Origin of the sequence: Micromonospora sp. WMMD737 (assembly GCF_049179055.1) — a bacterium.
GTDB classification, from domain to species: Bacteria; Actinomycetota; Actinomycetes; order Mycobacteriales; family Micromonosporaceae; genus Micromonospora; species Micromonospora reichwaldensis.
In genome coordinates this window covers 4,281,804-4,392,624 of sequence record NZ_JBMHMH010000001.1, presented here as the reverse complement: position 1 = coordinate 4,392,624, position 110,821 = coordinate 4,281,804, and the positions used below count along the sequence as shown (strand labels likewise).

The window sequence follows — 110,821 nt, the reverse complement described above, 5'->3', positions numbered from 1 at the left end:
AGCGGGCCGATGGTCAGATAGCTCAGGGCGAAGGCGAGCACGGGCGGCAGCACCGGGCGGACCGACCTCAGCCGCACCGCGAGCAGCACCCCGAGCCCCAGGGCGATCAACGTCAGCGGGGTGCCCTGGCCGAGATAGTTGAGCACCACCGCCGTCCAGTGCGCGGCCGTCGGCCGGTGCGCCTGCGACCAGTCGGCGATCGCGCGGTCGATCCCGAAGAGCCGCTCGCCGGCGAGGGCCACGGTCAACCCGACGAGGGCCGTCAGCAGCAGCGCGTCGAACCACCAGCCGGCCGGCCGGACCGGCCGGAGCTGCACCTTCGCCCGTACCGTGGTGGTCTCCCGCACCCCGACCACGCTACCGGCCCCGCTCGGCGCCGGACGGGGCCGGGCCGGGGCCGCCTGTGTGCCGAGCCACGAAGGGAGGCGCTCGGCGGGGGATACCCGTCAGACTTGTCCCGTGCGGATCACCTCGGCCCTCGTGGACCCGGCGCTGCTCGACCTCCCCTGGTCGACCCCGCTGGAGGAGTGGCCTGCGCAGCACCTGGTGGCGCTGCCGCAGGGCATCTCCCGGCACATCGTCCGTTTCGTCCGGCTGGGTGAGTACGTCTACGCGTTCAAGGAGACCCGCGAGCGGATCGCCGAGCGGGAGTACGACCTGCTGCGCGCCCTGGAGCGGATCGACTTCCCGTCGGTCGAGGCGGTGGCGATCGTCGCCGACCGGCAGACCGACGACGGGGAACCCCTCGAGTCGGTGCTGATCACCCGGCACCTGCAGTTCTCGCTGCCCTACCGGGCGCTCTTCTCGCACACCCTGCGCCCGGAGACGATGGGCCGGCTGCTCGACGCGCTCGCCGCCCTGATCGTCCGGATGCACCTGACCGGCTTCTTCTGGGGCGACTGCTCGCTGTCGAACACGCTGTTCCGGCGGGACGCGGGGGCGTTCGCCGCGTATCTGGTGGACGCCGAGACCGGGGCGCTGCACCACTCCCTCTCCAACGGCCAGCGCGGCGAGGACCTGGAGATCGCCCGGGTCAACATCTTCGGCGAGGCGCTCGACCTCCAGGCCGCCGGGCTGCTGCACGAGTCGATCGACCCGGAGGTGGTCTGCGAGGAGGTCGTGCAGCGCTACGAGCGGCTGTGGCACGAGATCACCTACGAACAGCAGGTCGAGCGGGAGGCCCGGCACGACATCGAGGGGCGGATCCGCCGCCTCAACGAGCTGGGCTTCGACGTCGCCGAGGTGGCCATGTCCACGATCGACAACGGGCGCTACCTGGTCCGGCCGAAGGTGGTCGATGCCGGGTACCACACCCGGCGACTGCTCCGCCTGACCGGCCTCGACGCCGAGGAGAACCAGGCCCGCCGGCTGCTCAACGACCTGGACGCCTACCGGGCGGAGAGCTACCTGATGGACGAGCAGCAGGCCGCGCACCGCTGGCTGACCGAGGTCTTCGAGCCGGTGGTCCGGGCCGTGCCCGCGCACCTGCGCCGCAAGCTGGAGCCGCAGGAGCTCTTCGCGCAGATCATCGAGCACAAGTGGCTGCTCTCCGAGCGGGCCGGCCGGGACGTCGGGATGGCCCCGGCCGTGCAGTCGTTCCTCTCCGACGTGCTGGTGCACCGCCCCGACGAGCAGGCGGTGCTCGGCGTCGAGGTCCCCACCGCCGGCTGACGGCCTCCTGTCGCCCGCCTGCTGCCTGCCGCCGTTCGTGTTCGGTCGGTGTGCCTCGGTTGGCGACCGCCGTTCGTGTCTGCCCGGAAGTGGTGCTCGCGGCGACGGGGCACGTGTGGGTGGTTGCTGGGGACCGTCTCGGCCGGCGCTGTCGAGCTGCCCCTACAGATGGGGCGGCCCGGCGGATGCGTGCCACCGACCCGCCACGCAGGGATTTCGGCGCGCGACAGCCGCCAACCTGGTGGAGTGGTCTCACAGATGGGGCAGCTCGACAGCGCTTGCGGTAGGCGGCATGGCGGAGCCGGCGATCATCGCGACGAACTCGCCGTCCCGACGGCGCGTCCGGTCACTCCAGCCAGGAGCCGCCGCGCATCACCCGGACCACGTTGAGGTCGTCGTCGAGCACCACCAGGTCGGCCCGGAGTCCGACCTGGAGCGCGCCCAGCTGGTCGCCGAGGCCGATGGCGCGGGCCGGGGTGGTGGCCGCCATCCGTACGGCGTCCGCGATCGGGATGCCGGCGCCCACCGCGTGCCGCAGCGCGGCGTCCATGGTCAGGGTGCTGCCCGCGATCGCGCCGTCGCGGGCCAACCGGGCCACGCCGTCCGCCACCGTGACCGTCTGGCCGCCCAGGTCGTACTCGCCGTCGGCCATGCCGGCGGCAGCCATCGCGTCGGTGATCAGGGCGGACCGCTCGGGGCCCGCCGTCGACGTGGCGAAGGCCAGCATCCCGTCGTGCAGGTGCACGCCGTCGGCGACCAGTTCGCAGACCACGTTCGGGGCGTCGAGCAGGGCCACCACCGGGCCGGGCTCGCGGTGGTGCACCGGCCGCATCCCGTTGAACAGGTGGGTGCCGACGCTCGCGCCCGCCGCGACGGCGGCGCGGGTCTCGTCGTACGTGGCGTCGGTGTGGCCGACCGCGGCGACCACCCGGTGCGCGGTGAGCAGCTTGATCGCCTCCAGTGCGCCGTCCCGCTCGGGGGCGAGGGTGACCATCCGGACCGCCCCGTCGCCCAGCTCGATCAGCTCGGCCAGCTCGTCCGTGGACGGGTCGCGCAGGTACTCGGGGTTCTGCGCGCCGCAGCGGGCGGAGGATAGGTACGGCCCCTCGAAGTGGATGCCGGCCAGCACTCCCTCGGCGACCAGCGGGGCGAACGCCTCGGTGGCCGAGCGCATGAGCACGAAGGGCGAGCTGACGAGACTGGCCAGCAGGGTGGTGGTGCCGTGCCGCAGGTGGAAGTCGGCGGCCTGTCGGGCCTGCTCGGCGTCGCCGGTGGTGAAGGTGTGCCCGCCGCCGCCGTGCGTGTGCATGTCGACGAAGCCCGGCACGATCCAGTGCCCGTCGCGGACCGACGGGTACTCGGCCACCGCCCGGATCCGGCCCTCGTGCACCTCCACGCAGCCCTGCCGGATCACGCCGGTCGGGGTCACCACCTTGCCGTTCACCCGAAGAGCCATCACTTCTCCAGACTGTCGAGGGCGAGCAGTGCGGCGCCGAGGCAGCCGGCCTCGTCGCCGAGGGCCGCCGCGACCAGGCGCGGCTCCCGGTGGAACGTCATCCGCTCGTGCAGCGCGGCCCGCAGCGGGTCGAACAGCAGCGCGCCGGCCCGTGCCAGCCCGCCGCCGATCACGACGGTCTCCACGTCGAAGAGGGCCTGGCCGGTGGCGAGGCCGTCGGCGAGCGCCTCCACGGCCTCCCGCCAGACGTCCGCCGCCAGCGGCTCGCCGGCCGCCGCCCGGTCGGCCACCTCGGCGGCGGTCGCCGGGGCGCCGGCCCGCGCCGAGTAGAGCCGGCCGATCGCGGAGGCGGAGGAGACCGCCTCCAGGCACCCGGGACGGCCGCAGCCGCAGCGCGGCCCGCCGGGGCGTACCAGAATGTGGCCGATCTCGCCGGCGGCGCCGTGCGCGCCGGTGGCCGCCGCACCACCGACCAGGTGCGCGGCGGCGATGCCGGTGCCGATCGCGACGAAGAGGACGTGCGCGGCGTCGCTGCCCGCGCCGAGCCGGGCCTCGGCCAGGCCGCCGGCGCGCACGTCGTGGCCGACCGCCGTCGGCAGTCCGAGCCGCGCCTGCGCCAGGTCCCGCAGCGGTACGTCCCGGAAGCCGACGTTCGCCGACCAGACGGCGACCCCGCGCGCCTCGTCGATCACCCCGGGTACGGCGATGCCGATCGCGACCGGGTCGAGCCCGTCGGCGCGGGCCTTGCCGGCGAGCCCTTCGGCGACCCCCAGGACCGTGTCGACGACGGCGTCCGGGCCGCGCTCCGCGTCGGTGGGGTGCCGCTCGGTGTGCAGCACGGCACCGTCGGCCCGGACCAGGGCGCACTTCATCCCGGTGCCGCCGACGTCCAGCGCGACGACGACGTCGGCTGGCCTCACGCGAGGACCACGGAACGGGTCAGGTGCCGGGGCGCGTCCGGGTCGAGGCCCCGGCTGGTGGCGAGCGCGACCGCGAAGCGCTGCGCCAGGATCAGGTCGGCCATCGGGTCGACGGGCGTACGGCCGGCCGCCCAACTGCCGAGCACCGTGCGGCAGCCGTGGGTGCGGCTGTGCACGAACGCCGCTCCCGTCGCCGCCACGTCCTCCGGCAGCCCGTCGGGCAGCTCGCCGAACGCCCAGACCAGCCGGCCCGGCGCGGCGATCGAGATCGGCCCGTGCCGGTAGTCCATCGCCGGGTACGCCTCGGCCCAGAAGGTGGCCGCCTCGCGGCACTTCAGCGCGGCCTCCTGGGCGAGCCCGACCGTCCAGCCCCGGCCGAGGAAGGTGGCCTGCTCGATGCGGGTCGGGTCGATCGGCAGCGGGGCGCGTACGGCCACCTCCGCGTCGGCGGCGAGCGCGTCGATGTTGTCGCCGAGGTGGGCGCGGAGCAGGGCCAGCGCGGTGGTCGCGAAGCGGGTCTGCACCACCGAGCGCTCGTCGGCGAAGGGCATGGTCACCGCCGCGTCGGCCAGCGCGACGGCGGGGGAGTCGGGGTCGCCGACCAGGACGGTGCTCGGCACCCGCCCGCGCAGGGCGGCGATCAGCTCGGTGACCTCGGTGGTGGTGCCGGAGCGGGTGATCGCGACGAGCCGGTCGTAGCGCCGGCCGGCGGGGAACTCGGAGGCCTGGAAGGCGTCGGTCTCGCCCTGGCCGAGGTGCTCGCGGCGGGCCGCGTACGCCATCGCCATGAACCACGACGTGCCGCAACCCACGACGGCGACCCGCTCCCCGGGGCGGGGGAGGTGGTCCGTCGCGGTGGCGGCGAGTCGCGCCGCCTCCCGCCAGCAGTCGGGCTGGCTCGCGATCTCGGCGTCGACGTACGACATGAGAACTCCTACGCAGGGGAGCGGTGCGCAATACGGCTCGTTAGAGCCGCCTTTCGCGCGTTATTCTGCGCGAAAGCGGCTGGCTGTGGCAACCAGCCCCGGCATCGCGCAAGACAGGGTTTTGCGCCCTCGTAGTTTCGCGCACTACTGTGCACGCAATCAATCACCGACCGCGCAGTAACTGGAGGGCACGGGGTGGACCGCTACGCCAGATGGAACGCCCTGCTCGAGATGCTCACCGACAACGGGCGGGTCAGCGTCGAGGAGGCGGCCGAGCGGCTGGACGTCTCGCAGGCCACCATCCGGCGCGACTTCGACCAGCTCGCCCAGCAGCAGATGATCACCCGGACCCGGGGTGGCGCGGTCGCCAACGGCGTCTCGTACGACCTGCCGCTGCGCTACAAGACGGCCAAGCACTCGGCGGAGAAGCAGCGCATCGGCGCCGCCGCCGCGGCGCTCGTCTCGCCGGGCACCGTGGTGGGCCTCAACGGCGGCACCACCAGCACGGAGGTGGCCCGGGCCCTCGCCGTCCGGCCCGACCTGAACACCAGCGCCGAGGGCGCCCAGCTCACCGTGGTCACCAACGCGCTGAACATCGCCAACGAGCTGCTGGTCCGCTCCCGGATGAAGGTCGTGGTGGCCGGCGGCGTGGTCCGCCCGAAGTCGTTCGAGCTGGTCGGCCCGCTGGGCGGGGCGCTGCTGCGCGAGGTCACCCTGGACGTGGCCCTGCTCGGCGTGGACGCGATCGACCCGCAGCTCGGTGCCGCCGCCCACCACGAGGGCGAGGCGGCGATGAACAACCTGATGGTGGCCCGGGCCAAGCGCGTCGTCATCATCGCCGACTCGTCCAAGCTGGGCGGTCACGCGTTCGCCCGGATCTGCCCGGTGGACCGGGTGGAGACGCTGGTCACCGACTCCGGAGCCAACCCCGAGGTGGTGGAGGCGTTCCGCGCCGCCGGCGTCACGGTCATCTGCGCCTGAGGGCGGCGCCTTCTCCGATCCGCTCACGCGGCGTCACCTTCTGCATCCGTCGGCGCGTCGGATGCATACCGGGTATTGCGGGGGTCTGCATACCGCGTATGGTGTCGCGTGTCATACACCCATCGGGGGAGGTGCAGCTTGCCAGCTGTCCTGGAGATCGAAGGTCTCCGCAAGACGTACAAGAGCCGTCGGCGCGGCACCCGCAACGCGCTCGACGGTTTCGACATGCGGGTCGAACAGGGGCAGGTGCACGGCTTCCTCGGCCCCAACGGGTCGGGCAAGACCACCACGCTGCGTACGCTGCTCGGCCTGATCCGGCCCAACGGCGGCCGGATGACGATCCTCGGCCACGAGGTGCCGGCGGCGCTGCCCGCCGTCGCCGGTCAGGTCGGCGCGATCGTGGAGAGCCCGCAGTTCTTTCCGCACTTCACCGCGCGGGACACCCTGTCCCTGCTGGCCGGCGCGGGCGACGTGCCGCAGCACCGGGTCGACGAGGTGCTGGAGCTGGTCGGGCTGCGTGACCGTGCCGGTGAGCGGGTCAAGACCTACTCGCTCGGCATGAAGCAGCGGCTCGCCGTCGCCTCGGCCCTGCTGAAGAACCCGAAGCTGCTGATCCTCGACGAGCCGGCCAACGGCCTCGACCCGGGCGGCATCCGGGAGATGCGCACCCTGACGCGCAACCTCGCCGAGTCGGGGATGACAGTGGTGCTCTCCAGTCACATCCTCGGCGAGATCCAGCTGATCTGCGACTCGGTCACCATCATCTCGCTGGGCCGGCGGGTGGCCTTCGGCCCGGTCGAGCAGGTGCTCGCCCAGCACTCCTCGGGCGCGGTCCGGGTGCGGCTGGAGGCGGTCACCGACCTGCCGGCCGCCGCCGACGCGCTGACCCGGGCCGGCATCCGGGTGGCGGGCCAGGCCGACCACCTGATGCTCGCCGGGGTCGACAAGCCGGCCACGGTGACCCGGCTCCTCGCCGAACAGGGCCTCTACGTCAGCGAGCTCGCCCCGGTCGCCGTCGACCTGGAGAGCGTCTTCCTCGAACTGACCGCCACCGCGCCGGTACCCGGCCAGCACCGGCAGGTCGACCAGTCCACGAAGGTCGGTGGCGCGGGGCAGCCCGGTCCCACCGGGGGAGGGTGGGGCGCGTGAGCCTCTACCGTACGGAGTTGCGCCGGCTCGCCAAGCGGCGCTTCACCCGCTGGATGGGCCTGCTGGGCCTGCTGGTGCTCGCGGCCGTGGTGGTCGGGGTCTTCTTCACCAACGAGAAGATCGACGCCAGCGCGCTGGCGAAGGCCGAGCGCGCCGCCGACCAGCAGTGGCAGCGGGACGTCCGCCACAACACGGAGTACCGCGCGGAGTGCGAGAAGGCGAAGGCGGCCGGCACGGGCCAGCCCGAGGGGTTCCCCGACGACTGCGCGATGATCCAGCCCCCGCCCCGGGACGCGATCCAGGCGGACTGGTTCCTGCCCTCCACGTTCGACTTCCGGGAGAACTTCGGCGACACGCTGCTGCCGCTCGCGGCGATCCTGGCGCTGGTCGGGTTCGTCGTGGGGGCCTCGTTCGTCGGGGCGGAGTGGAACACCGGCGGCATGATGAACCTGCTGCTGTGGCGGCCGAAGCGGCTGACCGTACTGCTGACGAAGCTGGCGGCGCTGCTCACCGGCCTGGTGGCCCTGGCCGTGCCCACGACGGCGCTCTGGTTCGGCAGCTTCTGGCTGGTCGCCACGTTCCGTGGCAGCACGGCGGAGATGACCTCCGGTGCGTGGCAGTCCTTCGCCCTGACCGGGCTGCGCGGGCTGGTGCTCGCACTGGTCACCGCGACCATCGGCTTCGCGCTCGCCTCGCTGGGGCGGCACACCGCGATGGCCCTGGGCGGGGTGATCGCCCTGATGGTCGTCGGCCAGTTCGGCCTCGGCATCCTGCTGGCGATGGCCGGCGTGCGCTTCGCCGAGGCGTGGCTGCTGCCGACCTACGCCGTGGCGTGGATGCAGAAGAAGGTGACCCTGGAGGACTGGAACACCTGCCAGGCGACCTACTTCGGCGAGTGCAAACCGGACACGATGGACATCACCTGGCAGCAGTCCTCGGTGATGATGGCGGTCGGGTTCGTGGTGATCCTCGGCGCGGCCCTCTGGGCGATGCGCCGGCGCGACATCTCCTGACCGTCGGCGGTGCGACCGGCGGCTCTCCCCGGCCCCGGTCGCACCGCCCATGCCTGCCGAGGACGACGAACCGGCGCAATCCGGGCGGGAGCGCCTTGGGTTCGCGGGACGGACACGACGTGAACCGGAGCGGTCACGTTCCGGCACTGTCGTCCGATGCGAACCGGGTCTGCCCTGGTTAGGCTGGGAGTCCCCCCGGTCGGCGTCGTGCTGTGCCGCCCGCCAGCCCCACGAGGAGCGCCATGCAGCCCGCCGACGCCGCCCCGGCCGCCACCGAGCCGCCCGTGCCGGCCCGGCCCGGCCCGGCCGCCGCGACCGTCGGGGTGGACCCCACCGGCGAGGCGCGGGACACCGCCAGCGTCGTTCCCCAGCCGCGTACCGGTCCGGGCGCCGGGACGCCGACGGTCCCGCAGCCCCGCTCGGCGCCGGAGCCGGACGTCGCCGGGGCCCCGGCGAGCGGGGCCGGCACGGACGCCGACGCCCCGGCGGACGCCGGGCCGGGGAGTGGCCTCACCGAGCGTGAGCGCGGCATCCTCGCCTTCGAACAGCAGTGGTGGCGGCACGCCGGCGCCAAGGAACAGGCGATCCGGGACACCTTCGGCCTCTCGGCCACCCGCTACTACCAGTTGCTCAACGGGCTGCTCGACAACCCGGCCGCCCTCGCCGCCGAGCCGGTGCTGGTCGGGCGGCTGCGCCGGCTGCGGTCCTCCCGGGCCCGCAACCGCCGCCGCTGACCGCTGTCGTACCCGGCGACCGGTCCCGGCCCCGCCGATCCCGTTCCGGCCGGCCGGTCCGGTGCCGCCCGCGTGGCGGCGCACGCGGGCGGGCCGCCGCTCCTACCCCCGACACCCGTGCGGAATGTCGGCGATCCGCGCGGGTACGCGGGTGTCGTTCCGGGCCGCATCTCGCGGCCGGTTCACGTTCCGGGCCGTGACCTGCGGCCCGGGGCCGACGGAGGGAGCGGGCGATGACGCAGATCAACCCGAGCCGGCCACCGGACGGTGCGACCGGCACCGCACAGCAGACCCGGCAGGAGGCGTCCCGGGCCGGGCACCAGGCGACCCAGGCCGGCGGACACCTCGCGCACACCGCCGCCGAGAAGGGCGCACACGCTGCGCACGCCGCCGCAGAGAAGGGCGGACACGTCGCGCACGCCGCCGCCGAACAGGGCGGACACGTGGCGTCGGAGGCCCGGCGGCAGGCGCGCAACCTGACCGGCGAGGCCGGCACGCAGTTGCGCGACCAGGCCCGGGCGCAGCAGCACCGGGCCGCCGACGGGCTGCGCGGCATCGGGCGCGAACTCAGCTCGATGGCAGAGCGGAGCGAGGACTCCGGGATGGCCGCCCAGGCGGTCCGCCGGGCCGCCGACGCCGCCCAGCAGGCGGCCGGCTGGCTCGACGAGCGTGAACCCGGGGAGATGCTCCACGACGTGCGGTCGTACGCTCGCCGGCACCCGGGCACCTTCCTGGCCGGTGCGGCCCTGGCCGGCATGCTGGTCGGGCGGCTCACCCGCAACCTGACCGCGTCGGGCGACGGGGCGCGGGCCGAGGGTCAGCCGTCGATGCCGCCGACCGGGCCGGGTACCGCGCCCACCGCGGCCGGGCCGCAGCCGTACGAGCGGACGGCCGAGGCGCCGTACATGCCCGAGGGGGCGTACACCGGGACGGCCCGGGTGCGCAACGCCTCGCCGTCGGGCCGGCAGGGGCCGGACATCCCGGGCGGGGTGGCGCCGTGAGCGCCCCCGAGAAGGAGCGGACGCAGTCGGTCGGCGACCTGCTGGGCGACGTGACCCGGGACTTCTCCGTGCTGGTCCGCAAGGAGGTCGAACTGGCCAAGGCGGAGGTGCGCGAGGAGGCGGGCCAGGCCGGCAGGGTCGCCGGCATGTTCGGCGGGGCCTCGCTGGCCGGTTTCCTGACGGTGCTGTTCGTGTCGTACGCGCTGTGGTGGGGGCTGTCCAACGTGATGGACCAGGGTTGGGCGGCGCTGATCGTGGCCGTCATCTGGGGCGTCGTCACGGGTGTCCTGCTCTCCAGGGCGCGCAAGGAGAAGGAGCAGCTCCGCTCGGTGCTGCCCCGGACGAGGCAGACCGCACAGGAGATTCCGGACGCGGTGCGCGGCCGGTGAACCAGCCGGGAGGGAGCAGATCATGTCCAACGATCCGGACCGGATCCGGTGGGAGATCGAGAACACCCGGAACGAACTGAGCAGCGACGTCGACGCGCTGGCCGACAAGGTCAACCCGCGGCGGATCGCCGGTGAGCGCGTCGGGCAGGCCCGCGGCGCGTTCACCCGGGTCAGGGAGAAGGTGATGGGCGTGCAGTCTGACGGGCACGGCGCCGCACAGCGGATGTCGCAGGCGACAGGTCAGCGGATGTCGCACGCGGCCGATTCGGCGCGGGAGTTCGGCGGGCAGTCCCGGGAACGGATGTCGCACGCGGCCGACTCGGCGCGGGCGTTCGGGGAGCAGTCCCGGGAGCAGGTGTCGCACATGGCCGGGTCGGCCCGCTCGCTCGGGCAGCAGTCCCGCCAGCAGGCGCAGGGCAACCCCCTGGCGGCCGGCCTGATCGCCTTCGGCGCCGGGCTGCTGGTTTCGTCGCTCATCCCGCCCAGCCGCCCCGAACGGCAGTGGGCCGGCCAGGCCAGGGACATGGTCGGCGAGCATTCCGACCAGCTCCGGGCGCAGGCCAGACACCTGCGGGAGCAGGCCGGCGAGGTGGGCCGCGAGATGGGCTACGAGGTCAGCCACAACATGCGCGGACCGGCGCGGGATGCGGCCCGGGCGGTCGGTTCGACGGCCGCCAGTGGCGCGTCCGCCGTCCGCGACCAGGGCCGGTCGGCCGCCCACCAGATGCAGGGGCAGGCGCATGAGACCGCCGACGACCTCCGTCGCCGCTGAGGCGACCCGGGTGGTCGGGGCGGCGCGGACGATGCGGGTACGCTCCGCGTCCGCGCCGCCCCCCGGCCGGGCGGTCAACGAGGACCTGGTCTTCCGGTTCGGGCCGCTGGTCGGCGTGCTGGACGGCGCCAGCGTGCCGGAGGGCTTCGACACGGGCTGCGCGCACGGCACCGCCTGGTACGTCCGGCACCTCGCGGCCCGGCTCGGGCTCGCGGAGGCGGTCCGCCCGACGGCGACCCTGATGAGCAACCTGGCGGCGGCGATCCTCGCGGTCCGGGCCGACCACGGCGACGGGTGCGACCTGGACCATCCGGGCACCCCGTCGAGCACGGTCTGCCTGCTGCGCGACGGGGGCGACCACCTCGACTACCTGGTGCTCTGCGACAGCCCGCTGGTGCTCGACGCCGGCGGTCGGGTCGGCGTGGTCACCGACGACCGACTGGACGCCGCCACGGCGAAGCTGCGGGGCATGGTCGCGGCCCTGCCGGCCGGCGGGGCCGACCGGGTCACCCGGATGCGGCAGGCGGTCGACATGCAGCGGGCGCGGATGAACCGCACCCACGGTTACTGGGTGGCGGCCGCCGACCCGGACGCGGCGTTCCACGCGGTGACCGGGACCCTGCCGCTGGAGGGGCCGGGCGCGGTACGCCGGGCGGCGCTGCTCAGCGACGGCGCGTCGGCCCTGGTGGAGCAGTTCGGCGTCCTCGACTGGGCGGGGCTGCTGGACGTGGCGACCGCCGAGGGCCCCGGCGCGCTGATCGACCGGGTACGCGTCGCCGAGCGCGACCATCCGGACCGGTTGCGCCGGCACAAGCCCGCCGACGACGCCTCCGTGGTGCTCTGCGAGTTCGACACCGGGGCACCCTGACCGGTCCGCGGGTGGGCGGGCCCGCCGCCCGCCACCCGGGCCGGACGGGCGGTCGACAGCGGAGCGTGAGGCGGAACACGATGCGGTCCGACCGGCCGGTACCTTCCGCCGGACCGCCAGTCGGGGCCCGATGGGGTGGACTTGGGCCGGTGGGGCCGGCAGACTGCGGCACGTGGCGGGAACGGTGCGGCTGGAGCCGGTGGACGAGCAGAACCTGGAACCATTGCTCTCCGTAGCGGCTGCGGAAGCGGAGCCCGGCGACGTGATGCCGCCGGTGGAGGCCCCCGCGGGTTGGTCGTGCGCCCGGCGGGAGGCGTTCCGGGAGTTCCACCGGGCGAGCTTCGGGGGTTTGGACGGCCCGACCGGCACCTGCATGTACGCGATCCTGGCCGGCGGCGAGGTGGTCGGCATGATCCGGATGACCCGCCGCGCCGAGCCGGGCACGGTCGAGACCGGGATGTGGCTGGGCCGCTCCGCCCGGGGCCAGGGAATCGGCGCGGCCGCCCTGCGCGAACTGTTGAACGAGGCGGCGGCGGCCGGAATGCGACTGGTGGTCGCGGAGACCACCGCCGACAACCACGGTGCCGTTTCCGTGCTGCAGAAGTGTGGCGCCAAATTGCGCGAAAGTGGCGGTGCGGTGCACGCCGAGATATGCCTCGATTCGACGCTGCCGGCCATGTGACGGCCGTTCCGCAATTATTTCCTTGCTGACGTTCTTCCTGCTCGGCGCTGCCTTGCTGTCGGCTTTGCGCGGTTTGTGAAGCGCGCGCTCCAGTCCGGGTGAATGGTGTCGAAAAAAGCGCGCGAGTGTTTCGCCGATAGGCCAACGGGTACTGCCCGTCGGGTCCGATTACACGGGACACCTGATGTGCGGTCCGGCGCGTGCTGATCCCCGGCGGCCATTCTTTCGACCATTGCCGTCAGGTGTCCGGCGCTCCGGGGAGCGAAGGAGAACTGATGAAGAGCGGAGCACGAATCGGGCTCGCGGTCGGCTTCGGCTACCTGCTGGGCCGCCGGCGCAAGCTGCGTACCGCCCTCACCCTGGCCGCCGCTGTCGCGGCCGGCCGGGCCAGTCGGGAGCCCGGTGGACTGCTGAAGGCGGGCGGCAACCTGCTTCAGTCGTCTCCCCACCTGAGCAACCTCGGCCGCCTGGGCGGCCCGCTCGCCGCAGCCTCCAAGGCGGCAGCAACCGCCGCCGCGGGCAGCGGCATCGATGCCATCAGCGGCAAGCTGCGCGGCTCGGCCGACGCGCTGCGCCGCAAGGGCGGGGCCGGCTCCGGCGGTGACGGCGACCGGCCGGACCGGGACACCGACGCCGGGCAGCAGGGGGGCGAGGACGACGCCGAGCACCAGGGGCGCGACGACGGCGGCGAGGCGCAGGAGCGGGACGCCGGCGGCGGGCAGGACCGCGACGACGACGGCGGGCAGCGGAACCGCGACACCGGCGACCAGCGGCGGGGGCGGTGACCATGCCGGACACGAAGAACCCCGGGGGACTCGGGGACAAGGTCCGGGGCCAGCTCGCCGGCGAGGCGCGCAACCTGGCCAGCGCCATCGGCGAACGCGCGATGCGGGTGGTGACCGAGCGGATCACGGGCGCCACCGGCCGGCTCAGCGACTACGCGAAGCAGGGCGGCGGCCCCGGCCTGATCTCCGCCGCCACGGGCGCGCAGAAGCTCGCCGAGGGCGGCTCACCGGTGAAGGCGATGTTCCATGCCGGACTGGCCGGCGGTAAGGAGAAGGTCATGTCGGCGCTCGGCAAGGGCGGCAAGGGCGGCAAGGGTGGCAAGGGCGGCGGCAAGAAGGTCAAGGTCACCAACATCGTCGAGGCGATCGAGGTCGGCGTGCCGGTCCGGGTCGCGTACGACCAGTGGACCCAGTTCGGCGACTTCCCGAGCTTCATGAAGAAGGTCGAGAACGTCGACACCGAGGCGGACGAGAAGCTGACCTGGAAGGCGCAGGTCTTCTGGTCGCACCGCACCTGGGAGTCCACCATCGTCCGGCAGATCCCGGACAAGCTGATCCACTGGCGCTCGAAGGGCGAGAAGGGCTCCGTCGACGGCACCGTCAGCTTCCACGAGCTGTCGCCCGACCTGACCCGGATCCTGGTGGTGCTGGAGTACCACCCGCAGGGCCTCTTCGAGCACACCGGCAACCTGTGGCGGGCCCAGGGCCGCCGCGTCCGGCTGGAGCTGAAGCACTTCGTCCGGCACGTGATGACCCACACGGTCCTCGACCCGGATTCGGTGCAGGGCTGGCGCGGCGAGATCGAGGACTCGCAGGTGGTCCGCGACCACGAGACCGCGCTGCGCGAGGAGCAGGAGCGCGAGGGGCAGGAGCGCGAGGAGCGGGAGGAGGGCGAGGAGCGCGAGCAGCGCGGCCGGCGCGAGCCCGAGGAGTACGAGGACGAGTACGACGAGGGCGACTACGACGAGTACGAGGAGGAGCCGGAGGATGAGCAGCCTCCGCCGCGCCGCCGTGTCCCGGAACGGGCCCGCCGCCCGCAGCCCCGTGAGGAGCCCCGTTCTCGTGAGGAGCCCCGCGCCCGCCGTTCCCCGGAAGCGCCACGGCGCCCCGTGGTCCGACGTCGACGGGAGGAGCGGGAGTGACGCTCGCGACGAGTACTTCGGCCTCACGCCCGAGGACCTCAATCTCGACCTCGGGCCCCTCGGCCCCCTCCTGCCCACCGACTGACGAGTCGTCCCCGCCATCGGGCCGCCAGCGCCCGTCACCCCCGGCCGGTCAGCCGGCCCGCTTCTCGGCGTACGCGGCGAGCCAGGCGACCTGGGTCGGGTCCAGGGACGGGCGGACCCGGGCGCGGGCCGCCGCCACGTGCGCGGCCGTGACCGTGGACGCCGTCAGCGACTCCCGCATGGCGGCCAGGGCCGCCTCGCGCACCAGCGCGGCACAGTCCGCCGCCGAGAAGCCGTCCAGCTCCCCGCCCAGCTCCACGAGGTCCACCTCGGGTGCCAGCGGCACGTTCCGCGCCGAGGCGCGCAGGATCTCGGCCCGCGCCGGCCCGTCCGGCGGCGGCACGTAGACCAGCCGTTCCAGCCGTCCCGGGCGCAGCAGCGCCGGGTCCACCAGGTCGGGGCGGTTCGTCGCGCCGACCACCACCACGTTGCGCAGCGTCTCCACGCCGTCCAGCTCGGTCAGCAGCGCGGCCACCACCCGGTCGGTGGTGCCGCCGTCGCTGGCCTGGCCGCGTACCGGGGCCAGCGCGTCCACCTCGTCCAGGAAGATCAGGGTGGGCGCGGCCTCCCGGGCCCGGCGGAACAGCTCGCGGACCGCGCGCTCGCTCTCACCGACCCACTTCGACAGCAGCTCCGCGCCCTTCACCGAGAGCACGTTCGCCCGCCCGGAGCCGGCCAGTGCCGTGACCAGGTAGGTCTTGCCGCAGCCCGGTGGGCCGTAGAGGAGCACCCCGCGCGGCGGCTGCACACCGAGTCGGGCGAAGGTGTCCGGGTAGGTCAGCGGCCAGAGCACCGACTCGGTCAGCGTCTCCTTGACCTCCGTCAGGTCGCCCACGTCGTCCAGCGTCACCGAGGCCAGCTCCAGGGTGGAGGCGGCCATGGTGGTGGGGCGGACCACCTCCAGTGCGGCGGTGAAGTCGGCCATCGCCACCGTCGGCGTCTCGGCCGACTTCTGGCGCAGCGCCGCGCGCACCCCGGCCTCGCGCAGCAGCGCGGCCAGGTCGGCGGCGACGAAGCCGGGGGTACGCCCGGCGACCTCGTCGAGCCGTACGTCGTCGGCGAGCGGGACCTGCCGGGTCAGCACCGTCAACTGCTCCCGGCGCAGGGCCGCGTCCGGCAGCGGCACGCTGATCCGCAGCGAGAGCAGGTCCGGGGCGCGCAGCGCGGGGTCGACGGCCTCGGGCCGGCCGGTGGTGCAGACGACCGCCGCCCCCGCCCGTACGGTCTCGGCGACCACCTGCCGGAACACGGTCGCCACCGGCCCCGGCCCGTCCGCCGGGGCGAGCGCCTCCACGTCGGTGACCAGCAGCAACCCGGGGCCGTCCGCGCGCGCCTCGGCGGCGGCGGCGCGCAGCCGGTCGGCGGCGGCCTGGTTGGTCAGCGCGGCCACCTCGGGAGCCCAGAGCGGGCTGACCCGGGCCCCGACCCGGGCGGCCACGGCCCGCACGAGCGCCGCCTTGCCGGAGCCGGCCGGCCCGGCGATCAGCACGCCCAGCGAGACGGTCGTGCCCAGCCGGCCGAGCACCTCCCGGTGGTGGAAGCCGAGGTCGAGCAGCTCGGTCAGCTCCTCGGCCTGCGACCGCAGCCCGGGCAGCTCGTCCACCGCGGGCGGCGCCTCGTCGACGCTCCCGGCGGTGCGTCCCGTGGCGTCCACGGCGCCCGGGAGGCGTACGCCCCCCGTGGCAGCCGCCCGGCCCGGGGCGGTCCCGTTCGCCGTCGGGCCCGCGTCGAGGCGGCGCCCCTGCGGAGCGGGGCCGGTGCCGGCGGAGCCGTGGGTCGCCTGGCCGTGCTCCCAGCCGACGACGGTGTCCATGGTGACCAGCGAGCCGGTGTCGGGCTCGGCGGCGGCCACGGCGAGCAGGGTGCTGGTCCAGGCGTACCCGACGCTGTTGGAGAGGCTGCGCCGGGCGGCCTCCACGAGGCTGCGCACCGAGGCGTCGGGCAGCACGTCCTGCGGCAGCAGCGACACGTCGTCCCCGGTCGTCACCACCTTGCCGAGCAGGGCCAGCCGGAGCATCTCGGGCGAGACCACGGCGGCGATCTGCGCCGGACCGGCGAGAAGCACCCGACGGGCCGGCGTGACCGGCAGGCGGCTCACCGTCACCTGCGCGCCGTCGCGGATGCCGAGGTTGCCCAGCATGAGGTCGTCGGCGTAGAGCAGCGCGGTGCTGGCGGTGGGCTCGGCCGGCGCGACGATGCCGGCGGTCACCCGCCGGCCCGCCAGCCGCACCGGGTCGCCGGGGCGCAGCGCCAGCGCGGTGAGCACCTCCGGGTGCAGCCGGACGACGCCCCGCCGGGCGTCGAGGGCTGCCGGCCGCAGGCTCGCGGTCAGGGTCAGGTCGGGTTCCGCCACCGCCCGACCCTAGCCGCCGTGGTCACGCCCTGCCCGCTCCCGGGGCGTTCCGTGCTCCGCGAGGAGCGTCACCGTCCCCGAGCAGGGAGGGGTCGCGGCGGATCAGCTCGGCCAGCCGCGCCGCCGGGTCGGGGGTCAGCCCCTCCTGGGCCGGCGTCCAGGCCGGCACCGTCTTGACCGACATCGGCCACGCCGGCGGCGGGGCGGGGGCCTCCACGTCGACCGTCACGCCCGCGTCGGTCCAGGCGACCCGCAGCGGGTACGCCTGCCCGTCGTGCTCGACCCGGATGCTGACCGCCGTGCCGGGGTGGCCGGCCACCACGCGACGGACCGCCTCGGCGACCTCCACCACGGGGTCGCGGTGCTCCGCGCCCCGCCGCGCGTCGGCCCAGCCGGGCCCGGCGTTGCGCCCCTCGCCGCGGACGTCGGCGCGCCCCGGCTCGGATCCGCCCCGCGCCTCCGGCGCCCCGGCGGCCTCCCCGCCCGCCGGTTCCGTCTCGGCGGCCCGCCGCCGCAACGCCTCCTCGCGGCGCGCCATCCGGGCCAGTGTCTCGTCCAGTCCACCTCTCATCACGAACCACCCCTTCTCGTGAAACGGGTCGAACCGCCGCAGCGGCTCAGGACCTTCCCTCCCGGGTGGCCCGCTCCAGTGCGCGGTCGAGGACGACCAGCAGGGCGTCCCGCACCGAGAGCCGGTCCCGGGCGTCGAACTGCACCAGGGGCACGTGGTCGCCGACGGCCAGCGCCCACCGGATCGCGTCAAGGTCGTGCGCCAGCCGCCCGTCGAAGGCGTTCACGCCGACCACGAAGGGCAGGCCTGCCCGCTCGAAGAAGTCGATCGCCGGGTAGCAGTCGTCGAGCCGGGCGCTGTCCACCACGACGAGCGCGCCGAGCGCCCCCCGGGCCAGGTCGTCCCACATGAAACCGAACCGGGCCTGCCCCGGCGTGCCGAACAGGTACAGCTTCAGGCTGCGGTCGATGGTGACGCAGCCGAAGTCCATCGCCACCGTGGTGGTGGTCTTCGCGGAGCGTACGCCGGGGTCGTCGACGCCGATCCCGGCGGTGGTCATCTCCGCCTCGGTGGTCAGCGGGGCGATCTCGGAGATCGCGCCGACCGTGGTGGTCTTGCCGACCCCGAAGCCGCCGGCGATGAGGATCTTGACCGGGATCGGCGGTGCGGCGGCCGGCGTGGGCCGGGGCACCGCGGCGATCCCGGTGGCCGGGGTCCGGTGCGGCGGCGGAGCGGACGCGGCGGGTTGCGGCCCCGTCGGGGAGCCGTACCGGGCGGCGGCGCTGTTGGCGGCGATCCCGCCCAGCGGGGCGACCGGCCATTCAGGAGATCGCACGGAGTCCATCAATCACTCGCAGGATGATGTCGGGGTCGAGGGCGTCGGCGCCGTCGTGCACGTCGAGGTGGCCCGCGGCGCGGAGGTCGCCGACCAGCACCCGGGTCACGCCGAAGTGCAACCGGGTACGGGCGGAGATCTCGGCGACCGAGATCGGCTCGTCGCAGAGCGAGACGATTGCCTGCAACTCGGGTGCCAGCCAGGTCAGCGACGCCGGCCGGTCGGTCGCCGGCCGGGCGGTCACCTGCGTCTCCAGCCCGATCGCCGGGTCGGCGCCGGCCACCCGCCCGGCGGTGAGCACGAACGGGCGCGGGCCGGCGGGCCCGTCCTCGGTCGCCGGCGCGGCCGTGGTCGCCGGCAGGCCGGGCCGGGCGTCGTGCGGGGACGACGCGCGCAGGTAGGGCCGGATCCGGACCGTGGGTTCCGGGTCCGGCCCCTCGCCGGCGACCTCGGGGGTCATTGCTGGGCGGCGTTCTTCAGTTCGGCGATCAGTCTCGGGGTGAGGGCGCCACCGGCCCGCCCGGCGAAGAGCGTCATCTCGTAGGCGACGGTGCCGAGGTTCGCCGAGCGGTCGGCGACCACCCCGAGCACGGAGCCGCTGCTGATCGCGCTGATCAGCAGGTAGCCCTCGGCCATGTCGACGACCACCCGGTTCAGCCCGCCGAGGGCGTACCAGCTCGCGGCGCCGCCGGCGAGGCTCGTCATGCCGGAGACCACCGCGGCGAGCCGTTCCGCGTTGGAGCGGTCCTTGATCGCCGACATGGCCATCAGCAGCCCGTCCGACGAGACGGCGATCGCCTCCAGCACGCCGGCCGTACTGGAGGTGAAGGAGTCCAGCAGCCAGTTGAAGGTGCGCGCCTCCGGGCTCAGGTCACCGGCGCCCGGGCTCTGGTGGTCGACGTTGTCGTGCGGGAAGGTGCTGGTCACCGTGATGTTCCCTCTTCGTAGCGGTGGTCTTGGCTGACTTCGCGCAGGGCGCGGGCGACGCCCGCCTCGAACTCGGTGAGGAGCTCGCGGACCTCGTCCGGGTTCTCCGGCGGGCTGTCGGGCTGACGGGCCGGGGTGGCGGTCAGGTTCGCCCCGGGCACCCGCCGGGTCAGCCCGGCCGGAGCGGTGTCGTCCGGGGTGCCCCGGCCCAGTTCGGCCCGGCGTACGCCCGACTCGACGGCCTCGACGAGGGCGCGGGCGGCGGCCGGGTCCGCGTCGGTGACCGGCACCGGCCCGCTCACCGGCGGGGCGGCCGACGGGGCCGGCGGCCCGGCCGGGCGCAGGGTGGCGCCGGGCACCCGCTGCCGGATGCCCGGCGGGGCGGCGGCGACCGGGGCCCGTGGCCCGGCGCCGGCCGGTGCCCGCAGTTCGACGCCGGCCGGCTCACCACTGGAGCTGAACGCGTCCCAGGAGGCGCCGGACTCCAAGCTGCGGGTGGCGCGACTCAGCAGCGCCGCGTCGAAGCCCGACGGCACCGCCTCCGCCGCCGCACCGACCGCCGACGGTGCCGTGCCGACCGCCGCGCGAGGTTGGGACGGTGCCGCGCCGGCCGTCGCGCGGGGTCGGGCGGCCTCCGGCTCGTCGGGCGGGCGCCGGTCACGGGTGGGTACGGCGGCCCGGGCCACGGTCACGCCGGCCCGCTCGGCGCGGTGGACGACCAGCGACGTCTCAGGGACGTCCAGGTGCGCGGTCACCCCGCCACCGGCGGTCGGCGTCAGCCGCACCTGCCAGCCGTGCCGGCGGGCCAGGCGACCCACCACGAAGAGCCCCAGCACCTCGGTCGGCGCGAGGTCGAGCCGCTCCCGCCGGGTGAGCCGGGCGTTCTCCTCCGCCAGCCGCTCCGGGGCCATGCCGATGCCCCGGTCCACCACGGTCAGCCGGGCGCCGGAGCCGGTCGGCTCGCCGCCCACGGTGACCCGGGTGTGCGGCGGGGAGAAGACCGTCGCGTTCTCCATCAGCTCGGCCAGCGCCAGGACGAGGTCGCCGACGGTGCCGGGCGCCACCGACACGCCGGGCGGGACCTGCACGTCGACCCGGGTGTAGTCCTCGATCTCGCCGAGCGCCAGCCGGACCACGTCCGCGAGCGGCACCGGCGCCACGTGGGGGTCGGCGCCGGCCGAGCCGGAGAGCACCACCAGGCTGCCGGCGTTGCGCCGCAGCCGGCTGGAGATGTGGTCGAGCCGGTACAGGTGCTCCAGCCGGCCGGGGTCGGTCTCCTGCCGCTCCAGCCGGTCGATCAGCGCGATCTGCCGGCCCACGAGGTTCTGCGTACGGCGGCCGACGTGGCCGAACATCTGGGCCACGTTGCGTCGGCCGGCGACCTGCCGTTCCACGAGCCGGGCGGCGGTGCTCTGCACCCGGTCGAACGCGCGGGCCAGGTCGCCGATCTCGTCGCGGGCCCGTACGTCGACCGGGTCGAGGCGTACCGGCGCGGCGCCCTCGGTCTCGTCGTCGGCGACCCGGGTCAGCTCCGCCTCGGCGACCCGGGCCACCCGGTCGGCGGAGCGGGTGAGCCGGGTCAGTGGCCGGGCCACCGTCCGGGCGACGGCCGCGCTGAGCAGCACCACCACGGCGAGGATCAGGGTGACGATCCCCGCCACCAGGTACGCCTCGGTCAGCGCCCGGCGTTGCTGCCCGCTCACCTCGGCGATGACGTCGGCGACGAGCTTCTTCTCGATGAACTGCCCGAAGGTGATCATCGAGCGGACCGACGGGAAGAGCGCGTCCAGCGGGATGTCCCTGGTCGCGCCGGCCGGGTCCAGCGCGCTCCTGCTGAGGAAGTCCGCGCTGGTCCGGGCGGCCACGGCCGCGTCGTTCAGGGTCACCAGCTTCAACTGCTCCGGCGTGATCAGGCTGCGGAACCCCTGGTTGTCCGCCCGCAGCCCCGCCATGCAGGCGACGTACGAGGCGCTGACCCGGGGCGAGCCGGTGGCCTTGACGAGCACGATGAGGGTGGCGCAGGCGCCCATCGCCTCGTCGACGCGGAGCAACCCGTCCAGGGCCAGCACCTGCCGCCCGGCGGCCGTCTCGGTGTCCACCCCGAACGGCAGCCGCAGCGCGTCGATCAGTCCCGTGCTGACCGGCCCGTACGCGGCCATGATCTGGTCCGGGGTGGCGGTGCCGGCGAGCACCGCGGCACGCACGTCGGTCAGCCCGCGTACGCCGTGCAGGGCCTCGGTCACCTCCGGCGGCAGCATGCCTGCCGGGGTGGCCCGCAGATCGGCGACCCGGTCGTCCACGCCGGCGGTCCGCTGCATCAGCTCGCTCCGGGTGACCCGGCCGAGCAGCAGCCCGACCGAGAGGACGCGCTCCTGTTGCAGGTCCTGCACGAGGCTGCCGATCCGGCTGGCGACGCGGACCCGGTCGGCGATGTCGCCGGCCCGTTGCGCGGCGGCCACGCGGTCGAGCACCGCCGGCACGGCGAGCGCCACCATGCTGAGCAGCGGGATGACCACGAGCAGCGCGAGCTTGCCCCGGATGCGGAGCCTAGCGAGCAGCATCGGAGGGCCCCCACTGCGCGCCGCCGCGTTCGCGGGCCGACCCCGCCGGTTGGAGCTGACGCGGTTCGGCACCCCGGCCGGCGGCCGGCTGCCACGGCGTGTCCTCCGGCGGGGCGTCGGCGCCGTACCGCTCGCGTCGGGCCTGTGCCGCGCGTCCCGGGGCCCGCCGGGCGGCGGTGAGCCACACCGCGCCCAGTGCCGCCCACAGCAGGACGGCCAGCGCCCCGGCCGCCCCGGTCAGCCAGCGGTCCCGGTCCAGGTCGCGGGAGCGTCCGGCGAGGAGCGCGTCGAGTTCGTCCAGGATGACGGGCTGGAGCTGCTCGGCGGCGGCCTGCGCGTTCTGCCGGGCGCCGCCGATCCGCGCCTGGTCGGTCTCCGCGTCGCGACCGGCCGGCGCGGAGTGGGCCGCCAACGTCTCGACGGCCCGCTGGTAGGTGTCGAGCGGGTTCAGCACGCTCGGGCCGAGGTCGGCGCTCTCCGAGCTGTCCACGGCGGCCCGGAGGTCGGCGACCAGGTCACCGGCCGGGGTGAGGACGCCCACCCGGAGGGCGGCGATCTCGACGGCGGTGCGGTTGCGCTCGGCGGCGGGCCGGCGGTCGGCGAGTACGGCCAGGTCGGCCAGCCGGCCGGCCGCCACGACCGCCTCGGGCAGGTCCCGGCTCGCGTGCTGGAGGAAGAAGGAGTCGGGCCGGGGGTCGCGGACGAGCCCGGACGTCTCCCGCACCTTGCCGTGCAGCGCCAGCAGCAGGTCGGTGGCCTCGCCGTACGCGGTGAAGGCCGCCTCCGGGTCGGCGGGGCCGCGGGCGCCCAGCGCCTCGATCCTGGCCCGCAGGCCCGCCCAGCGTTCCTTGGTGCGCAACTCGTCGCCGATCCGCGCGTCCACGGAGGCGGCGGCCTCGACCGCGCGGGTCAGCGCCTCGCTGGTGACGGGCCGGGCGGCGACGGCGGCGGACTGGGCCTCGACCAGGGCGTGGGTGACCGGGGCGAGGGCGCGCAGGTACTCCACGCCCAGCCGTTCCCGGCCGGCCAGGTCCCGGTCGTCGGCCGTGAGCCGCCAGGTCTGGACGAACAGCAGGGTCATCGGCGCGAGCAGGGCGACGAGGAGCAGCAGCGGCAGTACGCGGCCCACCGCGGTGGGCCGCCGGCGGGCCGGCGGTGCGGGGACGGTCATGTCTGTCTCCTCCGGCGGGAGCACGGGATCGGTGGGGGGTGTCGGGGGTCGGCGGCGAAGTCCCGTGCACCGGACCGGAAAACTAACCGACCAGCGGGGGCCGTTCCGGCCGCCGGACGGTCAGCTTTGCGTCACGAAGCCCGAAGTAACCGCAGGGTCACTCGCCAGGCACCGTCCGTGTCCGGCCAGAGAGTGACAAGGATGGATCGGAGTGGATTTCCGACGAACATCGGAATTCACATGATCCGAATTCATCTCCGTGAGACGGTCTGGACCGCGCCGGTGCGACGCCGATCGGATCGACCGGACGGACGTACGGAGGATCTCAGCCAACGCTCAGGATCCGGGCCGTACCGTGTGCCCAATGAGATCGCCGTTGTCGGCCGCGTGGATCCGGCGTGACCTGCCCACCCGCCGGCGCGCCGTCGCCGCGACGGTGGTCGTCGTGCTGCTCGCCGCCGCCGTGACCTGGGCCGTCCTGCCGCAGGGGCCGGCCGTCCGCACCGAGGCGGCGTTCGTGAACGTCCGCTCCGGGCCGGGCGGGGACGAGCCCGTCGACCTGGACACCACCTTCTACCTGCCCGAGGACGCGTCGGCGGCGGACAAGGTGCCGGCGGTGCTGTTGGCGCACGGCTTCGGTGGCACCAAGGAGTCCGTCCGCGCCGACGCCGAGGAGTTCGCCGGGCGCGGCTACGCGGTGCTCACCTGGACCGCGCGGGGCTTCGGCCGCAGCGGCGGGCAGATCCACCTGGACCACCCGGACTACGAGGTCCGGGACGCCGAACGGCTGCTGGACTGGCTCGCCGCCCGTCCCGAGATCCGCACCGACGCCGCCGGGGACCCGAAGGTCGGCGTCGTCGGCGGCTCGTACGGCGGCGCCCTGGCGCTCCTGCTCGCCGCGCAGGACCAACGCGTCGACGCGATCGTGCCGATGATCACCTGGAACGACCTGTCCCGCTCCTTCCTGCCGGAGAGCAGCGGCAAGGAGCCCACCGAGGGCGTGTTCAAGTCCGGCTGGGCCGGGCTGTTCTTCGGCGGCGGCGGCAACGTCGGCTCCGGGCCGGCCGGGCTCTCCGGGAACAGCGCCGCGCAGCCCGAGGGGGCGCCCGCCTCCGCCGGCCCGCCCAGCCCGGGGCCGGGCGCCGGCCCGGGGACGGGTCCCGGGCGCGCCCCCGCCGGGGCCGGTGACCCGGCCTGCGGCCGGTTCGCCGCCGACATCTGCGCCGCGTACCTGCGCATCGCCACCACGGGTCGGGCCGACCAGGCCGCCGTGGACCTGCTGCGCCGCTCCAGCCCGGCCGGGGTGCTCGACCGGATCAAGGCGCCGACCCTGCTGGTGCAGGGCGAGGCCGACACCCTCTTCCCGCTCGGCGAGGCGAACGCGAACGCGAACGGCATCGCCGCCGCCGGCACGCCTGTGCGGGTGGCCTGGTTCACCGGCGGTCACGACGGCGGCGAGGGCCCGAAGACCGACTCGGACCGGGTGAAGTTCCTGACCGTGCAGTGGCTCGACCACTACGTCAAGGGCGAGGGCGAGGCCCCGGGCGACGACTTCACCTGGTCGCGGATCGCCGGCTTCGACGCCCTCGACCGGGGGCTGGTGGCGACCGGCTACCGCTACGCCGACTACCCCGGCGTCGCCGGCACGGCCCGCCGGGACGTACCGGTGGCCGGCCCCGCCCAGCCCGTCGCCAACCCGCCGTCACGCAACCCGGCCGCCATCTCCTCGGTGCCCTTCGCCGGTGAGCTGTCGTCGCTGCTCGGCGGCGTGGCCGGCGACATTCCCGGCCAGCACGCCCGCTTCGAGTCGGAGCCGCTGGCCGAGGCGGTGGACGTCGTCGGCGCCCCGACGGTCGACGTGCGGGCGGCGTCGCCGACGGGGGAGGCCGTGCTCTTCGTCAAGCTCTACGACGTCGACCCCAACGGCGCGGCCACCCTGCCCAACGGCCTGGTCGCCCCGGTCCGGCTGACCGGCCTGCCGCCGACGATCGACGCGGCACGCCCGGTCACCGTCACCCTGCCGGCGATCGTGCGCCGGATCGAGGCCGGGCACCGGCTGCGCGTGGTGGTGGCGACCTCCGACCAGGCGTACGCCACCCCGGTCGAGCCGGCCGTGCACACCGTCGCGGCCACCGGCGCGGTCAGCCTGCCGACCGTCGCCGGCGACCCGATCCCCACCTCCGCCACCGTGTGGCGCTGGGTGCTGGCCGGCCTGGTCGCCGCGATCGTCGTCGGGCTCGTCGTGGTCGTCGCCGTGGTCCGCCGCCGGCACCGCCGCCAGGACAGCTCCATCCACCCGGCGTACGCGGGCGTCCCGCTGGCCGTGCGGCAGCTCCGCAAGGAGTACGCGGACGGCTTCGTCGCGGTCTCCAACGTGGACTTCGAGGTGCACCCCGGTCAGGTCGTCGGCCTGCTCGGCCCGAACGGCGCGGGCAAGACCACCACGCTGCGGGTGCTGATGGGGCTGACCCAGCCCACGGCCGGCGAGATCTACGTCTTCGGGCACCGGCTGGTGCCCGGGTCGCCGGTGCTGTCCCGGATCGGCGCGCTCGTCGAGGGGCCGGGCTTCCTGCCGCACCTGTCGGGGCTGGACAACCTGAAGGCGTACTGGCGGGCCACCGGCCGGCCCGCCGAGGACGCGCACTTCGAGGAGGCCCTGGAGATCGCCGGCCTGGGCGACTCCGTGCACCGCAGGACCAACAACTACAGCCACGGCATGCGGCAGCGCCTCGCCATCGCGCAGGCGATGCTGGGCCTGCCCGAGCTGCTGGTGCTCGACGAACCGACCGACGGGCTCGACCCGCCGCAGATCGCGGAGATGCGCCGGGTGCTCCAGCGCTACGCCACCGACGGCCGGGCGGTGCTGGTCTCCAGCCACCTGCTCGCCGAGGTGGAGCAGACCTGCACCCACGCGGTGGTGGTGAACAAGGGGCGCATCGTCGCCTCGGGCCCGGTCGAGGAGATCGTCGGCGAGTCGCCCAGCGTGCTCTTCGACGTGACCGACCCGGAGGCCGCCCGGGCGGTGCTGGACGGCCTGGAGGGGGTGCGGGTGCTTCCCGACGGGGAGGGTCAGCTCGTGGTGGACACCAACGGCACCGCCCGCAGCGAGGTGGTCGCCGAGCTGGTCCGGGCCGGCATCGGGGTGGACCGGGTGGTGCCGCGGCGCCGCCTGGAGGACGCGTTCCTCGCCCTGGTGGGCGAGAACTCTCGGGGAAGCGGGGACCGATGATGGCGGGCACGTCACCCACGGCGGGAGCGGCGGCCGGCTACCGGCCGTCGGCGACCCTGCCGTTCGGCGCCGAGTTCCGGCGGCAGGCCTCCCGGCGGCGTACGCAGCTCGCGCTCGGGTTCATGGTGCTGCTGCCGTTGATCATCCTGATCGCGTTCCAGTTCGACACGGGCGGCGACGACGACAACGGGCGCGGGGAGTTCGGCAGCCTGGTCGAGTTCGCCACGTCGGGCGGGCTCAACTTCACGCTCTTCACCATCTTCGTCTCGGCGTCGTTCCTGATGGTCGTGGTGGTGGCGCTGTTCTGCGGGGACACGGTGGCCAGCGAGGCGAGCTGGGGCAGCCTGCGCTACCTGCTGGCGGTGCCGGTGCCCCGGGCCCGCCTGCTGACGGTGAAGCTGCTCGTCGCGCTCGTCTACTCGGCGCTGGCACTGCTGCTGCTCGCCGGCACCGCACTGCTGATCGGCACCCTCCGCTACGGCTGGGAGCCGTTGCGCAGCACGGTGGCGGCCCAGCTCGAGCCGGGCGAGGGGCTGCTGCGGCTGCTGGGCGTGCTCGGCTACCTCGCGGTCGTACTGCTGGTGGTGGCCGGCCTGGCGTTCCTGCTGTCCGTGGTGACGGACGCCGCGCTGGGCGCGGTCGGCGGCGCGGTGCTGCTCTGGATCCTCTCCAGCATCCTCGACCAGATCACCGCCCTGGGCGCGCTGCGCGCGTTCCTGCCGACGCACTACAGCACCGCCTGGCTGGGGCTGCTGTCGACGCCGGTGCAGACCGACGACGTGGTACGCGGGGCGATCTCGGCGATCAGCTACGCGACGCTGTTCTGGGGCCTGGCGTTCTGGCGCTTCACCCGCAAGGACGTCACCAGCTAGGGCGCCGGGTCGGTCTTCTTCTTCCAGGCGCTGACCCCGATCCGGCCCGTGTTCCCGAGGTCGATCGGTCCGTCCAGGCCCACCATCTGCGCGGGCCGGCCCCCGGCGGGCGCGATCTCCAGGCGCTCGCCGTTGGTGGCGACAACCGTCGAGTCGGTCACCAGGTTGCGCCAGAGCACGGTGGCCGAGGCCCGTTCGCCGTGCCGCAGGGTCAGCGGCCGGGGCGGGGCGTCGAAGCCCGACGTGATCTCCTTCGCCCCGTCGACGACCCGGACGGATATCCGATCGCCGTCGCCGTCGTAGAGGCGCGGCACCGGGTGACCGTTCAGCCGATAGGGCTTCGTGCCGCAGTTGACCAGTAGCAGACCGAGCGCCCGCAGTCCCATCGCGGCGCTGGTGCCCGGTGACGTGATCCGTACGCCGGACTTCGGGCATTCGCCCGCGAGGTCGGACGCCGTGTCGCGCGGCGTCGGTCCGCCCGGCCTCGGGACGAGCTGCGGGGGTTCCATCGGCATCGTATCGATCGGCAGGGGCTTGGCCGGCTGTGGGCTGGCCGGCTGTGGGTCTGCCGGCACCGGGCCGGGCCCCGGCGCGCAGGCGCCGAGTAGGACGAGGCCGGCGATCGCGACCCCGACCGTCCGCACCGGACCGGGGACTGCGCGGCGCGAGCGCGGTGTGGGCCGGTGCGCGGGGCTCGTTGCTGATGCCGATGCCGATGCCGATGCCGATGCCGATGCCGATGCCGATGCCGATGCCGATGCCGATGACATCTCCCGATCATCGCACCGGACGGGCCCCGCACCCCTGCGTCGGCCCCGGCCATCTGGCGCGGCGGGGCTCCGGACGGGTGGCCGCCGGGATTCCGGTGCGGCGCTGTCGAGCTGCCCCATCTGTGGGACCGGGCCGGAGCGGTCCCTGGCAGTTTCCCGCCGACCACAGACGTGGCCCCGTGCGGCAGTGTCACCATCAGGGCCGCGTTCGGCAGGGGCGGCGGCACGGCGCGCTGCGTGTCGAGCTGAATCGTCTACGACATCAGCCGTCCCGCTTCCACATGACCCGGGGTCGGGCACTTCCTCGGCCCCGGACCGACCGCAGGGCAGGGGGACCGGTCCGACCACAGGGCAGGGGACCGGTCCGACGGCAGGACAAGGGAATCGCCGGTCGGGCCGCGAAGCCCCGGGGGTGCGGCGACGGCGGTCGGCCACCCCGGCACGGTGCAAGTGTTCCAGTGATGGCGTGGTGCCGGTGAGTGAGAATCGGATATGGCCAATCCGCCCCCTGAGTCGCCGCCCGAGCCGCAGTCCGAGTCGCCCACCTCGCCGCCCGCGCCGTCGTCCGAGCGGTCCGCCCCGTCTACGCCCGTGCCGCCGTCCGCGTCTACGCCCGTGCCGCCGTCCGCGTCTACGCCCGTGCCGCCGTCCGCGTCTACGCCCGTGCCGCCGTCCGAGCGTTCTCCTGCGTCGGCGCCCGCGCCGTCATCCGCCTCTGCGCCTACGCCTGCGCCGTCGTCCGCCGCTGTGCCTGTGCCGCCGTCTGCGCCCGCGCGGCCGTCTGCGCCCGCGCGGTCGTCCGCGTCGGCGGCCGAGCCGAAGGCCTGGGCCGTACTGGCGGATCAGCGCCTGCCCGGGATTCGCGGGCTCCCGCCGAGGCAGCGTGCGGTGTACGCGACCGCCGCCGCCGTCATCCTCTTGGTCGGCGCGCTGTTCGCCTACCAGGCCAACTTCCTCCTGGACCGGTCGACGGCCACCGATCGGGCCCGCTCGGACAGGCAGGCCGCGAAGGCGGTCGACCGTGAGCAGCCCGCGTTCGTGTCCACCGTCACGCCCCTGGACTACGACCGGGACCTGCCCGAGGCCTTCACCGTCCTGCTCGACCGGCCGCTGACCGAGGACGAGCAGGTCGCCCTCACCGCACTGACCGGCCCGAGGTCGGAGGTGTGGGAGTTCCTGAAGCCGCTCGGCGGCCGGGTGGTCGAGCACGCGTCCTACGTGGCCCCGTTCGAGGACGGCAACGAGAACCGCGGCCGTGCCCAGACGTTCGACCTGAACCTGAACAGCGACCGCGCCGCCGGGCTCACGATCAACGACATGACCGCCGTGAAGGACTCGTGCCGCGCACCCACGGCGCAGACCGTCGTCACCCTTCCAGGGGCGGGTGCGGAGTCCCGGCAGGGGCTGCTGTGGGACCTGACCGGTGGGCCGACGGACGAGCCGCACGGCCCGTACGCCCTGGCCGACGGTGAGGCGGAGGAGGGGCAGTTGTACTTCCGCCGCAACGTCGTCGAGCTGGGCAACGGCCAGTCCAACATGGCCTTCCGCGTCCAGCCGGAGGTGTCCTCCCACACGTGCGAGTGGCACATCGTCGCGTCCTACACCGACACGACCGGTGCCCACGAGCAACGCATCCCGAGCGGCACCGGCACGTTCACCACCGAGGCTGTCCCGTCGCAGCCCGTCCAGTACTTCGAACGCCCCCCCGGGCACGGAGTGGGGCTGCCTCGGTGAGGTGCGTCAGCAGGACTGCCCGGCCACCGGATCCGTACGGCTGCCGAGGCCGCCGGTCCACCGGCCGGTCCCGGGCTGAGCCGCGCGTGCCCGGCACGACCGGAGCCGGCAACCGCCGACGGGTCCCGGCCGAGGCGGCCCGGTCGCGAGGACGTCAGCGGGAACGGGGCCTGCGCTTACGGGTGGGGGAGTCGGGGGAGTCCGGCGCGGTGCCCGAGTCGGCGGTGTCCCCGTCGTCGGACGCGTCGGTCACCCGGGCGTCGGTGTGGCTCAGCTCGGCCAGCGTCGCGCCCCTGAGCTGGTAGACGGCGGTGCGCCGGATGCTCAGCTCCGCCATCGGGCCGCCCGCCGGCCGGGTCAGGTAGACCACCGTCGCCCTGCCGTCGCGCACGCTGACGCTCTCCACCGGCGTACGGTCGCCGAGGTCGACCTGGGCCTGGTAGTCCGGCTCGCCCCTGACGTTGCGCCAGGCAGCGAGGGTGAAGAAGCGGCCGGTGCCGCCGCCGTCGAGCGCGACCACGCCGATCGCGTCGCCCGCGCCGTCGCCGTCGAGGTCGCCGACGGCGCATGGCCGCTGCAACTGCACCGTCGTGCCGTCCCGGTCGGCCCACCGGCCGCCGGAGAGGCGGAGCGGGGTGGCGTACCCGCGGTAGCGGACCCTCCGGCTGCCGACCCGGGTGTCGCGCAGTTCCAGGCAGGTGAGCTGGTCGCCGGTGCGGCGCGGGGTGGGGGTCGCCCGGGTGGTCGCCGGGGTGGCGTCGACGTCGTCCCGCTTCGCGGCGGTGCCGGCGGTCCGGTCGGCGGACCGGTTCCGCTTCTTGCGGTTGCCGGTGGAGCAGGCGGTGGTGAACGCCAGCAGGCAGGCCATGGAGAGGGCCACCACCGGGACGAGCTTGCGACGCATCGCGCGTTCCTTTCCGTCGATCTGCCCGCACCGTAACGGGCCCGCGCCAACGCCCTCGTAACCGCCTGCCGCCGCCGATGGGAGCGTTCCCACAGGAGGGGATTCAATCGACACTGCCAAATGCCCGGCGGCATTCTGGTGTCGTCCCCTCTTCCTGACCGGAGGTGCCCTGATGCTCGCTGACCGGATCGGCGGCCCGGCCCTGTCCCTGTTCCGTGCCGTCGTCGGCCTGCTCTTCCTCTGCCACGGCCTGGCCTCGCTGCTCGGGATCCTCGGCGGCAGCCGGGGCACCGGCGAGGCGGTCCCGCTCGGCGAGTGGCCGGGGTGGTGGGCCGCGCTGATCCAGGCGGTCTGCGGCGGCCTGGTGCTCGTCGGGCTGTTGACCCGGGTGGCGGCCCTGCTGGCGTCCGGCTCGATGGCCTACGCGTACTTCGTGGTGCACCAGCCCGACGCGCTGCTCCCGCTGCGCAACGGCGGTGAGCTGGCGGTCCTGTTCTGCTGGTCGTTCCTGCTGATCGCCGTGTTCGGCCCCGGCGCGTGGGCTGTCGACACCGCGCTGCGGGCCCGACGTCCCGCCGACTCCCGTTCGGTGACCGCCTGAATCCGTAGCGTCGAGGAAGGTCCGACGGCGGCTGCGGGATCGCTCACAGCGTGGGATCTCGCGTCGATCCCGGCGGCGTCGGTGCTTAGACTCGACGGCACAACTACATACCTCATCCAGAGGGGCTGAGGGATACGGCCCGACGACGCCCCGGCAACCACCCCGCGCGCTCATCGCAGAGCGACCGGCGGGGCAGGTGCCAATTCCGTCCCCGCCGCAGGGTGCGATGCGGGGAAAGATGAGAGGACCCGCGACATGACGTCGACGTTCGCCCCCTCCGGCATCGACACCACCGCCAGCCCCGCCCGCGCCCTGGTCTGCCGCGCCTGTTCGGCGCGCTACCCGCTCGCCGCCCAGCACGCCTGCTACGAGTGTTTCGGCCCGCTGGAGGTCGACTACGACGCCGCCGCGCTCGCGACGGTCACCCGGGAGCAGATCGAGGCGGGCCCGCAGAACATCTGGCGGTACGCGGCACTGCTGCCCGCCGGCCAGGACCCGGCCACCCGGGTCACCCTCGACCCCGGCTTCACCCCGCTGGTGGCGGCCCCGCACCTCGCCGCCGAGTTGGGCATCACCGCCCCGCTCTGGGTCAAGGACGACAGCGCCAACCCGACCCACTCGTTCAAGGACCGGGTCGTCTCGGTGGCGTTGACCGCCGCCCGCGCGCTCGGCTTCAGCCGCTACGCCTGCGCCTCCACCGGAAACCTGGCCAACTCCGTCGCCGCGCACGCGGCCCGGGCCGGCGCGCCGTCAGTGGTCTTCATCCCCGGCGACCTGGAGCAGGGCAAGGTCATCACCACCGCCGTCTACGGCGGCGAGCTGGTCGCCATCGACGGCTCGTACGACGACGTGAACCGGCTCTGCGGCGAGTTGGTGGAGACGGACGAGTTCGAGGACACCGCGTTCGTCAACGTCAACGTGCGCCCCTACTACGCCGAGGGCTCGAAGACGCTCGGCTACGAGGTCGCCGAGCAGCTCGGCTGGCGGATCCCCGCGCAGGTGGTGATCCCGATGGCCTCCGGCGAGCTGCTCACCAAGATCGACAAGGCGTTCGCCGAGCTGGTCGAGATCGGCCTGGTCGAGGCGCCGGCCGGTGGCTGGAAGGTGTTCGGCGCGCAGTCGGCCGGCTGCAACCCCATCGCCACGGCCCTGCACGCCGACACCGACACCATCACGCCCGTCAAGCCGACCGGCATCGCCAAGTCCCTCAACATCGGCGACCCGGCCGCCGGCATCTACGCGCTGGAGGCGGTGCGCCGCACCGGGGGCTGGATGGAGTACGTCGACGACGACGAGATCCGCGCCGGCATCCGGCTGCTGGCCCGGACCACCGGCGTCTTCGCCGAGACGGCCGGCGGGGTGACCGTGGCCGTGCTGCGCAAGCTGGTCGAGTCCGGTCGCCTCGACCCGACCGCCGAGACCGTCGTCTTCAACACCGGCGAGGGCCTCAAGACCCTCGACGCGGTGGCCGGCGAGGTCGGCCCTACCCACCGCATCAAGCCCTCGCTCCGCGCCGCCCGCGACGCCGGCCTCCTCGGCTGACCCGCGCCCCCCTCCCCCCCTGCTCCGCGTCGATCATGAGATTGGCGGCGAAGTTGATCGCGAACAGTGCCGCCAACCTCATGATCGACGCTCGGGAACCCCGGGGGCCGGGGGTTGGGGGGTTGGAGGGCGGGGGATTCGCGGCGTAACTGGGATTTCGCTGTGAGTGCGGAAAACGCGCCGACAAGGACTTGACGGCAGGAACCGGACGGCGCAAGATGCTCCGTGCGGGAGGGCGTTTCGCCGGAGACTTTCAGTTCTTGCGACCCAACGCCGGAGGCGTTGTGCGAGCGTCCCTCCCGACCAACTTCCGATCGGGCCAGCGTTAATTCGCTGGCCCGATCGTCGTCAGGTGGCGCACCCTCAGCCGATGAGCATCGCGATCGCGCCGCTCGACGCCGCCGACCAGGCCGCCGTCGACGAGGCTTACCGGATCGGCGCGGCGGCCAACGCTGTCGACCTGCCGGACTTCCCGCCCTTCTACCGGCGGCGCTTCGAGGCGGCGATCCGGCACCCGATGCCGGGCAACGAGCCGCTCTGGGCGCTGGCCCGGCTCGACGGCGTGCCCGCCGGCTACCTCGCGTTGGACCTGCCGCAGCTCGACAACACCGAGAACGCCGAGGTTGACCTGATCGTGCACCCGGAGCACCGGCGCCGCGGCGTCGGGCGCGCGCTGCACGAGCACGGCGTACGCCTGCTGCGGGAGCGGGGCCGCAAGCGGGTGCTGGCGATGGCGGTCTCCGCGCTTCCCGGCGGCCCGGCCCGCTCCGGGGCCGCCGCCGCCTTCGCCGCGTCGACCGGCGCCCGGCCGGCGCTGGCCGAGGTCCGCCGCCGGCTCGACACCACCCGGCTCGACCACGACGGCCTGGCCGCCGCGCTGGCCGACGCCCGGAGCCGGGCCGCCGGCTACGACGTCGTGCGCTGGCAGGGAGACACCCCGCAGGAGTACGTCGCCGACATCGCCTACCTCGACGGCCGGCTGATGGCCGACGCGCCCCTGGGCGACGTGGAGTGGGAGCCGGAGCGGATCGACGTCGAACGCGTCCGCGGCATCGAGCGGGCGCTGCGGGCGCGGGGGCGGCGGCGCTACCACACGGCGGTGCGCCACGAGGCGTCCGGCCGGGTGGTCGCCTGGACCCTGCTCGACGTCGGGGCGTCGGCCGACTGGCACGCGTTCCAGCAGATCACCATCGTCGACCCGGAGCACCGCGGCCGCCGCCTCGGCCTGCTCACCAAGGTCGAGAACCTGCGCCACCTGCTGTCCCACGAGCCGGCGGTACGGGCGATCGACACCTTCAACGCGGCGGAGAACGCCCACATGGTGCGGATCAACGAGCAGCTCGGGTTCCGTCCCGTCGACGGTTGGACCGACTGGCAGCTCACCATCTGAGTTGTGACACGCCCCTACTGATCTGAGGGGTTCCTGTTGCATGATGGCGGGCATGACGGAGACCCCGCACCCCCTGTACGACAGGCACGCCGACACCCTCAACCGGGCGCTGACCGCGATCACGGAGCGCGGGTACTGGTCCGCCTATCCCGAGTCGCCCAGCCCCCGGGTCTACGGCGAGACCGCCGCCGCAGACGGCAAGGCCGCCTTCGAGGCGTACCTCGGCGGTGACTTCCCCCTCGACCAGCCGGGCGCGGCCGACCGGGTCGCCACCGAGAGCAGCCCGTTCGGCGTCGAGCTGGACGTCCGCTACCCGCACGCCGGCGCCGACGAGCTGGTCGCCGCCGCCTCCGCCGCCCTGCCCGGCTGGCGCGACGCCGGCCCGCAGGCCCGGGTGGGGGTCTGCCTGGAGATCCTCGACCGGCTGCACAAGCACATCTTCGAGCTGGCCAACGCGGTGCAGTTCACCAGCGGCCAGGCCTTCGTGATGGCCTTCCAGGCCGGCGGCGCGCACGCGCTGGACCGCGCGCTGGAGGCGGTCGCCTACGCGTACGCGGAGATGACCCGGCACCCGGGGACGGCGGGCTGGGAGAAGGCGGCCGGCAAGGGCGACCCGCTGCGGATGACCAAGACCTTCCACGTGGTGCCCCGTGGCGTGGCGCTGGTGATCGGCTGCAACACCTTCCCGACCTGGAACTCGTACCCGGGACTGTTCGCCTCCCTGGTCACCGGCAACCCGGTCGTCGTCAAGCCGCACCCGCGCGCGGTGCTGCCGCTGGCGATCACGGTGAAGTACGCCCGGGAGGTGCTCGCCGAGGCCGGCTTCGACCCGAACCTGGTGCTGCTCGCCCCCGAGGCCCCCGGGGAGAAGCTCGCCTCCACGCTGGCCCTGCACCCGGCCGTGAAGATCATCGACTTCACCGGTTCCACCGAGTACGGCGACTGGCTGGAGGCCAACGCCCGGCAGGCGGCGGTCTACACCGAGAAGGCCGGGCTGAACACGGTGGTGATCGACTCCACCGACGACTTCGCCGGGATGTGCCGCAACCTCGGCTTCACCCTGACCCTCTACAGCGGCCAGATGTGCACCACGTCGCAGAACATCCTGATCCCCGGCAACGGCATCGAGACCGACCAGGGGCACAAGAGCTTCGACGAGGTGGCGGGCGGGATCGCCGCGGCGGTCGCCAAGGTCACCGCCGACCCGGCGCGCGGGGTGGAGATGACCGGCGCGATCGTCAACGACGGGGTGCTGGAGCGCCTCGACGAGGTCACCAAGGTCGGCGAGGCGGTGCTGGAGTCGCGTACGGTCGAGCACCCGGCCTTCCCCCGCGCGGTGGTCCGCACCCCGACGGTGGTCAGGCTGGCGGCCGACGACACCGCGACCTACTCGAAGGAGTGGTTCGGGCCGATCTCGTTCGCCATCGCCACGGACTCCACCGCGCACAGCCTGGAGATCCTGCGCGCCACGGTCGGCGAGAAGGGCGCGCTGACCGCGGCGGTCTACTCCACCGACGAGGCGGTCCTCGACGCGGCCGAGGCCGCGGCGATCGAGGTCGGGGTGCACCTGTCCTGCAACCTGACCGGCGGGGTCTTCGTGAACCAGTCGGCGGCCTTCTCCGACTTCCACGGCAGCGGCGCCAACGCGGCGGCCAACTCGGCGCTCACCGACGGCGCCTACGTGGCCAACCGGTTCCGCATCGTGCAGTCCCGCCGGCACGCCTGAGGTGTCCGGCTGCCCGGGTCGGCCCCGCACGGGCCGCCCCGGGCAGCCGACCCGGTCCTGGCGGAACGGATCGCCGGCGCGGGTCAGGCCGGGCGGCGCATCTGGAGCTCGGTGAGCGCCGGGACCGTGGGGTGCGGGACGCGTACGCCGGTGTCGACGAAGCCCAGCCGCCGGTACGCGCGGTAGGCCCGGTCGTTGCCGACCACGACCTCCAGCATCAGTTCGGGGCGCCCGCAGGCGCGGGACCAGGCCGCGACCGCGTCGACGAGGTCGCCGAGGAGGCCCGTGCCCCGCCAGGGCGGGGTGACGTAGACGGCGTACACCACGGTCAGCCCCGGCTCCCCGGGGGCCACCGTGCCGCCGGCGTGCCCGACGAGCCGGCCGCCCGGGTCCGCGACGAACTGGGCGGTGCCCGCCCCGACGGAGACGGACGCGATCCTGGCGGTGTAGTCGGCGTGCGACCGGGCCGCCGCGTCGGCGAGGGTCTCCAGGAAGGCCAGCGGGGCGTCGGCGAGCATCTCCAGCCGCAGCGCCCGCATCCGAGCAGCGTCCGGGGGTCGGACCCGCCGGATCTCGGCCCGCCGCGTCGGCCCCGGACCGTCGGGCGTGCTCGTCATGCCGAATGCCTATCACAGCGATGACGGCCGATGGAGGTCGATCGGCGTATGTCCGATTTGTGGTCGTGCGCCGTCGTCACGCTTCGTGTAGCGTGCGATTTCGGTCACCGTTTCAGCGGCCCTCGTCGATCGCCGAGCCGGTGGTCCTCCGGTGCCGGCCCGCCCGGCCTCCGGGGTCGTGGAACGCCGCGCAGAGTGAGGAAGTGCACCGTGGCAGAGGGCACCGTGAAGTGGTTCAACTCCGAAAAGGGCTACGGCTTCATCGCCGTCGACGGTGGGCAGGACGTCTTCGTCCACTTCTCGGCGATCGAGATGGACGGCTACAAGGCGTTGGACGACGGCCAGCGGGTCGAGTTCGAGATCGCCCAGGGCCAGAAGGGCCCCCAGGCCGAGCGCGTGCGCGTCATCGCCTGACGGGCGTCCCTCCCGCGCCCCCGCGCCGACCGACCTCCCGACCACCGGTCACGGGGCGCCGGCCGGGGGTGGCCCGGTGCCCCGGGCGGTCGTCGGCCGGTCCGCTCCACCGGGGCGGGCGGTCGGCCGGTCCGCTCCACGGGGGCGGGCTTCGGCGCGGTTGCGTCGGCAGGGGAGGATCGTGAGCCGTTCCAGCCATCGCTGAGGAGGGTTCATGTCCGACCAGCCGCCCCAGGCCGCGCCGCCCCCGGGAGATCCCGACCCCTCCGCGACGCCACCCGTCGGCCCGGGCGGCGCTGCGCCGACGGGCCCGCAACAGCCGCAGGACTGGGTGTTCCCGCCCACCGGCGGGTACCCGGCCGGCTCCGGCCCGTACGGCGGGCAGCCGTGGTACCCGGGCGCCCCGGTCGCGTACCCCGGGCACCCGGGCGCCCCGGGCGCCCATCCCGGGCAGCCGGTCCACGGGTGGTACCCGCCGGGGCACGGTCTCGACCCGGCCGACCTGCTCGTCACCCCGCCCGGCGCGGGTGTCAACGGCTGGTTCGGCCGGTGCGTCGGCGCGGTGCGCCGGGGCTGGCGGCTGCTGCTGCCGATCCTGTTGCTCACCCAGGTGCTGCCGGCCCTGGTGGTGTCGATGCTCTCGCTGGTCGTCGACCCGAGCGCCAAGTGGGAGGAGTCGATGGCCGGCGACCCCGCCGCGCTGCCCGACACCTTCCTGACCGACACGGTCGTCCTGCTGTCCGTGGTGCTCGGCAGCGCCCTCGTCTTCGGCTTCGTGCAGAGCCTGGGCTGGGCGGCCGGCACGTGGGTGGTCACCCGGCAGGCGTCCGGTCAACCGGTGAGCGTGGGCGCCGCCCTCTCCTACGGGGCGCGCCGGGCGCTGGGCCTCTGGGGCTGGACCCTGCTGATGAGCGTCATCATCGGGCTCGGGGTCTGCCTCTGCGTGATCCCCGGCATCTACTTCGCCTTCGCGCTGAGCATGGCCGGCCCGGTCTACCTGTTCGAGCGGCAGCACCCGATCGGCCGTTCCTTCCGCATGTTCCACGATCGGCTGGGTCTGCTGCTCGGCCGGGTGGCGCTGGTCGCGGCGGCGGTGATCGTCGGCAGTGGGGCCGCCGGCATGGTCGAGGGCATCGGCACGCTGCCGTTCGGCACCACCCCGCTGGAGTCGCCCGGCACGGCGGTCGGCGTGCTCGTGGTGACGCTGGTGGGCGCGGTGCTGGCCCTGCCGACCCACCTCGCCCAGCTGGTCGGCCTGGTCGTCACGTACGCCGAGCAGCGTGCCCACGAGGGGCCGGTGGACAGTGCGCGGCTGGCCGGTGAACTCGGCTGACCGGGGCGATCGTGCTTGCACTCGGCAGGGGAGAGTGCTAAACAAGTTATTGGCACTCGCATACCGTGAGTGCCAATGGTCGGGGCGGTAGGGCCACGGTCGTAGCGGCGTCCAGACGCGGCTGCGGCACATGGCCGGTCGTCGCGGGCTATCCGGCCCGGCCGAGGAGACGTCGTCGTCGCCAGGTGGCGACGTCCCAAGGTGCGTACACCAGGCGGCCCATCCGGGACACACACTCCGGGTGGCCCGTGAGTGTCCAGGAGGACAACGCCGTATGGCCAAGATGATCGCGTTCGACGAAGAGGCGCGCCGCGGCCTCGAGCGGGGCATGAACCAGCTCGCCGACGCCGTGAAGGTGACCCTCGGCCCCAAGGGCCGCAACGTCGTCCTCGAGAAGAAGTGGGGTGCCCCCACCATCACCAACGATGGTGTGAGCATCGCCAAGGAGATCGAGCTCGAGGACCCCTACGAGAAGATCGGCGCCGAGCTGGTCAAGGAGGTCGCGAAGAAGACCGACGACGTCGCCGGTGACGGCACGACGACGGCGACCGTCCTGGCCCAGGCCCTGGTCCGCGAGGGCCTGCGCAACGTGGCCGCCGGTGCCAACCCGATGGCCCTGAAGCGGGGCATCGAGGCCGCCGTGGCCAGCGTCTCGGAGGAGCTGCTCAAGCTCGCCAAGGACGTCGAGACCAAGGAGCAGATCGCCTCCACCGCCTCCATCTCCGCCGGTGACACCAGCGTCGGCGAGATCATCGCCGAGGCGATGGACAAGGTGGGCAAGGAAGGCGTCATCACCGTCGAGGAGAGCAACACCTTCGGGCTGGAGCTGGAGCTCACCGAGGGTATGCGCTTCGACAAGGGCTACATCTCGGCCTACTTCATGACCGACCCGGAGCGCATGGAGGCCGTCTTCGACGACCCCTACCTCCTGATCGTCAACAGCAAGATCTCGTCGGTGAAGGACCTGCTCCCGATCCTGGAGAAGGTCATGCAGTCGGGCAAGCCGCTGCTGATCATCGCCGAGGACATCGAGGGCGAGGCCCTGGCGACCCTGGTCGTCAACAAGGTCCGGGGCACCTTCAAGTCCGTCGCCGTCAAGGCGCCGGGCTTCGGTGACCGCCGCAAGGCCATGCTGGCCGACATCGCCATCCTCACCGGTGGCCAGGTCATCAGCGAGGAGGTCGGCCTCAAGCTGGACGCCGTCGGCCTCGACATGCTGGGCCGCGCCCGCAAGGTCGTGGTGACCAAGGACGAGACCACCATCGTCGACGGTGCCGGCGACGCCGAGCAGATCCAGGGCCGGGTCAACCAGATCCGGGCCGAGATCGACAAGAGCGACTCCGACTACGACCGCGAGAAGCTGCAGGAGCGGCTGGCCAAGCTGGCCGGCGGCGTCGCGGTGATCAAGGTCGGCGCGGCCACCGAGGTCGAGCTGAAGGAGCGCAAGCACCGCATCGAGGACGCCGTCCGCAACGCGAAGGCCGCCGTCGAGGAGGGCATCGTCCCGGGTGGTGGCGTCGCGCTGGTGCAGGCCGGCAAGACCGCCTTCGACAAGCTGGACCTGGTCGGCGACGAGGCGACCGGCGCGCAGATCGTCAAGATCGCGCTGGACGCCCCGCTGCGGCAGATCGCCGTCAACGCCGGTCTCGAGGGTGGCGTGGTCGTCGAGCACGTCCGCAACCTCAACCCGGGTCACGGCCTCAACGCCGCCAACGGCGAGTACGTCGACCTGCTGGCCGCGGGCATCATCGACCCGGCCAAGGTGACGCGCTCGGCGCTGCAGAACGCCTCGTCGATCGCGGCGCTCTTCCTCACCACCGAGGCCGTCGTGGCGGACAAGCCGGAGAAGACCCCGGCCGCCCCGGCTGGTCCGGGTGGCGGGGACATGGACTTCTGAGTCCAGCTCCAACAACGCCGCAAGGGGCGGGCCGCGTCAGCGGTCCGCCCCTTGCGCTGTCACGTCGGCAGTGGCCGTTGGTTGCGTCTCTTCTGCGCCCGGTCGTACGGCTGCGGGATCTGCACCGGCTCGTCGACCAGCGTCACCGGCTCGTCGGCCGGCTCGTCGACGCCGGCCATCTCCGCCTGCTGCTCGGCGTCGCCGTAGTCGAGCCGGTCGAACGGCAACGGGCCGGGGCGTTCGTCGTCCGTGGTCATGGCTGCCTCCTCTACCGGAAACGGTAGGGCGCGACGATCACCAATGCGGGCGAATGGCGTTATGAGGGTCTATATCCCATTCGCCCCGTTGTCAGCCCCCGAGCGTCCTGCGGTACAGGAAGAAGACGCGCTCGATCCGGGCACCCGCGCTGCCCGAGTAGAACGGGACCGGCCCGACCCAGCCGATCTGCGCCGCCGTCACGCCCGCCGCCCGCTGCTCGCGCAGGCAGCGGCGCAGCAGCACCCCGCCGATCCCCGAGCCCTCGGCCGCCGGGGCGGTGCCCATCGGGCCGAACCAGCTCGGCCGCGACGACCCGTACGCGGCGAAGCCGAGCACCTCGCCGTCGCGCTCGGCCAGGTGGCAGCCCGCCCCCTCCCGGCCCACCGAAGCGGCCAGTTCGGCGTCCCAGGCCCCGCCGAAGGTGGCGCGGGCGAACGCCGTCAGCGCCGGCAGGTCACCCGTCTCGGCGCGGCGGACCGTGACGCCCTGCCCGGCCAGCCGCGTTTCCGCCGGCTCCGTCGGGCGCAGCGCGGGCGAGCCGTCGTACGACAGGTCGGCGGTCATGTTCCACGCCGTCCGGTCCTGCCGGTAGCCGAGCGCCAGCGCGGCGCAGACCGCCGGGGTGTAGCGCACGTCGATGCCGGGCCAGGCGTAGTACGGCGGATTGCCGGCGAGCAGCACCTCCACCGCGCCGAGCTCGGCGAGCCGCGCCTCGGCGGTCGCCAGCAGGGCCCTCCCGACACCGCGTCGCCGCTCCTCCGGCGCCACCGCGACCAGGTCGACGTGACCACGGGCGTCGCCGTCGCCGGCGGCGAGGGAACCGATGAGCACACCGACCAGGTGCCCCTGCCGGTGCGCGCCCCACGCGAACACCGGGCGGTGGGCGGCGGCCCGCGCCCAGAGGGTGTCCACGATGACCGGCGCCTCGGCCGCGTCCTCCGGCAGGTCCAGCGCCCGCCCGCAGAGCTCCACCACGGCGGGCCGCCGGTCGGGCCCCAGCTCGACGATCTTCAGGTCCATGGACGCCGACCCTAGGTCACCGGGGCGTTTCTGTTAAGCAGAGCCCTTGTCGGCGCCCGGGTCGGGCTCCGGGTCGGGAAGGGTCGGCGCGTCGGTGGGGTAGAGGCCGGCGACGAACCCGTACACCTGGTCGCCGGACCGGGGGATCTGGGCGAAGCGGCGGGCCAGCGCCTGCACCTCAGCCCAGAACGCGCGTACCTCCTCGATCGGGATGCGGGCGTGCACGAGGGTGCAGCGCAGGTCGTCGGCGGCGTGGGCGGCGGCGGATTCGGCGACGGCCTCCGCGAGCCCGTTGACGGCGGTCGCGACCTGTCTGTCCTCGGGACGGGTGAGCGCGCCGATGTAGAGCGTCCGGGCGACCCGGCCGTAGTACCGCTCGTCGATCGCCCGTACCCGCCGGGTGCGCACCACCCTGAGCAGGCCGGCGTCGACGAGCGCGGTCACGTGGTAGGCGACGCTGCTCTTCGGCCGGTCGACCGCCCGGGCCAGCTCGGTCACCGTGGCGGCCCGCTCCAGGAGCAGCTCCAGGAGGGTGGCGCGCAGGGGATCGGCCAGCGCGCGAAGCTGCGCGGGCGCGGTGACCACGAGCAGGTCGTCGAGGTCGTAGTCCGGGATCCGCTCATTGCTCGACATTTCTCGACCGTTCTAGAATCATGGATCATTCGATCGTTGTCGTCTGTGACAGGAGTGTAGAGATGGCCGACGTGGTCCTGTTCCACCATCTGCGCGGGCTCACCGACGGGCTGCGCGAGTTCGCCGGACAGTTGCGGGCGGGCGGGCACACCGTGCACACCCCCGACCTGTTCGACGGTGAACTCCCGGCGACCCTCGACGAGGGCTTCGCGCTCACGAAGAGCATCGGGCGCGAGGTGCTGCGCGAGCGCGCCGACCGGGCCGTGGCCGAGCTGCCCGACGGGCTGGTCTACGCAGGCTTCTCCTGGGGCGCCGCCACCGCCCAGCGGCTCGCCCAGACCCGGCCCGGCGCCCGCGGCGCGCTGCTCTACGAATCCTGCCTGCCCGTCACCGGCGAATGGGCCGTCGGCCCCTGGCCCGCCGGGGTTCCGGTGCAGATCCACGGCATGGACGCCGACCCGTTCTTCGCCCTGGAGGGCGACATCGAAGCCGCCCGCGAGCTGGTCGGCATCGTCGGCCCCGACCTCGGCGAGCTGTTCGTCTACCCGGGCGACCGGCACCTGTTCACCGACAGCACGCTGCCGTCGTACGACGCGGAGGCCACGGCACTGGTGCTGCGGCGCTCGCGGGAGTTCCTCGACCGGCTGGGGTGAACCGGCGCTGCGCCCCTCAGCCCCGTGCCGCCCGCACCGCCGCGTACGCGTCGACCAGGCCGGCGCCGGTGATGTTCCGGTCGCCCCCGCAGGTCTGCGTCCGGGTGGCGTACGTGGCCACGGCCGGGGTCGCGGTGTCCCGCAGGATCTGCCGGGTGCGGGGCAGGTCGCCGACCAGCGCCGGGTTGGCCGACCACATCAGCGCCACCACGCCGGCCACCTGCGGCGTCGCCATCGAGGTGCCGCTCAGGACGGCGTACCCGCCGCCCGGCATCGACGACAGCACCTCGTCGCCCGGCGCGACCAGGTCCGGCTTGGCCGCCCCCGGCACCGGTCCCCGCGACGAGAAGAGGGTGACCTTGCGCTGCCGGTCCACCGCGCCGACGGTCAGCACGTCCGCGTACGGGGCGGGCGGGTCGTCGATCGAGCGGCAGTACGGCCCGGTGTTGCCGGCCGCGGCCACCACCATGACGCCGGCGGCGTCCAGGGCGGCGGTGGCCGGCCCGAGCACGCCCGGGTCGCAGCCCTCGATCGCCGGGCAGCCCCACGAGTTGGTGAGGATGTCCGGCGCGCGCGCCGGGCGCCCGTCCGTGAACGGGTCTCCGCCCGCCGGGAAGGGCGCCAGCATGAACTGGAGGCAGTCCAGGTAGTACGCGGGGTTGCCGAGGTTGCGGTCCAGGTTGACGCAGCCGGCCCACCGGGCGCCCGGGGCGACCCCGATGCCGCCCCGGCCCACCGCGCTGCCCGCCGTGTGGGTGCCGTGCCCGCCCTGGTCGGTCGGCGCCCGGGTGCCGTTCCACGGGTCGTGCCAGGAGTCGTCGCCGCCCCGGAAGCCGCCCGCCAGCGCGGGGTGCCCGCCGTCCACGCCCGAGTCCGAGCTGCCCACCACGATCCCGGAACCGTCCACCCCGAGCTGGGACCAGACCCGGTCCGCACCGAGCATCCGGACGTTCCACTCGGGGCCGGCGGGCGCGGGCGCGGTGCCGCGACTGCGACCGGCCGGCGCGGGCAGCGGTCGCACCCGCTGGCTGACCAGCACCCGGTCGACCTCGGACCGGCGCGACAGCCAGGCCCGCACCGCCGGCCCGCCGTCCACCTCCACGGCGTTGACGAGGTAGTAGGGGGTGTGGTCGAGCCGCAACCGGCGCAGGTCCCGGCGCAGGTCGGCCTGGCTCCGCTCGGCGGTCGCGACCAGCCGCCGGTGGACCTCGGCGACCCGGGCGTCCCGGCCGGCCCGACCGGTCGTCGCCGGGACGCCGGCGAGGTCGGCCTGCTCGCGCAGCACCACGAACAGCCGCTCGCCGTGCAGGCCGGGCTGGCCCACGCCGACGGCCACCACGCCGACCGCCAGCAGCAGCGCGGCGGCGGTCACCCCGGCCACCCGCCGGCTCGGCCGCCGGCCCCGGCCCAGCAGCACGCCGTACGTCACGGCGAGGACGGCCGCGACGGCGAGCCCGGCGACGGCGGCGGCGGCCACCCAGAACGGCACGTCGCGGGTGCTGGCCAGGAGGAGGGTGATCTCCTCGGGGTCGGTGAAGGCCAGCGGGCCGAGCACGCCGAGCCCCACCAGCCAACGGGTCGCGGGCCGCAGAGCGCCCGTCCCCGGCCGCCCGGCCGGCTCCCGGCCGTCAGTGCCGGTGCGCCCGGCCGGGGGCGGACCGGCGGGACCGGCCGGAAGCGGGCCCGAAGGGCCGGCGGGGCCGGTCGGGAGCGGGCCCGAAGGGCCGGCGGGGCCGGTCGGGAGCAAGCCGGAGTGACCGGCGCCCGGGGAGCCGACGGAGGCGGCGCCCGGCGGGCCGGCCGGGGCCGGGCGGCGGGCCGCCGCGTGCAGGGCCGCCAGCGCGAAGCCGGCCGGCGGCAGGGTCAGCAGCAGGGGAAGCTGGGCCCCGGACTGGCCGACCCCGGCGGCGAGCAGCAGCAGCGCGACCCCGGCGACCAGGCCGCCGACCAGCACCAACCGAGCTGGCCGGGGCGGTTCGCCGACGGTGAAGCGGGACCAGAAGGCGTCGTCCAGCAGCGCCCCGGCCAGCACACCCAGCGCGGCGGCGGCGACCCCGGCGAGCACCGTCTCCAGCAGCCCACCGAGGGCGCCCAGCCAGGCCCAGGGCAGCAGCAGCGCCAGCCCGCCGGCCACCCCGAGCAGCGTGGCGGCCGACGCGGGCGCCCGGCGCGGGGCGGCCGACGCGGGCACCCGGGCGGTCGCGACCGCCGCGCGGCGGGCCAGCGCCCGCAGGACGAGGGCGGCCAGGGCGGCCGTGGCGGCCAGCGCGGCGAGGTACGCCTCGTGGTGCACCGGCGGCATCGCCCGGAGCAGCCCCAGCGCGCCGAGCGCGAGCGCCGCCGCCAGCCAGGTCCGGCCGGTGGTGCGGACCGCCGCCGAGCGGGGCAGCAGGGCCAGCGTCAGCGCGGGCGCCCCGACCAGCAGCACGGTGAACAGCACCGTCGCCGGCCAGAGCCAGACCACGCGGTCCAGCCCGGAGGCCAGCAGGACCTGGTCGGCCAGCCAGCCGCCGAGCTGGCCGACGACGACGAGCCCGACCGTCCAGCAGCCGGTCACCGCCGTCGCCACCACCGCCCAGGGGCTCGGCGGGCCCTGCGTGGCCAAGGGCCTCGGAACGGGTTGACCAGCGGGGAACGGGGGGCCGACCTCCATCCTGCGACAGTACGGCGCGGACGGGCTGTCCCGCCGGGTGGCGGCGGCGGTTACCGTGGACGGGTGCGTGACCCCAACGTGTCCCGAACGACGGCCGGCCAGCTCTCCCCCGAGCGCCGGGCCGCCGACCTGCGCCGCCTGCGCTCCGAACGCTTCGACGTGCTGGTCATCGGCGGTGGCGCGACCGGGGCGGGCGCCGCCCTGGACGCCGCCTCGCGGGGGCTGAAGGTGGCCCTGGTGGAGGCGCGCGACTACGCGGCCGGCACCTCCAGCCGCTCCAGCAAGCTCATCCACGGGGGCCTGCGCTACCTGGAGCAGCTGGAGTTCCACCTGGTGCACGAGGCGCTCACCGAGCGCGGGCTGCTCGCGACCCGGCTGGCCCCGCACCTGGTCCGGCCGGTGCCCATCCTGGTCCCGCTGCCCGACGGGCGGGGCGTACGCGGCCTGCCGGCCCGGGTGTTGCGCCGCTCCTACTACGGCGCCGGCGTCGCGGCGTACGACGCCTTCGCCGGGGTCTTCGGCGGCGGGCGCGGCATGCCGCTGCACCGGCACCTGACCCGCGAGGGCGCCCGCCGCGTCTTCCCCAGCCTGCGCGCCGACGCGGTGGCCGGCGCGATCCGCTACTACGACGGGCAGGTCGACGACGCGCGGCTGGTGGTGACCCTGGCCCGCACGGCGGCCAGCCTCGGCGCGACAGTGGTGAACAGCACCCGGGCGGTCGGGCTCATCCGGCAGGCCCGCGAGGTCACCGGCGTCCGGGTCCGCGACCTGGAGGCACCGCCCGGCTCCCCGGACGCCGAGTTCGAGGTACGCGCCCGCACCGTCATCGCCGCCACCGGGGTGTGGAGCGACGACATGTCGCGGATGCTGAACGACGTCGGGCTGCGTCCCGGCATCCGCGTCCGGGCCTCCAAGGGCGTGCACCTGGTGGTGCCCCGCTCGGCGATCACCGGCGAGGCCGGGCTGATCCTGCGTACGGCCACCAGCGTGCTCTTCGTCATCCCGTGGGGTGGGCACTGGATCATCGGCACCACCGACACCGACTGGCGGCTGGACCGGTCCCACCCGGCGGCCTCCGCCCGGGACATCGCATACCTGCTGGAGCAGGTCAACACGGTGCTCGACCGGCCGCTCACGACGGCCGACATCGAGGGCGTCTACGCCGGGCTGCGGCCGCTGCTGGCCGGCGAGGCCGACTCCACCTCCAAGCTGTCCCGCGAGCACGCCGTCTTCGAGCCGATGCTCGGGCTGCTGCTGGTCGCCGGCGGCAAGTACACGACGTACCGGGTGATGGCCTCCGACGTGGTCGACCGGGCCGCCCACCGGCTGGGCGTCGTACGCCCCTCCCGCACCGCCGACCTGCCGCTGCTCGGCGCCGACGGCTACCCGGCGACGTGGCGGGACCGGGCGGACCTCGCCCGCCGGCACGGGGTGCCGGTCGGGGTGGTCGAGCACCTGCTGGAGCGCTACGGCACCCTCACCCGCGACCTGCTCGCGCTGATCGACGCGGACCCGCTGCTGGCGTCCCCGCTGGCCGGCGCACCGGAGTACCTGGCCGCCGAGGTGACGTACGCGGCCCGGGCCGAGGGGGCGCTGCACCTGGAGGACGTGCTCACCCGGCGGACCCGGATCTCCTTCGAGACGGCGCACCGGGGCCTGGAGTCGGCGGGCCACGCGGCCGAGCTGATGGGCGCGGTGCTCGGCTGGGACGAGGCCACCCGGGCCCGCGAGGTGGAGCACTACCGCGCCCGGGTGGAGGCGGAACGCGAGTCCCAGCTGATGCCCGACGACGCCACCGCCGACGCCGCCCGGCTCGGCGCGCCCGACGTACGGGGCTTCGCGGCGGACCGCGGCGCGGACGACGACCAGGCCGAACTGCCGTCCTCGTCCCGCTGACGGCCCGGCCCCGGTCACCCCTACATTCGCCCGCCCCACCCCGGAGAGCGGTTACGGCCCTCACCCACGGTGGGATAGGTTCCGGCCCGTGCCCCCCGCTTCCTGGTTGCGTCCGGTCCGCGTGTCCGTCGCCGCCCTGTTGGCCGCCGCCCTCGCCGGCTGCTCGCTGCCCGGAAACGCCGACGACGGTCCCGCGCCGGGTCCGGCCGGCACCGGGCTGTCGCAGCCGGGGCCCGGCGGCGCGGCGACCGCCGGAAGGGGCGAGGTCAGCCTCCTCCAGCGGGTCGGCACGGACGGCCCGCTGCGCACGCTCAACGTGGAACCGGACGGCAGGTGGGAGTGTGTCGACTGCGCCGGCGACGGCGTCACGTCGACCGGGGTGCTCGGCCCGGAACACGTCGCCCGGCTCCAGGAGCTGCTCGCCGACCCGGGACTGGCTAAGGAGACCGACCAGGTCCGGCGCTACCAGGTCACCTGCATCGACGCGCTGACCTCCAGCCTGCTCACCTCGACCGGCCTGGTCACGTCGCAGGACTGCCCGGGCGAGGAGCACCCGCCCCTCGCCAACGAGATCCTGCTGCTGCTCACCCAGGCCACCCCGGCCGAGATGACCGCCTGACGGCTGCGCCCCCGGCGGAGGCCCGCCCGGGACCGGCGCCGCCGGCGTCCGGACCGCGGCCGGCGGGAGGCCGTCGCGCCGGGCCCGTCAGAGGACCTTGCCGGGGTTGAGCAGGCCGGCCGGGTCCAGGGCGGCCTTGATCGCCTGGTGCACCCGCAGGCTCACCGGGCCGATCTCGCGGGCCAGCCAGTCGCGCTTGAGCAGGCCCACGCCGTGCTCGCCGGTGCAGGTGCCGCCCAGTTCGAGGCCGAGGCGCATGATCTCGTCGAACGCGCGCCGGCCGCGTTCGAGGCTCGCCGGGTCGGCCCGGTCCACCACGATGTTCGGGTGCATGTTGCCGTCGCCGGCGTGGCCGACCACGCCGATCGGCACGTCGCACTCCACCGCGATCCGGGCCACCCCGTCGAGCAGCGCCGCCAACGCGCCCCGGGGCACCGCCACGTCGTCGATGACCAGGCCGCCGTTGCCGCCCGGGTAGGTCTCCGCCGCGAACTTCTCCATCGCCGGGTGCGCGAGCCGGCGCGCCTGCAACAGGGCCGCCGCCTCCACGGCGTCGGTGGCCGCGTAGACCTCGTCGGCGCCGGCCGCCTCGCAGACCGCGGCCAGGCCGGCCAGATCGTCGGCCGCGCGGGAGCCGGTGTCGGCGGCGGCCAGCAGCAGCGCCTGGGCGTCGGTCCGCAGCCCCATCGGACGGTACGCCTCGATGGCCCGCAGGTGCGTCCGGTCGAGCAGCTCCAGCAGGCTGGGGGAGAGCCCCCGGGCGGCGATCCCGGCGACGGCCGCGCCGGCGGCGGCGGTGGACGGGAAGACCGCCACCATGGTCAGCGACTCCGCCGGGGCGGGCCGCAGCGCCACCGTCACCTCCGTGATCACCCCGAGGGTGCCCTCGGAGCCGACGAAGAGCCGGGTGAGGTCGTAACCGGCCACCCCCTTGGCGGTACGCCGGCCGGTGCGCAGCACCTCGCCGGAGGCGAGCACCACCTCCAGGCCCAGCACGTACTCGGTGGTGACGCCGTACTTGACGCAGCACATGCCGCCGGCGTTGGTGGCGACGTTCCCGCCGATCGTGGACGACTCCCACGAGCCCGGGTCGGGCGGGTACCACAGCCCCTGCTTCGCCACGGCGGCGGCGAGCGTCGCGTTGACCACGCCGGGCTGCACCACCGCGATCCGGCTCACCGGGTCGATCTCCAGCACGGCGTCCATCGCGACCATGCTGACCACCATCGCGCCGTCGACGGCGTTGGCCGCGCCGGCCAGCCCCGTGCGCGCCCCCTGCGGCACCACCGGTACGCCGTGCCGCGCGGCCGCCCGCAGCGCGGCGGCCACCTGTGCGGTGGTGCGGGGACGGACCACGACCAGGGGCGTACCGGCGGCGCAGAGGTCGGCCTCGTCCCGCTCGTGCATCCGCAGCAGGTCCGGGTCGGCCAGGACGGCGTCGTCGCCGAGCGCCGCCCGCAGGTCGTCGAGGAGCGGGGATCCGGCCATGTCGCCGAGGCTACGGTCGGTCCCGCGCGATCACCAACCGGTCCCCGCTGCGGGGTACCTTGGCCGGCATGCTCTACCTGGACCGGCCCGCCTGGCCGTGGCGGGGGCGGCTCTGGTCCCACCTGATCAGCGACGTCTCCCCCGCCGAGCTGCACGCCTTCGCCGAGATGCTGGGCGCGCCCCGCCGGGGGTTCGACCGGGACCACTACGACATCCCGGCCGACCGGTTCGCGATGGCGGTCTGGCTGGGCGCCCGGGTGGTGCCGAGCCGGGAACTGGTGCGCCTGCTCCGCGAGGCCAACCTACGCCGCCCCAAGCACCTGACCCGCCCACCCCGCCCACCCCGCGTCGATCATGCAGTTGTGGTGCCCCGCAAAAGCCACGAAGCAGCGCTTACCACCCACCACAACTCCATGATCGACACGGAAGGGAGCGGGGAAGGGGGCGCGGGAGGGGGTGTGGGGGGTTAGGGGTCAGCGGAGGGTGGACAGTTCGCGGGTCAGGTTGGTCCGGGCCCGGGGGTCCCAGTTGCGGGCCAGCGGCGGCAGCCGGAACAGCGCCGGCAGGGCGAGCAGCCCGGCGAGCACCCGGGCTCGGCCGGCCCGGAAGTCGGGCTCGGGCACGTGCGCGTACTCCCGGCGTATCGCCGCGGCGTAGCGGTCGTACGTCTCGGGCGGCGTGGCCAGGACGGCGAGGTCGGCGTCGCAGAGCAGTGCACCGTCGGCGTCGCCCGGCTCCACGGCGTGCCCGGCGGTGAGCAGCACCAGCCGGCGCACCTCGGCCACGGCGTCGGCCGGCAGGCCCGCCCGGGTGAGCAGCGTCCCGGCGAGCGCCGCGCTGTCGCGCTCGTTGGTGTCGCCCCCGGCGCGCGGGTCGTAGACGGCGTCGTGGCACCAGGCCGCGAGGCGCACCAGGTCCGGTCGCCCGGCGGCCGGCGCGTGGGCGTCGACCACGTCGAGGACGGCCGTCAGGTGGTCGGCGTCGTGGTAGTGCCGGTGCGGTTCCCGCCAGCGGGCCAGCAGGTCCTCGCCGACCCGGGTCAGCTCCGCCGCGTCGGTCATCCCGGCGCCCCGGGCCGCGGCCCGCCACCGGTCGAGAAGGTCGACCACCTGCCCGAGTCTGCCCTACCGCCGTGGCCGCCGAGGATTCACCCGGCGCGGCACGGGTAGTCCCCGCCATGGCCGTGGCCCGGGACCGTCGACCCTCACTGGTGCGACGCGCCATACTGCGCGACCGGGCGACGGACATCGACGGCGCCCGGATCGCCGAGGCGGCGGAGCGCCTGCGGCACCGCGGCAAGGCCACCCTGCACGACCGCCTGCACCGGCTGCGGATGGCGATGGGCCTCGCCGTGCAGGCCGGCCTCGCCGCCGGACTGTCCTGGCTGGCGGCGCACGAGCTGCTCGGCAACCCGCAGCCGGTCTTCGCGCCGATCTCCGCGGTCGGCACCCTCGCCGCCTCGGTCGGCCAGCGGTTCCGCCGCACGGTGGAGTTGATCGTCGGAGTGGCGATCGGGGTCGCCGTCGGCGACTTCCTCATCTACCTGCTCGGCACCGGCCCGTGGCAGCTCGGGCTGGTGGTCACCCTGGCCATCATGCTGACCATCTTCGCGGGCGCCAGCGTGGCCATCGTCATCCAGGCGGCGGCCACGGCGGTGCTGATCGTCACGCTCAGCCCGTCGACCGAGAACCTGGAGATCCCCCGGTTCATCGACGCGTTCATCGGCGGCGGCATCGCGCTGCTGGTCACCGCGGTCCTGCTGCCGCTCAATCCGCTGCGGGTCATCAACCGGGCCGCCCGGCCGGCCCTGGACCTGCTCGCCGCCCAGCTCGACGTGACGGCGGAGGCCCTGCGGGAACGGGACCGGGACAAGGCCCAGCGGGCCCTGGACCGGCTCCGCAACAACCAGGAGGAGCTGACCGCCTTCACCGAGGCCATCGAGGGGGCGAAGGAGACCACCACGCTCTCGCCGGCCCGGTGGCACCGGCGGGACGAACTCACCCACTACGCCGAGGCCGCCGACCCGATCGACCGGGCGATGCGCAACGCCGGCACGCTGACCCGGCGCGCGGTGACCCTGATCGAGGACGAGGAGCCCATCCCGGAGACGATGCCGGACGCGGTGGCCCATCTCGCCGAGTCGGTACGCCTGCTCAAGCACGAGTTCGCCGTCGGCGAGGAGCCGGAGGAGGCCCGGGAGCGGGCGCTGCGCGCGGTCAGCGAGGCCGGCCGGGCGTACGCCGAAGGGGTCGGCTTCTCCGGCAGCGTGGTGATCGCGCAGGTGCGGACCACCGCCAGCGACCTGATGGTGGCCTCCGGCATCAGCCAGGAGGAGGCGAACCGCGGGGTCCGGCAGTCCTTCGGCGACCAGGACCGGCCGGGCGGCGAGGGGGAGCGGGACGCCGCCCCGAAGCCGCCCGCCGCCCCGCCGCTCGGCTGACCCGCTCCCGCGTCGGCTTGCCCAGGCCCGCAGGCGGGTGACCGCACCACCTGCGTCGGACCCGCCAAGGCCCTCAGGGCGCGGGCGGTGACCCCATCCGCGTCGAGCCGGTCAGGCCCGCAGGGCGCGGGCCAGGCGGCGGACGGCCTCGTCCATGAGGTCGGGCGGGGCGGCGGCGTAGGTGAGGCGGAGGTGGGGCGCCGGGGGTTCGGCGGCGTACCAGGGGCGGCCGGGGAGGACGACGACGCCTTCGGCTGCCGCGGCGGCGGCCAGCGCGACGTCGTCGGTGCCCTCCGGCAGGCGTACCCAGAGGTGCATGCCGCCGCGCGGGACCGGCTGCCGGGCCAGCTCCGGCAGGTGCCGGCGGAGCGCGGTCAGCAGCGCCTCGCGGCGCGTCCGCAGGGCGGTGCGCAGGGCGCGGCGGTGGCGCGTCCAGGCCGGGGTGGTGACGAACTCGATCGTGGCCTGTTGCAGCGGCCCGGCGACGAAGAAGTCGTCGAGCAGCCGGGCCGCCCGCAGCCGGGCGCCGGCGGGGCCGCGGGCGCCGATCGCGGCGACGCGCAACCCGGGAGCGGTCGACTTGGTCAGCGAGCGCAGGTAGATCACGTGCCCGTCGGGGTCGTCGGCGGCCAGCGGTGGCGGGGCCTGGCCGTCGATGGTGAGGTCGCGGGCGTAGTCGTCCTCGATGAGGAACGCCCCGGCGTCGCGTACGCCCTCGGCGACCCGGGCCCGGCGGTCCTCCGCGAGCGTCGCGCCGTGCGGGTTGGCGTACAGCGGCTGGCAGTAGAACAGCCGGGCGCCGGTGCGGGCGAACGCGGCGGCGAGCTGGTCGGGGCGTACCCCGTCGGCGTCGGCGGGCACGGGCACCACCCGGAGGCCGGCCGCCCGGGCGGCGGCCAGCGCGCCCAGGTAGGTCGGCGACTCGACGAGCAGGGTGTCGCCGGGCGCGGCGAGCGCCCGCAGCGCGGACGACAGGGCGGCCTGTCCGCCCGGGCAGACCACCATGTCCTCGGCGCGCAGCCCGGCCCCGGACTCGCGGGCGAACCAGGCGCGCAGGTCTTCGCGCCCCTCGGCCGGCCCGCGCTGCCAGGACGCGGGCTGCCGGGCGGCACGGGTGAGCGCGGCCCCGAGCGCGGCGGCGGGTTGCAGCTCCCCGTCCAGGTAGCCCCCGGACAGCGGAATCGCTCCGGCGGGCGGTAACGCCAGTAGCGCCTGCATCTCGTCCTCGCCCGGCCGGCGGGGGCCGAGCGCCACGGTCTGCCAGGACAGGTCGGGGGCGCGCCACTCGCGTGGCGGGGCGGCCACGAAGGTGCCCCTGCCGGCCCGCGTCTCGACCAGCCCCTGGGCCACGAGCTGGCGGATGGCCTCGGCGACGGTGACGGGGGAGGCCTGGTGGCGGGCGGTCAGCTCGCGCACCGAGGGCAGCCGCGTGCCGGGATCCGCGGCAGCCGCGAGCCCGCGCAGGTCTTGGACGACGCGGTCGGCTGCGTTACCGTCATTCATGAACGGGAACAGTAGCGCTACTGTCAGGACCACGGTAACGGCGGACCGGACGGTCGGTCTCGCCCTCGGCGCGCTGGGCGTGCTCGCCTTCAGCATGTCGCTGCCCGCGACCCGCGTCGCCGTGCAACAGCTCGACCCGTGGTTCGTCGCCTTCGGCCGGGCCGTCGGCGCGGCGCTGCTGGCCTGGGCGTACCTGCGATCCACCGGCGCCCCAAAGCCCACGCGTGGTCAGTGGCGGCGGCTGACGGTCGTCGCCCTCGGCGTCGTCGTCGGTTTCCCGCTGTTCACCTCGCTGGCGCTCAGCACCCAGACCTCCGCGCACGGCGCGGTCGTCATCACCGTGCTGCCCGCCATGACCGCCGTGTTCGCGGTGCTGCGGGCCGGCGAGCGGCCACCGCCGCTGTTCTGGGCCGCCAGCGCCGGCGGTCTGCTGGCGGTGCTCACCTTCCTCGGCGCCAGCGGCGCGGTACGCGGGGCCCTCGCCCCGCCCGACCTGTTCCTGCTCGCGGCGGTCGTGCTCTGCGGCCTGGGGTACGCCGAGGGCGGCGCCCTCGCCCGCGAGCTGGGCGGCGCCCGGACGATCTGCTGGGCGTTGCTGCTCTCGCTGCCCGTCACCGTCCCCGTCATGGTCGTCGCCGCCGTGGCCGCCCCGCCGCGCGCCGATCCCGTCGCCTGGTCGGCGTTCGGCTACCTCACCGTGGTCTCGATGTTCCTGGGCTTCTTCGCCTGGTACGCGGGCCTGGCCCGGGGCGGCATCGCGCAGGTCGGGCAGATCCAGCTCGCCCAGCCGGTGCTCACCCTGGCCTGGTCGGCGCTGCTGCTCGGTGAGGCCGTCACCCCTGCCTCGATCGCGGCGGCGGTGGCGGTGCTGGCGTGCGTGGTCCTGATCCAGCGCACCCGCGACCGCGCGCCGGCACCCGCGGTGGGGAAGGCCTGACGGAGGACGCGGCCGGTCCCGGGGCGGTGCGGGGCTCGTGCCGTCCCGCCGGCCCGGGGGAGCGGGCCGGCGGGTGCTCCCGGGTCGGTCAGGCCAGCGCGGCGAGGGCGGCGAGCAGCCGGTCCACGTGCCCGGTCGTGCTGCCCAGGCCGATGCTGGCGCGCAGGGCGGTCGGCGGCAGGTCCCGCCGGCCGCCGCGGGCGGCCGCCTCGTCGAGCAGCCGCCGCGCCAGCGGGTGGGCGCAGAACAGGCCGTCGCGCACCCCGATGTCGTACGTCGCCGCGAGCTCCGCCGCCACCTCCGTCGAGTCCCGGCCAGCCACCACGAACGACACGATCCCCACCCGGGGCGCCGCCGGCCCGAACATGCGCAGCTCCAGCACGTGCGGCAGGGCCGCGAGGCCCTCACGCAGCCGGGTCAGCAGAGCCTGCTCGGCGTCGTGCAGGGCGTCCCGGTCCGCGTCGGCGAGCGCGGCGCAGACCGCCGCCAGGGCGACCGCGCCGAGCAGGTTCGGAGTGCCCGCCTCGTGCCGGGCCGGGCCGGTCGCCCACCGTACGTCGTGGGTGGCCGCCCCGACGTGGCTGGTGGCGCCCCCGCCGGCCAGGTACGGCGGTGCGGCGTCCAGCCAGTCCGCGCGCCCGACGAGCACCCCCGCGCCGAACGGGGCGTACAGCTTGTGGCCGGAGAGCGCGACGTAGTCGACGTCGAGGGCGGCGACGTCCACCGGCGCGTGCGGGGCGAGCTGCGCGGCGTCCACCGCGATCCGGGCGCCGTGCCGCCGGGCCACCCGGGCCAGCTCGGCCACCGGCCAGCGCTCCCCGGTCACGTTGCTCGCGGCGGTCACCGCCACCAGCACGGGCGGGCCCTGCTGCGCGCCGCGGGGGCCCGACGGGGCCGGCCTGCGCAGCTCGCCGAGCGCCGCGTCCAGCGCGCGGACCGCCCCGGCGGGATCCGGGGGCACCGGCAGCCGCACCGAGCCACGCGGCCAGGGCAGCAGGTTGGCGTGGTGCTCCCCGCCGAAGGTGACCACCGTCGTGCCGGCGGGCAGCGCCCGGGCCAGCAGGTTCAGCGCGTCGGTGGTGTTGCGGGTGAAGACCACGTGGTCGTCGGCGCGGGCGCCGAGGAAGTCGCCGACCGTCTGCCGGGCGCGCTCGTAGGCGAGGGTGCAGCGCCGCGACAGCGCCCCGGCGCCGCGGTGCACGCTGCCGTACCAGGGCAGCAGCTCGGCCACCGCGTCGGCCGCGGCCCGCGCGCAGGGCGCGGTGGCCGCGTAGTCGAGGTTCACCTGGCCGGGTACGCCGAGCACGTCGAGCGGGTCGGCGACGGCGGGCGGCTGCGGCGCGGGCGGGGGTGCGAGGGTGACGGTCATGGGCCGACCTCCGGGTCCAGGGACCCCGGGTGGGCGCACACGGGCGGGGTCCGCGCTTGCCCGGCACGCGATCGGGCCGGGCCCGGTCATCACCCGGGGCACCCCACCGCGAACTCGACGAGGGTTGCCGGCCAGCAAGCCGGGGCTTGACGCTGGCGCTCGTGACCTGCCCGCAGCATAGCCGGGTGAATGCGGCCGGACCAGGCGGCCGGGGATGGCTACGCTGACCGCATGGCCGACACCCCGCCCGGCGCACCCCTGCCGCCGTCGCCGACCGCGCCCGCCGTTCCGCCGCCCGGTGGGGCGGGGCCCGGGATGCCGCTGCGCCGGTTGGGGTGGCGTCGGGCCCTGGTGCTGGCCGGCGCCGTCCTGTTCATCGCGGCGTGCGCGCTGTTCATGCTCTTCACGCTGGGCGAGAACCTGGGCGTCGAGGCGCTGCTGATCGGCGTGGCCGCCGCGATCCTCCCGGTTCCGGTGCTGGTGGCCTGTTTCCTCTGGCTGGACCGCTACGAGCCGGAGCCCCTGAAATATCTGATCTTCTGCTTCGCCTGGGGCGCGTTCGTCTCCACCGCGGCCTCGCTGACCGTCAACGAGTTCTCCGCCGGGCTGTTCGAGGACTGGGGGCTGCCGACCGCGCTGACCGCGGTGCTGGTCGCGCCGTTCATCGAGGAGCTGACCAAGGCCCTCGGGCCGATCCTGCTGCTGATCTTCCGCCGGCGGGAGATCTCCGGGATCACCGACGCGCTGGTCTACTGCGGGCTCTCCGCGATCGGGTTCGCCATGGTGGAGAACATCCTCTACCTGGGCGGCCACGGCTACGCCAGCGGCGCGGAGCGGTACGGGCCGGCGACCGGCACCCAGCAGGTCATCGCCATCTTCATCGTCCGGATCCTGCTCTTCGGCTTCGCCCACCCGCTCTTCACCTCCATGACGGGGGTGGGGCTGGGCATCGCCGCGCGCACCGCCAGCCGGTGGGTCCGGGTGCTCGCCCCGCTCGCCGGCCTGCTGCTGGCGATGATGCTGCACGGGCTGTGGAACCTGCTGCCGACGCTCACCCAGGCCACCGGACAGGTCTTGATCATGCTGTACGGCTTCATCGGCGTGATGGTGCCGGTCTTCTTCGCCATGGTCGGGCTCGCCCTGTGGCTGCGGGCCTGGGAGGGGCGGCTCACCGAGCGGATGCTGCCGGACTACGTGCGGGCGGGCTGGCTGACCCCGCCGGAGGTGGCGGCGCTGAGCAGCCTGGGGCGGCGGCACGCGGCCCGGGTGTGGGCCAAGCGGGTGGCCGGCGACGGCGGGCTGAAGGCGATGCGCGGCTACCAGTTCGCGGCGACCCGGCTGGCGCTGCTGCGCGACGGCGCACTGCGCGGCCTGGACCGGCGTCCGGTGGACCGGGAGCGGACCGCGCGGGAGGAACGGGAGCTGCTGGAGGCGATCGGCGCGTACCGGTCGTTCTTCGTGGGCCGGGACCCGCAGGTGCCGGCGGGGATCTGGGACGGGCACCGCTACCACCTGCGGTTTCCGGACGGCACGCAGCGGTCGGTCGAGGCGCCGGACGAGCCCGTCGTGCCGATCCCGGTGGTGCTCGTCCCGCCCCCGCCGCCGGCCGGCTTCGGCCCGCCCGGCTGGTACGGCCAGCAGCCGCCGGCGCCGTGGCACCCCGGCCGCCCCTGAGCCCGGTCGTCAGGTCATCAGGCTGGTGAGGAAGTCACCGAGGCCCTGCGCCATCGCCATCAGTCCCGCCCCGATCGCCTTGAACATCTCCGCCGCGCCCTCCGGCCGGAAGGCCATGAAGTAGATCAGGAACGCGACGCTCCCCCAGAGCAGAATCTTCTTCACGAGTACCGGCATCGCGTCCCTCCCCAGGGCCGGTGATGCGGCTGGCTTCCCGGCGGGGGGCGACGCAAACGGCACCGGCGCCCTCATCCGGGCGGGTGGGGCGGGGTGGGCTCAGAGGTAGAGGCCGGTGGAGTCGTTCTCGACCCGCTCGGCGGCCACGGCGTGCACGTCGCGTTCGCGCAGCAGCACGTACCCGCGGCCGTGCAGTTCGACCTCGGAGCGGTCGTCGGGGTCGAAGAGGACCCGGTCGCCTGAGACGATGGCGCGCACGTTCGGCCCCACGCCCACGGCCGTGGCCCAGGCCAGCCGCTTGCCCACGGCGGCGGTCGCCGGAATCACGATGCCGGCGGTCGAGCGTCGCTCACCCTCGCTCCCCTCCATCCGCACCAGCACACGGTCGTGCAGCAGGCGGATCGGCAGCTTGGAGTCGAGATTCTGGTCGGCGGTCACGCCGCAGACGCTACCGTGTCCCGGTCGGCGGGCCGTGGGCGGTTACGCGCCGGGGGCCGGGGGCAATGTGTGGCGGACCTGCCCTACGGTGGCGTCGTCGGACGTATCCTGTCCGCCCACCGGCGTGGGCGGGCCGGTCTCTTGCCAGGAGGTGCGCTTGAGCCGCTTCGAGCAGATCCGCGGACGGCTCCGTCGCGCGTACGAGTCGGGCCGGGAGGCGGCGCGGGCACGGCGTACGGATCCGGCCGACGGCCCCGAGTCGGCCGGCGTGGCCTCGCCGACGTCCCCCGGCCCCGTGGCGGCGCCGTCCGCGACCGTGGTGGGCGCCCCGCCGCCCGGGGCGATGCACAACTCCACCTCCAGCCGGGACGACGCGGACGTGCCGCACGCGCTGCGGATCGCCGCCGCGTGGTCCTGGCGGCTGATCGTGATCGGCGTCGTGGCCTGGGCGCTGCTGAAGGTCGTCGGCACCGTCCGGATCGTGGTCATCCCGCTGGCCGTCGCGCTGCTGCTCTCGGCGCTGCTCGCGCCGGCGGTCGGCTGGCTGCTGCGGGCCCGCCTTCCCCGCTCCATGGCGACGGCGGTGGTGCTGGTGGGCGGCCTGGCCGCGGTGATCGGGACGCTGACCCTGGTGGTGAACGAGTTCATCCAGGGCGTGCCGGAGCTGAGCAAGAAGTCCTCCGAGGGCGTCCGGCAGATCCAGGACTGGCTGAAGACCGGCCCGCTGCACCTCTCCGACGGCCAACTCGACAACTACATCGAGGAGGGCCAGAAGTGGATCAACAACAACACCGAGAAGTTCACCAGCGGCGCCCTCTCCACGGCCGCCACGCTGGCTGAGGTGCTGACCGGCACGCTGCTGGTGCTCTTCGCCACGTTCTTCTTCCTGCGCGACGGCAACAAGATCTGGCGCTTCCTGGTCCGGCTCCTGCCGGTGGCCGCCCGCTGGAAGGTCGACGACGCCGGGCGGGCGTCCTGGGCGACGCTGGTCGCCTACGTCCGGGCGACCGTGCTGGTCGCCTTCATCGACGCGGTCGGCATCGGCGTCTTCCTGGTCATCTTCGACATCCCGTTCGCCTTCCCGCTCGCCGCCCTGGTCTTCCTCGGGGCGTTCATCCCGATCGTCGGTGCGACCCTGTCGGGCGTCGTCGCGGTCCTGGTCGCGCTTGTCGACAGCGGCCCGGTGACCGCGCTGATCATCCTCGGCGCGGTGGTCGGGGTGCAGCAGGTGGAGGGGCACCTCCTCCAGCCGCTGATCATGGGCCGGGCGGTGGCCATCCACCCGCTCGCGGTCATCATCGGCATCGCGGCCGGCGTGGTCCTCGCCGGGATCACCGGCGCGCTGGTCTCGGTGCCGCTGATCGCCGTGCTCAACACGGCCGTCCGCCGGCTCGCCGCCCGCACCGTTCCGGACACCCCGCCCGACGCCGTCGTCGTCGCCTCCCAGGCGCCCTGACGGGTCAGACCTTGGCGAGGCGGTCGAGGGCGCCCCGGGCGACCTCCGGCCGGGTGGTGTACCAGAAGGGCGGCAGCGACCGGCGCAGGAACGGCCCGTAGCCCCGGGCCGTCTCCAGGCGCGAGTCGAGGACCGCCACCACGCCCTTGTCGCCCGTCGACCGGATCAGCCGCCCCACCCCCTGGGCCAGCCGGATCGCGGCGATCGGCACGCTGACCGCCGCGAAACCCGACCCCCCGCCGGCGTCCACCGCCGCGGCCCGCGCCGCCGCCAGCGGCTCGTCCGGCCGGGGGAAGGGCAGCCGGTCGATGACCACCAGCTGGCAGGAGTCGCCCGGCACGTCGACGCCCTGCCAGAGCGACATCACCCCGAACAGGCAGCTGGACTTCTCCTCCCGGAACCGGCGTACCAGCAGCGGCAGCGCCTCCTCGCCCTGGAGCAGGACCGGCAGGTCGGTCCGCGCGCGCAGCAGCTCCGCCGCCTGCTGCGCGGCCCGCCGGGAGGAGAAGAGGCCGAGGGTACGCCCGCCGAGCGCGGTGACCAGCTCGAGCAGCTCCTCGCCGGCCGCGTCGGGCAGCCCGGAGACGCTGGGCCGGGGCAGGTGCGCGGCGACGTACAGGATGCCCTGCCGGGGGTAGTCGAACGGCGAGCCGACGTCGAGGGAACGCCAGCCCGGCCCCGAGGTGGCCGGCGCCCCCGCCGTGCCACCCTGTGCGGCGCCGTCCTGGGCCCGGCCGCCCTGGGCCGCGCCGCCGTCGGACGGTCCGGTGCCTCGTGCCGGTGCGGCGGCGCCGGTGCGCCCGGCCGACCGGGCGGCCATGGCGGCGGCGGCCGGTGACGGCGGGTCGGCCGGGGGCGCCTCCAGGCCCAGCGCCCGGGCCACCGTGTCGAACCGGCCGCCCAGCGTCAGCGTCGCCGAGGTGGCGACGACCGTGCGTTCCTCGTACAGATGGGTGGCGAGCGTGCCGGCGACGGAGAGCGGCGCGACCACCAGCGCCCGGCGACCGGTGTTGTCGTTCTTCTCCACCCAGGCGACGTCGTGGTCGGCCTCCTCCAGCAGCCGCTGCGCGGTGGCCGAGAGCTCGTCGAGCACCGCCTTTGCCTGCTGCTTGCGCACCGGGTCCGGGTCGTCGGCCTTGACGTCGCCGATCGCGTCGAGCGCCGCCCGGGTGGCCGCGTCGAGCAGGGTGCACGCCTCGCGCAGCGGGGACGGCAGCCCCGAGGTGATCCGCCCGGCCGGCGCCTCGGCCAGCCCGACGGCCAGGGCGTCGCCGGCCGCCGTCAGCGACTCGGCGACGTCCGGCCGCAGCAGCGGGCGAGCCCGCTTCGCGGAGCGGTCGATCAGCTCCGGCACCAGCTCGGCCTGCGCGGCGGAGGAGACCCGGTCGGCCAGCTCGTGCGCCTCGTCGACGATGAGCAGCTTGTGCGGCGGCACGATGTGCCGGCCGGCCAGCATGTCCACCGCGAGCAGGCTGTGGTTGGTGACCACGATGTCGGCGTCCCGGGCGCGGGCCCGGGACGCCTCGGCGAAGCACTCCGCGCCGAACGGGCAGCGGGACGCGCCGACGCACTCCCGGGCCGGCATGGAGACCAGTCGCCAGGCCTGGTCGTCGACGCCCGGGTCCAGCTCGTCCCGGTCGCCGGTGTCGGTCTTCTCCGCCCAGTCGCGCAGCCGCTGCACCTGCTTGCCGAGCCGACCCGCCTCGCCGAGCCACTTCGTGCCGCCGCCGGGGCGCGCCGCCGGGGCGTCGAAGAGGGTGTCCTCCGGCTCGTCCTCCGTGGAGTTGTCCAGCCGGGCCAGGCAGAGGTAGTGGTGCCGCCCCTTCAGCACCGCGAAGGTGGGCCGCCGGCCGAGCACCGGCTCCACGGCGTCGGCGAGCCGGGGCAGGTCGTGGTCGACCAGCTGGGACTGCAATGCCAGGGTGGCCGTGGAGACCACCACCGGGCCGTCCACGGTCAGCGCGGGCGTCAGGTAGGCCAGCGACTTGCCGGTGCCCGTGCCGGCCTGCACCAGCAGGTGCTCCCGCGCCTGCACGCACTCCTCGATGGCGGTCGCCATCTGCTGCTGGCCGGGACGCGCCGCCCCGCCCGGCACCGCGCCGACCGCGGCGGCGAGCAGCTCCACCCCGCTCGGCCGGGCGCCCCGCCGCCGGCCTCCGGTGCGGGGCGAGGGGGCGGCGGAACCGGTGGCGAGGCGCGGAGTCACCGTGCGACGGTACCTGTCGTCCCCGACACCGGCCGCGCCGATCCGGGCGTGGCGTCGTCACGGTACGGTCTCCCACCGACCGCGTCCGGTTACTTCCGTGCGGCGACGGATGGGCGGTATCGGTTAGGGTGCGACTCATGCCGAGCGACGTGGTCCGCGTGATCTACCGCAAGTACGACGGCAGCGCCCACCGCGACTACCCGGCCCGCCGGCTGGCCGAGGACGAACTCGGCGTCTGGCTCGGCGTGACCGAGGGCACGAAGTCCGTCTACCACGGCCGGCCGTCGGTGGAGCAGATCCCGTTCGTCCTCCTGGTGCCGCACCACGCCTGGTGGACCGGCATGTTCAACCCGCCGCCACGGACCAGCGAGGTCTACTGCGACATCGCCAGCCCGGCCCGCTGGGAGAACGACGACACCGTCCACCTCATCGACCTCGACCTCGACGTGGTGCGCCGCCGGAGCACCGGCCTGGTGGAGCTGCGCGACGAGGACGAGTTCGCCGAGCACCGGGCCCGCTTCGGCTACCCGGACGACGTCGTGGCGCAGGCCGAGGCGGCGGCCCGGTGGCTGCTCGGGGCGCTGGGCGACGGCACCGAGCCGTTCGCCACGTCGTACCGGAAGTGGCTGGCCCTGGTGGTCTGACCCGCCGGCGCCGGCCCCGGGCCGTCACCAGCGCGGCGGCCAACCGTCCTCCTCCGTCAGCGGCGGCAGGTCGCCCAGCTTCTCCGGATTCAGCTGGTGGAAGACCCCGGTCACCCGGCCCTCGTCCACCGTGAGGGCGGCCACCACCCGCAGCGGTCGCCCGTCCGAGTGCCGGGTCTCCAGGTGCAGGCCCTCGACGCCGTCGACGAGCACCCGACGGGAGCGCAGCGTCCCGCCGTAGCGCCCGGCACGCCCGAACAGGCCCAGGAGGAAGCGGGCCACCGCGTCGGCCCCGAGCACCGGCCGCCGGGCCGCCGGGAAGTGGCCGCCGCTGTCGCCGACGGCGACCACGTCCGGGGCGAGCACCCGCACCAGCGCGGCAAGGTCGCCCGACTCGACGGCGGTCACGAAGGCGGCGAGCACGTGACGCTGCTCGACCGCGTCTGCGGTGTGCCGGGGCGCGTCGGGCGCGTGCACCGCCCGGCGGGCCCGGGAGGCGAGCTGGCGGGCGGCGGCGTCGGTCGTACCGAGCACCTCGGCGATCTGGGCGAACGGCACGGCGAAGACGTCGTGCAGCACGAAGGCCACCCGCTGCTCCGGCGCGAGGCGTTCCAGCACCACCAGCAGGGCGGTGCCGACCTGATCGGCGCGGACCGCCCGCTCCGCGGGGTCGGGCGCGAAGCCGTCGGGGCGCGGGCCCTGGTCGAGCGGTGTCACCACCGGCTCCGGCAGCCACTGGCCGGGGTACGCCTCCCGCCGGACCCGCGCCGAGCGGAGCACGTCCAGGCAGATCCGGGCGCAGGTGGTGGTCAGCCAGGCGCCGAGGTGCCGGATCTCGGCGCGGGCCGCCGGGTCGGCGAGCGCGGCCGCGTACCGCAGCCAGGTCTCCTGCACGGCGTCCTCGGCCTCGCTGCGGCTGCCCAGCATCCGGTGCGCCACCCCCAGCAGCCGCCCCCGCTCGGCCTCGAACTCCGCCACCATCTCCCGCACGCTGCCCCCGCTCCACTGCCGGGGCGCGACCGCCCCGCCCGCCCGCAATTCTCCCGCCCGGACCCCCACACCCCAAGACCGCCGTCGATCATGCAGTCGTGGTGCCCCGCGTAACGGATCAACCAGGCGATTCCGCCCACCACAAGTGCATGATCGGCGGCTCATGGCGGGGGTGGGGGTGGGCGGGGTTGGCGGGCGGGTGGGGCGGATGTGGGTGATGATCCGGTGATGCGAGGGGTCGAGGGGAGCGGCGTGGGCCGCGATGCCATGGGTCGGGCCGACGTCGTCGTGGCGCCGGTCGGAGGGACGATGCGGGAGCTGCTCCGGGTGGCGCCCGGCGGGGCGGTCGACCTCGGGGCGGTCGATCCCCGGTCGACGCCCGGGCTGCCGGGGCGGGAGGTGACCGGCCCGCAGCGCAAGGAGTGGGCCCGAGGCCAGCTCACGCTGCTCGGCGCGGAACTGGGCAGGCAGCAGGAGATGCTCTTCGCCGAGGCCAAGGCCCGGCAGTCGGCCCGACCCGTCGGCGCGGCGGCCCGTGGGGCGGGCGGGCGACGGGTGCTGCTGGTGCTCCAGGCGATGGACAGCGGGGGCAAGGACGGCACCGTCAAGCGCGTGGCCGGCGCGATGAACCCGCTGGGCCTGCACGTCCGCTCGTTCGGCCCGCCCACTCCCGAGGAGCTGCGGCACGACTTCCTGTGGCGGATCCGGCGGGCGCTGCCGCCGCCCGGGTACGTCGGGGTCTTCAACCGCTCGCACTACGAGGACGTGCTCGTGGCGCGCGTCGAGTCGCTGGTGCCCGAGTCGATCTGGCAGGCCCGGTACGACGAGATCAACGCGTTCGAGCGGGAGCAGGCCGACGCCGGGGTGGCCCTGGTGAAGGTGTTCCTGCACATCTCGTACGCCGAGCAGGGTCGGCGGCTGCTGGAGCGGCTGGACGAGCCGCGCAAGCACTGGAAGTACGACCCCTCGGACGTCGACGCCCGTGCCCGCTGGGACGACTACCAGGCCGCGTACGCCGAAGCCCTGGGCCGGTGCGGCACGGACGCCGCGCCCTGGTACGTGGTGCCGGCGGACCGCAAGTGGTACCGCGACTGGGCCGTCGCGCACCTGCTCCGCGAGACGTTCGACACCCTCGATCTCGGGTATCCGCCTGCCGGTTTCGACGTCCGGCGCGAACGGGAGCGGCTGCTGGGATCGGAGAGAACGGCGTAGGTGAACAGCAGGTGAACGACCGGTGAATGTGGCCTGACCTGGGGGAGGCCGCGCGATTCCCGGTTCCGTCGTTTTCTAGCATTCCCAGGCGGGCACCCTCCGGGCGACCGCCACCCTTCCACCGACACGACGAGGTCCGTGCTGTGAAGTTTTCCTTCCGCCCGAACGAGGGCGCCTTCTACGAGCTCTTCACCAGGGCCGCGCAGAACCTGGTGAAGGGCACCGAGCTGCTCAACGAGCTGGCCCTGCCCGGGGTGGAGGTGCAATCGGTCAGCGAGCGGCTCACCGAGGTGGAGCACGACAGCGACCAGATCACCCACGAGCTGTACAAGAAGATCAACTCGACCTTCATCACGCCGTTCGACCGGGAGGACATCTACCGGCTCGGGTCGCTGCTCGACGACGTGATGGACCACCTCGAGGCGGTCGGCAACCTGCTCTACCTCTACGGCCTGACCAAACTCCCCTCGCTGCCGCGCGAGATGCACGAGATGGTCAACGTCCTGGACGCGCAGGCGAAGCTGACCGCCGACGCGATGCCGCGCCTGAGGTCGATGAAGGATCTCGAGGACTACTGGATCGAGTGCAACCGGCTGGAGAACGACGGCGACCAGGTGTACCGGATGCTGCTGGTCCGCCTCTTCTCCGGCGAGTACGACGCGCTGACCGTGCTGAAGATGAAGGAGGTCGCCGACGAGTTGGAGGCCGCCTGCGACGCCTTCGAGCACGTGGCCAACACCGTCGAGACCATCGCGGTCAAGGAGTCCTGATCCTGTGAGTCCCGAACTCATCGCCGTGCTGGCGGTGATCGCGGTGGCGTTGGCGTTCGACTACACCAACGGCTTCCACGACGCCGCCAACGCGATCGCGACCAGCATCTCCACCCGGGCGCTCACACCCCGCGTGGCCCTGGCCATGGCGGCGGTCGGCAACTTCATCGGCGCCCACTTCGGCGCCGAGGTCGCCAAGACCGTCGGCAGCGGCCTGGTGAAACTGCCCACCGGCACGGCGAGCCTCGGCATCGTCTTCGCCGGCGTGATCGGCGCGATCGTGTGGAACCTGGTCACCTGGTACTTCGGCCTGCCGTCGTCCTCGTCGCACGCGCTGATCGGCGGCCTGGTCGGCTCGACCGTCGCCGCGTCCGGCACGGTGCTCTGGACCGGCATCGGGGAGAGCGTGATCATCCCGATGATCCTGTCGCCGATGGTCGGCTTCGTGCTCGGCTACATCGTCATGATCGCCGTGCAGTGGATCTTCCGGAAGGGGCACCCGGGCCGGCTCAACCGTGGCTTCCGCTGGGCGCAGACCGCGTCCGCCGCCGCCATGTCGGTCGGCCACGGCATGCAGGACGCCGCCAAGACCATCGGCATCGTGGTGCTCGCCCTCTACGTCGGCGGCTACCAGGACGACCCCAGCTTCATCCCCGAGTGGGCGTTCTGGACGTCGGCCGCCGTGCTGGCCGCCGGCACGTACGCCGGTGGTTGGCGGATCATCCGGACCCTGGGTCGTAAGATCATCGACCTCCGGCCGCCGGAGGGCTTCGCCGCCGAGACCGTCGCCAGCGGGGTGCTCTACTTCAACGCGCTGGTCCTCGGCGCGCCGATCTCGACGACCCACACGATCACCTCGGCGATCATGGGCGTCGGCGCCACCAAGCGGCTCTCCGCCGTCCGGTGGGGCGTGGCCGGCAACATCGTCGGGGCGTGGATCCTCACCTTCCCGGCCGCCGGCTCGATCGGCGCCCTGATGTACTTCCTGTGCCGCCCCCTGTTCAGCTGACGTACGCGAAGGGGCCCCTCGTCGCCGAGGGGCCCCTTCCGCCTTCTCCCCGTCAGGTGTAGGAGACGCCGATCTGGGCCCGGATGGTGTCGAGGAGCGCCATCACCTCCAGCGTGGCGGCGTGGGGGACCAGCGGGCTCTCCAGGAGGCCCTCGGCGAGGCAGCGCTGGACCTCGGCGGCCTCGTACTGGTAGCCGCCGCCGACCAGCTCACCGGTGATCGTCTCCGGCTCGGCGCCGGCCCGGTGCAGGGTCACCGAGCCGGGGCGGAAGAACAGCTCGGGCAGGTCGATCCGCCCGGTGGTGCCGGTGACGGCGGCGGTCACCGGGGTGGCCCCGACCAGGCCGCAGGTGAGCGTGGCCACCGCGCCCGAGTCGTAGCCGAGGACGATCCCGGTGTTCTCGTCGACCCTCTCGGGGCTGAGCTTCGCCCAGGACCGGACGTGGTCGGGCACGCCGAGCAGCAGATGGGCCAGGCTGATCGGGTACACGCCGAGGTCGAGCAGCGCGCCGCCGCCGAGCGTACGGGCCCGCAGCCGGTGCTCCGGGGGGAACGGCCCGGCCAACCCGAAGTCGGCCCGCACGTTGGTGACGGTGCCGATCGCCCCGTCCGCGACCAGCTCGCAGACCCGGCGGATCAGCGGATTCGTCCGCATCCACATGGCCTCCATGAGGAAGACCCCGGCCGCGCGGGCGGTGTCGACCAGCTCGACGCTGGTCGCCAGGTCGAGGGTGAACGGCTTCTCCAGCAGCACCGCCCGGCCGGCCGCGAGGCAGGTCAAGGCCGCCTGGTGGTGCGCGGCGTGCGGGGTGGCGACGTAGACGACGTCCAGCTCGCCGTCCGCGGCGAGTTCCGCCCAGGAGGCGTACGCGCGCGGCACGCCGTGCCGGGCCGCGAACCGTTGCGCGCTCTCGGCGGTACGTGAGCCGACCGCCACCAGTTCGGCGCCCGGCACCAGCCGGAGGTCCTCGGCGAAGCGGGCGGCGATCTGGCCGGTGGACAGGATGCCCCAACGAGTCATGGCGGCCACGCTAGCGAAGATCACCCGACGTCGGCGTGGTCATCCACCCGTCGGGAACTAGGCTCGGCGCATGACGATCGACGCCGACGGCTTCCCCGCACCCCCGGCGCTCGTGGCGCACGCCCGCCGGTTCCACGCCGAGGGCGGCACCCCGGCCCCGCCCCGGGTCGCGGCGACCGTCCTGCTGCTCCGGCCCGCCGGCGACGACTTCGAGGTCTACCTGATCCGGCGGGTCGCCGCGATGGCCTTCGGGGGCATGTACGCCTTCCCCGGTGGCGGGGTCGACCCCTCGGACTCGCAGGCGCACCTGGACTGGGCCGGCCCGACGCCCGCCGGGTGGGGCGAGCGGCTGGGGCTGACCCCGGAGGCCGCCCAGGCGGTCGTCTGCGCCGCCGCGCGGGAGGTCTTCGAGGAGGCCGGGGTCCTGCTCGCGGGCCCCGACACGCAGACCGTGGTCGGCGACGTGAGCGGCGACGACTGGGAGGCCGACCGGGTGGCGCTGGAGCAGCGCCGGGGCGGCTTCGCGGACCTGCTCGCCCGGCGCGGGCTCACCCTCCGGTCGGACCTGCTGCTGCCGTGGAGCCGGTGGATCACGCCGGAGTTCGAGCCGCGCCGCTTCGACACGTACTTCTTCGTGGCGCTGCTGCCGGAGGGGCAGCGGACCCGGGACGTCTCCGGGGAGGCCGACCACACCCTGTGGGCCCGCCCGGCGGACGCCCTGGCCCGGGCGGAGGCCGGCGAGCTGACCATGCTCCCGCCCACCCTGGTGAACCTGGCCCAGGTGGCGGCCGGCGGCGACCTGGCCGGCGTGGCCCGCGCGGCGGCGACCCGGGACGCCTCGACAGCGGTCACCCCGCGCCTCGACGTGCCCGACGACGGCGAACCCCGCTTCGTGCTGGCCTGACCCGTCACGGACCTTGGCAGGAAGCGGCCCCGGGAAGGGCCGGTTCCTGCCAGGATCTCTCAGCGGCCCAGGGCCGGGGAGGGCGGCGGCGCTAGGCCACGAAGATGCAGAACGGGTGACCGGACGGGTCCGCGAAGACGTACAGCGGCTCGTCGGGGTTGTCGGTCCGGTCGAGCAGGAGTTTCGCGCCCAGGGCCTCCGCCCGCGCACGCTGCCTCTCCAGCTCGGCCGCGTCCGGGACCGTGAAGTCGAGGTGCAACTGCATCGGCACGTCGTGCCGGGGCCAGGTGGTCCGAGGCAGGCGGTCGACGAGTTGGAAGGCGAGCTGGGCCGCCCCGTCGGAGTCTCTGAGCACGAGCCAGTCCCGGTCGTCGGCCGTCCCGTCCGTCGGCGGTTCGTCACCGGGCCGGTACCGCAGCCCGAGCAGTTGCCGGTAGAACTCGGCGAGTTCCCGTGTGTTCGTGGTGTCGAGCACGGTGTGCAGCAACCTGGGATATCCAGACATGCCCGTCCTCCGCAGCGACCGGTGGGCGTTTCCGACCCGACCCTAGAACAGATCCTCCGGTGCTGCCGGGTTCGCCAGCGTGGGCGAGAGAAGGGAAGGCCCCTTCCTATCGCAGAGGCGATGGGAAGGGGCCTTCCTTCCAGGAGAGCGAGAGGAGGGCCCCCGCCGCACGGATCAGCCGAAGCGGCCGGTGATGTAGTCCTCGGTCTTCTTCACGCCGGGGTTGCTGAAGATCTTCTGCGTGTTGTCGTACTCGATGAGGCGGCCCGGGTCGCCGGTCTTCTCGATCGAGAAGAACGCGGTCCGGTCCGAGACGCGCGCGGCCTGCTGCATGTTGTGCGTGACGATGATGATGGTGAACTTGTCCTTGAGCTGGAACATCAGGTCCTCGATGGCCAGTGTGGAGATCGGGTCGAGCGCCGAGCAGGGCTCGTCCATCAGCACCACCTGCGGCTCCACCGCGATGGTCCGGGCGATGCAGAGCCGCTGCTGCTGACCGCCGGAGAGGCCGGCGCCGGGCTTGCCGAGCCGGTCCTTGACCTCGTCCCAGAGGTTGGCCGAGCGGAGCGCCTTCTCCGCCGCCTCGTCCAGGATCGACTTCCTACGGACCCCGTTGAGCCGCAGCCCGGCCACCACGTTCTCGAAGATGCTCATGGTGGGGAACGGGTTCGGCCGCTGGAAGACCATGCCGATCATGCGCCGGACGGCGGTGACGTCCACGTCCCGGTCGTAGATGTCCTGTTCGTCGATGGTGAGGCTGCCCTCGACCCGGGCGCCGGGGAGCACCTCGTGCATCCGGTTGATCGACCGCAGGAACGTGGACTTGCCGCAGCCGGACGGGCCGATCAGGGCGGTCACCGTCTTCGGCTCGACCGTCAGGTTGATGTTCTCGATCGCCTTGAAGGCGCCGTAGTAGGCGGTCACGTTCGAGGCTTCGATGCGCTTGGCCATGGTGGTGGTACCTCCGGGGTTCATCGGCCGAGCCGGTTGCGACGGGCGAGCAGCTTCGCCGCGACGGTCAGGATCAGCACGAGGGCGACCAGGGTGAGTGCCGCGGTCCACGCCCGTGCCGGCGCGTACCGGGACGCGTCACCGGCCTGCTGGTAGACGAAGAGGGCCAGCGACGACTGGTTGTTCTCGAACGGGTTGAAGTTGATCGCCGCGCCGCCGCCGGCGACGAGCAGCACCGGGGCGGTCTCGCCGGCCGCGCGCGCGATGGCGAGCATGACGCCGGTGACGATGCCCGGCAGGGCGGTCGGCAGTACGACCCGCAGGATGGTCTTCCACTTCGGCACGCCGAGGGCGTACGCCCCCTCGCGCAGCGGCGCCGGGACGAGACGCAGCATCTCCTCGGTGGAGCGGACCACGGTGGGCAGCATCAGCACGCTCAGCGCGAGCGCGGCGGCGAAGCCGGAGAAGCTGGGCCGCCCGTCGTTGAACCACGGCGAGACGATCAGCACCCAGAACGCCAGCACGAACAGGCCGGCGACGATCGACGGGATGCCCGTCATCACGTCCACGAAGAACCGGATCGCGGCGGCGAACCGGCCCCGGCCGTACTCGACGATGTAGATCGCGCAGAGGATGCCGAGCGGAACGGTGATCAGGGCGGCGATGCCGACCTGCTGGAGCGTGCCGACGATCGCGTGGTAGGCGCCGCCGTTCGGGTCCCGCGCGCCGATGTTGTTCATCGAGGTGAGGAAGAAGTCGCCGTCCAGGCGCTCGGCGCCCTTGCTGACCAGCGTCCAGACCACCGAGGCCAGCGGCAGGACGGCCAGCACGAACGCGGAGTGGATCAGCGCGCTCCAGGTGCGGTTGCGGGCCGACCGCCGCCCCTCGACCCGGTTCGCGGCGGCGAACAGGCCGGCCAGGTAGAGCAGCGCGGCGACCACCACGACCAGCACCGGGCCGCCGGTGCCGGTGCCGTACACGAAGGCGGCGGCGACCAGCAGGGCGGCCGCGGCGATGGCCGGCGCGGCGTACCTGGGCAGGCGCCGGGCCTTGAGGGTGGGCGGCTGCGCGGGCGGGCGGGTCCGGTGCGGTGCGACAGTGGTGCTCATGCGGCCGACTCCGTGAACTCCCGGCGGCGGTGGATGATCGCCCGCGCCGTGATGTTGACGATCAGCGTGATGGCGAAGAGCACCAGGCCCGAGGCGATCAGCGCGCCCCGCCCCGTGTCGTTCGCCTCGCCGAACGTGTTGGCGATGTTGGCGGCGATGGTGTTGCCGCCGCTCTCGATGAGGTTGAACGAGATGCCGAAGGTGATGCCGAGGGTCATCGCCAGGGCGATGGTCTCGCCGAGCGCCCGGCCCAGGCCGAGCATCACCGCGGCGACGATGCCGGGGCGGCCGTACGGCAGCACGGCGGTGCGGATCATCTCCCAGCGGGTGGCGCCGAGGGCGAGGGCCGCCTCCTCGTTGGCGGTCGGGGTCTGCAGGAACACCTCGCGGGAGAGCGAGGTGATGATCGGCAGCACCATGATCGCCAGGACCAGCGCGCCCAGCATGATGGACTTCCCGAACGGTCCGTCGCCGCCGAAGATCGGGATCCAGCCGAAGTACGTGTTCAGCCAGGCGGAGAAGTCGCGTACCGGGTTGATGAAGACGTCGCGGCCCCAGAGGCCGAAGACCACGCTCGGCACCGCCGCCAGCAGGTCGATCAGGAAGCCCAGCGTGGTGCCGAGCCGCCGCGGCGCGTAGTGGGACAGGTAGAGCGCGATGCCCAGGGCCACCGGGACCGCGATGAGCAGGGCCAGCGCGGAGCTGAGGACGGTGCCGAAGGCTAGCGCTCCGATGCCGAACTTCGGGTCCGCGTCGTTCGGGAACCAGCCCTCGAAGGTCCAGAAGCTCTCGGTGTTGGCCCGCAGCGCCGGGACCGCCTTGGCGACCAGGAAGACCGCGATCGCCGCGATGACGACCAGGACGGTGGTGCCGGCGCCCAGGGTGAGGGCGCGGAAGGCCCGTTCGGCGCCGAACGCGCGGGCCCGGGGCAGCGCGCCGCCGCCGCCCAACCCGGCTCCGCCCGGCGTACGGGTGCTGAGTGGTGCCTCGGCCGGACGCGCCGAGGCACCGGCGGGCCGGTCGTGACCTTCGGTCACGCGCGTCCCGCCGGTGCCGGCGTGGGCCGAGCGGTGGGGGGTTTCACCCATCTGCTCGCTCGCTTCGGGTTGAGGTGGTGGTGACGGTCTCGGTGCGGGCGGCTCAGGCGAGGTTCTTGACCGCGGCCTCGACCTTGGCGCGGACCGTCTCGGGCAGCGGTGCGTAGCCCAGCTCGGTCAGGTCGGCCTGGCCGGCGGTGCTCGCGGCGTGGCCGAGGAAGCCCTTGACCAGCGGGAGCTTGTCGGCGGCGAGGCCCTTGGAGCAGACGATCTCGTAGGTCACCAGGACGATCGGGTAGGCCCCGGCCTCCTTGGTGTTGTAGTCGATCTTCATCTTGAGGTCGTCGCCCTGGCCGACCACCTCGGCGCCGGCGATCGTCTTGCCGGCCGACTCGGCGGTCAGCTCGGCGAACTCGCCCGCGCCGTTGCCGACCTTGGCGGTCTTCAGGCCGCCGTTCTCGGCGTACGACCACTCGACGTAGCCGATGGTGCCGTCCTGGCCCTTGATGGCGCTGGCCATGCCGTCGGACTTCGCCGCGCCGGTGCCGCCGGGGGCCTTCCACTCCTTGGCCTTGCCGAACGTCCAGTCGGACGCGGCGGTCTTGGTCAGGAAGTCGGTGAAGTTGTCGGTGGTGCCGGAGGAGTCCGAGCGGTGGACCGCGTTGATGGTGGTCGACGGCAGCTTGGCGTCGGGGTTGTCGGCCTTGATCGCCGGGTCGTCCCACTTGGTGACCTTGCCGGCGAAGATCTTCGCCAGGGTGGCCGGCTTGAGCTGGAGGTTGTCCACGCCGTTGACGTTGTAGGCGATGGCGACCGGGCCGATGACCATCGGCAGGTTGATCGCGGCGCCGCCGACGCACTTGGCGTCGGCCTTCGGCTGCTCCTCCTCCTTGAGGGCGGAGTCCGAGCCGGCGAAGTCGGCGGTGCCGGCGATGAAGGCCTGGATGCCGGCGCCCGAGCCGGACGGCTCGTAGTTGATCTTGGCGCCGGAGCACTTCTGCTGGTAGGCCTTGATCCACTCGTCCATGGCGTTCTTCTGCGCCGACGAGCCCTGGGTGTTCAGCGTGCCGGTGGCGCAGTCGGCGGCGGCCGACCCGGAGGCGGAGGCGCTGCTCGCGGGCTCGTTGTTGTCCGAGCCGCATGCGCTGAGAGCGAGCGTCGCGGTAAGAGCGAGGCAGGCGAGGGTGCCGTGCCGCTGGAGCTTCACCTGAGGGGTTTCCCTTCACGTCTGACTTCGCCCCCGGACTCGGGGCCCGGGGTACCGGCGCTCACCGGCTGATCCAAAAGTTAGGAGCGCCAGGTAGCCGGTTCGCCGGTCGGAAGTGAACGGGGAGTGAACAGGTGCGACAGGGCAGATGACCGCTCGCTGAGGGCGGGTTGTCCGTTGTGTGAACTCGGATGCCGTTGTCGGAAGTATGGGGATCTTCCGGGGTGGCGGCGCGCGCGGCACGGGCCCGGGCCGTCGCGACCCGGGCCCGTGCCGGCGTCAGGCCGACTGGTAGTTGACGTGCGCCGACCAGCGGGCGAAGCCGAGCCGCTCGTAGAGCGCGACGGCGGCGGCGTTCGACTCGTCGACGTAGAGCATGACCCGGTCCAGGTCCCGCCGGTCCCGCAGGTACGCCAGGCCGGCCGCGGTCAGCGCCCGGCCGAGCCCGCCGCGGTGGGCCGACGGGTCCACGCCGAGGACGTAGACTTCGCCGATCCGGGCCGAGCCGGGTCGTTCGTGGACCTTCGTCCAGTGGAAACCGAGCAGCCGGCCGGTGGACCCGTCGACGGCGAGCAGGAAGCCCTCCGGGTCGAACCACGGCTCGTCGAGGCGTACCCGCAGGTCGGCGGGGGACCACCGGCCCTGTTCCGGGTGCTCGGCGAAGGCCCGCGCGTTGAGCGCCAGCCACTCCTCGTCGTCGGCGCCGGGCCGGAACGCGCGCAGCGTCACCCCGTCCGGCAGCGGGTGGTCGGGGATCGGGGCGGTCAGCGGCCGGCGCAGCTGCCAGAGCACCCGGGCCCGGCGCAGGCCCAGGTCGACGCCGAGCGCGGCGGCGGAGGGGTGGTCGCCGTGCGCCCAGACCCGCAGCGGGCCGTCGGCCGCCGCCAGGACGCCCCGGGCCAGCGCGCGGCCCGTCCCGCGCCGCCGGTACGCCGGGTGCACCACCAGTTCCACCCCGACCCCCGCGTCCGGGTCGGTGGTGTCCAGGTGCGCGTACCCGGTCAGTGTGCCGTCGTCCGCCCGCGTGGTCAGGTGCACGGCGGGCGCGTCCGGGTCGCGCAGCCGGAGCAGGACGTGCTCGTCGAACGGGTCCGCCCCGTCCGCGTCGCCGGCGACCCGCGCGAGGGTCGTCACGTCGGCGATCTCCGTGGGGCTGAGGCGGTCGGCCCGGGTCACCCGGCCGTTGCTCGCTTCGGGGTTGCTCATGTCGTCACCGTAGTCCGGTCGATCCCCGGCGCCGCCGCGCCCGACCGGCCGCCGGGGCGGTGCGGCGGTCGCCCGGCCGGCTCACGTCCTCCCGTCGGGCAGCGCCTCCACCTCGAACCGGCTGGTCAGGTCGGGCAGGATGCGGTGCAGCGCGTCCACCGTGCCCTGCCGGTCGCCGCCGGCGTCGTGCAGCAGCACGACCGAGCCGGGCACGACGCCCGCCACGACCGTCGCCGCGATCCGGCCGGCTCCCGGCAGCTCCCAGTCCGCCGGGTCCACGGTCCAGTGCAGCGGCGTCATGCCGAGTTCGTGGGACACCGACACCACCGGACCCGTCCAGGCGCCGCCGGGCTGCCGGTAGTACGCGATCGGCGCGTCGGGCACCGCCGCCCGGATCGCCTCGCTGGTGCGCAGCAGGTCCGCCCGGATGACGGCGGGCGACCGGCGGCCGAGGTCGACGTCGTGGCTCCAGCTGTGGTTGCACAGGGTGTGCCCGTCGGCCGCGATGGCCCGGATCAGGTCCGGGTGGCGCTGCGCGTTCTCGCCGACCACGCAGAAGGTGGCCCGCACCTGGTGCTCGCGGAGCAGGGCGAGCACCTGCGGCGTGTACCGCGGGTCCGGCCCGTCGTCGAAGGTCAGCGCGACCAGCGAGGTGCCGCTGGTGGTCTGCGCGCCGAACGGCCCGTCGGCCGGTCCCGGCGACGGCGTGCCGTCGGGGCTGGCGCCGCCGTCCTGCCCGGCCTCCGCCGGGCTGGTGCTCGGCTCTCCCTCCGGGGTACGGCTCTGCGCGTCCTTCGTCGGCGGCTGGTCGGCGTAGTGCGGGCCGGTGGCGCTGGTGGTCACGCTGGACCGCGACGTCGGCGGGTCGGGGACCAGGCTGCGCCCGAGGGCGTACGCGGAACCGAGCAGCGCGGCGACCACCAGCGTGACGAGCCCGATGGTGCGCGCGGCAGAGGGATCCCGGATCAGTGGGCCCCACCGTGTCGAACCGCCGCCGCCCCCGTGGTCGATGCGCACTCCGCCGCCCCCTTTTTGTCGCAAACCCGGCAGTCAGAATAGAACCGGCGAGCTGCACAAAAAGGGCATATGCGAAACCGTCCCCGAAGGGACGAGGAGGTCAGACCGGCAGGGGCGCGTGCTCGCTCTCCGGCAGGGACCGCGAGGGCGGTACGACGAACTTGTAACCCACCTGCCGCACCGTGCCGATCATCGACTCGTACTCGGAGCCGAGCTTGGCGCGCAGCCGCCGGACGTGCACGTCGACGGTGCGCGTGCCGCCGAAGTAGTCGTAGCCCCACACCTCGCGCAGGAGCTGGTCCCGGGTGAACACCCGGCCCGGGTGCTGGGCCAGGAACTTGAGCAGCTCGAACTCCTTGTAGGTGAGGTCGAGCGGCCGGCCCTTGAGCTTCGCGGCGTAGGTGTCCGGGTCGATCGTCAGCTCGCCGGCGCGGATCGAGCCGCCGGCCCCGGAGGTGGCGTTGCTCAGCCGCCCGACGGCGAGCCGCAGCCGGGCCTCCACCTCGGCCGGCCCGGCGGCGGCGAGGATGACGTCGTCGACGCCCCAGTCGGCGTTGAGCGCGATCAGGCCGGCCTCGGTGACCACCGCGACCAGGGGCACCCCGAGCCCGGTGGCGTGCAGCATCCGGCAGGTCGCCCGCGCCTCGCTCAGCTCGGAGCGGGCGTCGACAAGCACCGCGTCCGGGCTGGGGCCGGCGACCAGGGTGCGGACGTCGCGTGGCGCGGTGCGGACCGAGTGCGGCAGCAGGTCGAGTGCCGGCAGCACTGCGGATGGTTCGCCTGCGCGCGCGGTCACCAGCAGCAGGATCTCCACGATCACCTCCGTCCCGGCGGCCGTAGGCCGCGCGCGACCAGCGCACTCCGTGGCGGGGCGTGACGCTGATGAACTTGCGTGGGTCCCGGCGTCGCTGACGGGCGGGTAACGGCTTGAGCGTAACCGAAGGCCCCGGTCGCGCCTCCACGTCCTTTCCCGTTCGCCCGGTTTGCCCCTGATCGTGACCCCAGGTTTTAACGTTGCCGAAACCGTGGCCCCCGCGTCGGCCGGCGGGTCTGGCACGATCGTGGCGTGTTTCCCTCCAGCTCGCCCGAGACCGGCCGCGACCAGTGGCCCGACGGGCCCCACCCCGGGCCGTCCGGCCCGTCCCGTGGCCAGCCGCCGGCGCCGCGCACCGGGCCGGCCCCCGACGACGACGGCGAGCGCCGGGAGCGCAGCGGCCCGCGCCGCGCCCGGCGGGCCGGTGAGCCGGCCCGGCGACCCGACGACGAGCCGGACGACGAGCCGGACGAGGAGCTGGTGGAGCCGGTCGAGGTGCGCCGCCCGCTCGCGCTGACCGTCGCCGGGTTCGCCGCGCTGCTCGGGGTGGGTCTGGTGCTCGGGGCGCAGACCGCCGGCCCGGGGCACCGCCTGCCCTTCGCGTTCGTCGTCTTCGGCGTGCAGTTGCTCTTCGTGCTGGCCTGGACGATGGCCATGCGACCGCCCGCGCTGCTGCTGGTGGCCGCCGTCAGCGCCGCCGCCGCGGTGGCGGCCGACACCGCGGCCGTGCAGACGGACGTCGCCGGCCTGGCGCCGCTGGGCTACGTCGCGGCGGGCGGCTTCGCCCTCGGGGTGCTCGGCCAGCTCGTCCGGCGGGTCGACCGGGTGCGGGTGACCGACTCGCTCGGCAGCACCCTGTTGATCGTGGTCGGCGTCGTCGCCTTCGCCACCCTGATCGTGCTCAGCCGGATCCCGGCGGGCACCCAGGCCATCACGGTGTGCCTCACCGCCAGCGCTGTCGCGCTCACCGTCGCCCGGCTGACCGACGCGGTCGCGCCGTGGCCGCGGCTGGCCCCCCAGGTGCCCCGGGGTGCGGCCGGCGTGGTCGCCGGCGCGATGGTCGGCACGCTGGTCAGCGCCGTCCTCGGCAGCTACCTGGTGACGCCCTTCACCCCGACCCGGGCCGCGATCATCGGGCTGGTCGCGGCGGTCACCGCCGTGCTGGCCGACCTTGCCGTGGGCTACGCCGAGGCGGGCCGGCTGATGGCGGGGGAGCCGCCGACCATGTGGGTGGCCCGGCACATGCAGGGGCCCCTCGGTGGCTTCGCCCTGGCCGCGCCGGCCGCGTACGCGATGTGCAAGCTCGTTCTCTGACGCGGCGGTTGAGCTTTTCCCCGATCGGGTACCACCGGTGGGCCGCTCCGCGGCACCCTCGGCACTGACGACAGGAGGCGGCGTGGCGCACGACGACACGTACGAGGAGCGGCCCCGGCGACGCGGGCGCAAGGTGCTCATCACCCTCGTCGTGCTGCTGCTGGTCCTGGGCGGACTGATCGTGGTGGCCGACCGGGTCGCCGTGGGGGTGGCCGAGCGCGCCATCGCCGACCAGGTCCGGCAGGAGATCGCCAAGCAGGGGGCGCAGTCCTCGCCGCCGGAGGTGGAGGTCGGCGGGGTCCCGTTCCTCACCCAGGTGCTCGACGGCCGGTACGAGCGCATCTCCATCGCGCTGCGCGACGTGCAGGGCTCGGTGCGCGGCGACGCGGTCGCGCTGCCGAAGCTCGACGTGGACGCCCGCAACGTGCGCGCCTCGCTCGACACCATCCGTTCGGGGCAGGGCGACGTGGTCGCCGAGACCGTCGACGGGACGGGCACCATCAGCTACGACAGCCTCGCCAAGCTGCTCGACCGGCCGGGGCTGACCCTGGGCGAGCAGAACGGCCGGCTGGCCGTCACCGCCCCTGTCGACATCCTCGGCCGGCGCCTCACCGTGACCGGCACCGCCGACATCACGGTCGGCAAGGAGGGGCAGGTGGCGCTGAAGTTCAACGACCTGAACGCCGACGGCCTGCCGAACCTGCCGCTGGCCCGGACGCTGCTCAGCAACTACGCCCGCAGCATCTCCATCGACGTGCCCCTGCCCGAGCTGCCGTTCCAGCTCGCCGTCCGGGAGGTCCGGCCGCTGCCCGAGGGGCTGGCCGTCACCGCGGACGCCCGGAACGTGCCGATCAACTCCGCCGCCGGCTGACCGACCCGCCGCCTCCGGCCCCGGCCCCGCCCGGCACCTGTCCCGACCCGCCCGCGCCCCCGTCCGTCCGCGCCTGCCGGTCAGGAAGTGCCCCTTCCTCTACCGACGGCGACAGGAAGGTGCCCTTCCTTGCGCCCCGGGCTACCAGTACGCGCGTCCCGGATGCTGGTCGGCCCCCTGGTGCGCCCGCGCCCGGCTGGTAGGCTCCCTGCTCATGGGGACGCTCCTCACCAAACGGCGCGCGGTCGACCTGTGCCGCGTGGCCACCTGCCTGTGTCGCCCCGTCATCTGACGGCGGGGCTGTCCTCGGCCGCCTAGCGGCCACCGGCAGGCAGGGATCTTTCTTCTCCCGTGCTCTCTTTCAACGCCCGGCAGCGGCGCCGTCGCACGAACCCGTGATCCGTCCATACGGTGGATCCCGCGCGTGGTGCGATCGTCACGACTTTCGATGCCCCCGTGCTGGTTCACCATCCATCCTCACCAGGGAGTGATCTGATGAGTCGCGACACCGCACTCGTCTCGGCCGAATGGGCCGAGAAGAACCTCGACGCCCCGGGCGTCGTCTTCGTCGAGGTCGACGAGGACACCTCGGCCTACGACACCGGCCACATCGCCGGCGCGATCAAGCTGGACTGGAAGACCGACCTCCAGGACCAGGTGCGCCGGGACTTCGTCAACAAGAGCCAGTTCGAGGCGCTGCTCTCCGAGCGGGGCATCAGCAACGACGACACCGTCATCCTCTACGGCGGCAACAACAACTGGTTCGCCGCGTACGCGTACTGGTACTTCAAGCTCTACGGCCACCGCGACGTGAAGCTGCTCGACGGCGGTCGCAAGAAGTGGGAGCTGGACGCCCGTCCGCTGGTCCGGGACGCGGTGACCCGCCCCGCGACGCAGTACGTGGCGCAGGAGCCGGACACCTCGATCCGGGCCTTCCGGGACGAGGTCGTGGCCGCCATCGGCACCAAGAACCTGGTCGACGTGCGCAGCCCCGACGAGTTCGCCGGCCGGCTGCTCGCCCCCGCCCACCTGCCGCAGGAGCAGGCGCAGCGGGCCGGGCACATCCCCACGGCGATCAGCGTGCCGTGGTCCAAGGCGGCCAACGAGGACGGCACCTTCAAGTCCGACGACGAGCTGCGCAAGATCTACGCCGACGCCGGGCTGGACGACAGCCGCGAGACCATCGCGTACTGCCGGATCGGCGAGCGCTCCTCGCACTCCTGGTTCGTGCTCCAGGAGCTGCTCGGCCACCGCAACGTGAAGAACTACGACGGATCCTGGACCGAGTACGGCTCGCTGGTCGGCGTGCCGGTCGCGCTCGGCGACGAGCCCGGGGAGGCCTGAGCCATGACCGCACCCACCGCTGCCGGCTGCGCCGCGCCCGACCAGGCCGCCCCGCTGCCCGCGAGCCTGGACCTGGAGAAGGAAACCGTGATCACCGGCGTCGTCCGCTCCGACGCGGGCGAGGCCGTCCCGGGCGCGTACGTCCGGTTGCTCGACTCGACCGGTGAGTTCACCGCCGAGGTGGTGACCTCGCCGGCCGGCCAGTTCCGGTTCTTCGCCGCGCCGGGCGCCTGGACCCTGCGGGCGCTCTCCCGGCACGGCAACGGCGACACCGCCGTGACCGCCGCCCGGGGCATCAACGAGGTCGCCGTCACGGTCGCCTCCTGACGTTCCCCCGCTCTGATCGGCCCGTGGCCCGTCGCCTTCCCAGGTGGCGGGCCGCGACCGTCTCCGGGCACTGTCGACCGGCGTGACACGATTGCCCCCGTGAACGGCGTGGAAGCGGCGGGGCAGGCCCCGCCTACCGGTCCCGGTCGGCCGGCGGCCCCCCGACGGTGGCTGCCCTGGCTGCTCGCCGGCACGGTGGCGTGGGCGGTGCTGCTGGCGGCGCTGACCTGGCTCTCGGTGCGCAACGATCCGCCGACCGTCCGGGAGCAGCGCACCCTGACCGAGGCCGGCCGCGTCGTCGACCGCGCAGTCGGCGCACTGGTCGCGGCGGCCGGCGAGACCGCCGTGCTGACTCCGCCCGTGGTCGATCGGGGCTGCCGGGTCACCCCGTTCGCCGCCGGCGCCGACCTGTCGCGCGGGGTGGACGTCTTCGTCGCGGCGGGCGGGGAGGCGACGCTGCTGGAGCAGGTCGCCGGCCGGCTGCCGGCGGACTGGCGGGCCGGGGTCCGGGTCACCTCAAGCGGTCCCCGGTTGCGCGGCGACGCGGGCGAGTTCGTCACCGTCTCCGGCGGGGTCGCGGGGGACGGCCGGGTCCGGCTGACCGTCGACACCGGCTGTCGGCCGGTGGGCGACGGCTACGACGTACCCGTGACCGGTGCCGCCGGCGCGGAGGCGGACGCCCTGGAGGAGGCCCTGCGGGCCCTCGGGGCGCCGGCCGGTCCGGCCCTGGAGATGGTCACCGCGCCCTGCCCCGGCGGCGGCACCGCCCGCTCCGCGCGCTCCGCCGGTGTCCCGGCCCCCGCGTCCCCGGCCGCCGCCCTGGCCCCCGTCACCCGCCTTCCGGTGCTGGACGACCCGCAGGCGTACGCCTACCGTCGTGGCCCGGTGACCGTCGTCGCCGACCTCTCAGGCGACCGGGCCGTCGTCTCGGCCAGCACCGGCTGCCCTGCCTGACCCCTGGGGTCAGCGGCTGCCCTGCCTGACCATGGGTCAGGGGCCGACCGGTGGGTCGCGCGGGGCGCGGCTGCGGCCCAGGGCGTCGACGTGGCCCCAGCGGCCGGGGATGTCGAGCAGCTCGATCCGCCCCATCCCCTCGGGCACGGCGGGGTTGATGATCAGGTGGTCGCCCTGCGGCTCCAGGCCCAGCATCACCCGGAGCAGCAGCAGCGGCGTGCCCGCCGACCAGGCCTGCGGGCTGCACGCGGTGGGATACTCCACCGGGTAGTCGGTGAGGTCCCGCTCGTAGCCGGCGAAGGCCTCCGGCAGCCGCCCGTCGAAGAACGGGGACGCGGCCAGCATGGCTTCGCAGATCTGGCCGGCCTCCCGGCGGAAGCCGTACCGCCACAGCCCCCAGGCGATGATCGAGTTGTCGAACGGCCACACCGTCCCGACGTGGTAGCCGACGGGGTTGTAGCGCCCCTGGTCGTCGGCGAGGGTCCGGACGCCCCAACCGGAGTAGAGCCGCGGCCCCATCAGGTGTTCGGCGATCCGGCCGGCCCGCGACTCGTCGACGATGCCGCTCCACAGCAGGTGCCCGATGTTGGAGGTGAGCGCGTCGACCTGCCGGCCGTCGGCGTCCAGGGCGAGCGCGTAGTACTCCCGTTCCGGGATCCAGAAGTCCCGGTTGAACCGGATCTTCAGCTCGGTCGCCTCCCGCTCCAGCTGGTCGGCGTACGCGGGGTCGCCCCAGAACTTCCGGGCCAGTCGGGCGCCGCGGATCTTCGCGTCGTACGCGTAGCCCTGGAGTTCGCAGGTGGCGCGGGGGAAGCCGGGGAACCGGCCGTCGCGGTACGAGATCGAGTCCCAGGAGTCCTTCCAGCACTGGTTCGCCAACCCGGTCTGCGGGTTGCGGGTCTGGTACCAGAGGTAGCCCGTGCCGAGCAGGTCCCCGTACGTGTCGATCCAGGCGAGGGCGGCCCGGGTCTGGGCCTCCAGTCCCCGTACCAGCCGGTCGTCGCCGGTCCACCGCTCGTACTCGTCGAGCAGGATGACGAAGAGCGGCGTCGAGTCCGCCGAGCCGTAGTACGGCGAATGGGGCTGTTCCTCGAAGCCCGCCGTCTCGCCGTAGCGCAGCTCGTGCAGGATCTTGCCCGGCTCCTCGTCCCGGAAGTCGTCGATCCGGTGCCCCTGGAGGCCGGCCAGCATCATGAGGGTCGGGGGGATCAGCTCCGGCAGGAAGGGCACCACCTGGAGCGAGGTGATGATGCTGTCCCGGCCGAACAGCGTCATGAACCACGGCAGGCCGGCGGCCACCAGGCGTACGCCGAGGGTGATCGACTCGTAGCGCAGCGCCGCCAGGTCGTTGAGGCTCTGCCGGTACGCCCCGGCCAGCGGCTGGCAGTCGCAGCCGAGCTTGGGCGCCCGGGCGACGAGCTCGTCCTGCTCGGCCCGGATCGCCTCCGGGCCGCGGCTTCCCCCGTACTGCGGAAGGTTGGCCCGGACGTCCTCGCCGCGCGCGCCGTAGACGACGGTCGACACGTGCAGCCGCGTCGTCCACTCGCCGCGCGGGCCGACCCGGACCCGGTAGGTCATGCCGGAGACCTCGATCTTCGCGGGCACGCTGGTGTGGACGACCGTCTCGCGGTGGAACCTGTCCCGGCGGTAGGTCAGGCGCAGCTCGTTCTCGCCGACGGTGGCGGTGGTGCGGCCCTCCTTGCGCCTGACGTGCTTGATCTCGAACAGGTCCGCGAAGTCGGCGCCCATGTCGAGGCGGACGACGAACTCCATCTCCTCGCCGGAGTGGTTGAGTAGCGTCAGCTCCTCCTCGAAGCTGCCGCCGATGGCCCGGCTGCGGATCATCGAGACCTTCGCGTCCAGGTAGTGCGTCGGTTCGCCGGGCACGAGGAAGAAGCGGGTGCGGAAGGACTCCGCGGTGTCGACGGAGAGGGCGTGCAGCCGTTCGCCGTCGAGGGTCAGCAACCAGGTGGAGAGGTGCCGGGTGTCGAACGAGAAGAGCCCGGTCGGGAAGTCGAGGGACGGCTCGATGTCGCCGCGGCTGTCGCTGACCAGGAAGGTGTTGCCGTCCAGGATGCTGACCAGTTCCTTCACGGCAGCCGCCCGGCCTGTCTGCGGGCGACCGTGCGGGGGTCCCGGGTGCCGGGCGGATCGGGGAAGAACCGGTGGAACAGCAGGAAGAGCACGATGTCGCCGCTGAAGCTGCTCTCGTTGCGCAGCACCGACGAGATCGCCTGGGCCCGGCCGGTGACGAGCCGGTCGAACAGGTCCGTGCTGGTGTACCAGATCGCGTCGGCGGGCCCCCGGTCGCGGCTCACCTCGATCTCGCCCGGACGGAGACGGACCAGCCAGTGCACCGTCCGACCGCCCTGCGCGAGATCGATCTGCATCGTCCCGCTGACCGGGCTGACCAGCACCTCGGGGGCGCGCGCCGGCAGGGATTCGAAGAATCGCTCCGTCGCCTCGGTCACACCCGAATCGTAGGCATCTGCCCGACCTGCCGGGCCGGTATCGGCGGGCGGCGGTCAGTAGACCAGGGCCTGGGCCCCTTCGGCCGTCGCCTCCTCGACGAAGACCGCGGCGCCGGCGATGCGGACGCCCGGCAGCACGTCGTCCGGCCCGATGTCCCGCCGGGCGGCGCACTGCGTGCAGGCGGTCACCGTGCCGGTGGTGAGGATCACGTGCAGCAGCTCGGCGAGCGGGGCCGAGTGCGGCAGCTCGAACTCCTGCGCGCGGCCGGGCAGCGCGAACCAGGTCGACTCCCCGGTCAGCCAGAGCGACACGTGCAGCCCGGCGGCGGCCGCGGTGGCGGCGACGGTGAAGGCCTGGGCACACCGCTCCGGGGCGTCCGCGCCGGCGGTGGCCTTGACGACGAGAGTGCGGGCCATGGGGCCCAGCATAGGATGGTCACGATGGTTACCGAGATCGGGTTCGTCAGCCTGCTGGTCGCCGGCCTGGGCGCGCTCGCCGGTGGCCTGGTCTACCTGGCCGTACGCATATCGAGAGGGCGCTGGTGAGCGCGAGGAGTGAGCCGGGTCTGCGAGCCCCGCAGTCGCGAACGAAGATGGCTCGGCGAGCTTTCCTGGCCGCCGGCGGAAAGGCGGAGTGAACCGGTGAGCGACGAGAACCCCCTGCAGCCGCCGCCGTGGCTGAACGCGCCGCCGGTCGACCCGTACCCCTACGAGGAGAGCCACGACCTGCGCGTCGGCCCGAAGCTGCACCCCGCGCTGGACGGCCTGCTGCCGTACGTCGGGGTGTGGCGCGGCCGGGGGCGGGGCGGCTTCCCCACCATCGAGGACTTCGACTTCGCGCAGGAGATCCGGATCAGCCACGACGGCCGGCCGTTCCTGTCCTACGAGTCGCGCGCCTGGCTGCTCGACGAGCAGAGCCGTCCGGTCCGCCCGGCGGGTCGCGAGGTCGGCTGGTGGCGGCCGGTGATGGACGGCGACCGGGTCACCGATGAGCTGGAGGCGCTGATGACCGTGCCCACCGGCGTGATGGAGCTGCACATCGGCAAGCGCAAGGGCACCCAGATCGAGTTCGTCACCGACGCGGTGGTCCGCACGGCGACCGCCAAGGAGGTCACCGCCGGTCACCGCCTCTTCGGCATCGTCGAGGGCGCGCTGCTCTACGCCCAGGAGATGGCGGCCCTGGGCCACTCCCTCTCCCCGCACCTCTCCGCCCGCCTCACCCGGGTGGCCGGCTGACCCTCCTTCCGGGGTTCACGGGCGGGGAAAGCCCAGGAGCGCCTGGAGGGCGGGGGTGTGCGCGCAGCGGCGCAGCGGGACGGCGTCCAGGGTGCGGACCTCCGCGAGGCCACGGACGGACGAGCTGAGCCAGACGCCGTCGGCGGTACGCAGCTCGGCCGGGGTGACCAGGCGCTCCTCGGCGCGCAGGCCGAGCGTGTGGGCGTGCGCGAGGAGCCAGGCGGCGGTCACGCCCGGCAGGATGCCGGTCTCGGCGGCGGGCACCGTGCAGAGGGTGTCACCGGCCAGCCAGACCAGGTTGGCCGTGGGCCCCTCCAGCGCGTATCCGTCGGAGGAGACCCAGAGCGCGTCGTCCACGCCGGAGCGGGCGGCCCACCGGCGGGCGGCGGTGCTCACCGCGTACGAGATGGACTTGACCCCGGCCGGCAGCCAGTCGAGTTCGGCGCGGGCCCGCGCCGCGACGCCGAGCGGCAGGGTCGCCACGGTGATCCCGTCCCGGCGCGCCGCCCGGGTCGCCGCCGGCACCTCGCCCAGCGTGGCGTAGCCGGTGGGCGGGCCCCCGCCCTCCGGGCCCCGGGTGCAGACCAGCCGCAGCGCCCCCTCGACCTCGGCGGGCCAGCCGGCGCGGACGGCGTCCACCAGTTCGGCCAGCACCTCGACGGCGGGCAGCGGCAGCTCGACGGCCGCCGCCGCCCGGGCGAGCCGGGCCAGGTGCGCGTCGCGCAGCCACGGCCGCCCGTTCCGCAGGTGCATCGTCTCGAAGAGCCCGTCGCCGTGCAGCACGCCCCGGTCGTCGCCGCGCAGCACCGGCTCGCCGGGCGGCACCAGCCCGCGGCCCGGCACGGCGATCCTCGACGCCACCATGACCGCCGAGCCTAGCGGCGGGCCGGACGACACCGGCGGCGCGCGTGGCGGGGCGAACTATGATCGGACGGTGTCCGAATCCTCCCTCGCGGAAATGCTCCGCGCCCGTGGGCTACGACTGACGGCGCAACGGCAGTTGATCCTCCAGGCCGTGCTGGACCTGGGGCACGCCACCCCGGAGCAGGTGCACACCGCCGTCCGGGAGGTGGCCGCAGGGGTCAACATCACCACCATCTACCGCACGCTGGAGCTGCTGGAACGGCTCGGCCTGGTCACCCACACCCACCTCTCGCACGGCTCGCCGACCTATCACGCGGCCGGCGAGGACCAGCACGTCCACCTCGTCTGCCGGGGCTGCGGCGCGATCGACGAGATCGATCCGGAGCTGCTGCGCCCGCTGGCCGACCAGTTGGCGAGCCAGCGCGGGTTCCGGGTGGACATCGGCCACGTCTCGTTCTTCGGCCTCTGCGTCCGCTGCGAGAACGGGGACCGGAAATGATCGACATCGCGGGCGCGGTGAGCGTCGGGAGCATCGACGAGGCCAGCCGCGACCAGCCCGAGCCGGCGCACGCGGCGGCCGGCGTGCGGGGCGTGGCGGCGCACTACGGCGATCCGATGCGCGAGCAGCGCACCCTCGACACGGCGGTCGGCCTGGTCGACCGGTCGCACCGGGGCGTCGTCGCGGTGCCGGGCGAGGAACGGATCGGCTGGCTGCACACCCTCACCAGCCAGCACCTGGCGCAGCTCGGCGCCGGCCAGGGCACCGAGCTGCTCGTGCTCTCCCCGCACGGGCACGTCGAGCAGCACGCCATGGTCGCCGAGGACGGCATCACCACCTGGCTCGACACCGAGCCGGGCGCCACCGCCGGCCTGCTGTCGTACCTGGAGCGGATGCGGTTCTTCAGCAAGGTCGAGCCGCGCGACGTGACGCCCGAGCACGCGCTGCTCTCCCTGGTCGGGCCGGAGGCGCCCGCCGCGGCGGAGACGCTCGGCGCGACCGGGCTGGCCGCGCCCGACGTGGTCGCGGTGCCGGGCCCGAAGTTCCGCTCCGGCGAGCTGCCGCCCCGACCGACCGCGCTGTACGACGTGCGCCCGCTGCCCGTGGGCGGCTGGGCCCGCCGGGGCCCGCTCGGCGTGGACCTGCTGGTGCCCCGGGCCGCGATGGAGCAGGTGGTCACCGAGCTGCGGGGCAACGGGGTGCCGGTCGCCGGGCTGTGGGCGTACGAGGCGGTGCGGGTGGCCGCCCGGCGGGCCCGGGTCGGGGTGGACACCGACCACCGGACGATCCCGGCCGAGGTGGACCTGGTCGCCCCGGCCGTGCACCTGGACAAGGGCTGCTACCGGGGCCAGGAGACCGTCGCCCGGGTGCACAACATGGGCCGGCCGCCGCGTCGGCTCGTACTCCTGCACCTGGACGGGGTGACCACCGACCAGCCGCCGGTGGCCGGCACGCCGGTGACCCTCGACGGCCGGGCGGTCGGCTTCGTCGGCACGGCCGTGCACCACCACGAGCTGGGCCAGGTCGCCCTGGCCGTGGTCAAGCGCAACGTCGCCGACGACGCCCGCCTCCTGATCGGCGAGACCGCCGCCGCGATCGATCCGGCCTGACCGCCCGACGACGAAAGAATCTCTGCTTCTCGGCGCTGAGGCCGGAAAAGCTCCGGTCGACTGCCTCGCTGGCCTCGGTCTAGGATCCGGGCATGACGACAGGGACGTTGATCACGGTTGCCCCCACCGGCGCGGAGTCGGCCAAGGCCGAGGTGCCGGCGCTGCCGGTGACGCTCGACGAGCTGCTGCTGACCGCCAAGGAATGCGAGGCGCTCGGCGCCGCCGTGATCCACGTCCACATCCGCGACGACGAGGCCAGGCCCACCCTGGACCAGGGGCGGCTGCGGGAGACCGTGACGGCGCTGCGGGAGAGCACCGACCTCGTCGTGCAGCTCTCCTCGGGCGGCGCGGTGACCGACCCGGAGGCCGACCGGCTCGCCGTGCTCGACGCCGGGCCGGACATGGCCTCCTGCACGATGGGCACGCTCAACTTCGGCGACGACGTCTTCCTCAACCGGTGGGAGTTCATCGTCGACCTGCACACCCGGATGCAGGAGCGCGGCATCGTGCCCGAGTACGAGATCTTCGACCTCGGCCACCTGACGGCCCTGCAACGGCTGCTCGGCAAGTACGGCCTGCCGGCCGGCGGGCACGTGCACGTCGACTTCGTGATGGGCGTGCCGGGCGGCATGCCCGGCACCACCCCGGCCCTGGTCGCCGCCCACCAGGCACTGCGCGACCTGCCCGAGGGCACCACCTTCTCCGCCACCGGCATCGGCCGCAGCACCATCCCGGTCATGCTGGCCTCGCTCTCGGCCGGCGGGCACCTGCGCGTCGGCATGGAGGACACGGTGACCTACGCCAAGGGCCGCCCGGTCGAGTCCAACATGCAGCTCGTCGCCCGGGCGGTCGGCTTCGCCCAGCTCGCCCAGCGGCCGCCGCTGACCACCGCCGAGGCGCGCGGGCTGCTCGGCGTGCCGGCCGCCGGTAGGTAAGCGGCGACCGGGGCCGGCGCTGCTGTACACCTGGTCGTCGACGACCTGCTCACCCGCCCGCCGACCGCTGCCGGAGGTGCCGGTACCGTCCACCCTGTGGGAAAGACGTACGAGGGCGGCGCGCCGCTCGCCGAAGTGGTCCGGTCGGGGTTCGTCGAGGGCGTGCACCGGGGCTCGGTGGTGGTGCTCGACGCCTCGGGGCGGACGGTGGCGGGCGCCGGGGACGTGACCTCCCCGGTCTTCCCGCGCTCGTCCAACAAGCCGATGCAGACGGTTGGGATGCTCCGCGCCGGGCTGACGCTGGCCGACCCCGCCGACGTGGCGCTGGTCTCGGCCAGCCACGCCGGGGAGGAGTTCCACCTGGCCCGGGTCGGGGCGCTGCTCGCCCGCGCCGGGCTGGACGAGTCGGCCCTGCACTGCCCGCCGGACCTGCCCGTGGGCGACGAGGCGCGGACGGCCGTGCTGCGGGCTGGCGGCGGCCCCACCCGTACGCAGATGAACTGCTCCGGCAAGCACAGCGGGATGCTGCTGACCTGCCTGGCCGCCGGCTGGCCGCTCGACGGGTACTGGCGCCCGGAGCACCCGTTGCAGCAGCGGCTGCGGGACGCGGTGGAGGAGTTCACGGGCGAGCCGGCTGCGGCGGTCGGCGTGGACGGCTGCGGCGCCCCGGTGCTCGCCGTCTCGCTGACCGGCCTCGCCGGGGCGTACCTCCGGCTCGTCTCGGCGGAGCCCGGCACCGTGGCGCGGACGGTGGCCGACGCGATGCGCGCCCACCCGGACCTGGTCGGCGGCACCCGGGCCGAGGACAGCCGGCTGATGCGGGGCGTGCCCGGGCTGCTCGCCAAGATCGGCGCCGAGGGGGTCGTCGCGGCGGCGGTGCCCGGGGTCGGCGCGGTCGCCCTCAAGATCGACGACGGGGCGGGCCGCGCCCGGATGCCGGTGCTGGTCTCCGCCCTGCGCCGCCTCGGGCTGGACGCGCCGGTGCTGACCGAGTACGCCGAACTGCCGCTCTTCGGCGGCGGCCTGCCGGTCGGCGCCGTCCGGCCCCTCTGGTAGCCGTTACGCCCGTCGTCGCGACGTTCACCGGGCGCGCGGCCGGCCGGTGAGGGGCCCACCGGCGGCTGCCCACCGTGCGGTCGCCCGTCACCACCAGAGCCACTGGGCACCGTGTCGGTGCTGCTGGGTGGTCGGGATGGTGTCGACGATCCCGTTTCCGCGATGTTCCTTCGCGGCGTCACGGCATGCGGCTCTCGCCGCCTGACGCTCCCTGCTGGTCCAGACAGCGTTGATGAACCAGCGCGGCGCACCTCCACCACCGATCAGCCCCCGCAGACCGGTTCGCGGGTGATGCGGACCGTCCTTGTCCGTACGAGACATGGTTGCCCCCTCCAGGGGCCGCGGACGCGGCCACCTAGCGGGGGTGGAAGGCGGCGCCGATTCTTGTCAGCGGGTCGACGACCACATCGTCGTCAGGGTGGAGGGCCATGGTCGTCACTCGTATCCCATGGCCGGGACGACCTTGCCGAGTGCTTCTTCGATGAACTCGCGGGTTCCGTCGTCGAACTGGCCGTTGCGCTGCGCCAGCTTGTGCGACTGGAACGTCGAACGGGTGTCGAAGTCGTCGACGCCGAGCCGCTCGAACAGGGCGCGGCGCTGCCCGGGCCAGTCGGCTGCGAGATCCTCCGCCCTCACCTCGACGTATCGCCTGCCCGTCAGGTCGACCGTGTCCTTCCAGGCCAGCCATCGATCGTAGATCGGCCTGAGGTAGGCGAGCGCGCCGTCGACCGTGGAGGGCGCCCACGGCTGGGCCAGGTGGGATGCGAGCACCGACACCGGGTGACGCTTGATGTGCACGATGGTCGCCTCGGGGACCAGTTCCCAGAGGAACTCCATGCACAACAGGTTGAACGGCGTCTTCTCGCACCAGGTCGGCTTGCCCGCGTCCGCGGCTGCTCCGCCGAACATGGTGTCGACCAGGCTACGCAGGATTCCGAGCAGTTCGCCCCGGTCGCTGAAGTACCTGGGAACCACCCGCCGGCGGCTCAGCGGCGCGAACGGCCCGGCAGGACGGTCGGCGTCGCCGAAGCCTTCGGCGGGCGCAGGTTCGTCGAAGGTGTACGCGATCAGCTGCGGCCAGAGCTGTTCCACCGCGTCCCGGTAACGCCGCTCGCCGACCAGTTCGGGAACGGTCTTGCCGCGATCGTCGCGCCGGCCGGGCACTCGTACGGTGAGGAAGTCGCTCAGCCGGTGCAGGGCGTCCTCACCGACGGTGGGGTCGTATCGACCGGTGAGCGCGTCGGCCAGGTCCCGCAGGCCGCCGGGGTCGACGAGGAACCTGGTCTCCATGGGAATCCGGTGGATCAGCGGATGTTGGCCGATGATGTCGGCGAGCCGTGACGTTCCCGAACGACCCGTACCCGCAACGAAGACGGGTGAGGGGGAAGGAGACATGGCGAGCAGTCAAACTCCCGGCCCGGCGCCCGGGCAATCCATTTATCCCCTTCACCCGTTGGGCGCGGGCCGAGAGGCTGGCCGGCCGATCGGCAAGGACCGCCTCCGCTCCGAGTCAGGTGGGCGTCCGGCCGGCGCGCCGCCCACCTCGCCCCTCGCGGGAGCGGACGACGGGGCGGGGGTCAGGGCAGGAAGTCGAGCAGGGCGGCGTTGACCGGGGCGGGTCGCTCCAGCGGCAGCAGGTGGCCGGCGTCGGGCACGTCGGGCAGGCGGGCAGCGTCGGGCGCCTCGGCGGCGATCCGGTCGGCGAGGCGGCTGATGTCGGGCACGTCGGCCGCGCCTGCGCCGACCAGGACGGGCATCCGCAGCTCGCCGAGGCGACCGATCGCGGGCGGGTCGAGTTCGGCGACGTCGACCGCGCTGAGCGCCAACTCGGCGGCGAGCGCCCGCTGGTCCATCTCGCGGGCGAAGGCGAGCAGCTCCGGGTCGACGTCGGCGGGCTCGCGGCCCGGGCCGACCACCCAGAAGCGCACCTCGCCGGCGGCGCTGGCGGCGAAGTCCTCCGGGTCGACCTCGCCCACCAGGCTGTCCCAGAGGTCGTTCGCCTCGTCCGACCATTCGTGGCCCGAGGCGGCGGTGCCGAGGAGGGCGAGCGCGCTCACCCGCTCCGGGTGGGCCAGCGCGGTGTCGATCGCCACGGCGCCACCGAACGAGCAGCCGACCAGGGCGGCCCGGGGGAGGTCGAGCGCGTCGAGCAGCCCGGCCACGTCGTCGTGGTGGGCGAACGGGGTCGGCGGCAGCTCGGAGTCCCCGTAGCCGCGCAGGTCGAGGGCGATCACCCGGTGCCGCGCGGCCAGCGGGCCGACCTGCTCCCGCCACATCCGCCGGTCCGCGATGCCGGCGTGCAGCAGGACGACGGGCGTGCCGCTGCCGGTGTCGTCGTACGCGAGCAGGGCGCCGTTCACCTCGATCTTGGTCACTGCGGCAAGGTACGCACCGGGGGACCGGGACGCAACCAGGCGGACGAGAAGGCGTGCGCCGCCTTTCCGCCGGCGCATCGCCGCGGGTCAACGTGGCGGTGCGCGACCCGCCGCCGTGCGGGCGTCCCGGCGTTTGTCCGATCGGCGGCGGGGTAGTTGCGGGCATGCGAGGGCCGGAGCGAACCACGGGTGATCCGGCCCGGCGTGGCCCGGACGACCGGGTCGACATGGCGCTGACGTCCCTGCGGCGGGCCAGCCCCCAGACGGCCCGCGATCGGCTGGTGAAGTTGCGGCTGAGTCTCCTGCTCGCCGTCCAGACCGGTGCCGCCGCCGCGCTCGCCTGGTGGATCGCCAACGACCTGCTCGACAATCCCCAGCCGGTCTTCGCGCCGGCCGTTGCGGTGGGCGCGGTCGCCAGCTCCGTCGGCCACCGCCTCCGTCGCACGCTGTTCCTGGTGGCCGGGGTGGCGGTCGGAATCACCGTGGGCGACCTGCTCGTCGCCGCCGTCGGCAGTGGCCACGTGCAGATCGGGGGGATCGTCGCCGTCTCCATCCTGCTGGCCGTGGTCCTCAGCGGCGGCGAGGGCGGCTTCATCACCCAGGCCGGCGGTAGCGCGATGGTCGTCGCCGTGCTGGCTCCCGCCTCCAACGACCTGGCCCTGCCACGCTTCATCGACGGCATCGTCGGAGGCGGGGTCGGCGTCCTCGTGTCGCTGATCGTTCTGCCGCTGCACCCGATCCACCGGCTGAAGAAGGCCGCGGAACCCCGGCTGGCGCTGCTCGCGCGGGAGATCGCCAACGGCGCCGACGCGCTGGCCGCCAGGGACGCCCGACTGGCGAAGGTGTCGCTCGACCGGCTGCGCGACGCGGACCTGACCGACGTCGAAACGATCCTCGGTGCGGCCGCCGAGGTCGTACGGATCTCGCCGATACGGTGGCACAACCGCTCCGCGTTGCAGGGCTGGCAGCGGGGCGCCGGCCTGATGATGCGGTCGCTCGTGCAGAGTCGTCCGCTCATGGTGGCCCTGGAGACGGCGATCCGCCACGACGAACCGCTACCCGACACCCTCGAGCGCGCGCTCCGCGACCTGTCCACAGCCGTCGCCCATGTGCATCACAGTTTCGCCCCCAGCCGCCGCCAACCCACTGGTTCCCGGCGTGCCGCGCTCAGCGCCATCCGGCTCGCCCACGACGCCCTCACCGGCGGACTGCGCCTGAACGGCACGAACGTCGCCGCCCAGATCAAGATCATCTCCGTGAACACCCTCCGTGCGACCGGCCTGAGCAAGGCCGACGCCGAGGAGCTCGAACGCGAGGTCGCGCCCGATCCCGCCGCGCAGACCCGGAGCGGGGCCGGCGCGACCGTCGGCGACGAGGGCGCGCACGCCGCCGGTGACGGGTCCGGACGCGCGGACTCCTGACCCCGGGGCGGGTGCGGATGAGACGTCGCTAACTCTGGTTAGCGTTCTGCTTGCAGGAGCTAGCAGGGCGCGTTAGCGTCGGGCCATGGCCACTGGTAAGGACCTTCCCGACGTCGGCGGGTTCATTCGCGACCTGCGCCGCAACGCGAAGATCTCGCTGCGGCAGCTCGCCGAGCAGGCGGGGGTCAGCAACCCGTACCTCAGTCAGATCGAGCGCGGTCTGCGCAAGCCGAGCGCGGAGGTGCTCCAGCAGCTCGCCAGCGCGCTGCGCGTCTCCACCCCCGCGATGTACCTGCGGGCGGGGCTGCTCGACGACAAGGAAGGTCAGGGCGTGCTCGCGGCCATCTCCGTCGACCCCGACCTGACCATGGCGCAGAAGCAGTCGCTCACCCAGATCTACGAGACGTTCCGCCGGGAGAACGCGCGGCTCGCCGAGGCGACCGCGGCGGCCACCGGCGCGACGCCCACCGCCGGCACCGAGGCCGCCGGCACGGGCACGCCGGATCCTGTCGAGGCCGCGCCCGACCTGGCCAACCTCGCCGCCACGGGCCCCACCACACCGGAGGGCACCCCGACCGAGGCCGTGCTGGAGTCGGTCGCCGTCACCGAGGCCGGCCCCGCCCCCGCACCGATCGACACCCCCGAGAAGAAGGCCGCCCGCGACGCGGCCCGGAAGGCCGCCGACGCGGCCGAAGAGGAGAAGTGATGACCCAGCCGAAGACCAGCCGCATCCCGGCCCCGATCTACGCCGCCGCGGGCGCGGGCGAGCTCGCCCTCCAGCAGCTGCGCAAGCTCCCCGCCGTGGTGACCGACCTCGGCACCAAGGTCGTCGCCGACCTGGGTGGCAAGGCCGTCGTCACCGGCGTCGAGCTGCGCCAGAAGGCCAACGACACGCTGCGTACGGCGAACCTGACCGCCGAGGGCCTGCGCGAGAAGGCCGTCCCGACCGAGCTGGACCTGAAGCGCCTGCGCGAGGCCGCAGACCTGAACAAGCTGCGCGAGGTCGCCGACCTGGAGCGGCTGCGCGAGGTCGCCGACCTCGACCGGCTCCGTGCGCTGGCCACCCGCAACGCCGCCGTGGTGGTCGCCGGCGCCCAGGCCGCGCAGGAGCGGGCGCAGGCCGCGTACGTCGCGCTTGTCGCCCGGGGCGAGCGGGTCGTCGGGGCCGGCGTGCTGGAGGCCGCCGAGACCGTGAACGCCGACATCGAGGCGACCGGAGCCGAGACCGGGCCGGCCGAGGCCGTCGCGAAGCCGGCCACCGTGCGGTCCGTCACCGCCGACGTGCCGACCCAGGCCGTGACCACCGACGTGCCGAACCCGGCCGTGACCGACGAGGTGCCGACCCCGGCCGACGTGGCCGAGGTGCTGGAGGCCAAGCCGGCCGCCGCGAAGAAGGCGACGACCCGGGCCACCAAGGCCGCCAAGGCCGCCGCCGAGCCGGCCGCCACCCCGTCGGCGAAGCTGCCCCGGGCCACCAAGCGGACCCGCCCGGCCGCCGAGTAGTTCGTTGCGCCGGTGACCCCGGATGCGTCCTGTCGGACGTATCCGGGGTCACCGGCATAAGCTTGCCGACATGGCCTACGCCGCGCCGCTCTTCGCCTTCGATGTTCGCTACGTGATCGAGCTGATCCTGCTCGTCTTCGCGTTGATCGTGCAGGGCATCGCCCTGGTGCACGCCATCACCCAGCGTTCCGACGCCTTCGCCGCCATCGGCACCCTGCCCAAGGGCGGCTGGATCGCGATCCTCGCCGTCTGCCTGGTGCTGACCCTGCTCGGCTTCGGCCCGATCAGTCTCTTCGGGCTCGTCGGCATCGCCGCCGGCCTGATCTACCTGCTCGACGTCCGGGTGGGGCTGCGCGACCTGAGCGACGGCAAAGGCTTCTGGTGAGGGGTTTCCGCTGGCCGCCCCCGCCGGACGGCGGGCCCCGCACCTGGGGGCCGGGCCCGGGCGCCCCGCGTACCGGCCGACCGGCCCTGCCGGAGCCGGACACCGAGCTGGTCGCCACGCCGCACGGCGTACACCTGGAGCAGCTCGTCACCGGCGCGGGTGACCCGGTCACTGTGTTCGCCCACGGGCTGGGCAACGGCATCGCCACCACCCGGCCCTTCGGCAGCGGGGTGACGGGCCGCAAGCTGTTCTTCCAGTTCCGCGGGCACGGCCGCTCCGCCGCGCCGCCCGGCCCGTGGAGCTACCTGGACCTCGCCCGCGACCTGCGCGCGGTCGCCGACCTCGGCGGCGCCACCCGGGCCTTCGGCGCCAGCCTCGGCGCGGGCGCGCTCTGCCGGCTGCTCGCCGAGAGCCCCGAACGCTTCGAGCGACTCGTCGTCTTCCTGCCCGCGGCGCTCGACCGGCCGCGCGGCGAGGTCGCCCGGGCCCGGCTGACCGCGCTGTTCGAGGCCGTGGAGAGCGGCGACGCCGCCGCCGTGGCCGACGTGGTCCAGGCCGAGCTGCCGCCCGCCGTCCGCAACACCCCGGCCGGCTGGGCCTACCTGCGCCAGCGCCTCGACCAGCTCCTGCGCGACGGGCTCGCCCCGGGGCTGGCGAGCCTGCCCGAGCAGGCGCCCCTGCGCGACGCCGGTTCGCTGGCCGCCGTCACCGCGCCGGCCCTGGTGATCGGCTGTGCCGGCGACGACCTGCACCCGGTCGAGGTCGCCGAGCAGCTCGCCGCCGCGCTGCCCCGGGCCACCCTGCACGTGTACGACCGGCCCGGCGTCCTCTGGACGGAACGCGCCGACCTGCGAAGCCGGATATCGGCCTTCCTGAACGAGTAACGTGCCCTGACATGGGCGTCACACACCACGGTCGTACGCACCGGCTGGACCTCGCCGATCCGACACTGCGGGAGTGGGAGTGCACGGTGCTGCACGCCGATTCCGAGCAGGGCATCGTGCTGGACCGCTCGGCGTTCTATCCGGGTGGCGGCGGGCAGCCGCCGGACCACGGCGTACTGCTCTGGCAGGGGGTGCAGACCCGCATCGCCGGCACCCGCAAGGGCGACGACCTCTGGCTGATCCCGGTCGAGGGTGACCCGTTGCCGCCGGCCGGCACGGCGGTCACCGGCGCGGTCGAGGACGACCGGCGCACCCGGCTGATGCGGACCCACTCCGGGCTGCATGTGCTCTGCGGGGTGGTGTTCCGTGACTTCGGCGCGCTCGTCACGGGCGGCAACATGGAGCCGGGCGAGGCCCGGATGGACTTCAACCTGCCCGAGGTGCCGTCCGACTTCAAGAGCCGCATCGAGGAGCTGGTCAACGCCGAGGTCGCCGCCGACCGGGCGGTGGCCGTGCGGGTGCTGCCCAGGGCGGAGGCGCTCGCCCTGCCCGACGTCATCCGTACCCAGTCGAACCTGATCCCGCCGGAGGAGCAGGAGGTGCGGATCGTCGACATCGTCGGGCTGGACGTCCAGGCCGACGGCGGCACGCATGTCGCCTCCACCGCGCAGATCGGCAAGGTGCAGGTGGTGAAGGTGGAGAGCAAGGGGCGGGCCAACCGTCGGGTCCGCGTACGCCTGGCGGACTGAGCCTCCGCGCGGGCGTTCGCCGCCAGCCGGTCGCGGGCAACGAGTCCGACGTGCGGTGACCCGGACCGGGGCGGGTGGGTCAGGGCGTGGCGGGACCCGGCGGCAGGTGGGCGGCGCGCACGTCGAGCAGCCAGCGTTCCACGGCCGCCTCGTCCGGGCGGTCCGGCAGCGGGGTACGGATCCGGTCGAAGTCGCGTTCCGCCCCGGCGATCAGGGCCCGTGCCTCGGCCAACGCGCCGCCGGCCACCCGCTCGCCGAAGCTGCGGAACCACTGCGGGTCGGCGAGCCGGATCTCCAGCACGCCGGTGGCGTAGAGCAGCCGGCCCTGGTGCACCAGCCGGGCCAGGTGCCGGGCGTGCTTGGCGGTGCGCCGCCGGGTGTCGGCCGAGAACGTGCCGTCGCCCCGGGACTCCAGCTTGCGGAACTGCTGGCCGGCGTAGCCCAGGTAGGCGTCGCGGACGCGGGGCGCGCTGAGGAATGCCGAGCGGATGGCGACCAGCCGGTCGCCGAACTCCGTACGGGTCTCGTAGCAGTCCTCCGGCAACCAGGCCAGCTCGGTGGCGGTCGGGTTGCCGCTCAGCGCCAGGCGGCACCACTTCGCCGCCTCGTGCAGCGTGATGTCGGGGTCGGTGGTCACCACCGACTCGCGGGGCGGGCGCAGCCCGTGGAAGGCGACGGTGGGCGCGGCGAAGACGCCGATCCGGTCGACGTCGGAGCCCGGCCCGGCCAGCCCGTACGCGACCGAGCCGACGGTCCCGGAGAGCAGCAGGTGCATGCCGGCGAGCATGCCGGACGACACGGCTTCGCGAAACCGGACTTCGGCTGTCAGGTATCGCTGACAGGCTCGCCGCATGACGAAACCGCTGACAGGAAAGATCGCGCTCGTCGCCGGGGCGACGCGGGGCGCCGGCCGGCAGATCGCGGTGCAGCTCGGCGCCGCCGGCGCCACGGTCTACGCCACCGGCCGCAGCAGCCGGGCCGGCCGCTCCGAGATGGACCGCCCGGAGACCATCGAGGAGACCGCCGAGCTGGTCACCGCCGCCGGCGGCACCGGCATCGCGGTCCGGGTCGACCACCTCGTCCCCGAGCAGGTCCGCGACCTGGTCGCCAGGATCGACGCCGAGCAGGGCCGCCTCGACGTGCTGGTCAACGACATCTGGGGCGGCGACCCCCTGACCACCTGGGAGAAGCCGGTCTGGGAGCAGCCGCTGGACGCCGGCTTCCGCAGCCTGCGCCTGGCGATCGACACGCACGTCGTCACCGCCCACTTCGCCCTGCCGCTGCTGATCCGCCGCCCCGGCGGGCTGGTCGTCGAGGTCGGCGACGGCACGAAGGCGTACAACGACGACCACTACCGGCTGTCGGTCTTCTACGATCTCGCGAAGACCTCGGTCAACCGGCTCGCGTACGTCTGGGGGCACGAGCTGAAGCCGCACGGCGGCACCGCCGTGGCGCTGACACCGGGCTGGATCCGGTCCGAGGCGATGCTGGAGCACTTCGGGGTCACCGAGGAGAACTGGCGCGACGGCGCCGCCAAGGATCCGCACTTCCTCATCTCGGAGACCCCGGCCTTCGTCGGGCGCGCGGTCGCCGCGCTCGCCGCCGACGAGGACCGGGCCCGCTGGAACCAGGCGTCCGTCTCGGCCGGCGAGCTGTCCCAGGTGTACGGGTTCACCGACGTCGACGGCAGCCGGCCAGACGGGTTCCGCTACATCACCGAGGTGGTGGAGAAGGACAGACCGGCCGACGTGACCGGCTACCGCTGACCGGGCGCCACCCGGTAGACCGCGGCGGACCGCCTGGCGGCGTCGACCATCAGCTCCCGCAGGTCCGGCGGGTCGAGCACCTCCACCTCCGGCCCCAGGGACAGCAACTGGGGGTACGCGACGTCGACGGACTCGACGGGCAGGCGGGTCACCACCCACCCCTGCCCGTCGGGCTCGCCGGCCGCGGCGAGCGCCTCGTCGTACGCGAAGGGGGCGTCGGCGACGAAGCGGAGCCGGCGCAGGCCGACGGGGCTCAGCCGCACCGTGACCTCGGCCCGGAGCATGCCGCGCAGGAACTCCTCGGCCTGCTCCCGCCAGTAGCCGGCCAGGTCGAAGCCGGCGTCCCGGTCGAAGGTGGCGGTCCGGACCCCGACGTGGGTGACCCGGTCCACCCGGTACGTGCGGTACGCGCCGCCGACCCGGCCGACCAGGTACCAGACCCCGCTCTTGAGGACCAGCCCGTACGGGTGCGCCTCGCGTTCGACCTCGCGGTCGCCGCGCCGGTAGCGCAGCTCGACGATCCGGTCCCGCCACACCGCGCCGGCCAGCTCGGTCAGCCACGGCGGTGGCCCGGACTCCCGGAACCAGCCCGGCACGTCCAGGTGGAAGCGCTGCCCGGTGCGCACCGGCGCGTCGCGCAGACTCGGTGGGAGCGCGGCGAGCACCTTCAGCTCGGCCGAGGCCACCGCGTCGGCGAGCCCCATGTCGCCCGCCGGTCCGGGCAGCCCGGCCAGGAAGAGCGCCTCCGCCTCGTCGCGGGTCAGCCCGGTCAGCCGGGTCCGGTAGCCGCCGAGCAGCCGGTAGCCTCCCGCGCGGCCCCGGTCGGCGTATACCGGCACCCCTGCGGCGGAGAGCGCCAGCACGTCGCGGTAGACGGTCCGCTCGGAGACCTCCAGATCCCGCGCCAGCTCCGCCGCGGTCATCGTCTCCCGCGCCTGGAGCAGCAGGACCAACGAGATCAACCGGGCCGCCCGCACCCGTCCATCCTGCCCGGTCGCCCGGTCGCCCGTGCCCACTAGGCTCTGCGGTCGTGAACGCACCCCGCATCGCCGCTCCCGTGACCGGCGCCGCCGGCCGGTTCTTCACCGGTGTCGGCCTGCTCCTGCGCGGCCTCGGCCTCTACGTCCGCAGCCCCGGGCTGATGCTGCTCGGCGTCATCCCGGCGTTGATCTCGGGCGCGCTCTTCGTGGCCGCGTTCGCCACCCTGGCGTACTTCGTCGAGGACCTGGCCGCGCTGGTCACCCCGTTCGCCGACGACTGGTCGACCACCTGGCGCAGCCTCATGCGGGTGGTCGCCGGGCTGGCCTTCCTCGGCCTCGGCGGCCTGCTCGCGGTGGTCAGCTTCACGGCCGTCACCCTGGTCATCGGCGACCCGTTCTACGAGAAGATCTCCGAACGCGTCGAGGAACGCCTCGGCGGCACGCCGAACGCCGTCGACGTGCCGTTCTGGCCGTCGCTGCGGCGCAGCCTCGCCGACTCCGTACGGCTGGTGGGCCTGTCGATCCTCTTCGGCATCCCGCTCTTCGCCGCCGGCTTCATCCCGGTGGTCGGCCAGACCGTGGTGCCGGTCATCGGCGCGGCGGTCGGTGGCTGGCTGCTCGCCGTGGAGCTGGTCGGGGCCCCCTTCTACCGGCGCGGGATGCGGCTGCCGGAGCGGCGGGCGCACCTCAAGGCGGACCGGCCGACCACGCTCGGCTTCGGCGTGGCGGTCTTCGTCTGCTTCCTGATCCCGCTCGGCGCGGTGCTCGTCATGCCGGCCGCCGTCGCCGGGGCTACCCTGCTGGCCCGCCGCTCGCTCGGCCAGTCCGTCACGGAGGGCTGACGTGGAGATCACCCTGGTCGGGGGCGACGTCACGACGCAGCGGGTGGACGTGGTCGTCAACGCCGCCAACTCGTCGCTGCTCGGCGGCGGGGGAGTGGACGGCGCCATCCACCGGCGGGGCGGGCCGGCCATCCTCGACGAGTGCCGGGCGCTGCGCGCCTCCCGGTACGGCCGGGGCCTGCCGACCGGCCAGGCGGTGGCCACCACCGCGGGCGACCTGCCGGCGCGCTGGGTGGTGCACACGGTCGGGCCGGTCTGGTCGGCCGACGAGGACCGCTCGGCGCTGCTGCGCGACTGCTACGCGAACAGCCTGCGGGTCGCCGACGAGCTGGGCGCGACGAGCGTGGCGTTCCCGCTGATCTCGGCCGGCGTCTACGGCTGGCCGGTCGAGGACGCCGTCCGGCAGGCCCTGTCGGTGCTCGGCTCGGCCACCCCGGCGCACGTCACCGAGGCCCGGCTGGTGCTCTTCGGCGCCGAGACCCTGGCGGTCGCCCAGCGGGTGCGGGACGCCGGCTGACCCGGACCGTCAGGCGAGCTCGCGCAGGCAGGACCAGCTCGAACCGACCGGGCGGTAGCCGAGCCCGACGTTGACCGCCAGCATCGGCGCGTTCGCCTCGTCGTTCGAGGTGTAGGCGGTGCGTACCCCGCCGGCTGCCGCGCGGTGCAGCGCCGCCGTCTTGACCAGGCGGGCCAGCCCGCGCCCCCGGTGCGCCGGCAGCGTGCCGGTGTAGTCCGACCACATCCGGTCGCCGTCGCGCTTGACGAGGCTGAACGACACGATCTCGCCGCCGGCCTCGGCCACCGTGCTGGCCGCCCGGTCCAGGCCCGGGTTGTCCCAGACCTCGGAGCGCCAGGTCTCGTAGCTGATCGAGTCGCCGGGCACGTCCTCCGGCTCGTCGGCCGCCGCCGCCACCTCGGCCAGGTGGACCCGGCGCGGGTCGAGGTCGGCAAGCGGCAGCAGCCGTACGCCCGACGGCGGCTCCGGCATCGGCGGGGCCTGCCGCAGGTCCAGCGCCGAGTAGCGCAGCTCCCGGCTCGGCGTGAACCCGTGCCGGCGGGCGAACGGCAGCGACTCCGGCAGCGCCCAGGTACGCACCCGGCGCGCCCCGATGTCGCGCAGATGCCCCAGCGCGGCGGTCAGCAGCGCGGTGCCGGCGCCACGCCCCCGGTGCTCCGGGTGCACGTGCAGGGTGGAGACCTCCCCGACGTCGGGCTCGGAGGTCCGGTCGTTGCGGTACGCCGACACCCAGCCGACCACGGTGTCGTCCACCTCGACGACGTACGCGGTCCACTGCTCGCCGGGCGGGGGCTGGGCGATCATCTGCCGGGTCGACTCGACGCCGCGTACCAGGTAGGGGTGGACCAGCGCGCGCAGTGCCACCACGGCGGGCGCGTCGTCGGGGCGGGCGGTCCGGATCCGCATGTCAGCCCTCCCCGCGTACGGCGGCGACGGCCTCGACCTCGACGAGTTGGTCGGAGTAGCCCAGCACGGCCACCCCGAGCAAGGTGCTGGGCGGGTCGTGGTCGCCGAACGCGTCGCGGACCACCTCCCACACGGCCACCAGGTCCTCCTGGCGCGACGACGCCACGTACACCGTTGTCTTGACGACGTCGGTGAGCCGGGCCCCGGCCGCCGCGAGGGCGGTCTCCAGGTTGGCCATCACCTGCCGGGCCTGGCCGACGGGGTCGCCGGGCGCGACGGTCCGGCCCTCGGCGTCGAGCGGGCAGGCGCCGGCGGTGTGCACGAGCCGGGCCGGCGTCTCGACCGTGGCCGCGTACGCGTACTCGGCGACGTCGGAGAGGGCGGGTACGCGGATCAGGTTCACGGTCACCCGCGCGACGCTACCGGCGCCCGCACAGCGCCTCCACGGATTAAATCCGGCACCCGTCGGGAGGTGTCAGGAAGGGGCCCTTCCTGACACCTCAGGCCGACTCGCGGACGATCAGCTCGGTGGGGAGCACCAGGGGTTCGATCGCCTCGCCGGCGGCCAGCCGCAGCAGCAGCCGGGTCATCTGCCGGCCCAGCTGCACGATGGGCTGCCGGACGGTGGTCAGCGGCGGCTCGGTGTACGCCGCCGTCTCGATGTCGTCGAAGCCGATCACCGCCACGTCGTCCGGCACCCGCCGCCCCGCCTCGCGCAGCGCCCGCAGGGCGGCGTGCGCCATCAGGTCGGAGGCGGCGAAGACGGCGTCCAGGTCGGGGTGCTCGGCGAGGAGCTGCCGCATCGCCGTCGCCCCGGACTCGCGGGTGAAGTCGCCGGTCGCCACCAGCTCCGGCAGGCCGGCCTCGGCGACCGTGTTGCGGTAGCCGGCGAGGCGCTCGATGCCGGCCACCATGTCCTGCGGGCCGGCGATGGTGGCGATGCGGCGGCGTCCGCTGGCGAGCAGGTGCCGCACCGCCGTGGCCACCCCGCCGACGTGGTCGACGTCGACGTAGGGCACGTCGGCGCCGTCGAGGGGGCGACCGCTGCACACGACCGGGATGCCCAGCCGGGCGAGCCGGCCGGGCAGCGGGTCCTCGCCGTGCAGCGAGGCGAAGAGCACCCCGTCGACGTGTCGCCCGGTCGTGTAGCGCTCGACCCGGTCGTGCCCGGCGGGCGAGCCGGCCAGCATCAGCACGAGCTGCTTGTCGGCCGCCTCCAGCTCCTGCGCCGCGCCCCGGATGATCCCGGGGAAGACCTGGTCGTCGGAGAAGACCCGGGTGGCGGCCTCCGGCAGCACCAGGGCGATCGAGTCGGTCCGCTGGGTGACCAGGCTGCGGGCGGCCAGGTTCGGCACGTACCCCAGCTCGGCCACTGCCCGGCGGACCGCGTCCCGGATGGGCTCGGCGACCGTCGTGGAGCCGTTCACCACCCGGGACACGGTTGCCCGCGAGACGCCCGCCCGCCGGGCAACCGCTTCCAGTGTCGGCCGCTGCGCCGTCGTCATCCCCGTTACCACCCTCGTCACAGCCCGTTCCGGGAGATCACCTCCTGGTACCACCGGGCGCTGGACTTCGGTGTGCGTCGCTGCGTCAGGTAGTCGACGTGGATGATCCCGAACCGTCGACGGTAGCCCTCGGCCCACTCGAAGTTGTCCAGCAACGACCATACGAGATAGCCCCGGAGGTCCACGCCCCGGGAGATCGCCTCGTGCACGGCGCGCAGGTGCCCGTCGAGATAGGCGATGCGGTCCGCGTCCATCACCTGCCCGGCACCGTTTGCGTCGGCCTTGTCGGGGAACGCCGCGCCGTTCTCGGTGACCATCAGCGGCACACCGGGGTAGTCCGTGGCGAGGCGTTCCAGCAGCCGGGTCAGCCCGGCCGGTTCGATCATCCACCCCATGTCGGTCAGCGGCCCGGCCGGCGGGAGAAACTCCACCGCGCCCTCGGTGCCCGGATAGGCGCTGCCGCCCCCGCCGTCCGGCCGGCCGGCGACGTAGGTGGGGGCGTAGTAGTTGACGCCGAGCAGGTCGATCGGGGCGGCGATCAGCTTCTCGTCGCCGTCGCGGATGAACGTCGGTTCGACGATGCGGGCCACGTGCTCCAGCACGTCGTCGGGGTAGGCCGCGCGCAGCAGCGGGTCGAGGAAGATCCGGTTGTGCAGGCCGTCGACGAGGCGGACCGCCGCCGCGTCCGCGGCGCTGTCCGGGTCGGCCGCGCGTACGTCGGCCGGGTTGACCGTGATCCCGACGGTCTGCGCGCCGGCCGCGCGCAGCGCGCGGGCCGCCAGGCCGTGCCCGAGCAGCAGATGGTGTACGGCGGTGAAGGCCGCGCCCGCGTCCTGCTCGCCGGGGGCGTGCACCCCGTTGCCGTAGCCGAGGTAGGCCGAGCACCACGGCTCGTTGAGCGTCGTCCAGGTGCGGATCCGGTCGCCGAGCCGGGTGTGCACCGCCGTGGCGTACGTGGCGAAGTGTTCGGCCGTCTCGCGGTTGGTCCAGCCGCCCCGGTCCTCCAGCGCCTGCGGCAGGTCCCAGTGGTAGAGGGTGACGATCGGGTCGATGCCCCGGGCCAGCAGCGTGTCGGTCAGCCGGTCGTAGAAGTCCAGGCCGCGCGGGTTGACCGGGCCGGTGCCGTCCGGCTGGATCCGGGGCCAGGCCACCGAGAAGCGGTACGCCTTCAGCCCCAGCTCCGCCATCAGCACCACGTCGTCGGCGTACCGGTGGTAGTGGTCGCAGGCGACGTCGCCGGTGTGGCCGTGGTGGACCTTGCCCGGCGTACGGCTGAAGGTGTCCCAGATCGACGGGCCGCGACCGTCGTCGGTGGCCGCCCCCTCGATCTGGTACGCGGCGGTGGCCGCCCCCCAGACGAAGTTGTCGGGGAATCGCAGAGTGCTCACGCCTTGACCGCACCTTCCATGATGCCGCCGATGATCTGGCGGCCGAACAGGACGAAGACCAGTAACAGCGGGAGGGTGGCGATGGCCGTTCCCGTGAACACCTGGGACATGTCCGTGTAGTACCCGTCGGACAGCGTGCGCAGGGCGAGCTGCACGGTCGGGTTCTCCGGGTCGTTGAGGACAGCGTACGGCCACAGGAAGTCGTTCCAGGTGGTCATGAACGTGAGCAGCCCCAGCACGGCGGCGGCCGGGCGCAGTGCCGGCAGCACGACGTTCCAGTAGATCCGCGCGGTGTTGCAGCCGTCCACCCGGGCCGCCTCGATCAGCTCGGTGCTGACCGCCTGGCCCGCGTACTGCCGCATCATGAACACCCCGAAGCCCGTGACCAGGGCCGGTACGATCACCGCCGGCAGCCGGTCGTTCCAGTTCAGCTTCGTCATCAGCAGGTAGAGCGGGATGACGCCGAGCTGGGTGGGCACCATCATCGTGGCGATGATCACCATGAGCAGCGCGTTGCGCCCCCGGAACCGCAGCTTGGCGAAGGCGAATCCGGCCAGCGTGGAGAAGAAGACCACCGAGACGGTGACCGTGACCGCCACGATCGCCGAGTTGACCAGGCCGGCGACGAAGTACGCGTCGGTGTTGTTCAGCAGCCGGGACACGTTCGCGCCGAAGTTGCCGCCGGGGGTGACCGGTGGCGGCAGCTGGCCCATCGCGTCGTTGGAGCGGCTCGCCACCACGAACATCCAGTAGATCGGGAAGATCGACAGGACCCCGGCGGCGATCAGCGCGGCGTAGGTGAGCCGGCTGGCGGCCCAGAGGCGGGTCATCGCGCTCCCTCCTTCGACTGCGCGTCCTCCTTCGGGGGCTTCGCGCCGCCGAGCCGACGCAGGAGCAGCACGTTGATCGCCGCGACGACCGCGATCAGGGCGAAGAGCAGCCACGCCACCGCCGAGCCGTAGCCGAAGTTGTAGTGGGGCGCGAAGGCGTTCTCGAACATGTACATGGTCACGGTCTGCGACTCCCGTAGCGTTCCGCCCCGGATCGGGTTGGTTCCGGAGTGGAACAGCCGGGGCTCGGTGAAGAGCTGGAGCCCGCCGATGGTGGAGATGATGACGGTGAAGATGATCGTCGGCTTGAGCAGCGGCACGGTGATCGACCAGAACTGGCGGGCCCGGCCGGCCCCGTCGATGGCGGCCGACTCGTACAGGTCGCGCGGGATGGCCTGCATCGCGGCCAGGAAGATCAGCGCGTTGTAACCGGTCCACCGCCAGTCGACCATCGTGGAGATGGCCACCCAGGACGCGAACCGGTTCGACTTCCACTCGATCGCGTCGATCCCGACCAGGTCGAGCAGCCAGTTGACCATGCCGAACTCGCGGCCGAAGAGCACCCCGAAGACGATCGCGACCGCCGCCGTGGACGTGATGTTCGGGATCAGCACCGCCATCCGGAACGTCGTCCGGGCCCGCAGTTGCCGGTTGAGCAGGTTGGCCAGCCAGAGCGCGGCCAGCAGCTGCGGGACGGTGGAGATGACGAAGATGCCGAGGGTGTTGACGACGGAGTGCCAGAAGTCGGGGTCCTCCAGCAGCCGGCTGTAGTTCTCCAGCCCGACGAACGGGTGGTTGCTGCCGAGCAGGTCCCAGTCGTGCAGGGAGACCCAGAACGTGTAGATCAGCGGGTACGCCCCGAACACCCCGAAGAGCACGAAGAACGGGGCGATGAACAGGTAGGGCGAGTACTTCGTGTCGAGGCGGCTGAACCGCATCGCCGGTGTGCGTCGACCGGTGCGGGGCGCCGGTGCGACCGGCGGGCGCGGGTCGAGCTGGACGGTCATGCCCGGACCACTCCTTTCCCGGGTGCGGGCGGAACCGGCGCCCCCGGCGCCCTCCCGCCCGCACTCCGGCTCGGGCTACTTGGCGGCGGCCTTCTTCGCGTTGTTGACCGCGTCCGTCCAGCCCTGTTCGGGCTTACGCTGACCCAGTTCCACCGTCCGGACGGCGTTCTCGACCTCGGTGCGGACGGCCTGGTTCTTCGGCCCCATGTAGACGGGCTTCAGCGTCTTGGCGCCCTCGCCGAAGATCTGCCCGACGGGGGCGTCGGAGAAGTACGCGTTCTTGGCGTCGACGATCGCGGGGTCGGCCAGCGCCTGCGGCGAGGAGGGCAGCGGGCCCTTGGCCTTGAACGCCCCGATCTGACCCTTGGCGCTGGTCAGGAACTTCGCCAGCTCGATCGCCTCGGCGCGGTGCTTGCTCTGGGCCGGCACGGCGAGCCACGAGCCGCCCCAGTTGCCGCCGTTGCCGGGCACCCGGGCGATGTCCCACTTGCCCTTGGCCTCGGCGCCGGCGTTGCCCTCGATGACGCCCGTCATCCAGGCCGGGCAGGCGATGGTGGCGAACTTGGCCTGCTTGAAGGCAGACACCCACTCCTCGGACCAGGAGCCGTACTTGCCGGAGAGGCCGGAGTCGATGATGTCCATGGTGGTGTCCCAGGCCTGCCGGACCGCCGGGTTGCTGTCCACCACCAGGTTTCCGCTGGTGTCGTAGTAGTGGTAGCCCTGCGCGTTGCCGGCCGTCTGGAGCACGATCGTGTTGAAGATGTTGGTCGCGGCGTCCAGGAACGAGGCGCCGGTGTTCTTCGCCTTGAACTGCTCACCGACCTTGACGTAGTCCTGCCAGGTCGGCCAGAGCTTCGACACGGACTCGCGGTCGGTCGGCAGGCCGGCCTTGGCGAACAGGTCCGTGCGGTAGCACATGGCCATGCCGCCGACGTCGGTGCCCAGGCCGATCAGCTTGCCGTCCTGGGTCATCCCGCCCTTCCACTTCCACTCCAGGAAGTTGCCCTGGAGCTCGGCCCCGCCGTGGTCGAGCAGGTTGACGAAGTTGTCGGGGTTGGCCTTGTACTCGACCATCAACCCTTCTTCGATGGCGACGACGTCGCCCGCGCCCTTGCCGGCGGCGAGCCACTGGGTCAGCTTCGGCGAGTAGTCGTCGAGGTTGGTGCCCGTGCCACGCTCGACGATCTTCACGTTCGGGTGGCTGGCCATGTACTCCTTGTAGAGCTCTTCGTAGCCGAACTGGCTGAACACGTCCACGGTCAACGTGATCTTGCCGTCCTCGGCGGGTTCGTCGCCGGCGCAGCCGGCGGTGGCGAACAGCGCGGTGGCGGCGACGAGGGCCACCGCCGCCAGGCGGCGGCGCGGAAAGACACCCATATCGGTCGGACCCCTCTCAGGTCGTCTGAGGTGGTGAGGCAGGTGGTGGAGCAGAGCTGAGAGAGCGCTCTCACGACAGGGTGGTGGTTGGTTCGGTCCGGTGTCAAGAGAGCGCTCTCCGCTGGTTGCCGATCGAGACCGTCACGCAAAGAGAGTGGCCGCCTGTGCCGGGCGGCCACTCTCGTCGTACGTGCGGTGGGACTGCGCGGAGCCCTCGGGGCCCGGCTCCGCGCGGCGGTGGTCAGCCGACGCGGAGGCCCTCCAGCAGGGCCCGGTCGCCGGCCACGTCCAGCGTGTCGAGGCCGACCCGGCCCCAGAGCGCCAGCAGCAGGTCGCTCGCGGTGCCGCTGACCTGCGCCCGCGCGTGGTGGTCGTCATGGTCGAAGATGGTGGCCGTGTCGAGCAGCGCCACGCCCTCGCCGCGCAGCCGCAGGAACCACTCCTGACCGGCGTCGACGGCGGAGATCTGCACCACCCCGCGCCACTGGCCGGCCGTGCGGCGCCGACCCGCCGGCAGCCAGGTGTCCAGGATCTCGCTCACCCCGTCGGCGGCGAGCTTCGCCTCGACCGGCTCGCCCGCCGCGATGGCGAGCTGGGCGTCCCACCGGTGCACCGCGGTCTCGTGTGCCATCCGGCGCGGCCAGAAGCCCGCCTTCTTCGGCTGCGGCGCCCAGTTCCACGCCGGGGCCTCCGGGTCGAGGCCGTCGAAGAGGGTCATCAGCCGGTCGTACGCCTGCTGCCAGAGCTGGAGCGGGGCGACGCCCGGCTCCAGCTCGACCGGCTCGGACCTGCCGGGCGACGGGGTGGCCGCGCCGGTGCCCGCGAACGAGTGCACCCAGCGGTAGATGGAGGTGAGGTGCAGGGTCAGGTCGGCGACCGTCCAGCCGGGACAGGACAGCACCGGTGTCTCCGGCGGGGCTTCCGCCACGGCGGCGGCGAACGCCGGGCCCTCCGCCCGGAGCCCCCCCAACCAGAAGTCCTTCGTTGCGTGCAATCTGCTCATCGCCATCCTCCCGGGGGTGACCGGGCCACCAGTGGGCGCCGCGGCTACCCCTCAGCCTAGGGTGAAAGGCGTGTCAGACGTCTACGCCCAGCCGACAACCGGAACCGAACCCGCCACGACGTGCGACCTGGCGCGATACACCACCCTACGCCTGGGCGGTCCCGCCGGCCGTGTCGTCGCCGGCACCGACGCCGACGCGATCGTGCGGGCCGTGCGGGAGGCGGCCGGGCGCGACGAGCAGGTCCTGCTCCTCGCCGGGGGCAGCAACGTCGTGATCTCCGACGCCGGCTTCCCCGGCACCGTCGTCCTGGTGCGCTCCCGGGGCGTGCGGGTGGTCGCCGAGGACGCCGACACCGTCACCGTACGCGTCGAGGCCGGCGAGCCCTGGGACGAGCTGGTCGCCACCACCGTCGCCAACGGCTGGTCCGGCCTGGAGTGCCTCTCCGGCATCCCCGGCTCGACCGGCGCCACCCCCATCCAGAACGTCGGCGCGTACGGCCAGGAGGTCGCCGAGACCATCCTCGGCGTCGAAGTCCACGACCGGGTCGAGGGGACCGTCGGGCGGATCGACGCCGCCGACTGCGGGTTCGCGTACCGGTCCAGCATCTTCAAGTACAGCGACCGCTGGGTGGTGCTCTCCGTCGACTTCCGGCTCGCCCGCTCGCCGCTGTCCGGCCCCGTGCGCTACGCGGAACTGGCCCGGGCCCTCGGCGTGCAGGTGGGGGACCGGGTGCCGCTGGCCGACGCCCGGGCCACGGTCCTGCGGCTGCGCGCCGGCAAGGGCATGGTGCTCGACGCGACCGACCCGGACACCCGCTCGGTCGGCTCGTTCTTCACCAACCCGGTGCTCGACGCCGCCGCGTACGAGCTGCTGCGGGAACGCGCCGCCGACATCGGCGAGCCGCCGTCCTGGCCCTGCCCCGGGGACATGGTCAAGGTCAGCGCCGCCTGGCTGATCGACCGTGCCGGCTTCGGCAAGGGCCACCCGGGGCCGGAGGGCGTCGCCATCTCCAGCAAGCACACCCTCGCCCTGACCAACCGCAGCGGCACCGCCAGCACCGCGTCCCTGGTCGAGCTGGCCCGGGAGATCCGCGACGGCGTCCACGACCGTTTCGGCGTGACCCTGCACCCCGAACCGATCCTCATCAACTGCACCATCTGACCGCCCGCCGTCTCACCCCGCCCTGCCCGCTCCGCCGGTCCCTGCCCGCTCCGCCGGACCTCGTGCGTGCCGCCGATCCCGCCCGCCTCGCGGGTCCCCGCCCGCCTCGCCGGTCCCCGCCCGTGTCGATCATGCAGTCGTGGTGGGGGACAAAAGCCTTGTAACACCCCGTAACGCCCACCATAACTGCATGATCGACGCGGCGCGGGGCGGGGCGGCGCGGTGCGGGGCGCGGGCGGGGTGGGGGTGGGGGGTCAGGGTGGGGTGGTGGGGGCGATCTCGGGCCAGGGGAGGGTGAGCTCGCCGTGGCGCCAGCGGCGGGGGCCGTCCAGGACCGGCCAGCCCGCCGCACGTATCGCGGAGACCGCGCGCAGCCAGCGTTGGCGCGGGCCGTACGGGGCGTAGCCGGCGGCGGCGTGCCAGGCGTCGTCGAGCGCGCGGATCAGGTCGTGGATCCGCTCGCCGGGGACGTTGCGGTGGATCAGCGCCTTGGGCAGCCGCTCGGCCAGCTCCGCCGGAGTCTCCAGGGTGGTGAGCTTCGCGGCGAGGGTCAGCGTACGGGGGCCGTCGGCGTCGATCAGCAGCCAGCCGCCGAGCCGCCCCAACTCGTCGCAGGTGCCCTCGACCAGCAGCCCGCCCGGGGCCAGCCCGGCGGTCATGGTGCGCCAGGCGTCGGCGACCTCGCGCTCGTCGTACTGGCGCAGGACGTTGAACGCGCGGACCAGGGCGGGGTGCAGCCCGGCCAGCTCGAACCCGCCTCGGGCGAAGGTGAGCCGGGGCGGGTCGGCGGAGGGCTGGGCGGCGGCGACGCGTACCGGATCGATCTCCAGCCCGACGACGCGCACGTCGGGGCGGACCGCAGTGGCGAGCCGGGCGCGCAGTTCGACGGCGGTCACCGGGCTGGCGCCGTAGCCGAGGTCCACCACCAGCGGGTCGGCCGCCCCGCGCAGCGCCTCCCCGCAGGTCTCGACGATCCAGTTGTCCACCCGGCGGAGCCGGTTCGGGTTCGTCGTCCCCCGGGTCACCACGCCCAGCGGCCGGTGCCGCGCCGCGCCCGCCATCGTCCGCGACCGTCCGGGCCGGCTCAGCCGACCCGGTGCACCTTGTGCTGGGCGGCCTGGGCCAGCGGCCGTACGACGAGGCGGTCCACGTTGACGTGCTGCGGGCGCGTCGCGCACCAGGCGACGCAGTCGGCGACGTCCTCGGCGACCAACGGCTCGGCGACCCCGGCGTAGACCGCCGCCGCCCGCTCGGCGTCCCCAGCGAAGCGGACCAGCCCGAACTCGTCGGTGCGGACCATGCCCGGGTCGATCTCGATCACGCGCACCGGTCGGCCGCAGAGTTCCAGCCGCAGCGTGCCGGCGATCGCCGTCTGCGCGTGCTTCGCGGCGGCGTAACCGCCCCCGCCCTCGTACACGGTGAAGCCGGCGGTCGAGGAGACGACGACGATGGTGCCGGCCCCGGA

109 protein-coding genes, 2 pseudogenes and 2 riboswitches (2 of these 113 only partly in view) are annotated in these 110,821 nt (G+C 74.2%); of the genes and pseudogenes, 57 read left to right on the top strand and 54 right to left on the bottom strand.

All coding sequences use genetic code 11. The features are described 5' to 3' along the window. Positions 1-317, bottom strand: the beginning of a protein-coding gene (locus tag ACN27A_RS19215) for a phosphatase PAP2 family protein (protein ID WP_421458528.1). It extends 421 nt beyond the left edge of the window; only the first 317 of its 738 coding nucleotides appear in the window; the start codon lies at positions 315-317; its stop codon lies beyond the left edge, outside the window. 142 nt (positions 318-459) lie between these two features. On the opposite strand from ACN27A_RS19215, the gene ACN27A_RS19210 reads away from it, so the two are divergent. Further along, the gene (locus tag ACN27A_RS19210; protein ID WP_421455336.1) at positions 460-1,671 is read left to right on the top strand and encodes a DUF4032 domain-containing protein; all 1,212 of its coding nucleotides are present in this window, start codon (positions 460-462) and stop codon (positions 1,669-1,671) included. Between the two features lie 346 nt (positions 1,672-2,017). Here ACN27A_RS19210 and nagA read toward each other — a convergent pair whose 3' ends face one another. From nagA to ACN27A_RS19195, 3 genes are read right to left on the bottom strand one after another with little or no spacing between them, the layout of a single operon-like run. Beyond that, positions 2,018-3,127: an N-acetylglucosamine-6-phosphate deacetylase gene (nagA, locus tag ACN27A_RS19205; protein WP_421455333.1), complete on the bottom strand. Its 1,110-nt coding sequence runs from the start codon at positions 3,125-3,127 to the stop codon at positions 2,018-2,020. Continuing rightward, positions 3,127-4,047: an ROK family protein gene (locus ACN27A_RS19200; RefSeq protein ID WP_421455331.1), complete on the bottom strand. Its 921-nt coding sequence runs from the start codon at positions 4,045-4,047 to the stop codon at positions 3,127-3,129. The genes nagA and ACN27A_RS19200 overlap by 1 nt, the downstream gene beginning before the upstream one ends. Continuing rightward, positions 4,044-4,973, bottom strand: a complete 930-nt coding sequence (locus ACN27A_RS19195) for an SIS domain-containing protein (protein WP_151454743.1) — start codon at positions 4,971-4,973, stop codon at positions 4,044-4,046. Before ACN27A_RS19195 ends, ACN27A_RS19200 begins: the two co-directional genes overlap by 4 nt. A gap of 195 nt (positions 4,974-5,168) precedes the next feature. Between ACN27A_RS19195 and ACN27A_RS19190 the strand changes: the two genes are divergently transcribed. From ACN27A_RS19190 to ACN27A_RS19140, 11 genes are all read left to right on the top strand, one after another. Next, on the top strand, positions 5,169-5,954 hold the full coding sequence (locus ACN27A_RS19190; RefSeq protein ID WP_091626905.1) for a DeoR/GlpR family DNA-binding transcription regulator: 786 nt from the start codon (positions 5,169-5,171) through the stop codon (positions 5,952-5,954). Between the two features lie 138 nt (positions 5,955-6,092). Further along, positions 6,093-7,103, top strand: a complete 1,011-nt coding sequence (locus tag ACN27A_RS19185) for an ATP-binding cassette domain-containing protein (RefSeq protein ID WP_421455327.1) — start codon at positions 6,093-6,095, stop codon at positions 7,101-7,103. Continuing rightward, positions 7,100-8,116, top strand: coding sequence for an ABC transporter permease subunit (locus ACN27A_RS19180; protein WP_421455324.1), 1,017 nt, complete (start codon positions 7,100-7,102; stop codon positions 8,114-8,116). Before ACN27A_RS19185 ends, ACN27A_RS19180 begins: the two co-directional genes overlap by 4 nt. A gap of 242 nt (positions 8,117-8,358) precedes the next feature. Next, the gene (locus ACN27A_RS19175) at positions 8,359-8,850 is read left to right on the top strand and encodes a DUF3263 domain-containing protein (RefSeq protein WP_421455321.1); all 492 of its coding nucleotides are present in this window, start codon (positions 8,359-8,361) and stop codon (positions 8,848-8,850) included. Positions 8,851-9,083: 233 nt separating this feature from the next. Next, positions 9,084-9,851 carry a hypothetical protein gene (locus ACN27A_RS19170; protein ID WP_421455318.1) on the top strand — a complete coding sequence of 256 codons (768 nt, stop codon included), beginning with the start codon at positions 9,084-9,086 and terminating at the stop codon, positions 9,849-9,851. Continuing rightward, positions 9,848-10,240: a phage holin family protein gene (locus ACN27A_RS19165; RefSeq protein ID WP_421455316.1), complete on the top strand. Its 393-nt coding sequence runs from the start codon at positions 9,848-9,850 to the stop codon at positions 10,238-10,240. The genes ACN27A_RS19170 and ACN27A_RS19165 overlap by 4 nt, the downstream gene beginning before the upstream one ends. A 22-nt stretch (positions 10,241-10,262) precedes the next feature. Next, positions 10,263-11,012, top strand: a complete 750-nt coding sequence (locus ACN27A_RS19160; protein WP_421455314.1) for a DUF3618 domain-containing protein — start codon at positions 10,263-10,265, stop codon at positions 11,010-11,012. Next, positions 10,981-11,880 (top strand): hypothetical protein, encoded by a 900-nt coding sequence (locus tag ACN27A_RS19155; RefSeq protein WP_421455311.1) that lies wholly within the window; start codon positions 10,981-10,983, stop codon positions 11,878-11,880. The genes ACN27A_RS19160 and ACN27A_RS19155 overlap by 32 nt, the downstream gene beginning before the upstream one ends. A 172-nt stretch (positions 11,881-12,052) precedes the next feature. Further along, on the top strand, positions 12,053-12,562 hold the full coding sequence (locus ACN27A_RS19150) for a GNAT family N-acetyltransferase (RefSeq protein WP_421455308.1): 510 nt from the start codon (positions 12,053-12,055) through the stop codon (positions 12,560-12,562). Positions 12,563-12,837: 275 nt separating this feature from the next. Beyond that, a complete protein-coding gene (locus tag ACN27A_RS19145) occupies positions 12,838-13,347 on the top strand; it encodes a hypothetical protein (RefSeq protein ID WP_421455305.1) in 510 nt (169 codons plus the stop codon). A gap of 2 nt (positions 13,348-13,349) precedes the next feature. Then, on the top strand, positions 13,350-14,489 hold the full coding sequence (locus tag ACN27A_RS19140) for an SRPBCC family protein (RefSeq protein ID WP_421455303.1): 1,140 nt from the start codon (positions 13,350-13,352) through the stop codon (positions 14,487-14,489). A gap of 133 nt (positions 14,490-14,622) precedes the next feature. Here the strand turns inward: ACN27A_RS19140 and ACN27A_RS19135 are convergent, their stop codons facing one another. Genes ACN27A_RS19135 through ACN27A_RS19105 form a run of 7 tightly spaced genes read right to left on the bottom strand, consistent with a single transcriptional unit; the run spans position 14,623 to position 22,931 of the window. Next, on the bottom strand, positions 14,623-16,926 hold the full coding sequence (locus ACN27A_RS19135; protein ID WP_421455300.1) for an AAA family ATPase: 2,304 nt from the start codon (positions 16,924-16,926) through the stop codon (positions 14,623-14,625). A gap of 22 nt (positions 16,927-16,948) precedes the next feature. Continuing rightward, on the bottom strand, positions 16,949-17,497 hold the full coding sequence (locus ACN27A_RS19130; protein ID WP_421455298.1) for a hypothetical protein: 549 nt from the start codon (positions 17,495-17,497) through the stop codon (positions 16,949-16,951). Between the two features lie 46 nt (positions 17,498-17,543). Then, the gene (locus ACN27A_RS19125; protein WP_421455296.1) at positions 17,544-18,281 is read right to left on the bottom strand and encodes a GTP-binding protein; all 738 of its coding nucleotides are present in this window, start codon (positions 18,279-18,281) and stop codon (positions 17,544-17,546) included. Continuing rightward, complete coding sequence (locus ACN27A_RS19120) at positions 18,259-18,732, bottom strand: DUF742 domain-containing protein (RefSeq protein WP_311411741.1); 474 nt, start codon at positions 18,730-18,732, stop codon at positions 18,259-18,261. Before ACN27A_RS19120 ends, ACN27A_RS19125 begins: the two co-directional genes overlap by 23 nt. After that, on the bottom strand, positions 18,729-19,199 hold the full coding sequence (locus ACN27A_RS19115; RefSeq protein ID WP_421455294.1) for a roadblock/LC7 domain-containing protein: 471 nt from the start codon (positions 19,197-19,199) through the stop codon (positions 18,729-18,731). The genes ACN27A_RS19120 and ACN27A_RS19115 overlap by 4 nt, the downstream gene beginning before the upstream one ends. Continuing rightward, positions 19,196-21,760, bottom strand: a complete 2,565-nt coding sequence (locus ACN27A_RS19110) for a nitrate- and nitrite sensing domain-containing protein (protein WP_421455292.1) — start codon at positions 21,758-21,760, stop codon at positions 19,196-19,198. The genes ACN27A_RS19115 and ACN27A_RS19110 overlap by 4 nt, the downstream gene beginning before the upstream one ends. Then, positions 21,747-22,931, bottom strand: a complete 1,185-nt coding sequence (locus tag ACN27A_RS19105; RefSeq protein ID WP_421455289.1) for a hypothetical protein — start codon at positions 22,929-22,931, stop codon at positions 21,747-21,749. The genes ACN27A_RS19110 and ACN27A_RS19105 overlap by 14 nt, the downstream gene beginning before the upstream one ends. Before the next feature lie 364 nt (positions 22,932-23,295). Here ACN27A_RS19105 and ACN27A_RS19100 point away from each other — a divergent pair, with 364 nt between their 5' ends. Next, entirely contained in the window at positions 23,296-26,160 is a 2,865-nt protein-coding gene (locus ACN27A_RS19100; protein WP_421455286.1) for an alpha/beta fold hydrolase, read from the top strand. Then, positions 26,157-27,032 carry an ABC transporter permease gene (locus ACN27A_RS19095; RefSeq protein WP_421455283.1) on the top strand — a complete coding sequence of 292 codons (876 nt, stop codon included), beginning with the start codon at positions 26,157-26,159 and terminating at the stop codon, positions 27,030-27,032. The genes ACN27A_RS19100 and ACN27A_RS19095 overlap by 4 nt, the downstream gene beginning before the upstream one ends. Here the strand turns inward: ACN27A_RS19095 and ACN27A_RS19090 are convergent. Then, a complete protein-coding gene (locus ACN27A_RS19090) occupies positions 27,029-27,541 on the bottom strand; it encodes a DUF4232 domain-containing protein (RefSeq protein ID WP_421455281.1) in 513 nt (170 codons plus the stop codon). The genes ACN27A_RS19095 and ACN27A_RS19090 overlap by 4 nt on opposite strands. A 1,149-nt stretch (positions 27,542-28,690) precedes the next feature. Between ACN27A_RS19090 and ACN27A_RS19085 the strand changes: the two genes are divergently transcribed. Beyond that, entirely contained in the window at positions 28,691-29,536 is an 846-nt protein-coding gene (locus ACN27A_RS19085; protein WP_421455279.1) for a hypothetical protein, read from the top strand. Between the two features lie 154 nt (positions 29,537-29,690). Here ACN27A_RS19085 and ACN27A_RS19080 read toward each other — a convergent pair whose 3' ends face one another. Further along, positions 29,691-30,440 (bottom strand): hypothetical protein, encoded by a 750-nt coding sequence (locus ACN27A_RS19080; protein WP_421455276.1) that lies wholly within the window; start codon positions 30,438-30,440, stop codon positions 29,691-29,693. A gap of 172 nt (positions 30,441-30,612) precedes the next feature. Between ACN27A_RS19080 and ACN27A_RS19075 the strand changes: the two genes are divergently transcribed. From ACN27A_RS19075 to paaN, 4 genes are all read left to right on the top strand, one after another. Further along, a complete protein-coding gene (locus ACN27A_RS19075) occupies positions 30,613-31,041 on the top strand; it encodes a DoxX family protein (protein WP_421455273.1) in 429 nt (142 codons plus the stop codon). A gap of 109 nt (positions 31,042-31,150) precedes the next feature. Next, positions 31,151-31,286: riboswitch (SAM riboswitch) on the top strand. A gap of 10 nt (positions 31,287-31,296) precedes the next feature. Further along, positions 31,297-32,583: a threonine synthase gene (thrC, locus tag ACN27A_RS19070; RefSeq protein WP_132239969.1), complete on the top strand. Its 1,287-nt coding sequence runs from the start codon at positions 31,297-31,299 to the stop codon at positions 32,581-32,583. Positions 32,584-32,953: 370 nt separating this feature from the next. Further along, positions 32,954-33,973 carry a GNAT family N-acetyltransferase gene (locus tag ACN27A_RS19065; RefSeq protein WP_421455270.1) on the top strand — a complete coding sequence of 340 codons (1,020 nt, stop codon included), beginning with the start codon at positions 32,954-32,956 and terminating at the stop codon, positions 33,971-33,973. 52 nt (positions 33,974-34,025) lie between these two features. Further along, positions 34,026-35,699, top strand: coding sequence for a phenylacetic acid degradation protein PaaN (paaN, locus tag ACN27A_RS19060; protein ID WP_421455268.1), 1,674 nt, complete (start codon positions 34,026-34,028; stop codon positions 35,697-35,699). Between the two features lie 83 nt (positions 35,700-35,782). Here paaN and ACN27A_RS19055 read toward each other — a convergent pair whose 3' ends face one another. After that, complete coding sequence (locus ACN27A_RS19055; RefSeq protein WP_421455265.1) at positions 35,783-36,316, bottom strand: GNAT family N-acetyltransferase; 534 nt, start codon at positions 36,314-36,316, stop codon at positions 35,783-35,785. Positions 36,317-36,526: 210 nt separating this feature from the next. Here ACN27A_RS19055 and ACN27A_RS19050 point away from each other — a divergent pair, with 210 nt between their 5' ends. The 3 genes from ACN27A_RS19050 to groL all read left to right on the top strand — a co-directional run bounded on the left by ACN27A_RS19050 (position 36,527) and on the right by groL (position 39,960). Next, on the top strand, positions 36,527-36,730 hold the full coding sequence (locus ACN27A_RS19050; protein ID WP_121400069.1) for a cold-shock protein: 204 nt from the start codon (positions 36,527-36,529) through the stop codon (positions 36,728-36,730). A gap of 214 nt (positions 36,731-36,944) precedes the next feature. Continuing rightward, positions 36,945-38,063, top strand: a complete 1,119-nt coding sequence (locus tag ACN27A_RS19045) for a hypothetical protein (RefSeq protein WP_421455261.1) — start codon at positions 36,945-36,947, stop codon at positions 38,061-38,063. Positions 38,064-38,337: 274 nt separating this feature from the next. Continuing rightward, positions 38,338-39,960, top strand: a complete 1,623-nt coding sequence (gene groL, locus ACN27A_RS19040) for a chaperonin GroEL (protein ID WP_132239974.1) — start codon at positions 38,338-38,340, stop codon at positions 39,958-39,960. 59 nt (positions 39,961-40,019) lie between these two features. Here groL and ACN27A_RS19035 read toward each other — a convergent pair whose 3' ends face one another. The 3 genes from ACN27A_RS19035 to ACN27A_RS19025 all read right to left on the bottom strand — a co-directional run bounded on the left by ACN27A_RS19035 (position 40,020) and on the right by ACN27A_RS19025 (position 41,871). After that, a complete protein-coding gene (locus ACN27A_RS19035; protein WP_088998151.1) occupies positions 40,020-40,217 on the bottom strand; it encodes a hypothetical protein in 198 nt (65 codons plus the stop codon). A gap of 91 nt (positions 40,218-40,308) precedes the next feature. Then, the gene (locus ACN27A_RS19030) at positions 40,309-41,238 is read right to left on the bottom strand and encodes a GNAT family N-acetyltransferase (RefSeq protein WP_421455257.1); all 930 of its coding nucleotides are present in this window, start codon (positions 41,236-41,238) and stop codon (positions 40,309-40,311) included. A gap of 33 nt (positions 41,239-41,271) precedes the next feature. Then, positions 41,272-41,871: a helix-turn-helix domain-containing protein gene (locus tag ACN27A_RS19025; RefSeq protein WP_421455255.1), complete on the bottom strand. Its 600-nt coding sequence runs from the start codon at positions 41,869-41,871 to the stop codon at positions 41,272-41,274. A 62-nt stretch (positions 41,872-41,933) separates the two neighbouring features. Between ACN27A_RS19025 and ACN27A_RS19020 the strand changes: the two genes are divergently transcribed. After that, positions 41,934-42,524, top strand: a complete 591-nt coding sequence (locus ACN27A_RS19020) for a dienelactone hydrolase family protein (RefSeq protein WP_421455253.1) — start codon at positions 41,934-41,936, stop codon at positions 42,522-42,524. Between the two features lie 16 nt (positions 42,525-42,540). Here the strand turns inward: ACN27A_RS19020 and ACN27A_RS19015 are convergent, their stop codons facing one another. Next, complete coding sequence (locus ACN27A_RS19015) at positions 42,541-45,177, bottom strand: S8 family serine peptidase (RefSeq protein WP_421455249.1); 2,637 nt, start codon at positions 45,175-45,177, stop codon at positions 42,541-42,543. A gap of 78 nt (positions 45,178-45,255) precedes the next feature. On the opposite strand from ACN27A_RS19015, the gene ACN27A_RS19010 reads away from it, so the two are divergent. Both ACN27A_RS19010 and ACN27A_RS19005 read left to right on the top strand, forming a co-directional pair. Then, positions 45,256-47,073, top strand: a complete 1,818-nt coding sequence (locus ACN27A_RS19010) for a glycerol-3-phosphate dehydrogenase/oxidase (RefSeq protein WP_421458527.1) — start codon at positions 45,256-45,258, stop codon at positions 47,071-47,073. 88 nt (positions 47,074-47,161) lie between these two features. Then, the gene (locus ACN27A_RS19005) at positions 47,162-47,692 is read left to right on the top strand and encodes a hypothetical protein (protein ID WP_421455248.1); all 531 of its coding nucleotides are present in this window, start codon (positions 47,162-47,164) and stop codon (positions 47,690-47,692) included. An 87-nt stretch (positions 47,693-47,779) separates the two neighbouring features. Here ACN27A_RS19005 and ACN27A_RS19000 read toward each other — a convergent pair whose 3' ends face one another. Next, complete coding sequence (locus ACN27A_RS19000) at positions 47,780-49,180, bottom strand: FAD-binding oxidoreductase (protein ID WP_421455246.1); 1,401 nt, start codon at positions 49,178-49,180, stop codon at positions 47,780-47,782. A 68-nt stretch (positions 49,181-49,248) separates the two neighbouring features. Between ACN27A_RS19000 and ACN27A_RS18995 the strand changes: the two genes are divergently transcribed. Then, entirely contained in the window at positions 49,249-49,650 is a 402-nt protein-coding gene (locus ACN27A_RS18995) for a DUF4031 domain-containing protein (protein WP_421455244.1), read from the top strand. A 3-nt stretch (positions 49,651-49,653) separates the two neighbouring features. Here the strand turns inward: ACN27A_RS18995 and ACN27A_RS18990 are convergent, their stop codons facing one another. Next, entirely contained in the window at positions 49,654-50,289 is a 636-nt protein-coding gene (locus tag ACN27A_RS18990) for a metal-dependent phosphohydrolase (RefSeq protein WP_421455243.1), read from the bottom strand. A 74-nt stretch (positions 50,290-50,363) separates the two neighbouring features. Here ACN27A_RS18990 and ACN27A_RS18985 point away from each other — a divergent pair, with 74 nt between their 5' ends. Continuing rightward, positions 50,364-51,620: an FUSC family protein gene (locus tag ACN27A_RS18985; protein WP_421458526.1), complete on the top strand. Its 1,257-nt coding sequence runs from the start codon at positions 50,364-50,366 to the stop codon at positions 51,618-51,620. Positions 51,621-51,731: 111 nt separating this feature from the next. Here ACN27A_RS18985 and ACN27A_RS18980 read toward each other — a convergent pair whose 3' ends face one another. Beyond that, on the bottom strand, positions 51,732-53,123 hold the full coding sequence (locus ACN27A_RS18980; RefSeq protein ID WP_421455241.1) for a PLP-dependent aminotransferase family protein: 1,392 nt from the start codon (positions 53,121-53,123) through the stop codon (positions 51,732-51,734). Between ACN27A_RS18980 and ACN27A_RS18975 the strand changes: the two genes are divergently transcribed. Further along, positions 53,122-54,060 (top strand): DMT family transporter, encoded by a 939-nt coding sequence (locus ACN27A_RS18975; protein ID WP_357578703.1) that lies wholly within the window; start codon positions 53,122-53,124, stop codon positions 54,058-54,060. The genes ACN27A_RS18980 and ACN27A_RS18975 overlap by 2 nt on opposite strands. Positions 54,061-54,148: 88 nt before the next feature. On the opposite strand, the gene ACN27A_RS18970 is transcribed toward ACN27A_RS18975, so the two are convergent. Further along, positions 54,149-55,429 (bottom strand): aminotransferase class V-fold PLP-dependent enzyme, encoded by a 1,281-nt coding sequence (locus ACN27A_RS18970; RefSeq protein WP_421455239.1) that lies wholly within the window; start codon positions 55,427-55,429, stop codon positions 54,149-54,151. A 47-nt stretch (positions 55,430-55,476) separates the two neighbouring features. Next, positions 55,477-55,596: riboswitch (SAM riboswitch) on the bottom strand. 22 nt (positions 55,597-55,618) lie between these two features. Between ACN27A_RS18970 and ACN27A_RS18965 the strand changes: the two genes are divergently transcribed. Beyond that, the gene (locus tag ACN27A_RS18965; RefSeq protein WP_421455237.1) at positions 55,619-57,103 is read left to right on the top strand and encodes a PrsW family intramembrane metalloprotease; all 1,485 of its coding nucleotides are present in this window, start codon (positions 55,619-55,621) and stop codon (positions 57,101-57,103) included. A gap of 9 nt (positions 57,104-57,112) precedes the next feature. On the opposite strand, the gene ACN27A_RS18960 is transcribed toward ACN27A_RS18965, so the two are convergent. Together ACN27A_RS18960 and ACN27A_RS18955 are read right to left on the bottom strand one after the other, a co-directional pair. Further along, positions 57,113-57,280, bottom strand: coding sequence for a hypothetical protein (locus ACN27A_RS18960; RefSeq protein WP_165947924.1), 168 nt, complete (start codon positions 57,278-57,280; stop codon positions 57,113-57,115). 99 nt (positions 57,281-57,379) lie between these two features. Beyond that, complete coding sequence (locus tag ACN27A_RS18955) at positions 57,380-57,718, bottom strand: GroES family chaperonin (RefSeq protein ID WP_121400053.1); 339 nt, start codon at positions 57,716-57,718, stop codon at positions 57,380-57,382. Positions 57,719-57,806: 88 nt separating this feature from the next. On the opposite strand from ACN27A_RS18955, the gene ACN27A_RS18950 reads away from it, so the two are divergent. Beyond that, positions 57,807-59,174, top strand: a complete 1,368-nt coding sequence (locus ACN27A_RS18950) for an AI-2E family transporter (RefSeq protein ID WP_421455234.1) — start codon at positions 57,807-57,809, stop codon at positions 59,172-59,174. Between the two features lie 4 nt (positions 59,175-59,178). Here ACN27A_RS18950 and ACN27A_RS18945 read toward each other — a convergent pair. Next, positions 59,179-59,874: pseudogene (locus ACN27A_RS18945) on the bottom strand (ATP-dependent DNA helicase); the annotation flags it as partial. Positions 59,875-60,027: 153 nt separating this feature from the next. Next, a pseudogene (locus ACN27A_RS18940) lies at positions 60,028-61,448 on the bottom strand (ATP-dependent DNA helicase); the annotation flags it as partial. A gap of 69 nt (positions 61,449-61,517) precedes the next feature. On the opposite strand from ACN27A_RS18940, the gene ACN27A_RS18935 reads away from it, so the two are divergent. Beyond that, positions 61,518-62,024 carry a DUF402 domain-containing protein gene (locus ACN27A_RS18935; protein ID WP_357578699.1) on the top strand — a complete coding sequence of 169 codons (507 nt, stop codon included), beginning with the start codon at positions 61,518-61,520 and terminating at the stop codon, positions 62,022-62,024. A gap of 24 nt (positions 62,025-62,048) precedes the next feature. Here ACN27A_RS18935 and sigJ read toward each other — a convergent pair whose 3' ends face one another. Further along, positions 62,049-63,005, bottom strand: coding sequence for an RNA polymerase sigma factor SigJ (gene sigJ, locus ACN27A_RS18930; RefSeq protein ID WP_421455230.1), 957 nt, complete (start codon positions 63,003-63,005; stop codon positions 62,049-62,051). Positions 63,006-63,323: 318 nt separating this feature from the next. Between sigJ and ACN27A_RS18925 the strand changes: the two genes are divergently transcribed. From ACN27A_RS18925 to ACN27A_RS18915, 3 genes are all read left to right on the top strand, one after another. Continuing rightward, positions 63,324-64,226: a PPK2 family polyphosphate kinase gene (locus ACN27A_RS18925; protein ID WP_421458525.1), complete on the top strand. Its 903-nt coding sequence runs from the start codon at positions 63,324-63,326 to the stop codon at positions 64,224-64,226. A gap of 143 nt (positions 64,227-64,369) precedes the next feature. Beyond that, complete coding sequence (locus ACN27A_RS18920; protein ID WP_132239991.1) at positions 64,370-64,996, top strand: DUF47 domain-containing protein; 627 nt, start codon at positions 64,370-64,372, stop codon at positions 64,994-64,996. 4 nt (positions 64,997-65,000) lie between these two features. Continuing rightward, positions 65,001-66,005, top strand: a complete 1,005-nt coding sequence (locus tag ACN27A_RS18915) for an inorganic phosphate transporter (RefSeq protein ID WP_421455227.1) — start codon at positions 65,001-65,003, stop codon at positions 66,003-66,005. Positions 66,006-66,057: 52 nt separating this feature from the next. Here the strand turns inward: ACN27A_RS18915 and ACN27A_RS18910 are convergent, their stop codons facing one another. After that, the gene (locus ACN27A_RS18910) at positions 66,058-67,026 is read right to left on the bottom strand and encodes a Gfo/Idh/MocA family protein (RefSeq protein ID WP_421455225.1); all 969 of its coding nucleotides are present in this window, start codon (positions 67,024-67,026) and stop codon (positions 66,058-66,060) included. A gap of 70 nt (positions 67,027-67,096) precedes the next feature. Here ACN27A_RS18910 and ACN27A_RS18905 point away from each other — a divergent pair, with 70 nt between their 5' ends. Next, positions 67,097-67,930, top strand: a complete 834-nt coding sequence (locus ACN27A_RS18905; RefSeq protein ID WP_421455223.1) for an NUDIX hydrolase — start codon at positions 67,097-67,099, stop codon at positions 67,928-67,930. A 91-nt stretch (positions 67,931-68,021) separates the two neighbouring features. Here ACN27A_RS18905 and ACN27A_RS18900 read toward each other — a convergent pair whose 3' ends face one another. The 8 genes from ACN27A_RS18900 to ACN27A_RS18865 all read right to left on the bottom strand — a co-directional run bounded on the left by ACN27A_RS18900 (position 68,022) and on the right by ACN27A_RS18865 (position 75,782). Next, a complete protein-coding gene (locus tag ACN27A_RS18900; RefSeq protein WP_421455220.1) occupies positions 68,022-68,435 on the bottom strand; it encodes a VOC family protein in 414 nt (137 codons plus the stop codon). A gap of 174 nt (positions 68,436-68,609) precedes the next feature. Continuing rightward, positions 68,610-69,386, bottom strand: a complete 777-nt coding sequence (gene pstB / locus ACN27A_RS18895; RefSeq protein WP_421455217.1) for a phosphate ABC transporter ATP-binding protein PstB — start codon at positions 69,384-69,386, stop codon at positions 68,610-68,612. 20 nt (positions 69,387-69,406) lie between these two features. Further along, complete coding sequence (pstA, locus tag ACN27A_RS18890) at positions 69,407-70,495, bottom strand: phosphate ABC transporter permease PstA (protein WP_421455214.1); 1,089 nt, start codon at positions 70,493-70,495, stop codon at positions 69,407-69,409. Continuing rightward, on the bottom strand, positions 70,492-71,583 hold the full coding sequence (pstC, locus tag ACN27A_RS18885) for a phosphate ABC transporter permease subunit PstC (protein ID WP_421455212.1): 1,092 nt from the start codon (positions 71,581-71,583) through the stop codon (positions 70,492-70,494). The genes pstA and pstC overlap by 4 nt, the downstream gene beginning before the upstream one ends. A gap of 52 nt (positions 71,584-71,635) precedes the next feature. Continuing rightward, positions 71,636-72,739: a phosphate ABC transporter substrate-binding protein PstS gene (pstS, locus tag ACN27A_RS18880; protein ID WP_421455209.1), complete on the bottom strand. Its 1,104-nt coding sequence runs from the start codon at positions 72,737-72,739 to the stop codon at positions 71,636-71,638. A gap of 279 nt (positions 72,740-73,018) precedes the next feature. Further along, complete coding sequence (gene mshD / locus ACN27A_RS18875) at positions 73,019-73,945, bottom strand: mycothiol synthase (RefSeq protein ID WP_421455206.1); 927 nt, start codon at positions 73,943-73,945, stop codon at positions 73,019-73,021. Between the two features lie 81 nt (positions 73,946-74,026). Beyond that, positions 74,027-74,956, bottom strand: a complete 930-nt coding sequence (locus ACN27A_RS18870; protein WP_421458524.1) for a polysaccharide deacetylase family protein — start codon at positions 74,954-74,956, stop codon at positions 74,027-74,029. A 106-nt stretch (positions 74,957-75,062) separates the two neighbouring features. Then, entirely contained in the window at positions 75,063-75,782 is a 720-nt protein-coding gene (locus tag ACN27A_RS18865) for a winged helix-turn-helix transcriptional regulator (protein ID WP_197697787.1), read from the bottom strand. 246 nt (positions 75,783-76,028) lie between these two features. Between ACN27A_RS18865 and ACN27A_RS18860 the strand changes: the two genes are divergently transcribed. The 6 genes from ACN27A_RS18860 (at position 76,029) to ACN27A_RS18835 (ending at position 80,586) form a co-directional block, all read left to right on the top strand. Next, the gene (locus ACN27A_RS18860; protein WP_421455204.1) at positions 76,029-77,090 is read left to right on the top strand and encodes a hypothetical protein; all 1,062 of its coding nucleotides are present in this window, start codon (positions 76,029-76,031) and stop codon (positions 77,088-77,090) included. 82 nt (positions 77,091-77,172) lie between these two features. Continuing rightward, on the top strand, positions 77,173-77,961 hold the full coding sequence (locus ACN27A_RS18855) for a DUF2993 domain-containing protein (protein ID WP_421455202.1): 789 nt from the start codon (positions 77,173-77,175) through the stop codon (positions 77,959-77,961). Between the two features lie 214 nt (positions 77,962-78,175). Further along, positions 78,176-78,253, top strand: coding sequence for an Ms5788A family Cys-rich leader peptide (locus ACN27A_RS18850; RefSeq protein WP_311202345.1), 78 nt, complete (start codon positions 78,176-78,178; stop codon positions 78,251-78,253). A gap of 203 nt (positions 78,254-78,456) precedes the next feature. After that, complete coding sequence (locus ACN27A_RS18845; protein WP_132230746.1) at positions 78,457-79,305, top strand: sulfurtransferase; 849 nt, start codon at positions 78,457-78,459, stop codon at positions 79,303-79,305. A gap of 3 nt (positions 79,306-79,308) precedes the next feature. Next, positions 79,309-79,632, top strand: a complete 324-nt coding sequence (locus ACN27A_RS18840) for a DUF1416 domain-containing protein (RefSeq protein WP_132230747.1) — start codon at positions 79,309-79,311, stop codon at positions 79,630-79,632. Positions 79,633-79,731: 99 nt separating this feature from the next. Next, a complete protein-coding gene (locus ACN27A_RS18835; protein ID WP_421455197.1) occupies positions 79,732-80,586 on the top strand; it encodes a hypothetical protein in 855 nt (284 codons plus the stop codon). Positions 80,587-80,622: 36 nt separating this feature from the next. On the opposite strand, the gene ACN27A_RS18830 is transcribed toward ACN27A_RS18835, so the two are convergent. From ACN27A_RS18830 to ACN27A_RS18820, 3 genes are read right to left on the bottom strand one after another with little or no spacing between them, the layout of a single operon-like run. Further along, positions 80,623-82,680, bottom strand: a complete 2,058-nt coding sequence (locus ACN27A_RS18830) for a glycogen debranching N-terminal domain-containing protein (protein WP_421455195.1) — start codon at positions 82,678-82,680, stop codon at positions 80,623-80,625. Then, entirely contained in the window at positions 82,677-83,057 is a 381-nt protein-coding gene (locus ACN27A_RS18825; RefSeq protein ID WP_421455192.1) for an SCP2 sterol-binding domain-containing protein, read from the bottom strand. Before ACN27A_RS18825 ends, ACN27A_RS18830 begins: the two co-directional genes overlap by 4 nt. A gap of 54 nt (positions 83,058-83,111) precedes the next feature. Further along, positions 83,112-83,486, bottom strand: coding sequence for a DsrE family protein (locus tag ACN27A_RS18820; protein WP_121400033.1), 375 nt, complete (start codon positions 83,484-83,486; stop codon positions 83,112-83,114). Between the two features lie 12 nt (positions 83,487-83,498). On the opposite strand from ACN27A_RS18820, the gene mtfM reads away from it, so the two are divergent. Both mtfM and ACN27A_RS18810 read left to right on the top strand, forming a co-directional pair. Beyond that, positions 83,499-83,603 (top strand): small membrane protein MtfM, encoded by a 105-nt coding sequence (mtfM, locus tag ACN27A_RS18815; protein WP_267897534.1) that lies wholly within the window; start codon positions 83,499-83,501, stop codon positions 83,601-83,603. Between the two features lie 96 nt (positions 83,604-83,699). Beyond that, a complete protein-coding gene (locus ACN27A_RS18810; protein ID WP_357580343.1) occupies positions 83,700-84,293 on the top strand; it encodes an FABP family protein in 594 nt (197 codons plus the stop codon). 15 nt (positions 84,294-84,308) lie between these two features. On the opposite strand, the gene ACN27A_RS18805 is transcribed toward ACN27A_RS18810, so the two are convergent. After that, complete coding sequence (locus ACN27A_RS18805) at positions 84,309-85,157, bottom strand: aminotransferase class IV (RefSeq protein WP_421455188.1); 849 nt, start codon at positions 85,155-85,157, stop codon at positions 84,309-84,311. A 70-nt stretch (positions 85,158-85,227) separates the two neighbouring features. On the opposite strand from ACN27A_RS18805, the gene ACN27A_RS18800 reads away from it, so the two are divergent. The 4 genes from ACN27A_RS18800 (at position 85,228) to ACN27A_RS18785 (ending at position 88,756) form a co-directional block, all read left to right on the top strand. Further along, positions 85,228-85,656: a Fur family transcriptional regulator gene (locus ACN27A_RS18800; protein ID WP_132230754.1), complete on the top strand. Its 429-nt coding sequence runs from the start codon at positions 85,228-85,230 to the stop codon at positions 85,654-85,656. Continuing rightward, positions 85,653-86,765: a YgfZ/GcvT domain-containing protein gene (locus ACN27A_RS18795; protein WP_421455185.1), complete on the top strand. Its 1,113-nt coding sequence runs from the start codon at positions 85,653-85,655 to the stop codon at positions 86,763-86,765. Before ACN27A_RS18800 ends, ACN27A_RS18795 begins: the two co-directional genes overlap by 4 nt. 92 nt (positions 86,766-86,857) lie before the next feature. Continuing rightward, positions 86,858-87,700: a 3-keto-5-aminohexanoate cleavage protein gene (locus ACN27A_RS18790; RefSeq protein ID WP_311411788.1), complete on the top strand. Its 843-nt coding sequence runs from the start codon at positions 86,858-86,860 to the stop codon at positions 87,698-87,700. Between the two features lie 96 nt (positions 87,701-87,796). Then, positions 87,797-88,756, top strand: a complete 960-nt coding sequence (locus ACN27A_RS18785) for an asparaginase (protein ID WP_421455181.1) — start codon at positions 87,797-87,799, stop codon at positions 88,754-88,756. A gap of 435 nt (positions 88,757-89,191) precedes the next feature. On the opposite strand, the gene ACN27A_RS18780 is transcribed toward ACN27A_RS18785, so the two are convergent. Then, a complete protein-coding gene (locus ACN27A_RS18780; protein WP_421455178.1) occupies positions 89,192-90,046 on the bottom strand; it encodes a sulfotransferase family protein in 855 nt (284 codons plus the stop codon). 287 nt (positions 90,047-90,333) lie between these two features. Then, on the bottom strand, positions 90,334-91,131 hold the full coding sequence (locus ACN27A_RS18775; protein ID WP_421455175.1) for an alpha/beta fold hydrolase: 798 nt from the start codon (positions 91,129-91,131) through the stop codon (positions 90,334-90,336). Positions 91,132-91,184: 53 nt separating this feature from the next. Between ACN27A_RS18775 and ACN27A_RS18770 the strand changes: the two genes are divergently transcribed. From ACN27A_RS18770 to ACN27A_RS18745, 6 genes are all read left to right on the top strand, one after another. Further along, positions 91,185-92,552, top strand: coding sequence for an FUSC family protein (locus tag ACN27A_RS18770; RefSeq protein ID WP_421455173.1), 1,368 nt, complete (start codon positions 91,185-91,187; stop codon positions 92,550-92,552). 85 nt (positions 92,553-92,637) lie between these two features. Further along, positions 92,638-93,258, top strand: coding sequence for a helix-turn-helix domain-containing protein (locus tag ACN27A_RS18765; protein ID WP_421455170.1), 621 nt, complete (start codon positions 92,638-92,640; stop codon positions 93,256-93,258). Continuing rightward, positions 93,255-94,055: a hypothetical protein gene (locus ACN27A_RS18760; RefSeq protein ID WP_421455167.1), complete on the top strand. Its 801-nt coding sequence runs from the start codon at positions 93,255-93,257 to the stop codon at positions 94,053-94,055. Before ACN27A_RS18765 ends, ACN27A_RS18760 begins: the two co-directional genes overlap by 4 nt. A 70-nt stretch (positions 94,056-94,125) precedes the next feature. Further along, positions 94,126-94,440 (top strand): DUF2516 family protein, encoded by a 315-nt coding sequence (locus ACN27A_RS18755; RefSeq protein WP_088998194.1) that lies wholly within the window; start codon positions 94,126-94,128, stop codon positions 94,438-94,440. Further along, entirely contained in the window at positions 94,437-95,324 is an 888-nt protein-coding gene (locus ACN27A_RS18750) for an alpha/beta fold hydrolase (RefSeq protein WP_421455164.1), read from the top strand. Before ACN27A_RS18755 ends, ACN27A_RS18750 begins: the two co-directional genes overlap by 4 nt. A gap of 11 nt (positions 95,325-95,335) precedes the next feature. After that, the gene (locus ACN27A_RS18745) at positions 95,336-96,073 is read left to right on the top strand and encodes an alanyl-tRNA editing protein (RefSeq protein ID WP_421455161.1); all 738 of its coding nucleotides are present in this window, start codon (positions 95,336-95,338) and stop codon (positions 96,071-96,073) included. Between the two features lie 79 nt (positions 96,074-96,152). On the opposite strand, the gene ACN27A_RS18740 is transcribed toward ACN27A_RS18745, so the two are convergent. Continuing rightward, the gene (locus ACN27A_RS18740; RefSeq protein WP_421458523.1) at positions 96,153-96,848 is read right to left on the bottom strand and encodes a DNA polymerase beta superfamily protein; all 696 of its coding nucleotides are present in this window, start codon (positions 96,846-96,848) and stop codon (positions 96,153-96,155) included. A gap of 76 nt (positions 96,849-96,924) precedes the next feature. Here ACN27A_RS18740 and ACN27A_RS18735 point away from each other — a divergent pair, with 76 nt between their 5' ends. After that, the gene (locus ACN27A_RS18735) at positions 96,925-97,839 is read left to right on the top strand and encodes an SDR family oxidoreductase (RefSeq protein ID WP_421455158.1); all 915 of its coding nucleotides are present in this window, start codon (positions 96,925-96,927) and stop codon (positions 97,837-97,839) included. Here ACN27A_RS18735 and ACN27A_RS18730 read toward each other — a convergent pair. Continuing rightward, positions 97,830-98,816: a helix-turn-helix transcriptional regulator gene (locus ACN27A_RS18730; protein WP_421455156.1), complete on the bottom strand. Its 987-nt coding sequence runs from the start codon at positions 98,814-98,816 to the stop codon at positions 97,830-97,832. The two genes, ACN27A_RS18735 and ACN27A_RS18730, sit on opposite strands and share 10 nt — an antisense overlap. Before the next feature lie 53 nt (positions 98,817-98,869). On the opposite strand from ACN27A_RS18730, the gene ACN27A_RS18725 reads away from it, so the two are divergent. Together ACN27A_RS18725 and ACN27A_RS18720 are read left to right on the top strand one after the other, a co-directional pair. Continuing rightward, positions 98,870-99,661 (top strand): EI24 domain-containing protein, encoded by a 792-nt coding sequence (locus ACN27A_RS18725; protein WP_421455153.1) that lies wholly within the window; start codon positions 98,870-98,872, stop codon positions 99,659-99,661. A gap of 1 nt (position 99,662) precedes the next feature. Further along, positions 99,663-100,178: an O-acetyl-ADP-ribose deacetylase gene (locus ACN27A_RS18720; RefSeq protein WP_421455151.1), complete on the top strand. Its 516-nt coding sequence runs from the start codon at positions 99,663-99,665 to the stop codon at positions 100,176-100,178. A gap of 9 nt (positions 100,179-100,187) precedes the next feature. On the opposite strand, the gene ACN27A_RS18715 is transcribed toward ACN27A_RS18720, so the two are convergent. The 8 genes from ACN27A_RS18715 to ACN27A_RS18680 all read right to left on the bottom strand — a co-directional run bounded on the left by ACN27A_RS18715 (position 100,188) and on the right by ACN27A_RS18680 (position 108,194). Beyond that, on the bottom strand, positions 100,188-101,084 hold the full coding sequence (locus ACN27A_RS18715) for a GNAT family N-acetyltransferase (protein WP_421455148.1): 897 nt from the start codon (positions 101,082-101,084) through the stop codon (positions 100,188-100,190). A gap of 1 nt (position 101,085) precedes the next feature. Then, complete coding sequence (locus tag ACN27A_RS18710; RefSeq protein ID WP_421458522.1) at positions 101,086-101,487, bottom strand: RidA family protein; 402 nt, start codon at positions 101,485-101,487, stop codon at positions 101,086-101,088. A gap of 97 nt (positions 101,488-101,584) precedes the next feature. Further along, positions 101,585-102,589 carry a LacI family DNA-binding transcriptional regulator gene (locus tag ACN27A_RS18705; protein ID WP_421455145.1) on the bottom strand — a complete coding sequence of 335 codons (1,005 nt, stop codon included), beginning with the start codon at positions 102,587-102,589 and terminating at the stop codon, positions 101,585-101,587. A gap of 17 nt (positions 102,590-102,606) precedes the next feature. Then, positions 102,607-103,977, bottom strand: coding sequence for a GH1 family beta-glucosidase (locus ACN27A_RS18700; protein ID WP_421455142.1), 1,371 nt, complete (start codon positions 103,975-103,977; stop codon positions 102,607-102,609). Continuing rightward, positions 103,974-104,807, bottom strand: a complete 834-nt coding sequence (locus ACN27A_RS18695; protein WP_421455139.1) for a carbohydrate ABC transporter permease — start codon at positions 104,805-104,807, stop codon at positions 103,974-103,976. Before ACN27A_RS18695 ends, ACN27A_RS18700 begins: the two co-directional genes overlap by 4 nt. Further along, the gene (locus tag ACN27A_RS18690; protein ID WP_421455138.1) at positions 104,804-105,814 is read right to left on the bottom strand and encodes a carbohydrate ABC transporter permease; all 1,011 of its coding nucleotides are present in this window, start codon (positions 105,812-105,814) and stop codon (positions 104,804-104,806) included. The genes ACN27A_RS18695 and ACN27A_RS18690 overlap by 4 nt, the downstream gene beginning before the upstream one ends. A gap of 75 nt (positions 105,815-105,889) precedes the next feature. After that, positions 105,890-107,191, bottom strand: coding sequence for an ABC transporter substrate-binding protein (locus ACN27A_RS18685; protein ID WP_421455135.1), 1,302 nt, complete (start codon positions 107,189-107,191; stop codon positions 105,890-105,892). Between the two features lie 241 nt (positions 107,192-107,432). Then, positions 107,433-108,194, bottom strand: a complete 762-nt coding sequence (locus ACN27A_RS18680) for a maleylpyruvate isomerase family mycothiol-dependent enzyme (protein WP_421455132.1) — start codon at positions 108,192-108,194, stop codon at positions 107,433-107,435. Between the two features lie 70 nt (positions 108,195-108,264). Between ACN27A_RS18680 and ACN27A_RS18675 the strand changes: the two genes are divergently transcribed. After that, positions 108,265-109,356 (top strand): UDP-N-acetylmuramate dehydrogenase, encoded by a 1,092-nt coding sequence (locus ACN27A_RS18675; protein ID WP_421455129.1) that lies wholly within the window; start codon positions 108,265-108,267, stop codon positions 109,354-109,356. A 254-nt stretch (positions 109,357-109,610) separates the two neighbouring features. On the opposite strand, the gene ACN27A_RS18670 is transcribed toward ACN27A_RS18675, so the two are convergent. Further along, positions 109,611-110,417 carry a class I SAM-dependent methyltransferase gene (locus tag ACN27A_RS18670; RefSeq protein ID WP_421455128.1) on the bottom strand — a complete coding sequence of 269 codons (807 nt, stop codon included), beginning with the start codon at positions 110,415-110,417 and terminating at the stop codon, positions 109,611-109,613. A gap of 23 nt (positions 110,418-110,440) precedes the next feature. Next, positions 110,441-110,821 carry the 3' end of an SDR family NAD(P)-dependent oxidoreductase gene (locus ACN27A_RS18665; RefSeq protein ID WP_421455125.1) on the bottom strand. The gene runs 381 nt beyond the window's last position, so 381 of the gene's 762 nt are visible here — the last part of the coding sequence; the start codon falls outside the window, past its right edge; it ends in the stop codon at positions 110,441-110,443.

What these genes read in the sequence shown, in the direction of transcription:
- nagA (WP_421455333.1), bottom strand. Translation starts at nt 3,127, where the DNA reads ATGGCTCTTCGGGTGAACGGCAAGGTGGTGACCCCGACCGGCGTGATC.
- ACN27A_RS19195 (WP_151454743.1), bottom strand. Translation starts at nt 4,973, where the DNA reads ATGTCGTACGTCGACGCCGAGATCGCGAGCCAGCCCGACTGCTGGCGG.
- ACN27A_RS19175 (WP_421455321.1), top strand. Translation starts at nt 8,359, where the DNA reads ATGCAGCCCGCCGACGCCGCCCCGGCCGCCACCGAGCCGCCCGTGCCG.
- ACN27A_RS19170 (WP_421455318.1), top strand. Translation starts at nt 9,084, where the DNA reads ATGACGCAGATCAACCCGAGCCGGCCACCGGACGGTGCGACCGGCACC.
- ACN27A_RS19160 (WP_421455314.1), top strand. Translation starts at nt 10,263, where the DNA reads ATGTCCAACGATCCGGACCGGATCCGGTGGGAGATCGAGAACACCCGG.
- ACN27A_RS19155 (WP_421455311.1), top strand. Translation starts at nt 10,981, where the DNA reads ATGAGACCGCCGACGACCTCCGTCGCCGCTGAGGCGACCCGGGTGGTC.
- ACN27A_RS19145 (WP_421455305.1), top strand. Translation starts at nt 12,838, where the DNA reads ATGAAGAGCGGAGCACGAATCGGGCTCGCGGTCGGCTTCGGCTACCTG.
- ACN27A_RS19140 (WP_421455303.1), top strand. Translation starts at nt 13,350, where the DNA reads ATGCCGGACACGAAGAACCCCGGGGGACTCGGGGACAAGGTCCGGGGC.
- ACN27A_RS19130 (WP_421455298.1), bottom strand. Translation starts at nt 17,497, where the DNA reads ATGAGAGGTGGACTGGACGAGACACTGGCCCGGATGGCGCGCCGCGAG.
- ACN27A_RS19125 (WP_421455296.1), bottom strand. Translation starts at nt 18,281, where the DNA reads ATGGACTCCGTGCGATCTCCTGAATGGCCGGTCGCCCCGCTGGGCGGG.
- ACN27A_RS19120 (WP_311411741.1), bottom strand. Translation starts at nt 18,732, where the DNA reads ATGACCCCCGAGGTCGCCGGCGAGGGGCCGGACCCGGAACCCACGGTC.
- ACN27A_RS19110 (WP_421455292.1), bottom strand. Translation starts at nt 21,760, where the DNA reads ATGCTGCTCGCTAGGCTCCGCATCCGGGGCAAGCTCGCGCTGCTCGTG.
- ACN27A_RS19105 (WP_421455289.1), bottom strand. Translation starts at nt 22,931, where the DNA reads ATGACCGTCCCCGCACCGCCGGCCCGCCGGCGGCCCACCGCGGTGGGC.
- ACN27A_RS19100 (WP_421455286.1), top strand. Translation starts at nt 23,296, where the DNA reads ATGAGATCGCCGTTGTCGGCCGCGTGGATCCGGCGTGACCTGCCCACC.
- ACN27A_RS19095 (WP_421455283.1), top strand. Translation starts at nt 26,157, where the DNA reads ATGATGGCGGGCACGTCACCCACGGCGGGAGCGGCGGCCGGCTACCGG.
- ACN27A_RS19090 (WP_421455281.1), bottom strand. Translation starts at nt 27,541, where the DNA reads ATGGAACCCCCGCAGCTCGTCCCGAGGCCGGGCGGACCGACGCCGCGC.
- ACN27A_RS19080 (WP_421455276.1), bottom strand. Translation starts at nt 30,440, where the DNA reads ATGCGTCGCAAGCTCGTCCCGGTGGTGGCCCTCTCCATGGCCTGCCTG.
- ACN27A_RS19075 (WP_421455273.1), top strand. Translation starts at nt 30,613, where the DNA reads ATGCTCGCTGACCGGATCGGCGGCCCGGCCCTGTCCCTGTTCCGTGCC.
- thrC (WP_132239969.1), top strand. Translation starts at nt 31,297, where the DNA reads ATGACGTCGACGTTCGCCCCCTCCGGCATCGACACCACCGCCAGCCCC.
- ACN27A_RS19065 (WP_421455270.1), top strand. Translation starts at nt 32,954, where the DNA reads ATGAGCATCGCGATCGCGCCGCTCGACGCCGCCGACCAGGCCGCCGTC.
- paaN (WP_421455268.1), top strand. Translation starts at nt 34,026, where the DNA reads ATGACGGAGACCCCGCACCCCCTGTACGACAGGCACGCCGACACCCTC.
- ACN27A_RS19055 (WP_421455265.1), bottom strand. Translation starts at nt 36,316, where the DNA reads ATGACGAGCACGCCCGACGGTCCGGGGCCGACGCGGCGGGCCGAGATC.
- ACN27A_RS19045 (WP_421455261.1), top strand. Translation starts at nt 36,945, where the DNA reads ATGTCCGACCAGCCGCCCCAGGCCGCGCCGCCCCCGGGAGATCCCGAC.
- groL (WP_132239974.1), top strand. Translation starts at nt 38,338, where the DNA reads ATGGCCAAGATGATCGCGTTCGACGAAGAGGCGCGCCGCGGCCTCGAG.
- ACN27A_RS19035 (WP_088998151.1), bottom strand. Translation starts at nt 40,217, where the DNA reads ATGACCACGGACGACGAACGCCCCGGCCCGTTGCCGTTCGACCGGCTC.
- ACN27A_RS19030 (WP_421455257.1), bottom strand. Translation starts at nt 41,238, where the DNA reads ATGGACCTGAAGATCGTCGAGCTGGGGCCCGACCGGCGGCCCGCCGTG.
- ACN27A_RS19025 (WP_421455255.1), bottom strand. Translation starts at nt 41,871, where the DNA reads ATGTCGAGCAATGAGCGGATCCCGGACTACGACCTCGACGACCTGCTC.
- ACN27A_RS19020 (WP_421455253.1), top strand. Translation starts at nt 41,934, where the DNA reads ATGGCCGACGTGGTCCTGTTCCACCATCTGCGCGGGCTCACCGACGGG.
- ACN27A_RS19015 (WP_421455249.1), bottom strand. Translation starts at nt 45,177, where the DNA reads ATGGAGGTCGGCCCCCCGTTCCCCGCTGGTCAACCCGTTCCGAGGCCC.
- ACN27A_RS19000 (WP_421455246.1), bottom strand. Translation starts at nt 49,180, where the DNA reads ATGGCCGGATCCCCGCTCCTCGACGACCTGCGGGCGGCGCTCGGCGAC.
- ACN27A_RS18995 (WP_421455244.1), top strand. Translation starts at nt 49,249, where the DNA reads ATGCTCTACCTGGACCGGCCCGCCTGGCCGTGGCGGGGGCGGCTCTGG.
- ACN27A_RS18975 (WP_357578703.1), top strand. Translation starts at nt 53,122, where the DNA reads ATGAACGGGAACAGTAGCGCTACTGTCAGGACCACGGTAACGGCGGAC.
- ACN27A_RS18980 (WP_421455241.1), bottom strand. Translation starts at nt 53,123, where the DNA reads ATGAATGACGGTAACGCAGCCGACCGCGTCGTCCAAGACCTGCGCGGG.
- ACN27A_RS18970 (WP_421455239.1), bottom strand. Translation starts at nt 55,429, where the DNA reads ATGACCGTCACCCTCGCACCCCCGCCCGCGCCGCAGCCGCCCGCCGTC.
- ACN27A_RS18965 (WP_421455237.1), top strand. Translation starts at nt 55,619, where the DNA reads ATGCGGCCGGACCAGGCGGCCGGGGATGGCTACGCTGACCGCATGGCC.
- ACN27A_RS18960 (WP_165947924.1), bottom strand. Translation starts at nt 57,280, where the DNA reads ATGCCGGTACTCGTGAAGAAGATTCTGCTCTGGGGGAGCGTCGCGTTC.
- ACN27A_RS18935 (WP_357578699.1), top strand. Translation starts at nt 61,518, where the DNA reads ATGCCGAGCGACGTGGTCCGCGTGATCTACCGCAAGTACGACGGCAGC.
- sigJ (WP_421455230.1), bottom strand. Translation starts at nt 63,005, where the DNA reads ATGGTGGCGGAGTTCGAGGCCGAGCGGGGGCGGCTGCTGGGGGTGGCG.
- ACN27A_RS18925 (WP_421458525.1), top strand. Translation starts at nt 63,324, where the DNA reads ATGCGGGAGCTGCTCCGGGTGGCGCCCGGCGGGGCGGTCGACCTCGGG.
- ACN27A_RS18910 (WP_421455225.1), bottom strand. Translation starts at nt 67,026, where the DNA reads ATGACTCGTTGGGGCATCCTGTCCACCGGCCAGATCGCCGCCCGCTTC.
- ACN27A_RS18905 (WP_421455223.1), top strand. Translation starts at nt 67,097, where the DNA reads ATGACGATCGACGCCGACGGCTTCCCCGCACCCCCGGCGCTCGTGGCG.
- ACN27A_RS18900 (WP_421455220.1), bottom strand. Translation starts at nt 68,435, where the DNA reads ATGTCTGGATATCCCAGGTTGCTGCACACCGTGCTCGACACCACGAAC.
- pstB (WP_421455217.1), bottom strand. Translation starts at nt 69,386, where the DNA reads ATGGCCAAGCGCATCGAAGCCTCGAACGTGACCGCCTACTACGGCGCC.
- pstA (WP_421455214.1), bottom strand. Translation starts at nt 70,495, where the DNA reads ATGAGCACCACTGTCGCACCGCACCGGACCCGCCCGCCCGCGCAGCCG.
- pstC (WP_421455212.1), bottom strand. Translation starts at nt 71,583, where the DNA reads ATGGGTGAAACCCCCCACCGCTCGGCCCACGCCGGCACCGGCGGGACG.
- mshD (WP_421455206.1), bottom strand. Translation starts at nt 73,945, where the DNA reads ATGAGCAACCCCGAAGCGAGCAACGGCCGGGTGACCCGGGCCGACCGC.
- ACN27A_RS18850 (WP_311202345.1), top strand. Translation starts at nt 78,176, where the DNA reads ATGGGGACGCTCCTCACCAAACGGCGCGCGGTCGACCTGTGCCGCGTG.
- ACN27A_RS18845 (WP_132230746.1), top strand. Translation starts at nt 78,457, where the DNA reads ATGAGTCGCGACACCGCACTCGTCTCGGCCGAATGGGCCGAGAAGAAC.
- ACN27A_RS18840 (WP_132230747.1), top strand. Translation starts at nt 79,309, where the DNA reads ATGACCGCACCCACCGCTGCCGGCTGCGCCGCGCCCGACCAGGCCGCC.
- ACN27A_RS18820 (WP_121400033.1), bottom strand. Translation starts at nt 83,486, where the DNA reads ATGCTGGGCCCCATGGCCCGCACTCTCGTCGTCAAGGCCACCGCCGGC.
- mtfM (WP_267897534.1), top strand. Translation starts at nt 83,499, where the DNA reads ATGGTTACCGAGATCGGGTTCGTCAGCCTGCTGGTCGCCGGCCTGGGC.
- ACN27A_RS18805 (WP_421455188.1), bottom strand. Translation starts at nt 85,157, where the DNA reads ATGGTGGCGTCGAGGATCGCCGTGCCGGGCCGCGGGCTGGTGCCGCCC.
- ACN27A_RS18795 (WP_421455185.1), top strand. Translation starts at nt 85,653, where the DNA reads ATGATCGACATCGCGGGCGCGGTGAGCGTCGGGAGCATCGACGAGGCC.
- ACN27A_RS18790 (WP_311411788.1), top strand. Translation starts at nt 86,858, where the DNA reads ATGACGACAGGGACGTTGATCACGGTTGCCCCCACCGGCGCGGAGTCG.
- ACN27A_RS18780 (WP_421455178.1), bottom strand. Translation starts at nt 90,046, where the DNA reads ATGGAGACCAGGTTCCTCGTCGACCCCGGCGGCCTGCGGGACCTGGCC.
- ACN27A_RS18765 (WP_421455170.1), top strand. Translation starts at nt 92,638, where the DNA reads ATGGCCACTGGTAAGGACCTTCCCGACGTCGGCGGGTTCATTCGCGAC.
- ACN27A_RS18755 (WP_088998194.1), top strand. Translation starts at nt 94,126, where the DNA reads ATGGCCTACGCCGCGCCGCTCTTCGCCTTCGATGTTCGCTACGTGATC.
- ACN27A_RS18745 (WP_421455161.1), top strand. Translation starts at nt 95,336, where the DNA reads ATGGGCGTCACACACCACGGTCGTACGCACCGGCTGGACCTCGCCGAT.
- ACN27A_RS18740 (WP_421458523.1), bottom strand. Translation starts at nt 96,848, where the DNA reads ATGCACCTGCTGCTCTCCGGGACCGTCGGCTCGGTCGCGTACGGGCTG.
- ACN27A_RS18735 (WP_421455158.1), top strand. Translation starts at nt 96,925, where the DNA reads ATGACGAAACCGCTGACAGGAAAGATCGCGCTCGTCGCCGGGGCGACG.
- ACN27A_RS18715 (WP_421455148.1), bottom strand. Translation starts at nt 101,084, where the DNA reads ATGCGGATCCGGACCGCCCGCCCCGACGACGCGCCCGCCGTGGTGGCA.
- ACN27A_RS18705 (WP_421455145.1), bottom strand. Translation starts at nt 102,589, where the DNA reads ATGACGACGGCGCAGCGGCCGACACTGGAAGCGGTTGCCCGGCGGGCG.
- ACN27A_RS18695 (WP_421455139.1), bottom strand. Translation starts at nt 104,807, where the DNA reads ATGACCCGCCTCTGGGCCGCCAGCCGGCTCACCTACGCCGCGCTGATC.
- ACN27A_RS18690 (WP_421455138.1), bottom strand. Translation starts at nt 105,814, where the DNA reads ATGACCGTCCAGCTCGACCCGCGCCCGCCGGTCGCACCGGCGCCCCGC.
- ACN27A_RS18685 (WP_421455135.1), bottom strand. Translation starts at nt 107,191, where the DNA reads ATGGGTGTCTTTCCGCGCCGCCGCCTGGCGGCGGTGGCCCTCGTCGCC.
- ACN27A_RS18680 (WP_421455132.1), bottom strand. Translation starts at nt 108,194, where the DNA reads ATGAGCAGATTGCACGCAACGAAGGACTTCTGGTTGGGGGGGCTCCGG.
- ACN27A_RS18670 (WP_421455128.1), bottom strand. Translation starts at nt 110,417, where the DNA reads ATGGCGGGCGCGGCGCGGCACCGGCCGCTGGGCGTGGTGACCCGGGGG.